Source organism: Thioclava litoralis (assembly GCF_045278885.1).
Lineage (GTDB): Bacteria > Pseudomonadota > Alphaproteobacteria > Rhodobacterales > Rhodobacteraceae > Thioclava > Thioclava litoralis.
Genome location: NZ_CP135443.1, coordinates 730137 through 843269, shown reverse-complemented (window position 1 = coordinate 843269; position 113133 = coordinate 730137). Strand labels below are relative to the sequence as shown.

At 61.4% G+C, this 113133-nt stretch carries 110 protein-coding genes (2 of these 110 running past the window's edge); 65 read left to right on the top strand and 45 right to left on the bottom strand.

What is annotated here, in order from left to right; translation table 11 throughout:
* The 20 genes from RPE78_RS04095 to RPE78_RS04000 form a co-directional block, all read left to right on the top strand.
* Positions 1-317, top strand: partial view of a DUF484 family protein gene (locus RPE78_RS04095; protein WP_339108228.1) — the final stretch only. It extends 427 nt beyond the left edge of the window; 317 of the gene's 744 nt are visible here — the last part of the coding sequence; its start codon lies off the left edge, out of view; it ends in the stop codon at positions 315-317.
* Between the two features lie 12 nt (positions 318-329).
* Complete coding sequence (locus tag RPE78_RS04090; protein ID WP_406721292.1) at positions 330-1241, top strand: tyrosine recombinase XerC; 912 nt, start codon at positions 330-332, stop codon at positions 1239-1241.
* 145 nt (positions 1242-1386) lie between these two features.
* Entirely contained in the window at positions 1387-1983 is a 597-nt protein-coding gene (locus RPE78_RS04085; protein WP_406721291.1) for a hypothetical protein, read from the top strand.
* A gap of 163 nt (positions 1984-2146) precedes the next feature.
* On the top strand, positions 2147-2842 hold the full coding sequence (locus RPE78_RS04080; protein ID WP_339109543.1) for a CDP-alcohol phosphatidyltransferase family protein: 696 nt from the start codon (positions 2147-2149) through the stop codon (positions 2840-2842).
* A gap of 305 nt (positions 2843-3147) precedes the next feature.
* Positions 3148-4770, top strand: coding sequence for a BCCT family transporter (locus tag RPE78_RS04075; RefSeq protein WP_339108225.1), 1623 nt, complete (start codon positions 3148-3150; stop codon positions 4768-4770).
* Between the two features lie 126 nt (positions 4771-4896).
* Complete coding sequence (locus tag RPE78_RS04070) at positions 4897-5454, top strand: DUF924 family protein (protein ID WP_406721289.1); 558 nt, start codon at positions 4897-4899, stop codon at positions 5452-5454.
* Positions 5455-5546: 92 nt separating this feature from the next.
* Positions 5547-6257 (top strand): hypothetical protein, encoded by a 711-nt coding sequence (locus tag RPE78_RS04065; protein ID WP_339108223.1) that lies wholly within the window; start codon positions 5547-5549, stop codon positions 6255-6257.
* Between the two features lie 24 nt (positions 6258-6281).
* Positions 6282-6683 (top strand): tol-pal system-associated acyl-CoA thioesterase, encoded by a 402-nt coding sequence (gene ybgC / locus RPE78_RS04060; RefSeq protein WP_339108222.1) that lies wholly within the window; start codon positions 6282-6284, stop codon positions 6681-6683.
* A 117-nt stretch (positions 6684-6800) separates the two neighbouring features.
* Complete coding sequence (gene tolQ / locus RPE78_RS04055; protein WP_339108221.1) at positions 6801-7496, top strand: protein TolQ; 696 nt, start codon at positions 6801-6803, stop codon at positions 7494-7496.
* A gap of 3 nt (positions 7497-7499) precedes the next feature.
* A complete protein-coding gene (locus RPE78_RS04050; protein WP_339108220.1) occupies positions 7500-7970 on the top strand; it encodes an ExbD/TolR family protein in 471 nt (156 codons plus the stop codon).
* Between the two features lie 25 nt (positions 7971-7995).
* Positions 7996-9327, top strand: a complete 1332-nt coding sequence (locus RPE78_RS04045; protein WP_406721288.1) for a cell envelope biogenesis protein TolA — start codon at positions 7996-7998, stop codon at positions 9325-9327.
* A 146-nt stretch (positions 9328-9473) separates the two neighbouring features.
* Positions 9474-10802 (top strand): Tol-Pal system beta propeller repeat protein TolB, encoded by a 1329-nt coding sequence (gene tolB / locus RPE78_RS04040; RefSeq protein ID WP_406721616.1) that lies wholly within the window; start codon positions 9474-9476, stop codon positions 10800-10802.
* A 66-nt stretch (positions 10803-10868) separates the two neighbouring features.
* A complete protein-coding gene (gene pal / locus RPE78_RS04035; protein WP_339108217.1) occupies positions 10869-11402 on the top strand; it encodes a peptidoglycan-associated lipoprotein Pal in 534 nt (177 codons plus the stop codon).
* A complete protein-coding gene (gene ybgF / locus RPE78_RS04030; protein WP_339108216.1) occupies positions 11402-12244 on the top strand; it encodes a tol-pal system protein YbgF in 843 nt (280 codons plus the stop codon). The genes pal and ybgF overlap by 1 nt, the downstream gene beginning before the upstream one ends.
* 9 nt (positions 12245-12253) lie before the next feature.
* Positions 12254-13558, top strand: a complete 1305-nt coding sequence (gene tilS, locus RPE78_RS04025) for a tRNA lysidine(34) synthetase TilS (protein ID WP_406721287.1) — start codon at positions 12254-12256, stop codon at positions 13556-13558.
* A gap of 93 nt (positions 13559-13651) precedes the next feature.
* Positions 13652-15565, top strand: a complete 1914-nt coding sequence (ftsH, locus tag RPE78_RS04020; protein WP_406721286.1) for an ATP-dependent zinc metalloprotease FtsH — start codon at positions 13652-13654, stop codon at positions 15563-15565.
* 198 nt (positions 15566-15763) lie between these two features.
* Positions 15764-16351: an MOSC domain-containing protein gene (locus RPE78_RS04015; protein WP_339108213.1), complete on the top strand. Its 588-nt coding sequence runs from the start codon at positions 15764-15766 to the stop codon at positions 16349-16351.
* A 163-nt stretch (positions 16352-16514) separates the two neighbouring features.
* The gene (locus tag RPE78_RS04010) at positions 16515-16820 is read left to right on the top strand and encodes a chorismate mutase (RefSeq protein WP_339108212.1); all 306 of its coding nucleotides are present in this window, start codon (positions 16515-16517) and stop codon (positions 16818-16820) included.
* A complete protein-coding gene (folD, locus tag RPE78_RS04005) occupies positions 16817-17719 on the top strand; it encodes a bifunctional methylenetetrahydrofolate dehydrogenase/methenyltetrahydrofolate cyclohydrolase FolD (protein WP_339108211.1) in 903 nt (300 codons plus the stop codon). Before RPE78_RS04010 ends, folD begins: the two co-directional genes overlap by 4 nt.
* Positions 17720-17933: 214 nt before the next feature.
* A complete protein-coding gene (locus RPE78_RS04000; RefSeq protein ID WP_406721285.1) occupies positions 17934-18899 on the top strand; it encodes a LytTR family DNA-binding domain-containing protein in 966 nt (321 codons plus the stop codon).
* On the opposite strand, the gene RPE78_RS03995 is transcribed toward RPE78_RS04000, so the two are convergent.
* The 12 genes from RPE78_RS03995 to RPE78_RS03940 all read right to left on the bottom strand — a co-directional run bounded on the left by RPE78_RS03995 (position 18896) and on the right by RPE78_RS03940 (position 30913).
* Positions 18896-20206 carry an ATPase gene (locus RPE78_RS03995; RefSeq protein ID WP_339108209.1) on the bottom strand — a complete coding sequence of 437 codons (1311 nt, stop codon included), beginning with the start codon at positions 20204-20206 and terminating at the stop codon, positions 18896-18898. The two genes, RPE78_RS04000 and RPE78_RS03995, sit on opposite strands and share 4 nt — an antisense overlap.
* Before the next feature lie 117 nt (positions 20207-20323).
* On the bottom strand, positions 20324-20830 hold the full coding sequence (locus tag RPE78_RS03990; RefSeq protein WP_406721284.1) for a prepilin peptidase: 507 nt from the start codon (positions 20828-20830) through the stop codon (positions 20324-20326).
* 1 nt (position 20831) lies between these two features.
* Complete coding sequence (locus RPE78_RS03985) at positions 20832-21692, bottom strand: hypothetical protein (RefSeq protein WP_339108207.1); 861 nt, start codon at positions 21690-21692, stop codon at positions 20832-20834.
* Between the two features lie 24 nt (positions 21693-21716).
* Entirely contained in the window at positions 21717-22277 is a 561-nt protein-coding gene (locus RPE78_RS03980) for a tetratricopeptide repeat protein (RefSeq protein ID WP_339108206.1), read from the bottom strand.
* Positions 22278-22291: 14 nt separating this feature from the next.
* Positions 22292-23272 carry a type II secretion system F family protein gene (locus tag RPE78_RS03975; protein WP_406721283.1) on the bottom strand — a complete coding sequence of 327 codons (981 nt, stop codon included), beginning with the start codon at positions 23270-23272 and terminating at the stop codon, positions 22292-22294.
* Positions 23273-23296: 24 nt separating this feature from the next.
* A complete protein-coding gene (locus RPE78_RS03970) occupies positions 23297-24265 on the bottom strand; it encodes a type II secretion system F family protein (RefSeq protein WP_339108204.1) in 969 nt (322 codons plus the stop codon).
* Positions 24266-24267: 2 nt separating this feature from the next.
* Complete coding sequence (locus tag RPE78_RS03965; RefSeq protein WP_339108203.1) at positions 24268-25707, bottom strand: CpaF family protein; 1440 nt, start codon at positions 25705-25707, stop codon at positions 24268-24270.
* Positions 25708-25734: 27 nt separating this feature from the next.
* A complete protein-coding gene (locus RPE78_RS03960) occupies positions 25735-27003 on the bottom strand; it encodes a CpaE family protein (protein ID WP_406721282.1) in 1269 nt (422 codons plus the stop codon).
* Positions 27004-27221: 218 nt separating this feature from the next.
* Positions 27222-27869 carry an OmpA family protein gene (locus RPE78_RS03955; RefSeq protein WP_339108201.1) on the bottom strand — a complete coding sequence of 216 codons (648 nt, stop codon included), beginning with the start codon at positions 27867-27869 and terminating at the stop codon, positions 27222-27224.
* 3 nt (positions 27870-27872) lie between these two features.
* Positions 27873-29228, bottom strand: a complete 1356-nt coding sequence (locus tag RPE78_RS03950; protein WP_406721281.1) for a type II and III secretion system protein family protein — start codon at positions 29226-29228, stop codon at positions 27873-27875.
* A gap of 195 nt (positions 29229-29423) precedes the next feature.
* Positions 29424-30287 carry a Flp pilus assembly protein CpaB gene (gene cpaB, locus RPE78_RS03945; protein WP_339108199.1) on the bottom strand — a complete coding sequence of 288 codons (864 nt, stop codon included), beginning with the start codon at positions 30285-30287 and terminating at the stop codon, positions 29424-29426.
* A 422-nt stretch (positions 30288-30709) separates the two neighbouring features.
* Positions 30710-30913 carry a pilus assembly protein gene (locus tag RPE78_RS03940; protein ID WP_406721280.1) on the bottom strand — a complete coding sequence of 68 codons (204 nt, stop codon included), beginning with the start codon at positions 30911-30913 and terminating at the stop codon, positions 30710-30712.
* Positions 30914-31411: 498 nt separating this feature from the next.
* Here RPE78_RS03940 and RPE78_RS03935 point away from each other — a divergent pair, with 498 nt between their 5' ends.
* Positions 31412-32191: a lytic transglycosylase domain-containing protein gene (locus tag RPE78_RS03935; RefSeq protein ID WP_339109542.1), complete on the top strand. Its 780-nt coding sequence runs from the start codon at positions 31412-31414 to the stop codon at positions 32189-32191.
* A gap of 439 nt (positions 32192-32630) precedes the next feature.
* Here RPE78_RS03935 and RPE78_RS03930 read toward each other — a convergent pair whose 3' ends face one another.
* From RPE78_RS03930 to tldD, 5 genes are all read right to left on the bottom strand, one after another.
* On the bottom strand, positions 32631-33275 hold the full coding sequence (locus RPE78_RS03930) for a CoA transferase subunit B (RefSeq protein ID WP_339108196.1): 645 nt from the start codon (positions 33273-33275) through the stop codon (positions 32631-32633).
* Positions 33276-33278: 3 nt separating this feature from the next.
* Positions 33279-33980 carry a CoA transferase subunit A gene (locus tag RPE78_RS03925; protein WP_406721279.1) on the bottom strand — a complete coding sequence of 234 codons (702 nt, stop codon included), beginning with the start codon at positions 33978-33980 and terminating at the stop codon, positions 33279-33281.
* Between the two features lie 124 nt (positions 33981-34104).
* On the bottom strand, positions 34105-36879 hold the full coding sequence (topA, locus tag RPE78_RS03920; RefSeq protein ID WP_406721278.1) for a type I DNA topoisomerase: 2775 nt from the start codon (positions 36877-36879) through the stop codon (positions 34105-34107).
* 113 nt (positions 36880-36992) lie between these two features.
* The gene (gene dprA, locus RPE78_RS03915) at positions 36993-38105 is read right to left on the bottom strand and encodes a DNA-processing protein DprA (RefSeq protein ID WP_406721277.1); all 1113 of its coding nucleotides are present in this window, start codon (positions 38103-38105) and stop codon (positions 36993-36995) included.
* 172 nt (positions 38106-38277) lie between these two features.
* Entirely contained in the window at positions 38278-39699 is a 1422-nt protein-coding gene (tldD, locus tag RPE78_RS03910) for a metalloprotease TldD (RefSeq protein ID WP_406721276.1), read from the bottom strand.
* Positions 39700-40106: 407 nt separating this feature from the next.
* Here tldD and cyoE point away from each other — a divergent pair, with 407 nt between their 5' ends.
* From cyoE to RPE78_RS03880, 6 genes are all read left to right on the top strand, one after another.
* Complete coding sequence (gene cyoE, locus RPE78_RS03905; RefSeq protein WP_339108191.1) at positions 40107-41078, top strand: heme o synthase; 972 nt, start codon at positions 40107-40109, stop codon at positions 41076-41078.
* Complete coding sequence (locus RPE78_RS03900; RefSeq protein ID WP_339108190.1) at positions 41075-41239, top strand: hypothetical protein; 165 nt, start codon at positions 41075-41077, stop codon at positions 41237-41239. Before cyoE ends, RPE78_RS03900 begins: the two co-directional genes overlap by 4 nt.
* 113 nt (positions 41240-41352) lie before the next feature.
* On the top strand, positions 41353-42750 hold the full coding sequence (gene thrC / locus RPE78_RS03895; RefSeq protein ID WP_406721275.1) for a threonine synthase: 1398 nt from the start codon (positions 41353-41355) through the stop codon (positions 42748-42750).
* Positions 42747-44006: a M16 family metallopeptidase gene (locus RPE78_RS03890; RefSeq protein WP_406721274.1), complete on the top strand. Its 1260-nt coding sequence runs from the start codon at positions 42747-42749 to the stop codon at positions 44004-44006. The genes thrC and RPE78_RS03890 overlap by 4 nt, the downstream gene beginning before the upstream one ends.
* On the top strand, positions 44006-44590 hold the full coding sequence (locus RPE78_RS03885; protein ID WP_406721273.1) for a GNAT family N-acetyltransferase: 585 nt from the start codon (positions 44006-44008) through the stop codon (positions 44588-44590). Before RPE78_RS03890 ends, RPE78_RS03885 begins: the two co-directional genes overlap by 1 nt.
* 20 nt (positions 44591-44610) lie before the next feature.
* Positions 44611-46011 carry an FAD-binding oxidoreductase gene (locus RPE78_RS03880; RefSeq protein ID WP_406721272.1) on the top strand — a complete coding sequence of 467 codons (1401 nt, stop codon included), beginning with the start codon at positions 44611-44613 and terminating at the stop codon, positions 46009-46011.
* A gap of 298 nt (positions 46012-46309) precedes the next feature.
* Here RPE78_RS03880 and RPE78_RS03875 read toward each other — a convergent pair whose 3' ends face one another.
* From RPE78_RS03875 to RPE78_RS03865, 3 genes are read right to left on the bottom strand one after another with little or no spacing between them, the layout of a single operon-like run.
* Positions 46310-46840, bottom strand: coding sequence for an adenine phosphoribosyltransferase (locus tag RPE78_RS03875; protein WP_339108185.1), 531 nt, complete (start codon positions 46838-46840; stop codon positions 46310-46312).
* A 31-nt stretch (positions 46841-46871) separates the two neighbouring features.
* On the bottom strand, positions 46872-47738 hold the full coding sequence (locus RPE78_RS03870; protein ID WP_406721271.1) for an S-methyl-5'-thioadenosine phosphorylase: 867 nt from the start codon (positions 47736-47738) through the stop codon (positions 46872-46874).
* A 10-nt stretch (positions 47739-47748) separates the two neighbouring features.
* A complete protein-coding gene (locus RPE78_RS03865) occupies positions 47749-48351 on the bottom strand; it encodes a flavin reductase family protein (protein WP_339108183.1) in 603 nt (200 codons plus the stop codon).
* Positions 48352-48462: 111 nt separating this feature from the next.
* Here RPE78_RS03865 and RPE78_RS03860 point away from each other — a divergent pair, with 111 nt between their 5' ends.
* Together RPE78_RS03860 and RPE78_RS03855 are read left to right on the top strand one after the other, a co-directional pair.
* Positions 48463-48963, top strand: a complete 501-nt coding sequence (locus tag RPE78_RS03860) for a GNAT family N-acetyltransferase (protein ID WP_406721270.1) — start codon at positions 48463-48465, stop codon at positions 48961-48963.
* A gap of 57 nt (positions 48964-49020) precedes the next feature.
* Complete coding sequence (locus tag RPE78_RS03855) at positions 49021-49794, top strand: EcsC family protein (protein WP_339108181.1); 774 nt, start codon at positions 49021-49023, stop codon at positions 49792-49794.
* 98 nt (positions 49795-49892) lie between these two features.
* Here the strand turns inward: RPE78_RS03855 and ptsP are convergent, their stop codons facing one another.
* Positions 49893-52133 (bottom strand): phosphoenolpyruvate--protein phosphotransferase, encoded by a 2241-nt coding sequence (ptsP, locus tag RPE78_RS03850; RefSeq protein WP_339108180.1) that lies wholly within the window; start codon positions 52131-52133, stop codon positions 49893-49895.
* A gap of 57 nt (positions 52134-52190) precedes the next feature.
* Entirely contained in the window at positions 52191-53453 is a 1263-nt protein-coding gene (locus RPE78_RS03845) for an aspartate kinase (protein WP_339108179.1), read from the bottom strand.
* A gap of 201 nt (positions 53454-53654) precedes the next feature.
* Here RPE78_RS03845 and RPE78_RS03840 point away from each other — a divergent pair, with 201 nt between their 5' ends.
* Complete coding sequence (locus RPE78_RS03840; protein WP_406721269.1) at positions 53655-55178, top strand: pyruvate kinase; 1524 nt, start codon at positions 53655-53657, stop codon at positions 55176-55178.
* Here RPE78_RS03840 and RPE78_RS03835 read toward each other — a convergent pair.
* The 3 genes from RPE78_RS03835 to RPE78_RS03825 all read right to left on the bottom strand — a co-directional run bounded on the left by RPE78_RS03835 (position 55175) and on the right by RPE78_RS03825 (position 57594).
* Positions 55175-55627 (bottom strand): DUF1178 family protein, encoded by a 453-nt coding sequence (locus tag RPE78_RS03835; RefSeq protein WP_339108177.1) that lies wholly within the window; start codon positions 55625-55627, stop codon positions 55175-55177. The two genes, RPE78_RS03840 and RPE78_RS03835, sit on opposite strands and share 4 nt — an antisense overlap.
* A gap of 127 nt (positions 55628-55754) precedes the next feature.
* Positions 55755-56222: an NUDIX hydrolase gene (locus RPE78_RS03830; protein WP_406721268.1), complete on the bottom strand. Its 468-nt coding sequence runs from the start codon at positions 56220-56222 to the stop codon at positions 55755-55757.
* A 61-nt stretch (positions 56223-56283) separates the two neighbouring features.
* On the bottom strand, positions 56284-57594 hold the full coding sequence (locus RPE78_RS03825; protein ID WP_406721267.1) for a 3-deoxy-D-manno-octulosonic acid transferase: 1311 nt from the start codon (positions 57592-57594) through the stop codon (positions 56284-56286).
* A 286-nt stretch (positions 57595-57880) separates the two neighbouring features.
* On the opposite strand from RPE78_RS03825, the gene RPE78_RS03820 reads away from it, so the two are divergent.
* Positions 57881-59494 carry a GMC family oxidoreductase N-terminal domain-containing protein gene (locus RPE78_RS03820; RefSeq protein ID WP_339108174.1) on the top strand — a complete coding sequence of 538 codons (1614 nt, stop codon included), beginning with the start codon at positions 57881-57883 and terminating at the stop codon, positions 59492-59494.
* 10 nt (positions 59495-59504) lie between these two features.
* Here RPE78_RS03820 and RPE78_RS03815 read toward each other — a convergent pair whose 3' ends face one another.
* The 4 genes from RPE78_RS03815 to RPE78_RS03800 all read right to left on the bottom strand — a co-directional run bounded on the left by RPE78_RS03815 (position 59505) and on the right by RPE78_RS03800 (position 64676).
* Entirely contained in the window at positions 59505-59669 is a 165-nt protein-coding gene (locus RPE78_RS03815; RefSeq protein ID WP_339108173.1) for a hypothetical protein, read from the bottom strand.
* Positions 59670-59831: 162 nt separating this feature from the next.
* Positions 59832-60245: a hypothetical protein gene (locus RPE78_RS03810; RefSeq protein WP_339108172.1), complete on the bottom strand. Its 414-nt coding sequence runs from the start codon at positions 60243-60245 to the stop codon at positions 59832-59834.
* 210 nt (positions 60246-60455) lie between these two features.
* A complete protein-coding gene (locus tag RPE78_RS03805) occupies positions 60456-63524 on the bottom strand; it encodes an efflux RND transporter permease subunit (RefSeq protein WP_406721266.1) in 3069 nt (1022 codons plus the stop codon).
* A 12-nt stretch (positions 63525-63536) separates the two neighbouring features.
* Positions 63537-64676: an efflux RND transporter periplasmic adaptor subunit gene (locus RPE78_RS03800; RefSeq protein ID WP_406721265.1), complete on the bottom strand. Its 1140-nt coding sequence runs from the start codon at positions 64674-64676 to the stop codon at positions 63537-63539.
* Between the two features lie 313 nt (positions 64677-64989).
* On the opposite strand from RPE78_RS03800, the gene RPE78_RS03795 reads away from it, so the two are divergent.
* The 4 genes from RPE78_RS03795 to RPE78_RS03780 all read left to right on the top strand — a co-directional run bounded on the left by RPE78_RS03795 (position 64990) and on the right by RPE78_RS03780 (position 67648).
* Positions 64990-65301: an antibiotic ABC transporter gene (locus tag RPE78_RS03795; RefSeq protein ID WP_339108169.1), complete on the top strand. Its 312-nt coding sequence runs from the start codon at positions 64990-64992 to the stop codon at positions 65299-65301.
* A gap of 94 nt (positions 65302-65395) precedes the next feature.
* Positions 65396-66385 (top strand): diacylglycerol/lipid kinase family protein, encoded by a 990-nt coding sequence (locus tag RPE78_RS03790; RefSeq protein ID WP_406721264.1) that lies wholly within the window; start codon positions 65396-65398, stop codon positions 66383-66385.
* Positions 66382-67236 (top strand): metallophosphoesterase, encoded by an 855-nt coding sequence (locus RPE78_RS03785; RefSeq protein WP_339108167.1) that lies wholly within the window; start codon positions 66382-66384, stop codon positions 67234-67236. Before RPE78_RS03790 ends, RPE78_RS03785 begins: the two co-directional genes overlap by 4 nt.
* Positions 67237-67315: 79 nt before the next feature.
* A complete protein-coding gene (locus RPE78_RS03780) occupies positions 67316-67648 on the top strand; it encodes a hypothetical protein (protein WP_339108166.1) in 333 nt (110 codons plus the stop codon).
* A gap of 14 nt (positions 67649-67662) precedes the next feature.
* Here the strand turns inward: RPE78_RS03780 and RPE78_RS03775 are convergent, their stop codons facing one another.
* The gene (locus RPE78_RS03775) at positions 67663-68424 is read right to left on the bottom strand and encodes an alpha/beta fold hydrolase (protein WP_406721263.1); all 762 of its coding nucleotides are present in this window, start codon (positions 68422-68424) and stop codon (positions 67663-67665) included.
* 100 nt (positions 68425-68524) lie between these two features.
* On the opposite strand from RPE78_RS03775, the gene RPE78_RS03770 reads away from it, so the two are divergent.
* A complete protein-coding gene (locus RPE78_RS03770) occupies positions 68525-68896 on the top strand; it encodes a hypothetical protein (RefSeq protein WP_339108164.1) in 372 nt (123 codons plus the stop codon).
* A 78-nt stretch (positions 68897-68974) separates the two neighbouring features.
* On the opposite strand, the gene glyA is transcribed toward RPE78_RS03770, so the two are convergent.
* Positions 68975-70267, bottom strand: a complete 1293-nt coding sequence (glyA, locus tag RPE78_RS03765; protein ID WP_339108163.1) for a serine hydroxymethyltransferase — start codon at positions 70265-70267, stop codon at positions 68975-68977.
* A 181-nt stretch (positions 70268-70448) separates the two neighbouring features.
* Between glyA and RPE78_RS03760 the strand changes: the two genes are divergently transcribed.
* Positions 70449-71210, top strand: coding sequence for an NAD kinase (locus RPE78_RS03760; RefSeq protein ID WP_339108162.1), 762 nt, complete (start codon positions 70449-70451; stop codon positions 71208-71210).
* Here the strand turns inward: RPE78_RS03760 and RPE78_RS03755 are convergent.
* From RPE78_RS03755 to RPE78_RS03745, 3 genes are all read right to left on the bottom strand, one after another.
* A complete protein-coding gene (locus RPE78_RS03755; protein ID WP_339108161.1) occupies positions 71207-72613 on the bottom strand; it encodes a sigma-54 dependent transcriptional regulator in 1407 nt (468 codons plus the stop codon). The two genes, RPE78_RS03760 and RPE78_RS03755, sit on opposite strands and share 4 nt — an antisense overlap.
* A gap of 821 nt (positions 72614-73434) precedes the next feature.
* A complete protein-coding gene (locus RPE78_RS03750; RefSeq protein WP_406721262.1) occupies positions 73435-75330 on the bottom strand; it encodes a propionyl-CoA synthetase in 1896 nt (631 codons plus the stop codon).
* A 246-nt stretch (positions 75331-75576) separates the two neighbouring features.
* The gene (locus tag RPE78_RS03745; RefSeq protein WP_339108159.1) at positions 75577-77853 is read right to left on the bottom strand and encodes an NADP-dependent malic enzyme; all 2277 of its coding nucleotides are present in this window, start codon (positions 77851-77853) and stop codon (positions 75577-75579) included.
* A 249-nt stretch (positions 77854-78102) separates the two neighbouring features.
* On the opposite strand from RPE78_RS03745, the gene RPE78_RS03740 reads away from it, so the two are divergent.
* The 5 genes from RPE78_RS03740 (at position 78103) to RPE78_RS03720 (ending at position 83314) form a co-directional block, all read left to right on the top strand.
* Positions 78103-78495, top strand: coding sequence for a cytidine deaminase (locus tag RPE78_RS03740; protein ID WP_339108158.1), 393 nt, complete (start codon positions 78103-78105; stop codon positions 78493-78495).
* Positions 78495-79802: a thymidine phosphorylase gene (locus tag RPE78_RS03735; protein WP_406721261.1), complete on the top strand. Its 1308-nt coding sequence runs from the start codon at positions 78495-78497 to the stop codon at positions 79800-79802. The genes RPE78_RS03740 and RPE78_RS03735 overlap by 1 nt, the downstream gene beginning before the upstream one ends.
* On the top strand, positions 79802-81040 hold the full coding sequence (locus tag RPE78_RS03730) for a phosphopentomutase (RefSeq protein WP_406721260.1): 1239 nt from the start codon (positions 79802-79804) through the stop codon (positions 81038-81040). Before RPE78_RS03735 ends, RPE78_RS03730 begins: the two co-directional genes overlap by 1 nt.
* Positions 81041-81096: 56 nt before the next feature.
* A complete protein-coding gene (upp, locus tag RPE78_RS03725) occupies positions 81097-81729 on the top strand; it encodes a uracil phosphoribosyltransferase (RefSeq protein WP_339108155.1) in 633 nt (210 codons plus the stop codon).
* Between the two features lie 70 nt (positions 81730-81799).
* Positions 81800-83314, top strand: coding sequence for an SPOR domain-containing protein (locus RPE78_RS03720; RefSeq protein WP_406721259.1), 1515 nt, complete (start codon positions 81800-81802; stop codon positions 83312-83314).
* A 96-nt stretch (positions 83315-83410) separates the two neighbouring features.
* On the opposite strand, the gene RPE78_RS03715 is transcribed toward RPE78_RS03720, so the two are convergent.
* Positions 83411-84430 (bottom strand): hypothetical protein, encoded by a 1020-nt coding sequence (locus tag RPE78_RS03715; RefSeq protein WP_339108153.1) that lies wholly within the window; start codon positions 84428-84430, stop codon positions 83411-83413.
* A 153-nt stretch (positions 84431-84583) separates the two neighbouring features.
* Here RPE78_RS03715 and RPE78_RS03710 point away from each other — a divergent pair, with 153 nt between their 5' ends.
* Together RPE78_RS03710 and RPE78_RS03705 are read left to right on the top strand one after the other, a co-directional pair.
* A complete protein-coding gene (locus RPE78_RS03710; RefSeq protein ID WP_406721615.1) occupies positions 84584-85237 on the top strand; it encodes a sulfotransferase family 2 domain-containing protein in 654 nt (217 codons plus the stop codon).
* Between the two features lie 199 nt (positions 85238-85436).
* Positions 85437-86069, top strand: coding sequence for a Hint domain-containing protein (locus RPE78_RS03705; RefSeq protein ID WP_339108152.1), 633 nt, complete (start codon positions 85437-85439; stop codon positions 86067-86069).
* 22 nt (positions 86070-86091) lie between these two features.
* Here RPE78_RS03705 and RPE78_RS03700 read toward each other — a convergent pair whose 3' ends face one another.
* From RPE78_RS03700 to RPE78_RS03685, 4 genes are all read right to left on the bottom strand, one after another.
* Positions 86092-86718: a glutathione S-transferase family protein gene (locus RPE78_RS03700; RefSeq protein WP_406721258.1), complete on the bottom strand. Its 627-nt coding sequence runs from the start codon at positions 86716-86718 to the stop codon at positions 86092-86094.
* A 54-nt stretch (positions 86719-86772) separates the two neighbouring features.
* The gene (locus RPE78_RS03695) at positions 86773-86985 is read right to left on the bottom strand and encodes a hypothetical protein (RefSeq protein ID WP_339108150.1); all 213 of its coding nucleotides are present in this window, start codon (positions 86983-86985) and stop codon (positions 86773-86775) included.
* 185 nt (positions 86986-87170) lie between these two features.
* Positions 87171-87569 carry a MerR family DNA-binding transcriptional regulator gene (locus tag RPE78_RS03690; protein WP_339108149.1) on the bottom strand — a complete coding sequence of 133 codons (399 nt, stop codon included), beginning with the start codon at positions 87567-87569 and terminating at the stop codon, positions 87171-87173.
* A gap of 213 nt (positions 87570-87782) precedes the next feature.
* Positions 87783-88151 (bottom strand): MerR family DNA-binding transcriptional regulator, encoded by a 369-nt coding sequence (locus tag RPE78_RS03685; protein ID WP_406721614.1) that lies wholly within the window; start codon positions 88149-88151, stop codon positions 87783-87785.
* Positions 88152-88382: 231 nt separating this feature from the next.
* Here RPE78_RS03685 and RPE78_RS03680 point away from each other — a divergent pair, with 231 nt between their 5' ends.
* Genes RPE78_RS03680 through RPE78_RS03670 form a run of 3 tightly spaced genes read left to right on the top strand, consistent with a single transcriptional unit; the run spans position 88383 to position 90584 of the window.
* Positions 88383-88760 carry a PaaI family thioesterase gene (locus RPE78_RS03680; protein WP_339108148.1) on the top strand — a complete coding sequence of 126 codons (378 nt, stop codon included), beginning with the start codon at positions 88383-88385 and terminating at the stop codon, positions 88758-88760.
* Positions 88757-89263, top strand: coding sequence for a PaaI family thioesterase (locus RPE78_RS03675; RefSeq protein ID WP_339108147.1), 507 nt, complete (start codon positions 88757-88759; stop codon positions 89261-89263). Before RPE78_RS03680 ends, RPE78_RS03675 begins: the two co-directional genes overlap by 4 nt.
* 13 nt (positions 89264-89276) lie before the next feature.
* Positions 89277-90584 carry an MATE family efflux transporter gene (locus tag RPE78_RS03670; protein WP_406721257.1) on the top strand — a complete coding sequence of 436 codons (1308 nt, stop codon included), beginning with the start codon at positions 89277-89279 and terminating at the stop codon, positions 90582-90584.
* Here RPE78_RS03670 and RPE78_RS03665 read toward each other — a convergent pair.
* Positions 90581-91030 (bottom strand): YqaA family protein, encoded by a 450-nt coding sequence (locus RPE78_RS03665; RefSeq protein ID WP_406721256.1) that lies wholly within the window; start codon positions 91028-91030, stop codon positions 90581-90583. The two genes, RPE78_RS03670 and RPE78_RS03665, sit on opposite strands and share 4 nt — an antisense overlap.
* A 123-nt stretch (positions 91031-91153) precedes the next feature.
* Positions 91154-91708: an NYN domain-containing protein gene (locus RPE78_RS03660; protein WP_339108144.1), complete on the bottom strand. Its 555-nt coding sequence runs from the start codon at positions 91706-91708 to the stop codon at positions 91154-91156.
* A 146-nt stretch (positions 91709-91854) separates the two neighbouring features.
* On the opposite strand from RPE78_RS03660, the gene folK reads away from it, so the two are divergent.
* From folK to recO, 12 genes are all read left to right on the top strand, one after another.
* Positions 91855-92439 carry a 2-amino-4-hydroxy-6-hydroxymethyldihydropteridine diphosphokinase gene (gene folK / locus RPE78_RS03655; RefSeq protein WP_406721255.1) on the top strand — a complete coding sequence of 195 codons (585 nt, stop codon included), beginning with the start codon at positions 91855-91857 and terminating at the stop codon, positions 92437-92439.
* Positions 92440-92512: 73 nt separating this feature from the next.
* Positions 92513-92875, top strand: coding sequence for a DNA-directed RNA polymerase subunit omega (gene rpoZ, locus RPE78_RS03650; RefSeq protein ID WP_339108142.1), 363 nt, complete (start codon positions 92513-92515; stop codon positions 92873-92875).
* A gap of 35 nt (positions 92876-92910) precedes the next feature.
* A complete protein-coding gene (locus RPE78_RS03645) occupies positions 92911-95028 on the top strand; it encodes a bifunctional (p)ppGpp synthetase/guanosine-3',5'-bis(diphosphate) 3'-pyrophosphohydrolase (RefSeq protein ID WP_339108141.1) in 2118 nt (705 codons plus the stop codon).
* A 97-nt stretch (positions 95029-95125) separates the two neighbouring features.
* Positions 95126-95863 (top strand): DUF2062 domain-containing protein, encoded by a 738-nt coding sequence (locus RPE78_RS03640; protein ID WP_339108140.1) that lies wholly within the window; start codon positions 95126-95128, stop codon positions 95861-95863.
* Between the two features lie 86 nt (positions 95864-95949).
* Positions 95950-96693 (top strand): pyridoxine 5'-phosphate synthase, encoded by a 744-nt coding sequence (locus RPE78_RS03635; RefSeq protein ID WP_339108139.1) that lies wholly within the window; start codon positions 95950-95952, stop codon positions 96691-96693.
* Positions 96694-96717: 24 nt separating this feature from the next.
* Positions 96718-97173: an ABZJ_00895 family protein gene (locus RPE78_RS03630; RefSeq protein WP_406721254.1), complete on the top strand. Its 456-nt coding sequence runs from the start codon at positions 96718-96720 to the stop codon at positions 97171-97173.
* Positions 97170-97595, top strand: a complete 426-nt coding sequence (gene acpS / locus RPE78_RS03625) for a holo-ACP synthase (protein WP_406721253.1) — start codon at positions 97170-97172, stop codon at positions 97593-97595. Before RPE78_RS03630 ends, acpS begins: the two co-directional genes overlap by 4 nt.
* Before the next feature lie 56 nt (positions 97596-97651).
* Positions 97652-98440 carry a signal peptidase I gene (gene lepB, locus RPE78_RS03620; protein ID WP_339108136.1) on the top strand — a complete coding sequence of 263 codons (789 nt, stop codon included), beginning with the start codon at positions 97652-97654 and terminating at the stop codon, positions 98438-98440.
* Positions 98437-99123, top strand: coding sequence for a ribonuclease III (gene rnc / locus RPE78_RS03615; protein ID WP_339108135.1), 687 nt, complete (start codon positions 98437-98439; stop codon positions 99121-99123). Before lepB ends, rnc begins: the two co-directional genes overlap by 4 nt.
* Positions 99120-100031 carry a GTPase Era gene (gene era / locus RPE78_RS03610; protein ID WP_406721252.1) on the top strand — a complete coding sequence of 304 codons (912 nt, stop codon included), beginning with the start codon at positions 99120-99122 and terminating at the stop codon, positions 100029-100031. Before rnc ends, era begins: the two co-directional genes overlap by 4 nt.
* On the top strand, positions 100031-100357 hold the full coding sequence (locus RPE78_RS03605) for a DUF1491 family protein (protein WP_339108133.1): 327 nt from the start codon (positions 100031-100033) through the stop codon (positions 100355-100357). Before era ends, RPE78_RS03605 begins: the two co-directional genes overlap by 1 nt.
* 1 nt (position 100358) lies before the next feature.
* A complete protein-coding gene (recO, locus tag RPE78_RS03600; RefSeq protein WP_406721251.1) occupies positions 100359-101081 on the top strand; it encodes a DNA repair protein RecO in 723 nt (240 codons plus the stop codon).
* On the opposite strand, the gene RPE78_RS03595 is transcribed toward recO, so the two are convergent.
* Both RPE78_RS03595 and RPE78_RS03590 read right to left on the bottom strand, forming a co-directional pair.
* Entirely contained in the window at positions 101078-101581 is a 504-nt protein-coding gene (locus RPE78_RS03595) for an N-acetyltransferase family protein (RefSeq protein WP_406721250.1), read from the bottom strand. The two genes, recO and RPE78_RS03595, sit on opposite strands and share 4 nt — an antisense overlap.
* Positions 101582-101669: 88 nt before the next feature.
* Positions 101670-103331 (bottom strand): acyl-CoA dehydrogenase family protein, encoded by a 1662-nt coding sequence (locus tag RPE78_RS03590; RefSeq protein WP_406721249.1) that lies wholly within the window; start codon positions 103329-103331, stop codon positions 101670-101672.
* A gap of 175 nt (positions 103332-103506) precedes the next feature.
* On the opposite strand from RPE78_RS03590, the gene RPE78_RS03585 reads away from it, so the two are divergent.
* From RPE78_RS03585 to rnr, 4 genes are read left to right on the top strand one after another with little or no spacing between them, the layout of a single operon-like run.
* Positions 103507-104265, top strand: coding sequence for a sulfite exporter TauE/SafE family protein (locus RPE78_RS03585; protein ID WP_339108129.1), 759 nt, complete (start codon positions 103507-103509; stop codon positions 104263-104265).
* Positions 104266-104325: 60 nt separating this feature from the next.
* A complete protein-coding gene (gene dapE, locus RPE78_RS03580; protein ID WP_406721248.1) occupies positions 104326-105468 on the top strand; it encodes a succinyl-diaminopimelate desuccinylase in 1143 nt (380 codons plus the stop codon).
* A 23-nt stretch (positions 105469-105491) separates the two neighbouring features.
* Positions 105492-105881, top strand: coding sequence for a GNAT family N-acetyltransferase (locus RPE78_RS03575; protein WP_406721247.1), 390 nt, complete (start codon positions 105492-105494; stop codon positions 105879-105881).
* Between the two features lie 45 nt (positions 105882-105926).
* Complete coding sequence (rnr, locus tag RPE78_RS03570) at positions 105927-108209, top strand: ribonuclease R (RefSeq protein WP_406721246.1); 2283 nt, start codon at positions 105927-105929, stop codon at positions 108207-108209.
* Here the strand turns inward: rnr and RPE78_RS03565 are convergent.
* The gene (locus RPE78_RS03565) at positions 108201-109736 is read right to left on the bottom strand and encodes a phospholipase D-like domain-containing protein (RefSeq protein ID WP_406721245.1); all 1536 of its coding nucleotides are present in this window, start codon (positions 109734-109736) and stop codon (positions 108201-108203) included. The genes rnr and RPE78_RS03565 overlap by 9 nt on opposite strands.
* 98 nt (positions 109737-109834) lie before the next feature.
* Positions 109835-111433, bottom strand: coding sequence for a phosphoenolpyruvate carboxykinase (locus RPE78_RS03560; protein ID WP_339108124.1), 1599 nt, complete (start codon positions 111431-111433; stop codon positions 109835-109837).
* Positions 111434-111788: 355 nt separating this feature from the next.
* On the opposite strand from RPE78_RS03560, the gene RPE78_RS03555 reads away from it, so the two are divergent.
* Both RPE78_RS03555 and RPE78_RS03550 read left to right on the top strand, forming a co-directional pair.
* On the top strand, positions 111789-112493 hold the full coding sequence (locus tag RPE78_RS03555; RefSeq protein ID WP_339108123.1) for a response regulator transcription factor: 705 nt from the start codon (positions 111789-111791) through the stop codon (positions 112491-112493).
* 32 nt (positions 112494-112525) lie between these two features.
* Positions 112526-113133, top strand: partial view of a sensor N-terminal transmembrane domain-containing protein gene (locus RPE78_RS03550; protein ID WP_406721244.1) — the start only. It continues 1099 nt past the right edge of the window; only the first 608 of its 1707 coding nucleotides appear in the window; it begins with the start codon at positions 112526-112528; its stop codon lies beyond the right edge, outside the window.

Here is a 113133-nt window from a genome sequence, read left to right as displayed (position 1 = left end):
TGGGGAATGTCCTGTGTCTGGCCGAACCGGGCTTTGCCGGTGAATATATGCGCGCCGCAGGAATGGCTGTGCCCGAGCGTGTCGTGCTGCGCAGGGTCGTTCCGGCGGGAAGCCCTGTTCATGCCTGTGGATCGGGCAGGGTCGGGGAGATCCTCTCGGAGGCGGTGATCGCGCTGGATCTGGGCAGGGGGCGGTTGCCGGCCATGCTGGTGCTGGGATCTGTCGATCCCCAGCGGTTCAGGCTGTCACAGGGGACGGAGCTTCTTGGGTTTTTCGGTGCCGTTTTCGAACGTATGATGCAACGGTTTCTGGGGTAGGAAATGCTTGGAATGTCGGACGCCCTGCGGGATGCGATGCAGCGCTGGCTTGCGCATTTGCGCGGGCTTGAGGGCGCATCAGAGCAGACGATTCTCGCGTATGGCAGTGATCTGCGGGGGTTTTTGACCTTTCTGCATGTCTATCAGGGCGAGTCGCTCGGGGTGGCACGTCTTGCACGGCTGAGCACGGCCGATATGCGCGCATGGATGGCGCATGAGCGGGGGCGGGGGCTGTCGGCGCGCTCGCTGGCGCGGGCGCTGTCTTCGGTCAAAAGCTTTGTCCGCTGGCTGTCCGATCGCGAGGGGTTCGATGCGACGGCACCGCTTTCGGTGCGTCCGCCACGGTTCCAGCGCAAATTGCCGCGCCCCTTGGCCGAGGATGCGGCGGTCGCGATGATCGCGCAGGTGGATCTTCAGGCGCAGGACCCGTGGGTGGCCGCGCGCGATGTTGCCGTGCTGACCCTGCTCTATGGCTGTGGTCTGCGGATCTCCGAGGCGCTGTCGCTGACCGGGGCCGATCTGCCTTTGGGCGATAGTCTGCGGATTATGGGGAAGGGGCGCAAGGAACGGATGGTGCCGCTTTTGCCTGCTGCCCGCGCGGCGGTGGAAAGCTATCTGCGGCTCTGTCCCTATCCGGTCGCGGCCGATCTGCCCCTTTTTCGCGGGAAGCGGGGCGGGGCGCTGAACGGACGGCTGATTGCCAAGGCGATGGAGCAGGCGCGGATGGCCTTGGGCTTGCCTGCAACGGCGACGCCACATGCCATGCGGCACAGTTTCGCCACCCATCTGCTGAGTGCGGGGGGCGATCTGCGGGCCATTCAGGAGCTGCTGGGTCATGCCAGCCTTGCCACCACGCAGGTCTATACCGCTGTTGATCAGGCGCGCCTGATGGAGGTCTACCGCGCCGCCCATCCGAGGCGCTGATAGGAACGCGCTGTTTGGGCGGTCTTCCGTTATCGTTAGGTCAAGTTTTAATTGTAAACCGGCTTCCGATCAGGAAAGTCGATGGGTTAACCATGTTCTGGAAAGGTTTCATTCATTTTGCGGGCGCAGACCTAGGATACGTTTCATGTTCAGAAAGGAACGCATTATGGACGTATCAACCCTTGCCGGTAGTGTAGGCGTTGCGTCGAGTTTGCAGGTTTTACAGGCCGGCACGACGACAACGGAAGACGACGATAGCACAACCGTAGAGGAAACGCAGGCTTCTGCGGCTCCTCCTCCGGCGCCTCCCGCCTCGTCTGGCAGTGGCGCTGATACCGAATCCCTCTTTGTTTCCCTGTTTGGCGATACGAGCGAGACCTCGTCCTCGTCCTCCACGACAAGCTCCACCACGCTGACCAGCGACGAAGAGGTCTTCGATCTTGATGGCGATGGCGAGCTGTCGACCATGGAGCAGGCGGCCTATGATGCCTCGATCAGTGGCGAGACCGTTTCGGGAACCGAAGAGAGCACAAGCAGCGTTGCCAGCATGATGGGCCCACCACCGGGCCCGCCACCTTCCGATGATGAAGACGGCGTTTCGACTGCGCAATCTTTGGTCGAATCTCTGGCAGAGTCAGCCAATGAGGATGCCGAGACGGCGGATGTGCAGGATGACATGCGTCGTGTTCAGCAGTTCGAGCAACTTCTGGCAGAAACGCTGGGAGACGTGTCGCAGGGCTGAGGTCTGGCCCGATAGACATGGCTTGAACGGGAGGGGCGGCCCTGCCGCCCTTCTTTATCCGCTGGCGTGACGGTCGGCGCGATTGCGCCACAGTTTCAGGAAGAGACTTGGGTTTCTATGTCTTTGCTTGATCGAACGGGGCGTTTGCGGCATGACCCGAATTATGATGTTACGCACCAAAGCTCTCTCCGTTCACTTTCTCACTGCAACCGGAGCGGTCTTTTCGCTTCTGGCTCTTGATGCAGCCGTCGAGCGAAACTGGAGCGTCATGTTCTTGTGGCTGGTTGTGGCGCTTGTTGTGGATGGCATCGACGGCCCCCTTGCGCGGCGCTATGATGTCAAACGGAACGCGCCGGTCTATGACGGGGTCCTGATGGATCTGATCATCGACTATCTGACCTATGTCTTCATTCCCGCCTATGCGCTGTTCAAATCCGACCTGCTTCCGGGGTGGCCGGGCTGGCTTGTGGTGGTGGCTATCACCTATTTCAGCGTTGTGTACTTTTCGGATACACGCATGAAAACCAAAGATAATTCCTTTTCCGGCTTTCCGGGCTGCTGGAATATGGTGGCGCTGGTCGTGTTTGCTGTGGCACCGACCCCGCCGGTTATTCTGGTGCTGGTGCTGATCTGTACGGTGGCGATGTTCCTGCCGTTGAAATTCATCCATCCGGTCAGGACAGAGCGTTGGCGCGCGCTGTCATTGCCGATCGCGCTGGCCTGGGTGGTCTTCGCGGCCATTGCGGCATGGACCAATTTCCATTCGCCTGCATGGGTGCATTTCGGGCTGATCCTCAGTTCGCTCTATCTGCTCTTCGTCGGGATCGTGCAGCAAGTGGTGCCCCTGCGAAGCCGCTGACACGCCGCTTTTCCGATAGAATCCGCATATTTCTGTCCTCCGCCGGGAACCCGGCGGATTTTTGCTTGTTTCAGTGGTGGAGTTTTTGGACGCAATGTCTCATAAGCGACACTTCGCGTCGCTTTTGGCACTTACGGGTCGCGTCGGGCTGTCATCTTGGCCTTTACACGCAAAGCCGCACACGCACGGCATTGCGCTCTCGCCGTATCTGGGGCCCGCGCACCCGATCCGGCCTCGGGGTCTTGGGGGCAGGTCCGCAACTGACCGCGCCGGAGCGACAAAGGAAACAGGACAGGAGACGCTGCATGGCAGAGACAATCGATCAGGACGAGGATTTGGGTGTGCCCGCCCCCGAGGGCGACGCCGCCCCGATCGACACCGACTATTCCGTCGGACAGGATAATATCGAAGGCAGTGTCGGCAGACTGGATTTCGATATCCACAATCCGGTCTTCGCCATCTCTGCTGTGGCTGTCGTGTTATTCGTGCTGTTTACGCTGGTCTTCCCCCAGACGGCCCAGTCCCTGTTCAGCTGGCTCTTTTCGTCGGTCACGGGCGGGTTCGACTGGTTCTTCCTTTCGGCGGGCGACATTTTCGTGCTGTTCAGTCTGTTCCTGATTGTCTCGCCTTGGGGCAAGGTGCGGCTGGGCGGGTCGGAGGCCACGCCGGATTTCGGCTATCCGGCATGGTTTGCGATGCTGTTTGCCGCCGGTATGGGCATCGGTCTGATGTTCTATGGCGTGGGGGAGCCGCTGACCCATTTCTCGACCTCGTTCGCAGGGGCGGCTGGCGCACCGCTGGGCGGGGCGCAAGGCGATACCGAGGCCGCCTTCAAGCTGGGCATGGCCGCGACCATCTACCATTGGGCCTTGCATCCTTGGGCCATCTACGCGGTGCTGGCGCTCGCTCTGGCGCTGTTCTCCTATAACAAGGGGCTGCCGCTGACGATCCGTTCGGCCTTCTATCCGATCCTGGGCGAGCGGATCTGGGGCTGGCCGGGCCATATCATCGATATTCTAGCGGTCTTTGCCACGCTCTTCGGTCTGGCAACCTCGCTGGGGCTGGGGGCCACGCAGGCCAATGCCGGTCTGCATGCCGTGCTGGGCATTCCGATCTCGACGACGGTGCAGGTGATCCTGATCATCTGTATTACCGCTGTGGCGCTTGTCTCGGTGCTGCGCGGGCTGGAAGGGGGCGTGCAGAAACTGTCGGAAATCAACATGATCCTCGCGCTGGTTCTGCTGCTTTTCGTGCTGTTCACCGGCCCGACGCTGACCCTTCTGGGCGATATCGGCACCGGCCTTGGTGCCTACCTGACCGAGCTTCCGGCGCTGTCGAACCCGTTCGGGCGTGAAGATACCCGCTTCGTGCAGGGCTGGACCTCGTATTACTGGGCATGGTGGATCAGCTGGTCGCCGTTTGTGGGTATGTTCATCGCGCGTGTCTCGCGCGGGCGCACGGTGCGTGAATTCGTGGTCTGTGTGCTGCTGATCCCGTCGCTGGCCTGTGTGGTCTGGATGTCGATCTTTGGTGGCGTCGCGTTGCAGCAGGTCATTCAGGACGGCTATCAGGCCGCCGTGGATGCCGATATCTCGGTGAAACTGTTCCGCGTGCTGGAGGCGCTGCCGCTGTCGCAGATCACCTCGGTTGTGGGGGTGATCCTTGTGATCGTGTTCTTCGTGACCTCCTCGGATTCGGGCTCGCTGGTGATCGACACCATCACCGCAGGTGGCAAGGTCAATGCCCCCGTTCCGCAGCGGGTGTTCTGGGCGACCTTCGAGGGCGTGGTCGCGATTGTGCTGCTGCTGGGGGGCGGGCTTTCGGCCCTGCAATCCATGGTGATCTCGACAGGGCTGCCCTTTACCGTGGTTCTGCTGGTGATGTGCTATTCCATCGTCAAAGGTCTACAGGCCGAAAAGAACGCCTGAGCCGTTTTCGGGCCGGAGCGTCCAACGGGCACCCGTCGCGGTGCCCGTTATTTTTTGCGCCTTGTATTGGGGCTGTCGTCGCTTCGGCCTATCTATAGGCTCCACCCGTAGCCAAAGGAGGCCAACATGGCACCATCACGCGCGCAGGATGTTCTGGAATTCTGGTTCGCACCGGAAAATCGCGAAAAATGGTTTGTCAAAGACGAGCGGTTCGACGGCGAGATCCGCGACCGTTTCTCCGCCTTGCAGGCCGATGCGGCGCAGGGCGCGCTGGCGGATTGGCAGCAGGCCGCGCAGTCGGCGCTGGCACTGGTGATCTTGCTCGACCAGTTTCCGCGCAACATGTTCCGCGGGACCGGCCATGCCTTTGCCAGCGATGCCAAGGCGCGGGCGGTGGCGGATGCGGCGCTGGCGCAAGGCTTCGATGCGGCTGTCGCGAGAGAGGTGGATCCGGCCGCGGCTGCCTTTTTCTACCTGCCCTTCATGCATTCCGAGGAACTGGCCGATCAGGACCGCGCGCTCGCGCTTTATACGGCGGCGCAGAATGCGGAAGGGCAGCGCTTTGCCGAAGCCCATCGCGACATCATTGCACGTTTTGGCCGGTTTCCGCATCGTAATGCCGCGCTCAAGCGCGAAAGCACCAAGCCCGAACTGGCCTTTCTGGAAACCCATGCCGGTTTCTAGCCATAGGGGCTGCGTTGGGCGACAGGGGCGAATGACGCCTTTTGCTCGCCCGCGCGACGCCCTATGATCGCGAGCAAGAGACGAGGACCACCATGACCGAAGCCTGTAGCCTGACGCCCGAAGAGATCACCGCCCTGTTTACCCGCGCGGATGGGCATTACCATTTCGCGCGCTGGGGCAGGCCGATCGTGCCGATCGTCTTCGGCGTGCAGGAAGAGACGCTGCAGATCATGAAAGGCGCTTTGGAGGCGGTCGTGGCGCTGTCGGGCCATAAGCTGGCCGAGACCGATCCGGAGCTCGGGGCCAATCTGATGATCTTCTTCTTCCGTGACTGGCAGGAACTCCTGGAGGTTCCGAACCTCGATCATATGCTGCCGGGTCTGCAGGATCTGGTTGTGCGTCTGGATGATGCGGGGGCGACCCATTACCGCACCTTCCGCTTCGATGATCAGGGGGCCATTCGGGCCTGTTTCAGTTTCGTGCGGATGGATGAGGCTATGGCCGAGGTGCCTGCCGAGACGATCGCGCTGGGGCAGGCGGTGCAGATGATTCTCGCATGGGGAAGCGAGGCATGGGCCGCGCAGTCTCCGCTGGGGCTGGCGCGCGGGGCCGCTGTGCTGCGCCCCGAGGTGGCGGCGCTGATTGCCGCCAGCTATGATCCGGTCATGCCGCCCGTGGCCGACGAGGCCGCCCATGCGCTGCGCCTTTTTGCCCGTGCCAATCTGATGCGCGAGAAAGCCGAGGCCGCCAGCGCCCGCATGGTGCAGGATATGGCCGAGGCGAAACTGGCCCCGAAAAACTAACGGATTCATAAGTAAGGTCTTGAGATGGCTTTTGAATTTCCGATCCGCGTCTATTACGAAGATACCGATCTGGCGGGGATCGTCTATTATGCCAACTACCTGAAATTCATCGAGCGCGGGCGCAGCGAATGGGTCCGGTCGCTTGGTGTGGATCAGGCGCGGATGAAGGCGGAGACCGGCACGGTGTTCGCCGTGCGCCGTGTCGAGGCCGAGTATCTCAAGCCTGCCCGATATGATGACGAGTTGGTTGTCTCGACCACGCTGCTGGCCGAAACAGGCGCGCGGATCCAGCTTGCGCAGGAGGTCAAACGCGCGGGAGAGGTGCTTTTTGCCGCGCAGGTCACCCTTGTATGCCTGAACGAGGCAGGGGCGGCGCAGCGGATATCTGCCGAAATACGCCGGAAGTTGGCTCCGAGCCTGCATTAGGTGCGCAATTTGGCCCTAGGTGACGTAGATGTTATGGCGTAGCCCCTTTATGTGCGCTAAAATCGCTGCCAATCAACCCGCGACAAACGCGGCCCCTATTTGACGAGCAGTAGACTGATGGAAACAGACGTGCTTGGCGCGGCGCAGCAGATGGATTTCTCGCTGCTTGCCCTTTTTGCCCGTGCCTCCCTAACCGTAAAACTCGTGGTGATCCTGCTGATGCTGTCCAGCTTCTGGTCTTGGGCGATCATCATCCGTAAATTCATCTCGTTCCGCGCGGCCCGCCGCGAGGCCGAGACTTTCGATCAGGCCTTCTGGTCGGGCGAGCCGCTGGACGAGCTGTTCGAGCAGATCGGCACCCGCCCCGATGGCGCGAGCGAGAAGATCTTTGCCGCCGGTATGCTGGAATGGCGTCGCAGCCACCGTCAGGACGGCAATCTGATCGCCGGTGCGCAATCGCGGATCGAGCGTTCGATGGATGTGGCGATCACCAAGGAAAGCGAGAAGCTCAATAACGGGCTGCCCTTCCTTGCCACGGTCGGTTCCACCGCGCCCTTCGTGGGTCTGTTCGGGACGGTCTGGGGGATCAAGGTGGCGTTCGAGGAAATCGCGATTTCGCAGAACACCTCGCTGGCCGTTGTGGCTCCCGGTATCTCCGAGGCACTGGTGGCCACGGCCCTCGGTCTGCTTGCGGCGATTCCTGCCGTGATCTTCTACAACAAGCTTTCGGGCGATGCCGACCGTATCGTTGGCGGCTACGAGGCGTTTTCCGACGAGTTCTCCACCATCCTGTCGCGCCAGCTGGACGCCTGATCCATGAGCGGCGGTGTGATGAAAAATTCCAGCCGGAGAGGGCGGCGCGGGCGCGGCAAGCATCAGGCGATGGCCGAGATCAACGTCACGCCGATGGTCGATGTGATGATGGTGCTGCTGGTCATCTTCATGGTGGCCGCGCCGATGATGACCGTGGGTGTGCCGCTGGAATTGCCGAAGACCTCGGCCAAGGCGGTGCCGACCGAACAGGAAGAGCCGCTGACCATTTCGCTGCAGCTTGATGGCACGGTGTCGCTGATGAACTCGACCGTGCCGGAAGACGAGCTTGTGGGCCGTTTGCAGGCGATCGCCGCCGAGCGGGACAGCAACAAGATCTACCTGCGCGCCGATGGCGGTATCAACTATGCCCGTGTGGTCGAAGTCATGGGCGCCCTGAATGGCGCGGGCTTCAACAATATCACTCTGGTGACCGAATCCGGTGGTCCGTCGCTGACGGGACCGGCGAAACAGTAAGCGCAAGGCACGCAACTTTATGCGGATGGAACGGGCAGATAAGATCGGCACTTGGGTGTCGGGGGTGGTCCATGCGGGGATCATCCTCTGGGCTGTCGTGGGGGATCTCCTGATCAAACGCGATCCGGTCGAGCCGATACAGATGACGCAGGTTTCGGTGATCTCGGATGCCGAATTCCAAGCGATGCAGGCGGCAGCTCCCAAAGCGGGCGAGGTGCAGGACACCGCGCCCGAAGCGATTGCCGCACCGCAGCAGGACAGCTCTCCGGCAGAGGATGTGCCTGCCCCCGACGAGGCCCCCGATCCGGCCCCGCAGGAGGCTCTGGCCGAGCCGGTTGCCAAGCCCGAAGCCAAGCCCGATCTGTCGGAGGTCCAGACACCTGCCGAGCCGACAGAGGTGACGGAAGTCCCGCCTTCGATGATGCCGGACGTCGAAGTGCCGCAAGACACCTCGACCCCCGAATTCAGCCCGCGTCCGGTGCCCAAGCCCGCGCGGCGTGTGGCCCCCGATCCGCTGCCCACCCCCGCGCCCGAAGCCAAGGTGGCCGAGGTGCCGAAAGAGGCCACGCAAGAGGCCGAGGCGCCGAAGCCTGAAGAGCCGAAGGAAGAGGCGCAGGAGGCCGCGGCCCCCGAGGAGGCGGGCACCGAGATCGAGACCGAAGCCTCGAAGCCGGTGGAAGAGGCCAAGACATCGGCTCCGCCGGTCAGCCCCAAGCCGCGTACGAAGCCCGCTCCGCCGAAGAAAGAAGAGCCGAAGCCGGTGGAAACCGCAGCGGCTGACACGCCCAAAGCCGACACGCCGAAGCCGGTCGAGAAGAAAGCCGAGAAACCGGCCGACAAGCCTGCGGCCAAGCCGGTCGAGAAAAAGGCGGACAAGCCTGCGGCCAAACCCGCCGATAAGAAGACCGAAAAACCTGCTGCTGCTGCGAAACCCGCAGCCCCTTCGCCTAATACCGAGAAGGCGGTGCAGGATGCGCTTGCGCAGGCTCTGGGCGGTGAGGGCACGGGCGGCACCGGCAATGCGCCGATGGGCCCCCCGATCACCCGCGGCGAGAAAGAGGCGCTGGTTGTCGATGTGAAGCAATGCTGGAACGTGGGCGCGCTGTCCTCGGAGGCGCTGCGCACCACGGTGACGGTTTCGGTGCAGATGAACCAGAACGGCACGCCGATCATTTCGACGATCAAGATGATCGGGTCGTCGGGCGGGTCGGATGCGGCTGCCAAGCAGGCCTTCGAGGCGGCACGCCGCGCGATCGTGCGCTGTGGCTCGGATGGCTTCCCGCTTCCGGCGGAAAAATACGGGCGCTGGAAAACCATCGAGATGGATTTCAACCCCGATAGCATGAGGATGCGTTGATGCGGTTTTCAAGGAAATCGTCCGATCATCGCGAAATGTCGTGCGGATGTGATGCGCCCTGCGTCCATTCCGCGCTACAACCGACAAAACCTGCCCGTTCTGACCAGACGGGAACGGACCAGACAAGGAGTGTTTCGATGCTGCGTATGATGTTGGCCGGAGTGGCCGCCGCAAGTGTGATGACGGCGGGGCTGGTTGCGGCTCCGGCGATGGCGCAGGATGGCGAACCTCTGCATGTCGAGATTACCGATGGTGTGATCGAGCCGCTGCCCTTTGCCATGCCGACCTTCATCGCCGAAACCGGCGATGCCTCGAAGATTGCGCAGGATATCTCCAGCGTGATCCGTTCGGATCTGACCGGCACGGGCCTGTTCCGCGAGATCCCGCAAAACGCCCATATCCAGCGCTTCTCCAGCTTCGGCACGCAGGTGAACTATTCCGATTGGACCGCGATCAACGCGCAGGCGCTGATTGTGGGGGCTGTCTCGATGCAGGGCGGCAAGGCAGTCGTGAAATTCCGTCTTTTCGATATCTATTCGGGGGCCGAGATGGGGGAGGGCCAGCAACTGGCGGCCAGCCCGCAAAGCTGGCGGCGTCTGGCGCATAAGGTGGCCGATACCATCTATTCGCGCATCACCGGCGAGGGTGGCTATTTCGACAGCCGTGTGGCCTTCGTGTCCGAAAGTGGCCCGAAAAATGCCCGTCAGAAACGTCTGGCGATCATGGATTATGATGGCGCGAACGTGAATTATCTCACCGATTCCAGCACCATCGTTCTGGCGCCGCGCTTCTCGGCGGACGGGTCCAAGCTGATCTATACCACGTTTGAAACCGGCTTCCCGCGGATCAAGATGATGAATGTGGGCAATGTCAGTTCGCAGCTTCTGCCCGAGACCCCCGGCACGATGACCTTCTCGCCGCGCTTCTCGCCCGATGGCGGCTCGATCCTCTATTCGATGGAGCAGGGTGGCAATACCGACCTTTACCGGATGGGCATCAATGGCGGTGCACCCCAGCGCCTGACCAATAGCCCCGCCATCGAGACCGCGCCCTCTTACAGCCCTGACGGGTCGAAGATCGTGTTCGAATCCGACCGCTCCGGCACGCAGCAGCTTTATGTCATGAGCGCAAGCGGCGGCGAACCCACCCGTATTTCCTTTGGCGAAGGGCGCTATTCGACGCCGGTCTGGTCGCCGCGCGGCGATATGATCGCCTTCACCAAGCAGCATGCGGGGCGCTTCCATATTGGCGTCATGCGCACCGATGGTTCGGAAGAACGCCTGCTGACCGCTTCCTTCCTTGACGAGGGTCCGACTTGGTCGCCCAATGGCCGTGTGATCATGTTCACCCGCGAAAGCCCCGGCGCGAACGGCGGTGCAAGCCTGTGGTCGGTGGATATTTCCGGCCGCAACCTGAAGCAGGTGCCGACGCCCGGCGCGGCCTCTGATGTGACGTGGTCACCGCTTCTGCAGTGACATTTCCAAGCCCGAAGAATACTGTTACCCTGCTCATGACGAGCACCTGATATGATGGAACGATCTATGAAAACCGCATTCAAAGCCGCCCTGCTGCTGAGCGCATTGGGCCTTGCCGCGTGTAACAATCCCGACCGCTTCGGCGATGGCTCGGGCGTGAATGATCCGGGCGGTGCCTATGGCAGCGGCTATGGGGACGGCTCGGTCAGCCAAGGCGATATCAACGACCCCAACTCGCCCGCCTATTTCCAGAAGAAAATCGGTGACATGGTGCATTTCATGGTCGACCAGTCGACCCTGTCGCCCGAAGCCACTCAGATCCTGACCCAACAGGCGCAATGGCTGAATGCCCACCCGAATTACACTGCCGTGATCGAAGGCCATGCCGACGAACAGGGCACGCGCGAATACAACCTTGCGCTGGGGGCACGCCGTGCAAGCGCGGCACAGGCCTTCCTGATCAGCCAAGGTGTCAGCGGCAACCGTCTGCGCACCGTGTCCTATGGTAAAGAGCGCCCGATCGCGGTCTGCTCGGCACCGGAATGCTATCAGCAGAACCGTCGCGCCGTGACGGTGATCGCACAAGGCGCGGGTTCCTGATGATGCGTGCGCTGAAGGGGGCGGTCTGTGGTTTGGCAATGATGGCGGGCCTGCCCGCCTTCGCGCAGGACCAGCAGTCTCTGGCCGATATCCGCTCGGAACTGGCGCAGCTCTCGGCGCAGGTGCAAGGCCTGCGTCAAGAGCTGGTGTCCTCCGGCTCTTCGGGACTTCAGGCGGCGGGCGGAGCCTCGGCGCTTGCACGGATGGATACGATGGAGGCGTCGCTGTCGCGGCTGACCTCGCAGACCGAAGAATTGCAGAACAAGATCAATCGGGTGGTCAGTGATGGCACCAACCGGATTGGGGATCTGGAATTCCGTGTCTGCGAGATGGAGCAGGGTTGCGACATCTCCTCGATTGGTAAAACCGCGCCTTTGGGCGGGGCAGATAGCAGTGCTGCAGCGGCTCCGACGCCGGCAGCGTCCTCGAACGGGTCCGGCCAGTCCAGTGCCGATCTGGCGATGAATGAACAGTCGGACTTCGATCGGGCCAAGGGGGTGCTCGATCAGGGTGACTTTCCTCGCGCCGCGAAAGAGCTTGCGGCCTTTGCCCAATCCTACACGGGTGGCCCGCTAAGCGACGACGCGCTCTATTATCAGGGCGAGGCCTTGCAGAAATCCGGCGATACCGCAGGGGCGGCACGCGCATGGCTGAACGCTTTCTCGACCTATCCTGACGGGGATAAGGCACCGGAAAGCCTGACGAAGCTGGGCTGGGCTCTGGGTCAGCTTGGCCAGCGCAGCGAAGCCTGCACGGCCTTGGGACAGGTGGGGCAACGCTATCCGCAGGCGCAGGCCGTGTCCGAGGCCCGCGCGGAGATGTCGAAGCTCGGCTGTATGTGAGGCCCTTGCGTGTCCGGTCATGACAAGACCCCGACTGCCGCGCCCTGTCGCGGCAGTTTGCCATTCGGGCCGCCCGTGCCCGAGGCGTTTGTGGCGGCCATGCAGGGCCGCCGCGTGGGGCTGGCGGTTTCGGGGGGCGGTGATTCGATGGCGATGCTGCATCTGCTGGCGGGGCGGCTGGATCTGGCGGTGGTGACCGTCGATCACGGGCTGCGTCCCGAGGCGGCCGATGAGGCGCGCATGGTGGGGCAGGTGGCCCGAAGCCTTGGCCTGCCGCATTGGACCCTACGCTGGCAGGCGCCATCGGGGGGCAATCTGATGGATCTCGCGCGGCGGGCGCGGATGGAACTGATGGGGGCTTGGGCACGCCAGCAGGGGGTCTCCCATATCGCGATGGCCCATACCGCCGATGACCAGATGGAAACCTTTTTCATGCGCCTTGCACGGGCCTCGGGGGTGCAGGGGCTGTCGGGCATGCGTCAGGCTTGGGTCGAGAACGGCGTCACGTGGCACCGTCCCTTGCTGGATCTCGGGCGTGAGGACCTGCGCGCCTATCTGCGCGGGATCGGTGCGCAATGGGCCGAGGACCCGTCAAACGACAACCCGAAATATGACCGCGTGAAGGTGCGCCAAGCGGCCCCGCATCTGGCGGCGCTCGGGATTACGCCCAAGGAGATCTGCCAGACGGTATCGCATCTGGCCCGCGCCGAAGAGGCTTTGTCGACCGCTTTGGCCGCGATGGTCGCGCGCCATGTGCAGATCGACCGTGGCGATGTGGTGGTCAGTCTCGAAGGGCTGGAGGACGAAGTGCAGGGCGAATTCCGCCGCCGTCTCTTCGCGGTGATTCTCGGCTGGATCGGGGGCGGGGCCTATGCGCCGCGGGGCCCCAAGCTGGAGACCTTCTGCCGCGATCTCGCCCAGACCAGAACGCTGGCCGGTGTGCAGCGCAGCCAGAAGGGTGGCACCGTGCGCTTTACCCGTGAACTGGCGGCGGTGGCGCAACAGGTTGTGGCTGTGTCATCGGCGCAGATCACGCAATGGGACCGCTGGCGCGTCGGGCGTGATGGGCCAGAGGCACAGGGAGAGGCGGGAGCTTACGCATGCAGGGGGCTGACCATCGCCGCTTTGGGAAAGGCAGGGCTTGCGCAATGCCCCGACTGGCGCGCGACAGGGGTGCCGCGGGCCTCGCTTCTGGCGAGTCCGGCGGTTTGGGACGGTCCGACACTGCTTGCGGCGCCCTTGGCAGGGCTTTCGAATGGCTGGAATGCAGAAATTGCGACCCCGTTCACCCGCTCAATGCTATTCACCCGTTGAACCCTGAGCCTAAATCCCTATTTTCAGATCAACGGCTTCCTGCCCGCTCATCCGGGCGTCGCAAGGATGTCAAAATGAATTGGAGGTTTTTCCTTGGGTAATGCGCGCAATCTAGCCTTTTGGGCCGTGCTGTTCGTGCTGATCCTCGCCCTGTTCAACCTGTTTGGGGATGGACAGAACGCGATGAATTCGCAGCAAGTCGACTATTCCGAATTTATTACGGCAGTCGATAAGGGCAATGTCAGCAATGTTCAGATCGATGGGGAGGATGTGCGCTATCAGCTCAAAGACGGCACGTCGACTTATTCCACCGTCAAACCTCTGACCGATCCGATCGCCGAGCGTCTGATCTCGCAAGGGGTGCAGGTCAAGGTGGTGAAGCAGGAGCAGTCGGGCTTCATGTCGCTCTTGGGCGTCTGGCTGCCCTTCCTCGTGCTGATCGGCATCTGGATCTTCTTCATGAACCGGATGCAGGGCGGCGGCAAAGGCGGCGCGATGGGCTTTGGCAAATCGAAAGCCAAACTGCTGACCGAAAAGCAGGGCCGCGTGACCTTTGATGATGTCGCAGGCATCGACGAGGCCAAGGAAGAGCTGGAAGAGATCGTGGAATTCCTGCGCAACCCGCAGAAATTCTCGCGCTTGGGCGGCAAAATCCCGAAAGGCGCGCTGCTGGTTGGCCCTCCGGGCACCGGTAAGACGCTTCTGGCGCGTGCGATTGCGGGCGAGGCGGGCGTGCCCTTCTTCACCATCTCGGGCTCCGACTTTGTGGAAATGTTCGTGGGTGTCGGTGCAAGCCGCGTCCGTGACATGTTCGAACAGGCCAAGAAGAACGCGCCCTGTATCGTCTTCATCGACGAGATCGACGCTGTGGGCCGCGCCCGTGGTGTCGGCATCGGCGGCGGCAATGACGAGCGTGAACAGACCCTCAACCAGCTCTTGGTCGAGATGGACGGCTTCGAGGCGAATGAGGGCATCATTATCGTTGCCGCGACCAACCGCCGCGACGTGCTGGACCCCGCGCTCCTGCGTCCGGGCCGTTTCGACCGCCAGATCCATGTGCCGAATCCCGATATCAAGGGTCGCGAGAAGATCCTGACCGTCCATGCCCGCAAGGTGCCTGTTGGTCCCGATGTCGATCTGCGCACCATCGCGCGCGGCACGCCGGGCTTCTCGGGGGCCGATCTGATGAACCTTGTCAACGAGGCGGCGCTGATGGCCGCGCGTGTGGGGCGTCGTTTCGTCACCATGGAAGATTTCGAGCAGGCCAAGGATAAGGTCATGCTGGGGGTCGAGCGCCGCTCGATGGTGCTGACGCCCGAGCAGAAGGAAATGACCGCCTATCACGAAGCCGGTCACGCGATTGTCGGCCTTGCGCTGCCCAAATGCGATCCGGTCTATAAGGCCACGATCATTCCGCGCGGTCAGGCCCTTGGTATGGTGGTCTCGCTGCCCGAGATGGACAAGCTGAACTACCATAAGGACGAGGCCAAGCAGAAGATCGCCATGACGATGGCGGGCAAGGCGGCCGAGATCAAGAAATGGGGCCCCGACCATGTGTCGAACGGTCCGGCCGGCGATATCCAGCAGGCATCGGCCATTGCACGGGCGATGGTGATGCGCTGGGGCATGTCCGACAAGGTCGGCAATATCGACTATTCCGAAGCGCATGAGGGCTATTCCGGTAATACCGCAGGCTTCTCTGTCTCGACCGCGACCAAACAGCTGATCGAGGACGAGGTGCGCGAGTTGATCGAGGAGGGCTATCGCGAGGCGGTCCGCATCATCAACGAGCGCGAAGAGGAATGGGAACGTCTTGCGCAGGGCCTCTTGGAATACGAGACCCTCACCGGCGAGGAAATCAAGAAGGTCATCCGGGGCGAGACGCTGGGCGGGGACGATGATACCCCCTTGGGCGGCCTGCCGACCGTCAACTCGATCTCCAAGACCAAGCCCGAGACCTCCGGCGAGACCGCTCCGGAGGCGGGCGAGACTGATCCCAAAGCGTGATGCCTTCGGGAGATTTTACAAAAGGCCGTCCTTCGGGGCGGCCTTTTTTGCAAAGGGGCCGCATGTGGCGGCCAAGGTATCGCCCGGACTCTTCGTGTCAGGGCAAAGCTGCGAACGTAACGACGGATCTTGACCTTTCCGCTATGCGGTCCAAGCATGGGTCTGCTGCGTGCTTGCGGTGATTTGACAGGATTATTCATGCCCGCCTTGAAGCCGACGGGGTATCGTGCTGAGATTGTCTGGCTTGGGGTCGTGCCCGAGGGGCAGATGGAGTCGGTGGCGCGGACCGAGCTTGAACTGGATTTCGATGGCCCGCTGGGGGAGGCCCATCGCGGTCGTACACGGCCTGCCTGCTCGCGGGTCAGCGCGCAATTTGCCAAGGGCACGATTATCGCCAATACCCGCCAGATGACGCTGCTTTCTGCCGAGGAAATGGCCGAGACCGCGTTTGCCATGCGCATTCCCGAGCTGCGTCCCGAATGGGTGGGGGCGTCGGTCGTGCTGCGCGGGTTGCCGGATTTTTCCCATATTCCGCCATCGTCACGTCTGCAAAGCGAAGAGGGTGTGGCGCTGGTGGTGGATATGGAGAACCGGCCCTGCGTGCTGCCCGGCACCATCATCGAGGCGGTGCATCCCGAGAAGGGCAAGGCCTATAAGCCTGCGGCCACGGGGCGGCGCGGTGTGACGGCCTGGGTGCAGCGTCCGGGACGGCTGGCACTGGGGCAGAGCTTGCAGCTTTGGGTGCCGGACCAACGCGCATGGTCGAAACTTCAGCACGATTGGTAGGATCAGGCCTTTATCGCGATCTTTCATGGGGCAAGGGCGCAATATCGACATGACCTGTCGATCGCGGGCTTGTCCGCCTGTGCTGGGGATGTAATAGGTAGCGCCATCAATGTAAGCGGCGTCAATCTTTGTGCCGCCGGATAGATAAGCAGTGGATTGTCCTATGAAAGATCCGAAGACCATTCCCTCGATGAAAGAGCTGCGCGAGCAGATCGACTGGCTCGACCGCCAGATTGTCGAGCATCTTGCCTATCGTCTGACATTGATTGATCGCGCAATCGATCTGAAGCCGGAAGAGGATATGCCGGCACGGATCGAAGAGCGGGTCGAGGATGTTGTCGCCAAGGTCAAAGCGCATGCCGCGCAATGTAACGGCGATGTTGAACTTTTCGAGCAGCTTTATCGCATCATGATCGAGGCGTCGATCCAGCGCGAAGAGCGTGTTCTTGGCACGGGAGACTTTGAATGACTGCGACGATCATTGACGGCAAGGCCTTCGCGGCCTCGGTGCGCGAGAAGGTGGCCGCTCAGGTCAGCCGCCTGAAAGCCGATCACGGTATTACGCCCGGTCTGGCTGTGGTGCTGGTGGGGGAAGACCCCGCATCGGAAGTCTATGTGCGCAACAAGGGCAAGCAGACTGTCGAGGTCGGCATGAATTCCTACGAGCACAAGCTGCCTGCCGAGACCTCCGAGGGGGAATTGCTGGAGCTGATCGCGCGTCTCAATGCCGATCCTGCCGTGCATGGTATTCTGGTCCAGCTGCCGCTGCCCAAACATCTCAACGAGGATCTGGTCATCAATTCGATCGATCCGGCCAAGGATGTCGACGGCTTCCATATCTCCAATGTCGGGCTTCTGGCGACGGGGCAGAAATCCATGGTGCCCTGCACGCCGCTGGGCTGTCTGATGATGCTACGCGATCATCATGGCGCGCTTTCGGGGCTGAATGCCGTTGTGGTGGGGCGGTCGAATATCGTGGGCAAGCCGATGGCTCAGCTTCTGCTGCGCGATAGCTGCACGGTGACGGTGGCGCATTCGCGCACTAAGGATATCGAAGAGATCTGCCGCCGCGCGGATATTCTGGTCGCCGCTGTTGGCCGTCCTGAAATGATCAAGGGCGATTGGGTCAAACCGGGTGCCACGGTGATTGACGTTGGTATCAACCGCATTCCGGCCCCCGAAAAGGGCGAGGGCAAGCACCGTCTGGTCGGGGATGTCGACTTTGCATCGGCGGCAGAGGTGGCAGGGGCCATCACGCCGGTTCCCGGAGGGGTTGGGCCGATGACCATCGCCTGCCTGCTGGCCAATACCCTGACCGCCTGCGCCCGCGCCAATAACCTGCCCGAACCGGAGGGGCTGACGGCCTGAGCCGCCAAGGGGCAGGGGTCGAATCAACTGTAAATTGAACCTTTGACAAACGCCGGAAAATACCCCCGGCGTTTGTCTCGTTTTTGCGACGTTCGCAAAGGTGCAATTATTTTTGTTTATTCTGGAGCGCAGAACAGGAATTACTCTGGGCTCATGACAAAGGCATTCGCTTTAGCGGATGGGACAGGGCACGCCAAGCAAGAGGTCCCTTACGATGTGGAGCACCTATCTTCGTTCACTGAGCGTGCCGACGCTGCTTCTGACTTGGGGCGCCGCGTCGGTGTTCGGGATATTGGGCGGGCCGTTTGGCACATTCGAATGGCTGACTTTCGGTGAAAGACTGGTCTACTGGCCGTCGCTCTGGGCCTTCGGGATTCTGATCGGCTGCGGGTTCCGGCTGCTTTACGAGACGGTTCTGGGGGTCCGGCAGTTCTGGCGTTATGTGCTGCTGGAATCGGTCAGCGTTGGCCTCATCATGGCGTTTCCCTATCTGGCGCTGCTGTCCTATTTCGCGGATATTGCGCGTGCAAATCTGCCCAGCCTGCTGGAACTCGGGGCCTATAATTTTGCGATGACATTCTTTTGTGTCACATTGCGGCGCGTGTTCTACCCGCAAGAGCAAGAGCAAGAGCAGGCAGATCTGCCGTCATCGCAGGGCGATCTCTCTCCTGAAGACCCGCCTTCTGTCGGGGGGGCACCTGCGCAGATACGGTGTCAGCCGGTAAACGTCCGCCCGCCGCAAACCGGCCCGTCCGACATTCTGCCTGCCGAACATGCCCCTGTGCCATTTGCACCGGCTCCGAGACCGCAGCCTGCCCACCGCCCACGCCTGCTGGAGCGGTTGCCGGAGGAATATCATGGCGATATCTGGCATCTGCAAAGCCGCGACCATTATGTGCATGTCACCACCTCGCAGGGGTCGCATCAGGTTTTGATCCGGCTGGCTGACGCCATCACCGAACTGGACGGTGTGGAAGGGCTGCAGGTGCACCGGTCGCACTGGGTGGCCGAGGATGCGGTGACAGAGGCCCTCAAAATGACCTCCAAGGCAAAGCTGACCCTGCGAAACGGGGCTGTGGTGCCGGTGTCGCGCACCTATCTGTCCGATGTCGAGGATGCCGGTCTTTTCGACCTGCCCCTGCCGCCCGCAGAGCCGTCGCCGCAGATGCGTGTGTCCTAATGTAGGATCTCTTCGTCACGCACGAACATATTGGCCCATGCGCGGTCGATCAGCTCGGGCGACATCTGCCGCGGAAGGCCTTCGAATTTACAGATCTCGATCATCTGGTCGATCAGGAAGATCGGCTGATAATTCGCGTAGATATTGTTGATACTGGGGTATTTCACCTTCAGCAGATGGAGCAGGGCAGCTTCGTTCAACGGCATCTGGCGTTTATTCGCGACGAGTTTGAAGATCTTGAGGAAATCCCGCTGATTGGGGCCGTCGATCTTGATCTTGAAGAAGATACGCCGCAGCGCGGCCTTGTCGAAGATGGCATTGGGGTGGAAGTTGGTGGAAAAAATCGCCAATGTATCGAAAGGCACCTCGAATTTCTCGCCCGATTGCAGTGCGAGGATATCACGGCTTTCCTCAAGCGGCACGATCCAGCGGTTCACCAGCTTCTGTGGTGGCTCGGACTGGCGGCCAAGGTCGTCCACGATGAAGACACCGCCCGAGGCTTTCAACTGGAGGGGCGCGGTATAGGTGCGCGCCGTCGGGTTGAATTTGAGATCCAGCATATCCAGCGTCAATTCGCCCCCTGTGATGACGGTCGGGCGTGCGCAGAGCACATAGCGGCGGTCAAAGCGTGGCCCTGCGCGGCGCAGCGCTGTCGGGTCTTCTTCGGGGATCGGGGCCTCGGTATGGATGATGGGGTCGAAGACGGTGATGATCTGCCCCGAATATTCAATGGCGCGGGGGATATAGATCTGGTCGCCGAGCGCGTCGCGGATCCCGTTGGAAATCGAGGACTTCCCGTTGCCGGGCGGGCCATACATCAGGATCGAGCGCCCCGAGCCGACCGCAGGCCCTAGCTGGTCGATCAGATCCGGCGGCAGGACAAGGTGCCCCATCGCCTGCAATAGCGCCTCGCGGGTCAGTTGGATATTGCGGATGGACTGGCGTTTGACCTGCTCGCGATACTGCACCAGCGGCACGGGAAGCGCGCCGTAATATTCCGACTGCGCCAGCGCGTCCAGCGCGCGGGCGCGACCGGCATCCGAAAGCTGGAAGGCCATCTCGTTGCCGGAATTGGCATGCAGCGTTCCCATCGCCTCGACAAGGCGCTGCTCGCGGGCCAGATCGATCAGCTCTTGCAGCAAGGTGGTTGGCAGGCACATCAGGGCGCCCAATGCGGTCAATGTGGTCTGATTGGTGCGGAACATCGTCTTCAGAAGAAGGTCGCGCATCATCACAAGGCTAAGCCCCGTCTCCGACAGGCTGCGCGGTGTCTGCGGGGCCGTAATCGGGCGGAGCATCATATTCATGGCAGAAACCTTTTCCTCACACATGGTCACCGGAACGACAGACATACAGATACGTCTGGGCAGAAGGTGACGCCGCATTATGGCCGAATTCGGGAAAAATGCGGGCGTGGGGTGGTCTTATGCCGCCGCCAGAACGGCAAGGGCCAGATAGATCCAGAGGGCCAACGCCAGCCCGACGCCAGCGGGGGTGCGTTTGGCGGTCCAGCTGCGCCAGCCGGAGGTCGCACGGGTCAGGGCGGGAAGGCGTTTGAGCAGTTGATGCACCCCCAGCCCCGCCAGCAAACCGACCGAGAGGCAGATCATCGCCAGCGAGATCTGCCCCGGCTCATGCGAGACAAAGAGCGCGGCGACCGACACGAATTTCACGTCCCCCGCGCCAAAGCCTGCAAAGGCAAAAAGCGCGAAACCGATGGCCAAGACCACGGCAAAATTGACCCACCGCCATGCCCAGACCTCGGGAGGTAGCACCGCCAGCCCCAGAAAAACAAAGATCCCCGCCGTGGTATAGACCGCGACATTGCGGATTTTCATGTCCCGCAGGTCGGTGGCGGCCACCCAGAGGCAGACCGGTGTCATCGCCAGCAGGAAAAGGCAGGCTGCTGCAAACGAGGGCGCGGCAAACATGTCAGGCCTTGACCTTATTGGCGTCAAGCGCGGCCAAGGCACGGGCGGCCTCTTCGAAATATTGGGGGTTGGTGTCAACAGCCTCCTGCAGGAGGCTGCGCCCGGTATTCACATCGCCCTGCTTGATGGCCGAAAGCGCCGCCGTATACAGCAACTGGGCCCGCTCGGTCTGGGTCATGTCGACCACCGGCAGGTCATATTTGCGTTGCGCGGCACGGGCCAGAACGAGGTTGTTCTTGGTGGTGAAGCTGGACGGGTCATAGGTCAGCGCTTCAGCAAAAAGCTTTTCGGCGGATTTGGCATCGCCACGGGTCAGTTTCGAGAAGCCCCAGTTGTTCAGCACACCGGCGGGGCGGGTTGTCAGCCCGACAGCCGTATCATAGAAACTATCGGCCTTTTTCCACTGCTTGCCGCTATCGGCCACCATCGCTTCCAGCCGGTAACGGTCATAGGTCTCGTAGGTGGGCGGCACCGTGTTGAGCGTGGCCTTCGCGCCCGCCCAGTCATTGCTGCGGATCTGGGCATCGGCAAGACCGACCTTGTCGGCATCCGTGGCACCGGGCATGGCCAGCACCGCCTGCCAGACCTTCACGGCCTGATCATGCTGTTTGGCCCGCACCAGAGACTTCGCCAGCCCCCGCTTGAGGTCGATCCGGTCGGGGTTTTCGTTGGCAGAGCGCTGGAAATATTTCACAGCCTCCTTCGGGTCGCTGACAGTCAGCATGATATCCGACAGGTTCGTTTCGTCGATCGCATTGACGGTCTTGAAGGCCTCGGCCTCCTTGGCACTGTCGCTGGCACCGCAGGCGGCAAGCATCAGCGCGCCTCCCAGCAGGGCGGTCATCACGATAATCTGGCGCATGGTGTTGCGTCCTCTCGCTCGGCCTCAATGCTTGGTCAGCAGCAGGTATTCGCCATGCCCGCGCCGCACCAGCTTGAATGTCTGTTCTTGCGGAGAATCATATACCGGTTTGTCGATTTTTGCGAGCGCGCGCATAAGGTTTTCTCGGATCGCGTCAGATTCGCCATTATCAAGACCATAGGCGATGCGGAAGGTCCGCGCGGCCTCGGCGACCTTGCCCTCTTCCATCAGCACGACGCCCAGATTGTTCCAGGCGGGCACGAATTTCGCGTCTTTTTCGGTGGCACGGCGCAGGATCTGTTCCGCCTGTCCCAAGCGCCCGAGTTTGAGATTGGCCGAACCGATGGCCGATAGCGTGTCCACTGTGGCCCCGTGTTCGGCCATCGCGCGGTAATAGGCCTTGAGCGCCAGATCATATTCGCCCGCTGCCATCAGGCGATGCCCGACGATCAGCCCGTCCACCCCGTCGCCATCCGCATAGCCCGGTGCATAGGGCGATTGCGAGGTGCCGAAGGGCAGCGGCACGCAGCCCGCGAGCGCGGCAGACAGACAGGCAAGGGCAATCAGGCGTCGGGTGGCGGGCATCGGGCTCTAGAGCGTCAGAAGTTGCTGAAGCTGTTTATCATATCATAGACCGAAGGCCCAACAAGGATGATGAGAAGCGGCGGCACGGTGAACGCCATTGTGCCCAAGGTCATTTTTGTCGGGATCTTGTTGGCCGCTTCCTCGGCGCGCATGATCCGTTTGTCGCGCATATCGGCGGCATAGATGCGCAGGGCCTCGGCGATAGAGGTGCCGAATGTCTGAGACTGGATCATGACGGTGGCGAAGCTCTGGATGTCGCTCACGCCCGAGCGTTCCCCGAAATTGCGCATCACGGTGGCTTTGTCCTTGCCCGCCTTGATCTCGTAGGCGATCAGACCGAATTCCTCGGAAATGGCGGGGCAGGAAGTGGCCAGTTCGCGGGCCACGCGGATGATGCCCTGATTGAGCGACTGTCCGGCCTCGACACAGACCAGCAGCATGTCCAGCGCATCGGGAAAGCCGTTCTGCAATTCGGCGGTGCGGGCTGCGACACGGCTGTTGACCCATTGTTTCGGACCAAAATATCCCACAACGCCCGGTCCCATGATCAGGCCGATCATCGCCGCAGGTTCCAGCGGGTCGGTATTGGTGAGGGTGAGATAGACCGTGATCAGCGCCCCCAGCGCAAGCCCGCCAATCGCCGCCGAGGCTTGGGCTGCGTGGAAGCTGCGCACGGCATTCGGGCTGCGATAGCCCGCGCTTTGCAACCATTTCTTGGCGGCCGACATTTCCTTTTCGTTTTGCGGTTCCAGAAAACCGGCAAACCGTTCCAGCGCGTCATTGCCGCTGCCTTCGCGCAGTTTTGCGGGGCTTCTTGTGGCCGTTACCGGCTGCGAATTGCGCCGCTGTTGGGCGATCTTGTCCAGCGGATCGCTGCGCCGTTTGAGCAGAAAGGGCAGGGTGGCAAGGATCAGCCCGCCCGCCAGCACCAGAAGCGCGATCATCGGTCCTAGCGGGCCAAGGGATTGGGTCAGGAATTGGGAGAGCGCGCTCATGGGGGTCTCTTTGAAAAGCGGGGCTTAGACTTTGATATTGGTCATGATGCGCATGAACAGCACATTCATGCCCAGCAGGACGAAGACGGCAATGGCCAGAGGCAGGAACATATCGGAATCCTTGACCTTGTCGTAATAGGTGGGCGAGACGATCAGGATACCCGCCAGCACCACCAGCGGAAAGCCCGAGAGGAACATGCCCGACCATTTCGGCTCGGCGGTAATGGCTTTCACGCGACGGAACAGACGGAACCTTGCGCGGATCACTTTGGACAGCCCGTCGAGCACCTCGGCAAGGTTGCCGCCCGATTGCTGCTGGATCGATACCGCCACGGCGAGGAAGCGCAGATCCTGCATGTCCAGCCGTTGGGCCAGATCGCGCAGGGCATCGGCCACGGGGCGGCCATAGGCGGCCTCGTCCGCGATCATCCCGAATTCGGTGCCCAGCGGGTCGGGGATTTCTTTGGCCACGGCTTGGATGGCCGAGGAAAGCGGATGCCCCACCCGCAGGCTGCGCACCATCAGTTCGATGGCATCCGAAAGTTGCTCCTCGGCCAGGGCCATGCGTTTCTTCGCCTTGCCAGAGACCCACAGGAACACCGCGCCGCACCCCATCGCCACCGAAAGCAGCAGACGTGTGGGCAGGTCCACCGTCAGCCCGACCGAGAGGCCCGCAAAGACCACAAGGCTCATGGCCGCCATGACCCCCATCAGCGCCTGCGGGCTGAAGGCGATATTGGCCTTTTGCGCCTTGTCGGCCAGCAGCGAATAGAAGGGGATGTTGCGCCCCTTCTCGTGCTGCGTCACCTCTTTGCGCAGCTGTTCCAGCACTTCTTCGCGGCGACCGCCCTTTTCCAGCATATCGATGCGGCGGTTGACGCGCCGCGACAGCGAGATCGACTTGCCGAAGACCAGCAGATAGATGCCCTCGACCAGCAAGAGCACCGCGATGAAGATCACCGCATAGATGGCAACGGTGGAAATCGCGCCCATGCTCAGCCCTCCACGGGTTCATAGATCGAGGCAGGCAGGTCATAGCCCCATTGGCGGAACCTGTCGGAGAAATGCGACCGCACGCCCGTTGCGGTGAACCGCCCGATGATCTTGCCCTCCGGCGTCAGGCCGAGGCGCTCGTAGCGGAACAGTTCTTGCATCGAGATCACATCGCCCTCCATGCCGGTGATCTCCGAGATCGAGGTCATCCGGCGCGAGCCGTCCTGCAGACGCGAGGCCTGCACCACAAGGTTCACAGCCGAGGCGATCTGGGCGCGCATCGCCTTGATCGGCATCTCGATCCCTGCCATCGCGATCATGTTCTCCAGCCGCGACATCGCATCGCGGGCCGAGTTCGCGTGGATCGTGGTCATGGACCCGTCATGTCCGGTGTTCATCGCCTGCAGCATGTCGATGACCTCCTCGCCGCGGGTCTCGCCCACGATGATCCGGTCGGGGCGCATCCGGAGCGCGTTCTTCAGACAGTCGCGCGGCGTCACCGCCCCACGCCCTTCGACATTGGGCGGGCGGCTTTCCATCCGGCCCACATGGGTCTGTTGCAGCTGGAGTTCGGCGGTATCCTCGATGGTCAGGATACGCTCGGAATTGTCGATGAAAGACGACAGCGCATTGAGCGTGGTGGTCTTGCCCGAGCCGGTCCCGCCCGAGACGATGACATTCAGCCGTGTCGAGACGGCGGCCTGCAGATAGGCGGCCATCTCCTCGGTAAAGGCGCCGAACCCGACCAGATCGTCAATGCCCAGCTTGTCTTTCTTGAATTTCCGGATGGAAACCAGCGAGCCATCCACCGCAATCGGCGGCACCATCGCGTTGAAGCGCGAGCCATCGGCCAGACGCGCATCGACATAGGGGTTGGATTCATCGACACGGCGCCCCACGGCCGACACGATCTTGTCGATGATCCGCATCAGGTGGCGTTCGTCCTTGAAAACGGTGTCGGTCAGCTCCAGCTTGCCGCCGCGTTCCACAAAAACCTGTTGCGGGCCATTGACCAGAATATCGGACACCGTCTCGTCTTTGAGCAGCGGTTCGAGAGGTCCAAGCCCCATCACCTCGTCATAAAGCTCGCCGATCAGTGTCGTGCGCTCGCTTGCGGTCAGGGCGATACCGGCATCTTGCAGGACTTCGGACCCGATCGCGGAAATTTCCGAGCGCAGATCGGATTCGCGCGCCGTTTCCAGCGCCGCCAGATTGAGGTCTTCGAGCAGGCGGGTATGGATTTCGGTTTTCAGCTCGCCCAGCTTCTGGCGACGACGGCGGTCCTTGTCCTGCGGCTCTGCCTGCGCGGGCGCTGCGGGCGCTATGCGGCGGGTGACCAGCGGGGCTTTCTCCACCACGGGTTCGACCGTCGGGGCCTTATCGACCGCAGCGGCGGGGGGCGGGGCAGGCTGGGCGGTTGGCTTTTTGTAACGCGAGAACATATCTGTCCTTTCCGGTCCCGTCCGGGATCAGCCCTGTGCAGCCTTCGCAGCGTGGTTACGGTCGTAGACGCTGCGCGCCAGCTTCTGATATTCGCGCCGTAACGGCGCTTTGGCGGCCGTTTCGGCAAGGGGCTGGCCGTGATCATTGGCCTGCGTGATGGCGCGGCCCCCATCGGGCAAGTGCAGCTCGATCGTGATATCAAGGCTTTCGGCCAGACGTTTGACGCGCGACTTGCCGGCCAGATCGGTGAATTTCGGTGCGCGGTTCAATACGTAGCGCAGCTTCTCGACCGGTAGATCCTCGGCCTGAAGCGCACGGATCATCCGCAGCAGGTTCTGGGCCGAGCGCATATCCAGTTCCAGCATGGCGAAATACAGATCGGAGGCCGACAGCACCGTTTCGGTCCATTGCACGACGGTTGACGGCATGTCGATGATCACGAAGTCGAACTGGCTCTGTGCCATCTTGATCAGCCGCGAGATGTCCTCGGTGCTCGGCAGATCCAGCGGCAGCATGTCCGCAGGGGCCGTGAACACATGCAGCTTGTCCTGATAGACCTGAAGCGCCTGATGGAACAGCTCGGCATCCATCTGCGCGGTGTTGCTGAGCGTGTCGAAAATGATCTCGCGGCGCGGCAGGTCCAGATAGGTGGAAATCGTGCCGTATTGCAGATCCAGATCGATCACGCAGACACGCGGCGCTTCGGGGAGCGCGGTGCGTTTCTTGCCGCTTGCGCCGGGATTGCAGGCCAGCTCCCATGCCAGATTGACGGCAAAGGTCGATGCACCCACGCCGCCTGCCATGCCATGAACGGCCAACACCGCGCCGTTGCGATCCTGACTGGTTTTGCGTGGCTGGGCGGGGGCGAAATCCTCGGCGGTATCCTGGGCATGGCCCAGCCGGTGGATGGCCTCGTGCAGCGCGCCTTCGGGCAGGGGATAGGGGACGAAATCATCCGCCCCCAGACGCAGCAGTTGGTGCAGCGCGATCGGCGAAAGCTCTTCAGCGATCAGAATGATCCGCAGCCCTTTTTCCTTGGCGGTTGTGATGATGCGCGTGATGCGGTCAAGATTGATCTCGTCATCCTCGTCCACGGCAATCGCCAGAAATTCCAGCGTTTCGGCATCGGGCTGGTTGAGAAACAAAAGCGTGTCATCAAAGCCGAGATCGCCCCAGCTTTCGCCAAGTTCGGCTTCCATATCCTCGATCAGCAGATTGAAGTTCGACACATCACGCGACACGGTGCAGGCCACCAGCGGCGCCGGCTCCGGGCTTAGTATAGGTGCTGCACTCATCTGCCTGACGTCCCTTCCGTTATCGGTCCTCGGAGTGACCATAGGGTGACCCGCCGCGACTCGGTCGCAGGGGCCTCGCTTTGGCTCAAGATCATGCCGAATCTTGGCAAGATTGCGGCCAGACTGTTTCAATTGTGGGGATATAGGCGACGATCATGATAACAGGCGGCCCTTGTTTCCACGGACCACCTGCTGCAAGACATTCGTAACTATGCTTCTTATTTCGCGCCGGTGACCGTTCCGACCGATGTAGACTCACCGCCCGTAAGTTGTGTGGGGGGCTGCGCGCTTGTCACGTAATCACGGAAAACGATCTGCGCGTATTTCCCGTTCATCACCATCGGATTGCTTTCCACAAAGCCCGAGACTTCGGTGACGGTGCGGCGGTTCTGTTCGTTCGGGGCGTTGGTCAGAACCAGCGGCTGTGTTTTGCCATAGCTTACGATGGCTTCCAGTCTTGATCTGGAAATCCCTTGCGATGTCAGGTAGTTGACCGCAGCTTTCGCGCGTCGCAGACCAAGTGCCTTGTTATAGGCGTTCGATCCGACAAGGTCGGTGTGACCATAGACACGGAAGCGCACCTCGGGGAACTGGCGGATAAACTTGGCCTGCTGGGCCAGAATCGCACGGGCTTCCGGTGTCAGCACGGCCGAATTGAAGGCGAAGTTGATCGTGGTGGGGACGCTGGCATTGAACTTGCTGTTCAGGTTGACCGCAAAATCCTGAGGATTGGTCATAACCTGAAGGTTGTGCGCCGTGGCGGACCCGTAGCCGGTACTTCCCAGAGAATTCCCGATCTCCTGGCTGCATCCCGCAAGGGTCAGCGCCGCTGCGCAAAGCGTAAGTGTGAAAGCCGAACCATGCATCTGTTATTCCATCATATAACCGTAAGAGCCGGAATAATCCTGCTTGGCGACTTCGGCGGCAGCCCCGCTGACCGGACGCCCCGTGGTCTTGCCAAAGAGGAACATATCCGATTCCGAGGGGAGCTTCACCCGATCCGTCGGCAGGGCATAGGCCATGCCTTTGGTCGGCGTGACAAGATGCGGGGTGACGATGATTACCAGTTCGGACTGCTTGCGCTCGTATTCGCTTGAACGGAACAGCGCGCCCAGAACCGGCACGTCGCCCAGCCACGGCACCTGATCGTTCAACCCGTTGAAATCATCTTGCAAAATACCCGCGATAGAGAAGCTTTCTCCGTCCCGCATCTCGACCGTCGTAGAGGTTTCGCGCCGCTTGAAGGCATTCACCGAGAAGCCGCCCGATTCCATCGTCACGCTGGTATCGATGGCCGATACCGCAGCCTTCATTTCCAGATTGATGACACCGTCATCGATGACGCGGGGAATAAAGGTCAGCTCGACGCCGAAGGGCTTGTATTCGATAGCGATGCCATCATCGTCGACCACCGGAATCGGGTATTCGCCACCGGCAAGGAAATGCGCTTCCTGTCCGGACAAGGCGGTCAGGTTCGGTTCGGCCAATGTGCGCACGACGCCCTTGGATTCCAGCGCCTCAAGCAGCACGTTCATTTCGAAGGTGCCACGGGTCAGGCTGAGCCCGAACTGCCCGCCTTCACCACTATTGGTCGCATTGGTCAAAGAGGTGCTGGCATTGCCACGGGTTAGGCCCAAGCCAATGGAAGCGTTCAGGTTTTTTGCCACGGAACGCTGCATTTCGGCAAAGCGGACCTGCAGCATCACCTGCTGGGTGCCGCCCACGGTCATCAGGTTTGACACGCGGTCGGGTGCATAGCGGTTGGCCAGATCCAGTGCCCGATCCAGCTTGCCGGTCGAAGAGACGGTGCCCGAGAGCACGATACCATCATTGGCCGTGCGGACTTCGATATTCTCGCCGGGCAGGATCTGTTTCAGCCGCTCCTTGAACTCGGCGATATCCGGTGTGACCTGCACTTCGACATTCGAGATGAGTTTACCATCCGCGCCCAGAATGGTCATTGTCGTGCGCCCGGGAAGCTTGCCCAGTACATAGATCGTGCGGTCGGACAGCGTGGTGATATCGGCAATACCGGGATTGGCGATGGATAATTCGGTGAAAGGCTGGTCGCTCTCCACCACCACAGCACGGTTCATCGGCACGGCCAGCGGTGCGGATGAAGCACCGGACATAACGCGCAATGTTTCGGCATTGGCGGCGCAAACCACGCCGAGGCCGCAAGACAAAGCCAAAAGCCCTGCCGTGAAGAAAGTCTTTAGGTTCATTGTGATCCTGCCTCTCCGATCACATCGTAAATCTTACGGCTCTGGCGTCCGCTTGGCGATCATTAACTGCGTTCAAAGGAGCATGACCGAAACAGGGACATTTGGCAATAATTTGCTTATAACCGCCCTTGCGGTTTGTGCCGTTGAGGTCACATGCAGGTTTTACCGTCCATCTGTTGCCGGGTTGGGGGTGGCTTAATTGGTGCAGGGGATCGGAGTTTCGATCACTTCGGAACCTTTGCGGGTTTTGATCGTGCAGACTTTGGGGGCAGGGGCTGCGGCAACTTCGGGGGTGCCAAGAAGCTGGTCGCGATCAATCTCGATCGGGCCCATTGCGCTGGTATCAAGCGTATTTCCCACCAGTGCCAGCATGATCTGTCCCGTGCTTTGCGCAAGGGTCAGGGCCGCCACCTGTTCGGGGCTGACCTCTGCGGTGACAGTGCGTGCAATCACGGCCTCGGCTACGCGATCGGCATCGGCGTTCTGATCGACCGCGATCAGCTTGAGATTGGTCTGGATCAGCTTGGTCACATCACGATTGTTGATGCGACCATACCAGTAGACATCCACGTGGTCGCCCGGGCGCAGGAAACCGGACACGCCGGATGCGGCGTTCACTCCGATGGTGAAAGCGCGCATATCTGCCGCCAGTCGGGCCGTAATGCCGGCATCGATGCCGGGTTTGGTGATCTTTGATGCAAGCAAGGGCTCGTTGGCCTCGTACGACCGTAGGGCCGCGCGGGGGCGGGTTTCTCCGTCAAGGAAGGCTGCTTTTGTGGCCTCGTCTCCCTGAGCCGCGCTAATGGCCGAGAACGCGCCTTCGGGCAGCTTGCCCTGCTGGACCTTGATGACCTCGAGATCGGCTTGCGTGAAACGTTCCCCATATTTCAGGGCATGTTTCACCACGACCATATTGGCCATCTGCGTCATGGACTGCCGCTCTTTCAGCAGGTAATCACGCTGGGCCTGAAATTCGGCAATCTTGCCTTGGGTCATATACACGGCCATGCCGGCCAGTGCGACGCCCAGAATAAAGACCAGTCCAAAGATGAGACGCATCGTGTTTCCCTTTCTGAGAGTACTTTGCGGCGTGAAACCCTAGTTTCGGGTTAAAAATCGTCCTGAATCTCGACGGATTCGAGATAGTCTGCGATTTTTGTGGAGGCTGAATACGCACTTGTCCCGATGACTTTCGCTACTGCGAGCGCCAAAGCCGCAACGACTGCGGTGAGAACGACCCATTCCGCTGACACGGCTCCACATTCGTTTTTACGAAATACTCGCAATTTTTGTAGGAGCGATTTTTGCTGATCGAAGTTGTTACAAGATAATATCGTGGGGCGCACGCTCATATTTGTCCGTTTCCTCTAGGCACAGCAGAACAAGAAACATGGGCAGCTTCTTGCATGAGGTGTTGGCATGCGAAAGCCGCCCCGAAGGCGGCTTTCGGCGAATAGCTAGTTACCACGAAGTTTTGACTATCAGCCGCCGGTGCTCGAGGTCGTGAAGTCGGGCGCGGTCGGCGACACAGAGATATCAGAGCCGGCTTTGTAAATGTTTTTACCCACAATGGTCACAACAGCAACGCCGAGGCCTACGATGGCGGCGGTCAGCACAACCCAGTCAACGGTCACAGCGCCGTCTTCTTCGTTGCGGAATTTCTTGGTCAGACGAAACAGTTTCATGGCAGCTCTCCAGTGTTAAACTCTCACTCTTTCCGCGGTTCTGGTCATTCACCCTTGTCCCTATGCCCCGCGGCATGAGGAGAATTTGTCGTTGGTTCGTGGCTAGAATGGGGCAGCTTATCGGCCTTTCAGCGACCAAGAGCAGAATCTTTAGCTTTTATTGACCTTTCACGGGGCGCTTGCCACTTTGGGGCGAGTGATCGGTGGCCAATATGTGCAGACGCGCCTTCATGCGCGCGCGAATCCGGTCCTGGCGGGGGATTGCGGCAACGGTTTCGTATGAAAACGGGCCTCTGACGCGGACATCAAGGCGAATCGCTGGCGCTTGCGGCGGGATTCGGGATTTATGACATACAGAGGGCGAAGCCCCGGTTCGAGCAGGATGAGCTTATGAAAGTAAGACAGACCGTCCGTCTGGGCGCTGGCATGGCCCTTGTGATGGCCGCCGCGCCGATGACTTGGGCGCAATCGGTGATCACGACGCCCACCGTGCGCACAATGGCCATGCAGCATCAGGCCCCGACGGTGAACCGTTATTCGCCGAAAACAGTGACGCCGCCCGCGCCGGGGACGAAAAAGCGTATCAATATCCAGATCAACCCCGATGAGCAGCGCGCAGCACTGGCTGCGCGGGCCGCTATGCCCTTCACGCCGGTGATGCCGAAATCGGCAAGCGCGCCTGCTGCCAGTTCCAGCTACACCTGGTACTGGGATCGGGTCTCGCCCGGTCTGGGAGATCGGGCGGGCCGCTTTGACGCCGCGATCGCGGCGCTGTCGCAAGGGCCGGGGGGCAAATCGGTACGCGCACCGCGGCTGGCCGATCTGAAAGCCATTGCCGACCGGCATGGCTCGCAGATTCTGGCGGCGACGATCGGCACACAGGTTTCCCCTGCTTTGGTACTGGCGATGATCTCGACGGAATCTGCCGGACGTCATGATGCGGTGTCCCATGCGGGGGCGGTGGGGCTGATGCAGCTGATTCCCGCCACAGCGGAGCGTTTCGATGTGGAGGACAGCAAGGATCCGGCCCAGAATATCAAAGGCGGCGTGGCCTATCTGGATTGGCTGATGACCGAGTTCGACCGTGATCCGCTGATGGTGATCGCGGCCTATAATGCGGGGGAAAACGCGGTGAAACGCAATAATGGCGTGCCGCCCTTTGCCGAAACCCGCGATTATGTGCCCAAGGTGCTGGCCGCATGGTCGGTGGCGCGCGGGCTGTGCCTGACGCCGCCCGAGCTGGTGACAGATGGCTGTGTTTTTGCCGATCGTGGCTGACGTCCAGCCCCCCCGATTCCATGCCCAATGAAGAAAAGGCACCCGCCTGCCAGCGGATGCCTTTTTGATCTGTCATGTATCCTCATGCGGTCGGGCCGCCGGACGATGCGTGAATGAGGGCCTGTATGTCGATCCCGTGCCATGTCGTCACCCGAGGTGTGTTGGGGTGATGCGGAAGACGATATGTTGACGGGTCTGCTTGCCTCAGTCTTGTTGTTATCTGCTCGTTTTTAATGGCGTTCTTGGCTTCACCCGCTGCCACAGGATCAAGCGCTGCGCCGATAAAGGCAAACTGAAGGCTAATTGAGGCAAGAATAAGGCATCGTTTCCAAATTCGTGTCGAATACCGGAATCGGGCTGAAATTGTTCGGGCCAATGGGGCGTTGCCCATGAAAAAAGGGCGGAAATTCCGCCCCTTCGCTTTGGCTGTTGGATGGGCTTAGTTGACCAGCGTCGCTTCGGTTGCGGCGCGAAGCTCTTCTTCGCTGATGCCATCGGCCAGCTCCACAAGCTTCAGGCCGCCTTCGACCACATCCAGAACGCCCAGATTCGTGATGATACGATCCACCACGCCGGTGCCGGTCAGCGGCAGGGTGCAGGCCTTGAGCACCTTCGACTCGCCCGCCTTGTTCTGGTGGTCCATCACCACAACGACCTTCTTCACGCCCGCAACCAGATCCATCGCGCCGCCCATGCCTTTCACCAGCTTGCCGGGGATCATCCAATTCGCCAGATCGCCGTTTTCAGCCACTTCCATCGCGCCCAGGATCGCCGCTGCAATCTTGCCGCCGCGGATCATGCCAAAGCTGGTCGCACTGTCGAAATAGGCGGTATTGGGGACTTCGGTAATGGTCTGCTTGCCCGCATTGATCAGATCGGGGTCTTCCTCGCCCTCATAGGGGAAGGGACCCATGCCCAACATGCCGTTTTCCGATTGCAGCGTCACATTCACGCCCTCGGGGATGAAATTGGGCACAAGCGTCGGAATGCCAATCCCGAGGTTCACATAGGTGCCATCCTCAAGCTCTTTTGCCGCGCGCGCCGCCATCTGGTTGCGGTCCCAACCCTTTTTCACATCAGACATGGATCAGGCCTCCTTCGGGCGCGTGGTGACTTTTTCGATGCGCTTCTCGTGCTGGCCCTGGATCAGGCGGTGCACATAGATGCCGGGCAGGTGGATATGATCGGGGTCCAGCGAGCCTACGGGTACGATCTCCTCGACCTCCATCACGCAGACCTTGCCGCACATCGCCGCCGGAGGGTTGAAGTTGCGCGCGGTCTTGCGGAAAATCGCATTGCCGGTTTCATCGGCTTTCCAGGCTTTCACAATGGCCAGATCGGCAAAGATGCCTTCCTCCAGAATGTAATCCTCGCCCTTGAACTGCTTGACCTCCTTGCCCTCGGCCACCTGCGTGCCAACGCCGGTCTTGGTGTAGAACCCGGGGATACCCGCCCCGCCTGCACGCATACGTTCGGCCAGCGTGCCCTGCGGATTGAATTCCAGCTCAAGCTCGCCCGAGAGATATTGCCGCATGAATTCGGCATTCTCGCCGACATAGGAGGACATCATCTTCTTGATCTGGCGGGTCTCCAGCAGTTTGCCCAGACCAAAGCCGTCGACGCCCGCGTTATTGGACGCAACCGTCAGATCCTTGACGCCGCTTTTGACAATCGCGTCGATCAGAAGCTCGGGGATGCCGCAAAGGCCGAAGCCTCCTGCGGCGATCAGCATGCCGTCCGACAAAAGCCCGTCCAGAGCCTCGGTCGCGGAGCCGTAAATCTTCTGCATGAATACTCCTCCAAGTGTTTCAGCCAATAAGGCGCTATCGTTCAGAGCAAGTCAATGCTGCGCTGCGGCGCAGGGTAAGCAGGGCGTAAAAAAGGCAGGCCACTTGCGTGCCTGCCTTTCTGTCTTAGTCTTCGGTCCCCGCGCCGTCATCCGGATCGGTTTCCGGAGCGGCGGTCTTCTTGGGGGCCGCTTTCTTGGCCGCAGGCTTTTTCGCTGCGGTTTTCGGGGTGGCCGCCTTTTTGGCGGGGGCCTTCTTGGCCGCAGGCTTTTTGGCGGCGGTTTTCTTGGCGGCAGGCTTTTTCGCCGCGGCCTTCTTCTTCGGCGATTTGGCGGCCTTCTCGGCCAGCCATTCCACCGCTTGCTCCATGGTCACCTGCTCGGGCTCGACTTCTTTGGGAATCGTCGCATTGACCTTTTCCCATTTCACATAAGGCCCATAGCGTCCGGGCATCACCGAGACCGCGCCGCCATCGGGGTGCTCGCCCAGCTCTTTCAGCGGTTTGGCGGCAGCGCCACGGCCACCGCGCGCCGCCTTCTGCGCCAGCAGTTCCACCGCGTGGTTCATCCCCACGGTGAAGACATCCTCGACCGAGGGCAGATTCGCATAGGTCTTGAGGTGCTTCACATAGGGGCCGAACCGGCCAATAGCGGATTCGATCATCTCGCCATCTTCGGGGTGGGGGCCGATCTCGCGGGGCAGGTTCAGCAAAAGCATCGCCTTCTCAATGTCGAGATCTTCCAGTGACCATGTCTTCGGGATCGAGGCGCGCGGCGGTTTCGGCACATCCTCGGTGACCTCGCCCTTCTGCACATAGGGGCCAAAGCGCCCCACGCGCAGCGTCACCTGCATCCCCTCGTCATAGCCCAACAGCTTGCCGTCCAGCGCCTGCGCCGCGTCATCGCCATCGGGGGCAGAGAGCGGGCGGGTATAGCGGCATTCGGGGTAATTGCCGCAACCGATAAAGGCGCCACCCGAGCGGGCGGTCTTCAGGTGAAGCTGGCCACTGCCACAGACGTGGCAGATGCGCGGGTTCGACCCGTCCTCGCGGGGCGGGTAGATATGGGGTGCCAGAACCTCGTCGATCTTGTCGAGCACCTCGGTGATACGCAGCTCTGAAGTTTCCTCAAGCGCTGCCGAGAAATCCCGCCAGAAGCGCGAGAGCACTTCTTTATAATCGCGCTCCCCCGCCGAGACATCATCCAGCTGGTTTTCCAGCCCCGCCGTGAAGTCATATTCCACATAGCGGCGGAAGTAATTCTCAAGGAAGACCGTGACCAGACGGCCCTTATCCTCGGGGAACAGGCGGTTCTTGTCCTTGCGCACATAGCCACGGTCCTGAATGGTCGTGACGATGGACGCATAGGTCGAGGGCCGCCCGATGCCGAGTTCTTCCATCCGTTTGACCAGCGTCGCTTCCGTATAGCGGGCGGGGGGCTGGGTATGGTGCTGGGCGCCGAGGATCGCGGCATTCTCGCTCATGACAGCGGCGGGGCAACGACGGATGCCGGGCTTGTCATCCTCGACCAGCGTGTCCTCGCCCTGCGCCTTGCTGAAGGCCTCTTCATAGGCAGGCGCCAGCTTCAAAGCCTCGCCCTGCATCACCTGCGGCAGGCGGTTGCTATCCTCGTCGTCGTCATCGTCGCGGCCTTGGTCATAGACCTTCAGGAAGCCGTCGAAGGTCACAACCGAGCCCGTGGCCCGCAGCTCGACCTGCTCGTCTTTCGAGCCGATCAGAACGGTGGTGCGTTCAAACCGCGCGGCTTCCATCTGGCTGGCAATGGTGCGCTTCCAGATCAGATCATAGATCTTGCGCTGGTCATCGGCGGAAACCTTCAGCTTGTCGGGCGAGACAAACATATCCGTCGGGCGGATACATTCGTGGGCCTCCTGCGCGTTCTTGGCCTTGTTCTTATACATGCGCGGCGATTTGGGGACGTAACTTTCGCCGAATTTCGCCTTGATCGCATCGCGCGCCTGCATCACGGCCTCGGGGGCCATATCGATGCCATCGGTCCGCATATAGGTGATATAGCCCGCCTCATAAAGCCGCTGCGCCGCCGACATCGTGGCCTTGGCGCCCATGCCGAATTTGCGCGAGGCCTCCTGTTGCAGGGTCGAGGTCATGAAGGGCGCATAGGGGTTGCGGCTGGCAGGCTTGGCCTCGACCGAATTGACCATCAGTGCGCGCGAGGACACCGCCTGAACGGCCATCTCGGCATCGGTCTGATTGGCGAGGTCGTATTTATCCAGCTTCTTGCCGCCCAGCATCGTCAGGCGGGCTTCAAAAGTCTGGCCGCGCGGGGTCTCCATCTGGGCCACGACCGACCAGTATTCACGCGGGTTGAAGGCCTCGATCTCCATCTCGCGCTCGACGATCAGCCGCAGACAGACCGATTGCACACGGCCCGCCGATTTCGCACCGGGTAGCTTGCGCCAGAGCACGGGCGAGAGGTTGAAGCCCACCAGATAGTCCAGCGCGCGCCGCGCCAGATAGGCCTCGACCAGCGCGGTATCCACTTGACGCGGGGATTTCATCGCCTCCAAGATCGCATTCTTGGTGATCGCGTTGAAGGTCACACGGCTGACATTCTTCCCCTTGAGCTTCTTTTCTAGCGCCTGCTCAAGGTGCCACGAAATCGCTTCCCCCTCGCGATCAGGGTCAGTCGCGAGGATCAATGTGTCATCATCTTTCAGCGCATCGGTGATCGCCTTGATGTGCTTTTTCGAATCGGACGCAATCTCCCATTTCATGTCGAAATCATGCTCGGGATCGACCGAACCATCTTTCGGAGGCAGGTCGCGAACATGCCCGAAAGAGGCGAGGACGGTGTAATCGGAACCAAGATATTTGTTAATTGTCTTGGCCTTGGCTGGTGATTCGACGACGACAACCGCCATGTGGACCTCGCAGGTAGAGCTATTCTTGAGTCGGGCGGAAGATGTGGGGTTTATTCGGGGAATGTCAATGTAAAGCCTGATCTTCCGGTTTTATGGCCTTTTCCGGCAGGGGCTCATGCAAGGCTGATCCGGCTTCCGGGGTGGCGCAAGACCATACCTTCCAGTTCCAGATCGGTCAGAAGCTGGGCGAATGTGGCCGCATCGGTTTGCAGATCGCGGATCACATGGTCTTCCAGAACAGGGCTGGGCCCCAGAAGCTCCAGAAGGGCTTGCGCAAGATCATCCGGCACGGCGCTTTGTGGCAGGGGGGGCGTGTGCGACGGCTGTGGCGGGGCAGGGCCCAAAGCCTCGGCAATATCGGCAAAATCGCGGATCAGGGTCGCGCCGTCGCGGATCAGCAGGTTGCAGCCACCCACCCGCCCGTCCATCGGGTGGCCCGGAACTGCCATGACCTCGCGCCCCTGGTCCAGCGCGTTACGCGCTGTCAGCAGGCTGCCCGATTTCGCGGCGGCCTCGATCACGATCGTCGCCCGTGCCAGCCCCGAGATAATGCGGTTGCGCTGCGGAAAATGGCGCGCCTGCGGTTGCATTCCGGGCGGGTTTTCGGAAAGCCGCAGGCCCTGTCGCGACAAGGTGTCATGCAGTCCTGCGTTTTCCTTGGGGTAGATCACATCGATCCCGCCCCCTTGCACGCCAATGGTGCCCGTGAGAAGCGCGGCCTGATGCGCCTCGGCATCAATCCCGCGGGCAAGCCCCGAGACAATCACATAGCCTGCCTCTCCGGCCTCCTGCGCAAGCCCTGCCGCCATGCGCCGCCCCAGAGACGAGGCGCTACGCGCGCCCACAAAGGCCAGAGCAGGGCGTTGGAGAAGGCTGGTATCGCCCAGAGCCCAAAGCACGGGGGGCGCGTCGGGCAGATCCAGCAGGGCCTGCGGGTAATCGGGCCCACCAAACACCAAAAGCCGCGCGCCTGCCTTGCGGCCCGCCTTCATTTCGGCCAGCGCGGTCGCCTCGTTACAGGGGGAATAGTCCGGCACACCGGCAGCGCGGGCGATCTCGGGCAGGGCCGCAAGTGCTGCCGTCGCCGATCCGTGTTCCGTAATGATCCGGTGAAAGGTCGTGGCCCCGACACGACGAGAGCGAAAGAGACGGAGAACCAGCAGTTCATTTTCTTCCGTGGTGGGTGGGGTGAAGGGGGTGGGGTAAGAAAACAAGCCTGTTTTCATCCGGTCCTCCGCCTCAATCGCAAGACCAAATTGCGAGATTAAGATTAACGAATGGTTACCAAACGCTGCGCTGCGAAAATTTTGCTAAAAATTTATTTGATCTCTTGATAGAAAAACCGCCCCAAGGGACGGATTTTCTAGGTTTCATAAAGGGTTGGTTCGCAAAAGGCGCTCAGGTAGCAGAGCCGCCCACCGTCAGCCCGCCAATCATCAGGCTGGGCTGGCCGACCCCTACGGGTACCCATTGCCCCTGTTTGCCGCAATTTCCGATTCCCGGATCAAGGGCCATATCATTGCCAATGGCACGAATCTGACGCATCGCGGTGGGGCCGTCGCCCACCAGAGTGGCCCCTTTCACCGGCGCGCCCACCACACCATTCTTTACGCGGTAGGCCTCGGTGCAGTTGAAGACGAATTTGCCGTTGGTGATATCCACCTGACCGCCTCCGAAGCCCACGGCATAGATCCCATCTTTCAGATCGGCGAGAATGGAGGCCGGATCAGCCTCGCCGCCCATCATATAGGTGTTGGTCATACGCGGCATCGGGCAATGGGCGAAACTCTCGCGGCGGCCGTTGCCGGTGGGGGTGACCCCCATCAGCCGCGCGTTCTGGCGGTCCTGCATATAGCCTACCAGAATCCCGTCCTCGATCAGCACATTCTTGCCCGAAGGCGTGCCCTCGTCGTCAATGGTGATCGACCCGCGACGGTCGGGGATGGTGCCATCATCCAGCACGGTCACGCCCTTGGCGGCCACCTGTTGCCCCATCAGCCCCGCAAAGGCCGAGGATTTCTTGCGGTTGAAGTCGCCCTCCAGCCCGTGGCCCACCGCCTCATGCAGCAGCACCCCCGGCCAGCCCGGGCCAAGCACCACATCCATCTGCCCCGCAGGCGCGGCCTCGGCGCGCAGATTGACCAGCGCGATCCGCAGCGCCTCGCGCACGGCGGGTTGCCAGGTGTCGGGGGTGATCAGCCCTGCCAGACCATAGCGGCCACCGCCACCATGACTGCCCGACTCGCGGCGACCGTTTTCCTCGACGATGACCGACACATTGATCCGCGCCATCGGGCGGATATCCGACACCAGCCCGCCTTCGGGTCGCAGGATGAAGACCTCTTGCAAAGAGGCCGCCATCGAGGCCGAAACCTGCACCACGCGTTTGTCCAGATCGCGGGCGAAAGCGTCGATCTCCTTGAGGATGTCGATCTTGGTGGCAAAAGTGGCATCGCTCATCGGGTCGGTGTCGGAATAGAGCCGCAGATTGGTGCCCTGTGGCGGGGGCGCCATCGTGCCGCCTCCGGCACCCACGGCCAGACGGGCGGTCTCGGCGGCGCGTTTCAGCGCGCTTTCCGTCAGCTCGGTCGAATGCGCATAGCCCGAAACCTCGCCGCGCACGGCCCGCAGACCAAAGCCCTCGGCGGCGTCATAGCTGGCATTCTTCACGCGGCCATCATCGAAGACCAGCGCCTCGGAGCGGCGGCGCTCAAGGAACAGCTCGCCATCATCGGCCCCAGAGGTCGCCTCACGCAAAACAGCAAGGGCGCGCTCTTCATCCAGCTGGGTCTCAAAAGGGGCGAAGCGGGTATCGCTCATCCGGTGTCCTTCCTTCGTTGCGCGCCTATGGTCGCGGTTCTTCCCAACGGATATGTCCTGTCATGCGCGCTGATACAAGTTTTGTCGGCAATTCCTGTGCGATCCGCGTGCAAATTCCGGCGCGGCGGGCGATGCGAACCGCGCTGGGAAAATGTAAAGATATGGCGCAGTATCAATATTAGGTGTATCCGGCCGGTAGACCTGTGATCCGCTTGCGGCTAATCAGGCGCTGTTTCAGCCGGATCAGGCAGATCCGTCCCGCTATTTTCCGGCTCTTTGTGCCGGCGAGGTGTCTGGGCGCGGCAGGGGGTCTGCGGATAGGGCTGGACAACGACAATAGCTGCACGGCGGGGCCATGCCAGAGGCTGCGGCGCACAGTTTCAGGAAAGACGAACCGGAAGGCACGTATGAGCGATATCAGCTATGTGAAACCGCAAGGCCAAGATGCGCAGTTCAACGATTTCGTGGCGCTGCTAAAGCCGCGTGTGATGTCTTTGGTTGTCTTTACCGCCTTCGTGGGGCTGGTTGTGGCGCCCGTGCCGGTGCACCCTCTGGTTGGATTTATATCCATTCTTTTCATCGCCTTGGGGGGTGGTGCCTCGGGGGCGCTGAACATGTGGTATGATGCCGATATCGACCGCATCATGAAGCGCACCCAAAGCCGCCCGATCCCCGCAGGCCGTCTCAGCGAAACCGAGGCTTTGGGCTTCGGTCTGGCGCTTTCGGTGATCTCCTGTGTCATGCTGGCGCTGGCCTCGAATGTGTTTTCGGGGCTGTTTCTGGCCTTCACGATCTTCTTCTATGTCATCGTCTATACGATGTGGCTGAAACGCTCGACGCCGCAGAATATCGTGATCGGCGGGGCCGCGGGGGCCTTCCCGCCCATGATCGGCTGGGCTGTGGCTACAGGGGGCGTTTCTGTCGAATCAGTGGCGATGTTCCTGCTGATCTTCCTGTGGACGCCGCCGCATTTCTGGGCGCTCGCGCTGTTCATGAAAAGCGACTATTCGGCGGCGAAAGTGCCGATGCTGACCGTGACACATGGTCGCAAGGTGACCCGCCGCCATATCCTTGCCTATGCGCTGATCCTTGCGCCGGTGGCCATCGGGCTGGGCGTGACCTCGATTGGCGGGCCGGTCTATCTGGCCACGGCGCTGGTGCTGAATGCGGTCTTCATCCACGGCGGCTGGGTGATCTGGCGCCGTGCCGAAGAGACTGCCGAGGCCGAGAAATACCGTTTTGAAAAACGCTACTTCTATTTCTCGCTGCTGTATCTGGCGCTGCATTTCGGGGCGCTCTTGGTGGAAAAGGCGCTGCATCTTTGGCCAGCCTATGCCAGCTTCGCGCAGAGCTTCGATCTGGGCTTCCTGTGGTCATGAGCCGTCGCATCTATCCTATGCATCTGGCCCGTGCCTCGCGCAATAAGGGGCTAGGGCTGACATTGGCCGTGTTCTGCCTGCTTGTCTTCGGGCTGACCGTGGTCAAGCTTTCCGCCCAGACAGAGGCCGCAAACGCCCCCATCTCTGCCCAGACACGCTAGACCTTCGGGCTTTTCTGCCGCAGGTTATGCCGATTTCTGGGGGAGATGCGTTGTCAGGGATGACACCGCCCCGGCATTGGCGTATCAGACCCCGACGAACCGAAGGACCGACCATGCGTTATATTTCGACCCGGGGACAGGCCCCGGCTCTGAGCTTTGGCGAAGCAATGTTGACGGGTCTGGCCCGCGACGGCGGGCTCTATGTGCCCGAGACGGTGCCGCAATTCACGCAAGACGAGATCGCCGCGATGGCCGGTCTGTCTTATGAGGAAGTCGCCTTCCGCGTGATGAAGCCCTTCACCGCCGAGACCTTCTCCGACGAAGAGCTGAAGGGGGCCATCACCCGCGCCTATGCCGGTTTCGGCCATGTGGCTCGCGCGCCGTTGAAACAGCTGGCGCCGAACCATTTCCTCTTGGAGCTGTTCCACGGCCCGACGCTCGCGTTCAAGGATTTCGCGATGCAGGTGATCGGCCAGCTGTTCCAGATCGAGCTGGCGAAACAGAACCGCAAGGTCACCATCGTGGGCGCAACCTCGGGTGATACCGGTTCGGCCGCGATCGAGGCCTTCCGCGGGCTGGAGAATGTGGATGTCTTCATCCTCTTCCCGCATGGCCGCGTGTCCGAGGTGCAGCGCCGCCAGATGACCACGCCCATCGAAGGCAATGTCCATGCGCTGGCGCTTGAAGGTGATTTTGACGATTGCCAAGCCAAGCTGAAGGATATGTTCAACGATTTCACCTTCCGCGACGAGGTTGGCCTTGCCGGTGTGAACTCGATCAACTTCGCCCGTGTTCTGGCGCAGATCGTCTATTACTTCACCTCGGCCGTGGCCGTGGGGGCGCCGCATCGCAAGGTGTCCTTCACTGTGCCGACCGGCAATTTCGGTGATATTTTCGCAGGCTTCCTTGCCAAGGAAATGGGGCTGCCGATCGACCGTCTGGTGATCGCCACCAACCAGAATGACATTCTCGACCGCTGCATCAAGGCAGGCGATTACACCAAGCGCGGTGTTAAACCCTCGATGAGCCCGTCGATGGATATCGAGGTGTCGTCGAATTTCGAGCGTGCGCTGTTCTGGGCCTATGGCCGTGACGGGGCGGCTGTTTCGGCGCTGATGGACGAGCTGAAGACCCAAGGCTCTTTCACCGTGTCGAAAAACGCGATGGGCGCTTTGCTCGAGCATTACGACAGCGGCTCGGTCGGCGAAGGCCGCACGCTGGAGATCATCGCCAAGACGCTGAAGACCACGGGCGAGCTGTTGTGCCCGCATTCCGCCGTGGGCGTGGGTGTGGCGATGGAGGCGATCGAGCGCGATCCGGCAACGCCGATGATCACGCTGGCCACCGCGCATCCGGCGAAATTCCCTGCCGCTGTGAACGAGGCGTCTGGTGTGCATCCCGAACTGCCGCCGCGCATGGCCGATCTGTTCGAGCGCGAAGAGCGCGTGACCCGTGTCCCGAATGATCTGGCCGAACTTGAGGCCCTGATCCGCAAAGAGCGCCGCGTATGATCCAGTTTTCGACCCTTTCCAACGGCCTGCGTGTCGTGACCGAGCGGATGCCCTCGATGGCCTCTGCCTCTATCGGCATCTGGGTCAATGCGGGCGGGCGTCACGAACGCCCCGAACAGAACGGCATCGCGCATTTCCTTGAACATATGGCGTTCAAGGGCACCAAGACGCGCAGTGCGCTACAGATCGCCGAGGCGATCGAGGATGTGGGCGGCTATATCAACGCCTATACCTCGCGTGAGGTGACCGCCTATTACGCGCGCGTTCTGGGCAATGATGTGCCGCTGGCCCTTGATGTCATCGGGGATATCCTGATGAATCCCGTCTTCGACCAGCGCGAGATCGAGGTCGAGCGCGGTGTGATCTTGCAGGAAATCGGGCAGTCGCTCGATACGCCTGATGATATCATCTTCGACTGGCTGCAAGAGGCCGCCTATCCCGATCAGGCCATCGGTCGCACCATCCTTGGTCCGGCAGAAAAGGTTGCGGGCTTCGGGCAAAGCGATCTGGCGGGCTTTGTTGCCGAACATTATGGTCCGGGCCAGATGATCCTGTCGGCGGCGGGCGATGTGGATCATGACACGATCGTCAAACAGGCCGAGGGAATTTTTGGCCATATGGTCCCGCGCACGGATGCGCTGATCCAGCCTGCAAGCTGGAAAGGGGCAGAGCACCGCAAGACCAAAGACCTCGAACAGGCGCATTTCGCACTGGCCTTTGAAGGCCCGAGCTACCGCTCGAGCGATCTTTACGCAGCGCAGGTCTATGCGACGGCGCTTGGCGGCGGCATGTCCTCGCGCCTGTTCCAGAAGATCCGCGAAGAGAAGGGGCTGTGCTACACGATCTTCTCGCAGGCCGGTGCCTATGAGGATACGGGCATGATGACCATCTATGCCGGCACTTCGGCTGAAGAGGTCGCGCAGCTTTCCACCCTGACGGTGGATGAGTTGAAACGCGCCGCCGAGGATATGTCGGAAGTCGAGGTCGCCCGTGCGCGTGCCCAGATCAAGGCGGGGATGCTGATGGGTCTGGAAAGCCCCTCCAGCCGTGCCGAGCGTATGGCGCGTAATCTGTCGGTCTGGGGCCGCGTGCCGGATCTGGAAGAAACGGCGGCGCGGATTGATGCGGTAACGGTCGAGGCGGTGCGCGCCTATGCGGGCAAGCTGATCGAGGCCCCCAATTCGGCGCTGGCCCTTTATGGTCCGGTCGAGAAAGCCCCCAATCTCGAGGAATTGCGGCGGAGGCTTGCCGCCTGATGTTGACGCGTCGCCGGAAACCGAAGGTGGAAACCGATCGGCTGACGCTTCGCCTGCCGCAACATTCCGACTATCGCGATTGGGCCAGCCTGCGCGAGGAAAGCCGCGAGTTCCTGACCCAATGGGAGCCGCTGTGGTCGCAAGACCATCTCTCGCGCAAGGCCTTTGCCAATCGGGTTTACTGGTCGGCGCGGGCCGAGGCGGCAGGCACGGCCTTGCCCTTTTTCCTTATCCGGCACGGCGACGATCGGGTGGTGGGGGCAATCACCCTCGACAATATCCGCCGTGGCCCCGCGCAGTCGGGGACCATCGGCTATTGGGTGGGCGAACGCTATGCCCGCCAAGGCTATATGCGCGAAGCGATCAATGGTGTGGTCGATTATGCCTTCGCCATCCTTGACCTCAGCCGGATCGAGGCGGCCTGTCTGCCGGAAAACGCGGCCTCGCGCGGGGTGCTGGAGAAATCCGGTTTCAAATATGAAGGCGTGGCGCAGGCCTATTTGCAAATCAACGGGCGCTGGCGCAATCATGTGCTCTATTCCAACCTGCGGCCCGACCGTCGGGGCCGCACGGATGTAGGCTGACATTCTATAAAGGAAATTCCATGCGTTCTGCCGATGATGCCTTCCGCCAAGAGCTGTCCGACCTGCTGCCGGATCTTGCGCTATCCGAGGCCGAACCGCGCTATCTGGAAGAACCTCGCGGACGCTGGTTCGGGCAGGGTGGTCTTCTGGCGCGTCCCGAAAGCACCGAAGCGGTCTCGCAGATCCTGAAACTCTGCCATCAAGAGGGCGTGCCGGTGGTGCCTTATGGCGGCGGCACAGGGCTGGTGTCAGGCCAGATCATGCCCGGCGAGACCCGCCCGCTGATCCTCAGCCTCGAGAAGATGACCCGTATCCGCGATGCCGATGCCCATACGATGATCGTCGAGGCAGGGCTGACGCTGGCGCAGGTGCAAGACGCCGCCGAAGAGCGTGGGCGGCTGTTCCCGCTGTCGCTGGCCTCGCAGGGGACGGCCCGTATCGGCGGCTGTCTGGCAACCAATGCGGGCGGGGTCAATGTGCTGCGCTATGGCAATACGCGTGAACTCTGTCTGGGGGTCGAGGCCGTGCTGGCCGATGGCACCGTGGTGTCTGGCCTGAAACGTCTGCGCAAGGACAACACGGGCTATGACATCAAGGACCTTATGATCGGCTCGGAAGGCAGTCTGGGGGTGATCACCGCGGCCAGCCTGCGTCTGTTCCCGCGCCCCTCCGAGGTCGGCACGGCGTTTTTCGTGGTGCCCAGCCCTGAGGCCGCTTTGGAGCTTCTGGAACTGGCCGAGGCGCGGATGGCGGGCTGTGTCTCTGCCTTTGAACTGATCGGGCGGCAGGGGCTGGAGTTTCTGGCGCAGGTCGGTCCCGAGGTTCATATGCCGTTCCCCGAGGCCCCCGACTGGATGGTGCTCTGCGAGATCGGGCTGCCTGCGGGGATGGAGGCCGAAGAGGCGCTTGCGGGGCTGTTCGAGGCGGCAGGCGATCTGGTCAGCGACGGGGTGATCGCGCAATCGGGCCAGCAACGTATGGATATGTGGGCGCTGCGCGAGAATATCCCCGAGGCGAATAAGCGCATCGGCTCGATCTCCAGCCATGATGTCTCGGTGCCGCTGCCCTCGCTTCCGGCCTTTATCAAGGCGGCGGGCGAGGCTCTGGCCGAACTGGGCGATGTCCGTGTGAACTGCTTTGGCCATGTGGGTGATGGTAACCTGCATTACAACGCGTTTCCGGCGGCGGGGAAAACCCGCGCCGATTACGAGAGCATGAAAACGGCGGTAAAGGATTGCGTCTACGAGGTGGTCAACCGCTTCGGCGGCTCGGTTTCTGCCGAGCACGGGATCGGGCGGATCAAAACCGGAGATCTGGAACGTTATGGCGATGCGGGCAAGCTGGCTGTGATGCGCGCGGTCAAAGCGGCGCTGGACCCGAAGGGCATCATGAATCCCGGTGCGGTGCTACCCGGCAACTGAGGCAAGGCCAAAAGAAAGCGCCTCGCCCTTGGGGTGGAGGCGAGGCGCTGTGCAACGGTTCACGTGTTTGCAAGCAGCAGAACCAGTCTGCGCCTTGGTTCTAGCATATGAAATCCTGCCAAAAGGTTAGCGGATATCCGACAGCGGCGCAGGGTTCTATTGTTTGTTGTGTCCGGTATGGCATCTGGCCATAAGGCTTTGTTTGCGTTCCGGTGTCATCCCTGTGGCCCATATGGGCGCTCGGGCAGGAGGGCTTCGGACCGGCTTCGAAAGGGGCTGGTCCGAAAGGGCGCAGGTGTCAGAGCCCCTCGAACTCGCAGAGCACCTGAACGTTCTGGCCCATCGCTTCCAGCTTCTTGCGCCCGCCCAGTTCGGGCAGGTCCACGATGAACGAGCAGCCGACAATCTTGCCGCCCAGTTTCTCGACCAGCTTGAGTCCGGCTTCGCAGGTGCCGCCCGTCGCCAGAAGGTCATCGACGATCAACACACGCTCGCCCGGCTGGATGGCGTCTTCGTGCATTTCCATGATCGCCTCGCCATATTCCAGCTTGTAGGCTTGGCTGATCGTCTGGCCCGGCAGTTTGCCTTTCTTGCGGATCGGCACGAACCCTTTCGACAGCTGGTGCGCGATGGCCCCGCCCAGAATGAAGCCGCGCGCCTCAAGCCCCACCACCTTGTCGATGGGTTGGCCCGCCCAAGGGTGCAGAAGCTGGTCGATGGCCATGCGGAAGCCGCGCGGGTCGGCAAAAAGGGTGGTGACATCGCGGAACAGGATCCCCTCATGCGGGAAATCGGCGATGGTGCGGATGTAATCCTTGACGGTTTTCATGGCTGTCTCCCTGCGGGCGCTGCGCGGGCGGTCACAGGACGCGACCGGCCACGCATGTCAGTTTCTCTATCATCTCGGGGTCGCGACGGTCGGGGGCCGTCATGATCGCCCCGTCCAATGCACGGTTGCAGCCCGAAGCGCAATCCGTTTGCGGCCCTTTAAGGCGGGAGGGCAGGGCCGCGACCAGAGCGCGTGCCCGTTCGGCATTGGCATGCGCTGTGGCCACCACCTGCGCCACATCCACTGCGTCATGGTCCGGATGCCAGCAGTCGTAATCGGTGATCATCGCCACACAGGCATAGCAGATCTCGGCCTCGCGGGCCAGCTTTGCCTCTGGCATGCCGGTCATGCCGATCACATCCGCGCCCCAGCTGCGATACAGGCGGCTTTCGGCCAGCGTGGAAAATTGCGGCCCCTCCATCGCCACATAGGTGCCGCCCATATGCAGGGTGCCGCCGACCTCCTGCCCCGCCGTAAGGCAGATCTCCGACAGGCGCGGACAGGTCGGATGCGCAAAGGGCACATGCCCCACAAGCCCCGTGCCGAAAAAGCTCTTCTCGCGCGCGAAGGTGCGGTCGATATATTGGTCCACAACCAGAAAGTCGCCCGGCGCATAGGCTTCTTTCAACGAGCCGACCGCAGACATCGCCACCAGATCGGTCACGCCCATCATCTTCATCGCGGCAATATTCGCGCGGTAATTCACCGTGCTTGGCAAATGCCGATGGCCGCGCCCGTGGCGGGGCAGGAACACCATCTTCACCCCGTCCAGCCATCCGGTCAGCAGTGCATCCGAGGGGGCACCAAAGGGCGTGTCCATGCTCTGCCATTGACGGTCTTCCAATCCGGCAATGTCATAAAGCCCCGACCCGCCAATGACCCCGATCACCTTGTCCATATGTTTCCCCTCAGTCCAGTTTCGGGCGTAGCAGTTCCCACGTGTCGGTCACCGTGGCATAGGTGCCGCGGTAGCCCAGACGGCTGACCCATCCCGGCGGGCGGTACAAGCCCTCGTGCAGGCAGTCCTCCCGAAGATGGATGCCGATCACCTCGGCATGGACCAGCGTGTTTCTGGCTCCCAGAAGCGGGATCTCCTGCACCAGACGACATTCCAGTGCCGCAGGGGCCAGAGCCACACGGGGGCAGTCGATTTCGCAACATTCGGCCTTGTCCACACCGCAGGCGGTGAACTCGTCCACCCCCGCCGGATAGTCGGCGCAACTGCCATTCATGCCCTCGACAAGGGCAGGATCGACCAGATTGACACAGAACACGCCGGTCTCGCGGATTTGCGCCAGACTGTCTTTCGTCCCGTCGCGGTCGGGCTTTGCCCCCTGCGAGGAAAACACCACCTGTGGCGGCACATAGGCCGCTGCCGTGAAAAACGAATAGGGGGCCAGATTGTCGCCCATCGTTCCGCGGGTGGAAATCCAGCCGATCGGTCTGGGGGCGATGATCGCGTTGAACGGATCATGCGGAAGATCATGGCCTTCCGCAGGGCGATAAAACATTCTCGGGCCTCCTATGGTTTGAACCTGACAGTGCCGCGTGCTAGGCGGAAAGAAAAGCCCCACCGCACGCCTTTCGATACGCGGCGGGGGCGATCGGACAGGGCATTGCAGATGTATCAGCTCGATGAAGAAACCGATGCGGACTGGTGGGAAGTCGAGGCGCTTTACGACCTCTGTTTCGCCCCCGGTCGAACGGCACTTTCCTCCTATCGCCTGCGCGACGGGGTCTCGCCGGTGCGCCCGCTTTGCCTGACCCTGCGACAGGACGGAATTCTGGCGGCGGTCATCCGCTACTGGCCGATCCTTGTCAGCGGCGCACGCTGCCTGCTGCTGGGACCGGTGGCCGTCCACCCGACCCGTCAGGGCGAAGGATTGGGCGGCATCCTCATGCATGAAAGCCTTAACGAGGCCCGCCGCCTCGGCTGGGAACGCGTGCTTCTGGTCGGGGACGAACCCTATTACCGCCGCTTCGGTTTCTGGAAGATCGACGGGGTCGACATGCCGCCGCCCACCAATCCCGACCGCGTTCTGGCACTGGAGCTGGTGCCGGGGGCGTGGGAGGGCATTACCGGACCGGTCGAGAAATCCCCTTCGGATCCGCCCGCGGCCTGAGCTGGCCCTTGCAGTCCCCAGGCCGCGCTCCATATCTAGAGGCAAAGGGAGATACCCATGCCACAGACCGCAACCCCCGAGATTTTCGAGCCGCTGACCGATCATCGCGTCCTGCAAGAACTGGAGGCTCTGGCACGGCGCTACCGCTCGGCCTCGGGGCCGGGAATGCAGTTGCTATCCTATCTGGGCGGCTCCGCGGAAACGCTGCTGGAAAAATTGCCCAGCCCGCTGCGCAATGGCCTCGAAGGGATCACCTCGCGGGCGCTCCAGACAGCCTTGGCTGCGGCAGGTCGCTCGCGCGGGGTCATCGAGGACAAACCCGACTGGCTCAATAGGGCGCTCACCACGGCGATGGGGGCGGCTGGAGGCTTCGCCGGATTGCCCGGGGCTGCAGCCGAACTGCCGCTGACCATCACGATGCTGCTGCGCTCCATTCAGGGCATCGCTGCCGAACACGGGTTCGATCCGGCCTCCGACGAGGTAAAACAGGAATGCCTGCGTATCTTCGCATCGGCAGGCCCGCTGGAAGAGGATGACGGCACCGATATCGGCCTTATCGCCACCCGTGTCACGCTCACCGGCTCCTCAATGCAGGGCATGATCGCAAAGGTCGCGCCCCGCCTCTCGGCAGTGCTGGGCCAGAAACTCGCCGCACAGGCCGCACCTCTGCTGGGGGCTGTGGCGGGGGCTGCGGTCAATTATACCTTTACCAGCTATTATCAGGATGTCGCTCGGGTGCATTTCGGCCTCAAACGTCTCGCCCGCGAGGCGATGATGGATGAAGGTCTGCTACGCGAAGAGCTGGTCGCGCGGATCACACGCAAACGCTGATCTTCCAGCTGCCCTAAATATCCCGGGGTGAATTGGGGCCGTCAGGCCCCAAGAGGGGCAGAGCCCCTCTGCCTGCTGCCGTCCTGCCGGAGGCCCGCCTAGAGATGGGCCAGATAGGTGGTTACCGCATTGCGTACCGACTGCTGGCCCTCGTTGCGGGCCCGCTGGACAATCTGGCGTAGCTCGGCCAGATCTGCGCGGCGGATCAGGTGCTTGATTGGCCCGATAGAGGCCGGACGCATCGAAAGTGTCCGCAATCCCAATGCCGCGAAGGTCAGCGCCTCGACAGGGCGTCCGGCATCCTCGCCGCAGAAGCTCAGCACCGTATTGGTGGCCTGACAGCGCACGATGATCCGTTCGAGGAAGGTCAGGAAGCTGACATCCAGCGTATCGTAACGGCGGCGCACACGCTCGTTCTCGCGGTCGGCGGCAAAGAAGAACTGCTTGAGATCATTGCCGCCAATCGAGATGAAATCGCAGGTCTGGTAGAAGCTGTCGGGCGCAAACCCCAATGACGGCGTCTCCAGCATCGCTCCGATTTTCAGGCATTCCGGCACGGGGCGCCCCAAGGCGGCCTCGCGGTCGCGCTGGCGCAAAAGCGCATCGCGTCCGGCATGGAACTCGGAGGGGCAGGCGATAAAGGGGAACATCACCTCCAGCGGGCGGCCATTGGCCGCACGGATCAGGGCCTGCAGCTGCATCCGCAGCACGCCGGGTTTGTCCAGCCCCACGCGGATCGCGCGCCAGCCCATCGCGGGGTTCGGCTCGTCCTGCGGCTTCATATAGGGCAGAACCTTGTCCGAGCCGATATCGAGCGTGCGGAATTTCACCGGCTTGCCCTGGGCGGCATCCATCACCCGCTTGTACAGCTGGGCCAGCTCGTCGCGGCGCGGAACGCGCGAACGGGTAAGAAACTGCAACTCGGTGCGGAACAGCCCCACGCCTTCGGCGCCGCTATTTTGCAGCGAGGGCAGGTCGGCCAGAAGGCCCGCATTCATCACCAGCGAAATACGCGTGCCATTGCGGTCCTCGGCAGGCAGATCCCGCAGATCGGCATAGCGTTTCTGCGCCTCTGCCTGCATCGCGATCTTGTCGCGGAACGCATTGGCCACGGTGTCCTCGGGGCGCAGATGCACCACGCCCTGATCGCCATCCACCAGAATCGGGTCGCCATTCAGCGCCTCGGTGGTGATCCGCTTGGCATGGATCACCAGCGGAATCGCCAGGGCACGGGCCACAACCGCGGCATGGCTGCCCACGGACCCTTCCTCAAGCACCACGCCCTTGAGGCTGCGCCCGTAATCCAGCAGCTCTGCGGGGCCGATATTCTTGGCCACCAGCACAGGGTTGTCGGGCAGTTCGGCACCGGTATTGGCGCCCTGTCCCGTCAGCAGGCGCAGCAGGCGGTTCGAGAGGTCGTCCAGATCGGACAGCCTTTCGCGCAGATAGGGATCACCGGCCTGTTCCAGACGGGCGCGGTTTTGCGACTGTTCTTTCTCGACGGCCGCTTCGGCGGACAGCCCCAGCGCGATATCCTCGGTCATCCGGCGCATCCAGCCGCGCGAATTGGCCAGCATGCGGTAGGTTTCCAGCACCTGTCGGTGGTCCATATCCATGTCGACCGAGCCGGAGATCATGTCATTGACCTGCGCTTGCAACACCTCAACGGCGCTTTGCAGCCTGTCGCGTTCGTGATCGGGGTCATCCCCCACGGGGTTGGTCACCACGACGCGCGGCTCGTGCAGCCAGACACGCCCCTCGCAGGCGCCTTCCTGACCGGAAGATCCGCGGAACATGACGGGGAAGCGGTGGCTATGGCCGATCCCCTCGCCATCGCCCACGAACGCGCCCAGCTCGGTCATCTCGGCCAGCACCATCGCCACGACCTCGAGGCCGTAGACGTCGTCTTCCTTGTAATCGCGCGCCTCTTTCGACTGCACGACCAAGACGCCCAGTTTCTCGCCCACACGCTGGATCGGAACACCAAGGAAGCTCGAATAGATTTCCTCGCCGGTTTCGGGCATGTAGCGGAAACCGGGTTCGGCGGGGGCGTCATGCGTGTTGATCGGGTTGCCCAGACGGGCCACGCGGCCCACCAACCCCTCGCCAAGACGCATACGGGTCTGGTGGACGGATTCCGGTCTCAGACCTTCGGTTGCGCAAAGTTCCAGCGTCTCGGGGTCGCGGAACAGGTAGATCGAACACACCTCTGTGCCCATAGAAGAGGCAATCAGCGAGGTGATCCGGTCCAGCCTGTCCTGACCATTTCCGGGCTCGGCCAATACGTCGCGCAAACGGCGCAACAGATTGCGACTGTCGCTATCACTGCGTTCCGCCATGTGAAAAGGCCGATCCTTTGCTCAACTCTTACGCCCGAAACCGGACGCGAAGGCGCTTCAGCCTTCCTGATCCAGTTCAAACGCATCATGGAGCGCCTGAACCGCCAGTTCCATATATTTCCGGTCGATCAGCACAGAAATTTTGATTTCCGAGGTGGAGATGACCTTGATGTTGATGTTTTCGGCAGAAAGCGCCTGGAACATCTTGGCGGCAACACCTGCATGGCTGCGCATGCCGATGCCGACAACCGAGACCTTGGCGACCTCGGTGTCGATGATCAGCTGGTCATAGTTGATCTTGCCTTCGGCTTTCGCCTCTTCCATCGCCTTTTGCGCACGCGCGACCTGATTGATCGGCAGCGAGAAGGTCATGTCGGTCACGGCACCGGCATAGGTCTCGTCGTAATCTTTTTCCGAGATGTTCTGCACGATCATATCGACATTCACACCGGCATCGGCCAGCGGGCCGAAGATGGCCTGCGCCACGCCCGGACGGTCGTGAATGGTGAACAGCGTGATTTTTGCCTCGTCGCGCGAGAAGGCGACACCAGAGACGACTTTCGATTCCATGATTTCTTCCTCGCCGCAGACCAGGGTTCCGGAGTTTTCGTCGGTATCCTCGAAGGAGGACAGCACCCGCAGGCGCACATTGTAACGCATTGCCAGCTCGACCGAGCGGGTTTGCAGCACCTTCGCGCCCAAGGAGGCCAGTTCCAGCATTTCCTCGAAGGCGATGCGGTCCAGCTTGCGGGCCTTGCCCGAGACGCGCGGATCGGTGGTGTAGATGCCATCGACATCGGTGTAGATGTCGCAGCGTTCCGCATCAAAGGCCGCCGCAAAGGCCACGGCCGTGGTGTCGGACCCGCCACGGCCCAGCGTGGTGATTCGACCCTCTTCCGAGAGGCCCTGGAAGCCAGCGACTACGGCGACCTTCATGCCTTCGGCGAATTTCGCGTCGATATTGGCGCGCGGGATCGATTTGAAGCGCGCGGCACTATGGGCCGAGGTCGTGTTGATCGGCACCTGCCAGCCCTGCCAGCTACGGGCGGGCACGCCCATTTCCTGCAGGCGCAGCGCCATCAGACCGGCGGTGATATTCTCACCCGAAGCCACGACGGCGTCATATTCGCGCGCGTCGTAAAGGGGCGCGGTCTTTTCGACCCACCCCACAAGCTCGTTGGTCTTGCCGGACATGGCCGACACGATCACGATGACGTCATAGCCCCGCTCCACTTCGCGTTGGACCTTCGCGGCCGCATTGGCAATGCGGTCGAGATCGGCCACCGAAGTGCCGCCGAATTTCATGACGAGAAGCGGCATATCTTCCCCCTCGCTTCGCTGCCCGGTCCCTGCGCCGGGAGTTCCGGTTCCGGTTAAAGCAACGTGTATCGCTGCGCAAGAGTGGCGATATGGTCATTACATCCTTCTGTCATAAGAATGTCGTTCTAGACCAGTAGCGAGCGCGCAAAGGCTTTGCTAGATCTGGACACTCAAGGCCAGAGCCATCGGGAGGAGGTGCCCATGACCTTGCATGAACGCGAGACAAGGGAACGTCACGCACAGGCTGCGGGGCTGCGGGCATCGCTTGCAGATCTGCGCGCCATGATGGACCGGCGCGCACAGGCGCAGATGGACCTCTGGGAGAGCTGGATCACGCGGCCCGAATTCTACCCCTCGGCGCGCAATCTTGCCGATTATCTTTCCTTGGGTCCCGGAGAGCTTGCGCCCTTCGAGGCGCCGTTTGCCTCGTTCGGGATTTCCTCGCTCAACCGCGCCGAGCCGCATCTGCGGGCCTCGATCGATGCGGTGCTGGCCTCGCTGTCGCTGATTGCGGGGCAGGGGCCGGCAGAATATCCGCCCACCGAGATATTTGCCGCAGGGCCTGCGCGGCTGGCGGCGCGGCGCGCGATGCTGTTCGGTGCGCGTCGCAGCGGGACCCATGCGCGGATCATGGGCAGTATCGGTATCAGCTGTCTGGCCGTGCGGGATGCCGACGCGCCGCCACGCTCGGCGGAAAGCCATCTGCGGGCCATGATCGGGGCGGGGGCGGATGCGATCCGGATCGATACCGGCGAAGGGCTGGCCGAAGATTGGGTCGGGCTTTCGCAGGTGGTGCGCAATCTGGCGCAGGATATGGGGCTGCGTATTCCGGTGCAGATCGACCTTCCGGGGCCGCAATGCACCGTGGCGCGGGTGATCGGTGCGCATGGTCGCTTGCGGGTCGGGGACCGCTTCGAGATCGTCTCGAAGCTGGTCAAAGGGGATTTCCCGCGTATGACGTTAAGCCAGCCTGCGCAATGGGCGGCGTTGACCGAAGGGGCCGCGCTCAGCATCAATGGCGGCAAGCTGCAGGGGCAGGTGATCCGCCTGTCGAAAGGCGTGGCGCGTGTCGAGGTGACCTCGACGCCTGCGCGCGGGGCAAGGCTCAAGCCCGGAATGGTGCTGGCGGTACCGGGGGTGGAGCTGGACCTTCCGCCGCTTGGAGAGGCCGATCTGGCCGTGCTGGATCTGGCCCTGACATATGCCGACAATATCAGCGTGGCGTTGCAGAGCGTGAGTGATCTGGAAACGGTGTTTGCGGCGATTGACAGGTTGCGGGGCGGGGCCGCCGCTCTGCCTGCACTGATTTTGCGTATCGAAACCGCGAAGGCCCTGCATAACCTGCCGGATCTGGTCGTGGCGGCAGGGGGGCGGACGACGGTGGGGGTGATGATCTCCCGACCGGAACTGGCGCAGGAATTGGGCTATGCCCGCCTGACCGAGTTGCAGGACATGATCTTCTGGCTCTGTCGGGCCGCAGAGGTGCCGGTGCTTTGGGCGCCGAACCTGATGGAGCGTCTGGTGCAGGAGGGGCGGCAGAGCCGTGCCGAGCTGAACGAGGCCGCATTGAGCCATCCCGCCGATTGCGTGCTGATCGGGCATGGGCCACAGACGATCGAGGCCCTGGAGGTGTTGTCCGATACGGTGCTGCGTGCCGAACGCTATATGTCCAGAAGCAGCGCCCGTCTGGGCGGCTTCGGGGATTGGCTGATGGCCGAGGGCTAGTTGGTTTTGCGCCCGCTGCGGAAGGGCAGGGGCAGGATGCCGATCCCGTCTTCCATCAGCGCGCGGGCCTCTTCCAGATTGGCTTCGCCGTGGATGGCGCGTTCGGGCGCCTCGCCATCATGCATGGCGCGGGCCTCGCGGGCGAAATCCTCGCCGACATAATCGGAATTTTTCTCGATATGGGCGCGCAGCTTAGCCATTGCGGCCTCGACCTCGTTTGCCGGAGAGGTCAGGGCTGGCGGGGCGGGCGGGCTTTCGCCGCCTTGGGAGGGCTCTGCCTTGCGGGTGGATTGCACCGAAGGCGCCATCAGGGATTTCGTGACCGCGTTCGAGCCGCAGATCGCGCAGGCAACCAGCCCCTTGGCACATTGTGTGTCAAAGGCCTCGCCAGAGGCAAACCAGCCATCAAACTGGTGTCCATTTGCGCATTTCAGCGTGTAGCGGATCATCGATCTATCCCAAGAGCAAATTATCCCTGAAACCGGTCGCGGTCGCAGGGGGCGCAGTCTTCTGCCAAGCCGCAGGATGTCCTGCGCGACCGGCATTACTTAAGCATGATTGCAGTAAACGCAAGATTTATAGATGCGCAAGCTGCTTGGGAAGCAGGCGCAGGATCTTGGCCAGATCGCGCTCCAGCACCGATTTGGCCGCCTTGGAGGTGGTCATCCATTTGCGGCGGCGCTGGCCCTTTTCGGGGAATTTCGGCGCAAGGCCGTGGACATGGATCGCATAAAGCGCCACGCGGCAGTCGCGGGCGGCGCCATCCGGAAAGATCTTCGGGTAGGTGTAATGGCCGATGCTGCCCTCCTGCGCGAGGCTGCCCGAGACCCCGGCCTCTTCCCATGCCTCGCATAGGGCGGTCTCGCCGGGATTGCAGTCTTTCATCAGCCATCCCTTGGGGAGCACCCAGCGTCCGGTGTCGCGCGAGGTGATCAGGAGCACCTGCATTTTCCCCGCCTTGCAACGAAAGCAGAGCGCGGCTTCCTGTGCGGTTTTGCCGGACGTGTTTGGCGCCGTCAGGCTGAGCTTGCGGTCGAGTTTCATCGCGAAGAAGGGCCGCCTGTCTGGAGGATGCGCGCTGCGCCGGAGAACGAAAGCTAGGCCATTATGATGACGTGGCAATGACATCTGGATGAAGTTTTGCATCCGGAGGTGGCAGAAGCGGGGCAAGCCTTGCCAGAAGATCCTGCAGATAGGCCGGATCGGTTTCGGGCAGGCCCGCCTGTGCGGCCTGTGTCATGCGGGTGAAATCGGCCTGGGTCGAGGACACCATCGCCTGTGCCAGAGCCTCGGGGGTGGGCAGACAGCGCGCCCCGCCGCAGTGATCGAGCGCGGCATAGGGCTCACGGGCATTCTCGACATGCGGGCCATGAAACAGGGCGCAGTGATAGACCAGCGGCTCGAACGGGGTATGTCCGCCCTTGGGCACGAAGGAACCACCGGTAAAACAGGCGGCTGCCGCGCGATACCAATGGCCCATCTCGCCCAGGGTATCGGCCAGATAGACCGGACCGGAGGGCTGGTCTTGGTTCGAGCGTCGGGCCAGTGCAAACCCCTTGGCGCGGATCATCCGCGCGATCTCCGCTCCGCGCCGCGGGTGGCGGGGGGCAAGGATGAGACGCAATTCGGGGCGCTGCATACGGGCCTTGGCAAAAGCCTCAAGGATCAGTTCTTCCTCGCCCTCATGGGTCGAGGCGGCAAGCCATGTATGACGGCGCGGCCAGTCTTCGGGCCAGCGGGCGAGCGGCGGCAGCACTTGCGGGCTGGCGGCGGTTTTCAGGTTGATGCGCGGCAGAAGATGCGAGGCTGGCAGCCCGAGCGCAAGGAACCGCGCCTGAGAGGCGGCATCTTGTGCCGAAACCGCCGTCAGCCCGGCCAGCAGCGGGCCCAGAGACAGCCTGTGCCAGAAGCGGGCGGAGCCTGCCGAAAGCCGTGCGCCCAGCATCAGGCAGGGGTGGCCCGCCTGCGCCATCATGGCAAAACGGTTGGGCCAGATCTCGTTCTCGATGACGATCAGCGCGGCGGGCCGATAGTGTCGCAAGAAGCGCCGCAGCACCCAGCGGGTATCCAGCGGGGCAAGCGCCACGCAGGTTTCGGGTGGCAGGTCCGCCGCTGCGATCCAGCGTCGTGCCAGATCTTGTGCGGTGGTCGAATTGGTGGTGATCAGGAGCCGGTCGCCGCGCGCCACCAGCCAGTCGATCACGGGACGCGCCGAGGCAAGCTCGCCATTGGAGGCCGCATGCAGCCAGACCGGTGCGCGCGGATCGGGGGGGAGGGGCGTGCTCGGGCCGGGCGGCAGGCCGCCCAGCCGCTCGACAAGCCCCTGGCGGCTTTGCCGCCCGCGCATATATCCCCATAGCAGATGCGCCAGCATCAGCGGCAGGGCGATAGACAGGAGCAGACGGTAGCGCAGCACTGGGGAGATCCTTGGATTGGCGGGGCAGGCAATAGGGCAGGCGATAAAGGCAGGGCCACCGGTCAGGCCCCCGTTTGCGGCATCAAAACCGTGCCTATGCCCGAGATGCAAGCCCGCATGCGGTTGCCATGCATGCGAGAGGAGGCAGGCCGTAAAGGAGTTTGCGTTTTTGCAGGGCATGGAGATTGTGAACAGGCTTGCTATTTCCTCGCCCCGTTGCAAACCTCTTGCGGGGGATGGAGAGGCACTTTCGGGTGCCGCCTGATTTTGCAGGGAGGACTATTCTATGGACCATTTCGATTATGTGATTATCGGGGCGGGCTCCGCGGGATGCGTGCTGGCCAACCGGCTGAGCGCCGATCCGCGCAATCGTGTGCTGCTGTTGGAAGCGGGAGGCAAGGACAATTATCACTGGGTGCATATTCCGGTGGGATATCTGTATTGCATCGGCAATCCGCGCACGGATTGGGGATATAAGACTGCCGCCGATCCGGGGCTGAACGGGCGCGAACTTCTGTATCCGCGCGGGCGTATTCTGGGCGGGTGCTCCTCGATCAACGGGATGATCTATATGCGCGGTCAGGCGCAGGATTATGACGGCTGGCGGCAGATGGGCTGTACCGGATGGGGCTGGGAGGATGTCTTGCCGCTGTTCATGGAACAGGAGGATTTCTACCGTGGTGCATCGGACCGGCATGGCTCTGGCGGGCCGCTACGGGTGGAGAAGGCGCGGGTGCGCTGGGATGTGCTGGATGCGTTCCTTGAGGCGGCCGAGCAGGCAGGCTTCCCGCGCACGGAGGATTTCAACCGGGGCAGCAATGAAGGGGGCGGGTATTTCCATGTGACCCAGCGCAGCGGATGGCGCTGGTCTGCCGCGCGTGCCTTCCTGAACCCTGTGAAATCACGACCTAATCTGGAAATCCGCACCGGCGCGCAGGTCGAGAAGCTGGTTCTGGACGGGCGGCGGGTGACGGGGGTGCGCTACACCCGTGACGGTCGGTCGGTCGAGGTCGGAGCGCATGAGGTGATCCTGTCGGCGGGGGCTGTCGGCTCTGTGCAGGTGCTGGAGCTTTCGGGCATCGGGCGGGCCGAGACGCTGGCCCATATGGGTGTCTCGCCACGGATCGAGAATGCCGCGGTGGGCGAAAATCTGCAGGACCATCTTCAACTGCGTCTGGTCTATAAGGTGCGGGGGGTGAAAAGCCTGAACACGATGGCCTCCAGCCTGTGGGGGAAGGCGATGATTGGCGCGGAATACGCGTTGAAACGCTCCGGCCCGATGGCGATGGCCCCCAGTCAGGTGGGGGTGTTCACGCGCTCGTCACCCGAAAAGGCCTCGCCGGATCTGGAATATCATGTGCAGCCTGTCAGTCTGGACAAGTTCGGTGATGCGGTGCATCCCTTTCCCGGCATGACGGCGAGTGTGTGCAATCTGCGCCCCGAAAGCCGTGGCTCGATCCATATCCGTTCAGCAGATTTCCGCGATCATCCGGTGATCGCGCCGAATTATCTTTCGACCGAAGGGGACAGGCAGGTGGCGATGCGGGCCATCCGGCAGGTGCGGCATGTGGCCAGCCAGCCCGCCTTTGCCAAATTCCACCCCGAAGAATACAAACCCGGTCCCTCCTATCAGAGCGATGAGGATCTGATCAAAGCCGCAGGGGATATCGGCACGACGATCTTCCACCCTGTGGGCACCTGCCGGATGGGGGCCGACACGGATTCGGTGGTGGACCCGCGTCTGCGGGTGCGGGGTGTTCAGGGGCTGCGTATTGCCGATGCGTCGGTGATGCCGACCATTACATCGGGCAACACGAATGCGCCGACGATGATGATCGCGGAAAAAGCCGCGCGCATGATCTTGGAAGACGCGCGCGCGGGCGTAGTGGCCGCAGAGTAAGAGAAAGGGCTTACTTCTCGTCGGTCTTTTTGGTGGCCGCTTTCATGCGGGCCAGAAGAGCGGCCTTGTCGGATTTGCCGCCGAAGGGGTTTTTATCGGTCCCTTTGGCGTTGTGTTCGGCATGGCGGGGGGTGTTTTTGGGGGCTTTGGCGCCACCGGATTTGCTGTAATCCATAATCGGGTCTCCTGAATTGTCCTGTCCCTGCCAGAGCGCGGGCCTTGCGACAAGCCCGTTTCTCATAGCATCTTTCCGATGCTTGGCGAAGACGGACAAAAAAGCCCCCGAGACCGGCTCGGGGGCTTTGGGTGTGACGGGCGCAGACAGCGCAGGCGTGCCTTAGCGACGACCGGTGCCGATGTAAGGCGTGGCGATCGGGGCGACCGAATTGCGGGACGTGCCGTTCAGAACGAAATCGGCGTTCTGGATGTTGTTGTCGCGGCGGTCGCTATCGATGGTGACAAGTTCTGCCAGCGTATAGTCAGAAGCGTTCACCCCCAGCTGTGCGGCAAGCTGGGCTTTGCCCTGACCATTGTGCGCGGCGGTCGTGCGGTTCTCGTGATTGAGGTAGTAATTGGCTTTGGCAACATCGCCATCGCGGCGGGCTTCGTTGATATTGTTCAGCTCGGCCGTGGTGAACTGTGCGCCATTGACCTGCAGCAGAGCCGCCAACTGGGCGTCATTGCTTTGTGCGGAGGCGATCCCTGCGGTTGCGGCGAAAAGGATGGCGGCGGTGGTCAGAACGGTTTTCATTGTCATTATCTCCAGTGATATGCCGGATCAGTGACATCCGGCGTTTGTTATGAGACATATCTAGCAATGTGCGATGAAATGCGTAATTCTAAAAAATAAGCCATTATATGTGCGTAAATACATATATCGCCCCTCTTGAAAGTGAACCGTCAAGTTTAAAAGGCTCCGGTGCGTGGACACCGGAGCCTTGGAGATCAGATTGTCTTCTGTTCAGCCTGCCGCGATCTTGCGCTCTTTTGCCGCCCGCCATGCCTTATCCGAGGGCGAGATGAAGGTGTAGAACATTGGCACCACGAAGAGGGTGAACAGTGTGCCGATGATCAGGCCCGAGAACATCACCACCCCCATCGCCTGACGGGCCGCAGCGCCCGCGCCTTCGGCGATGACCAGCGGAATCACCGCCAGCGCCATGGCGGCGGTGGTCATCAGGATCGGTCGCAGACGGGTGCGGGCGGCGGCGATGATCGCCTCGCGCCGTGACAGCCCGTGGTCCTCGCGCTGCTGGTTGGCAAATTCCACCATCAGGATGCCGTGCTTGGTGATCAGCCCGACAAGGGTGATCAGCCCGACCTGAGAATAGATGTTGAGCGTGCCGAGGCCCAGATTGAGTGGCAGGAGCGCCCCGAAGACCGTCATCGGCACCGTCATCAGGATGATGAAGGGGTCGCGGAAGCTTTCGAATTGCGCCGCCAGCACCAGATAGATCACCAGAACGGCGGCTGCAAAGGCGATGACGATGGTATTGCCCTGCGTGACCTCCAACCGCGACTGGCCGGAATAGTCGATGAAGAACCCGTCGGGGATGGTCTCATTCGCGATCTGCTGGATCTCGGCCAGCCCTTCGCCGGTGGAGACCGTGGGCAGGGGCAGGGCGGTGATGGTCGAGGAATTCAACTGGTTGAACTGCTCGATTGCGGCAGAGCGCACGCCGCCTTCGATCTTCACGAGGGCCGATAGGGGCACCATCTCGCCGGTCGAGGCGCGCACGAAGTAATTGCCCAGCTCTTCGGGGTTTTCGCGGAAGCTGCGCGGCACCTGTGTGATGATGTCATAGCTGTTCGAGTCGCGGTCGAATTGCGCCACCGACCCGCCGCCAACAAGCAGGCCCAGCGTCTGGCCGATCTGGCTGATCGGCACATTCAGCGAGGCCGCGCGGTCGCGGTCGATGGTGACCTGCACTTCGGGCGCGTCGAAGCTTAGAGAGTTCTGCACGATGATGAACTTGCCCGATTGCATCGCTTTCTGGGTGATCTCTGCCGAGACCTCTGCCACGCGCGACGAGCTGTTGATCGACTGGATGATCACCGAGATCGGCAGGCCGCCCCCCGTTCCGGGAAGGGTGGGCGGTGCGAAGGCAAAGCCCTGCAATCCCGGTGATTTGTCTAGCCCCGCCTGAATGTCCTGCTTCACCTGAGCCTGCGACCGGTCACGGTCGGCCCAGTCCTTCAGTTGCCAGATTTCGATGCCTTGACCGTCATCCCCGCCAAACCCTGCAATCGAGAAGCTCTGCCGCACTTCGGGGATGTCTTTCGTATTGTCATCCACCTGCTTGATATAGGCCGAGGTATAGCGGTCGGTGGCGTATTTCGGCCCTTTCATGATGGCGAAAAGCGCGCCCTGGTCTTCGTCGGGGGCAAGTTCGCCCGAGGTTTTGGTGAACATGAACCCCGTGGTGCCCATGAGCACCCCCACGATCAGCAGCGTGACCCAGCGCAGGTTCAGCGACCCCGTCACGCGGCGCTCGTAAAAGCCCGCAAGTTTTTCGAAAACGCGGTCCACAAAGCCCTGAAACCCGCCGGCATGGCCCGATTTGAGGATGCGCCCCGACATCATCGGCGTGATGGTCAGCGCGATGATCCCCGACAGGATCACCGATCCGGCCAGCGTGAAGGCGAATTCGGTAAACAGCGCCCCTGTCAGCCCGCCGGTGAAGGCCAGAGGTGCCAGAACGGCGGCCAGAGTGATGGTCATGGCGATAACGGGGCCGGTGATCTCCTGCATGCCTTTGACGGCGGCGGGGATCGGCTTCATGCCGTCCTCGATATGGCGGTGGATGTTTTCCACCACCACGATGGCGTCATCCACCACAAGCCCGATGGCCAGAACCATCGCCAGCAGCGTCAGCAGGTTGATCGAATATCCCAGCGCCAGCAGAACCGCCATTACCCCCACCAGCGACAGTGGGATGGTGACAATGGGCATCAGCACCGAGCGCACAGACCCCAAGAACAGCAAGATCACCAGCACCACGATGATCACCGCTTCGGCGATCGTGTGGAAGACCTCTTCGATCGAGGCCGAGATGGTCTCGGTGGAATCATAGACGTTCTGGATTTCCATCCCCTCGGGCAGCGAGGCATTGATCGCGGGCAGGGCATCATGCACGGCCTGCGCGGTATCCAGCGGATTGGCGGCAGGCGTCGGCATCACGCCGATGAAGGTACCCGACTGACCGTTGAAGCTGACGATCTCGCCCGATTCATCCGAGGCCAGCTCGATCCGCGCCACATCGCGCAGGCGGATGACGCTATCGCCTTCCCCGCGCAGGGGCAGGGCACCAAAGGCATCGGGAGAGGACAGCGTGGATTTCAGCGTGATCGACTGGGTGTAGAAGTCGTTTTCCGTGGCCCCCGGTGCCGAAAGGAAGTTCGAGGCCTGAATCGCCGCAAGCACCTCGGCGGCGGTCACATTGCGCGCGGCCAGCTTCTTCGGGTCGATCCAGACGCGCATCGCATAGGTAGAGCCGCCGATGATCTGGATCTCGGCCACGCCCTGAATGGTCGACATGCGCGGGCGGATCACGCGGTCCAGATATTCGGTCAGTTGCTCTTGCGTCATATTGGGGTTGGTCGCGGCCAGATACATCAGCGCGAAGGTCATCCCCGTGCCCTTGACGATCTGCGGGTCCTCCGCGCCATCAGGCAGATCCGAGCGTACCTGCTGCACCTTGGCCAGCACCTCGGTCAGCGCGACATCGGGGTCGGCACCCAGCTTCATATTGACCGAGACGGTCGATACCGAAGGCCGCGACGATGAGGTCACGAAGTCGATATTCTCGGTGGTGGCCACAGCGGCCGCAATCGGCGCGGTGATGAAGCCCTGAATGAGGTCCGGCGCGGCCCCGGGATAGGTGGTGGTGACGGTCACCACCGTCTCATCGACCTCCGGGTATTCGCGCACAGGCAGGTTGAAAAACGCCTGCGCCCCGATCAGCAGCATGAAGGCGCCGATGACCATCGACAGCACCGGCCGCCGGATGAAGATTTCGGTGAAATGCATGATCCGTCGTCCTTATTTCGAGGCTTCGGGTGCGATATCGCGGCCCGGATCGGCGGGGAGGGTCACCGAGTTGTCGATCGTGACGGGGGCGCCGGGGGTCAGGCGGTTCTGGCCGGCATTGACGACCTGATCACCGCTTTTCACGCCCTCGGTGATTTCCACCATGTCTCCCGAGCGGCGGCCCAGTTTGACGAAGACCTGACTGGCGATCTGGCGGGTCTCGCCGTCTTTGTCCTCGTCGCGCACGACATAGACGGAATCGCCATAAAGGCTGGAGGTCACGACCGTTTGCGGCAGGGCGATCACACCGGCTTGCGTGGGCAGGATAACCCGCACCTGCAGGAACTGGCCGGGTGTCAAAGCGCGGTCGTCATTGGAAATTTCGGCGCGCAGCCCGACCAGACGGGAGTTCGCGTCGATTTTGGGTTCGATCCCGATAATTTTTCCCGCTTTGGTGATGCCGCCCACTTCCGAGGTCACCTCGACATCCTGTCCGACAGAGACATTGCGCACCTGCTGTTCGGATAGCGTAAAATCGACATGCATCCTGGAGGCGTTCTGGAGCGTTGCATAGGGGGTGCCCACCGTTGCATATTCGCCCAGATCCACTTGCGGGATGCCGATCGTGCCGTCAAACGGTGCCAGAAGGCGTTTTGTCTCCAATGCGGCTTTCAGTTTCTGCACGGTGGATTGTGCGGTGGTCGCATCGGCGATGGCGCTATCGAGGGTGGACACCGCCGACACGCCACGCTCGTTCAGTTTCTGCGCCCGCTCCAGCGAGGTCTGCGCCAGTTCCAGCGAGGCTTCTGCGGCTGCCAGATCCGCCTTTTCCTGACGGTCGTCGATCTGCACCAGAAGCTGGCCTTTCTTGACGGTATCATTGGCCGCAAAGGTGATTTCGCGCACGATGCCCGCCGCTTCGATGGCAAGATCGGTGCCTTCTGCCGCATTGGCTGTGCCGATGGCTTCGATCCCCGGGGTCCATGTCACCGGCACGACCTTGGTCACTGATACAACGGCTGCGGGCTGCTGCATCGTGGCGAAGAACTGGCCGATCATTTTTTCGCGGAACAGGTTGAAACCGATAATACCGCCCGCAATGACTGCCAGCAAAAGGAGGGCAATAGCGGCGACGAGGAGTCTCTTGAACATGGTGGCTCCGATACGGCACAGGCGTGCACTAGACGAGAAGAGGTGAACTGTTCGGTTTAGTTAGGATAACTTATTCCGATCACGTTTCGCTGAGCAAGCTTAAAATTGATCGGATGGGAGCACGCCGATTTTATGTGGCAAAAGTTGTCTCAGCCTGTCTTGCGTGCGCGGGCTTCATATTTCGTCAGCTTCTTAGTGCCAAAGTCGTGTAGTAACCTGCGTCACAAATGCATTAATGGACCATTGAGGCCATCTATGCGATGCTGCAGGTGCAGCATCGTTTAGGTCGCATCTAGTATTGGAAAGGTGACCCATGTTTTTCGACCCTTTGGCTTCGGCTTCTTTGCCCATCGAGACGGCTTGGCTTAGCTGGGAGGCTCAAGCCGTGATCGCGATGCGTCTCGCCGGTATGGCAGGGCTCTGGCATGCCGCCCCCGACGAGATGACCCGTATGGTCACCGAAAAAATCGACGCGGGATTCGAGGCGACGGAGGCGGCCACCCGCACCGTTTTCTCCGGCGGCACCATGGATCAGGCTATGCGCGCTGTGGTGCGGGAATTCAGTCGCCATACTGCTGATAACGTGCAGCGACTGTCCAAGCTTGGCCCCGCACAGGTTTTCTGACCACGCGCAGCGCGCGAGCCAGACGTTTTTGAACGGTCCATGAAACCCATGGGCCGTTTTTGCGTTCTGCCTGTAATCACAGGAGATCGCTTGAATGTCAGTTACATTTGCCCAGACAGAGACACCTGAGGATGAGGCGCGGCATGGGGCGAACTTTGCTGCGACGCGGGTGCCCTTCCGCCGTATCTATGTGGTCGCCAACCCGAATTCGGGGCAGAATTCGCGCACGCGGGAGCCGATCGAAGCCGCGCTGAAAGTGTTCGGGGACGAGGCGAAACTCTATCGTTGGGAGCCGGATCACGAAGTCTCCGAGACCGTAGATCGCGCCATTGCCGACGGGGCAGAATTGATCGTTGCGGCAGGGGGGGACGGGACAGTGATGGCCGTCGCACAAGCCATGCTTGGAAAGGGTGTGCCGATGGCGGTGCTTCCTCTTGGCACGTTCAACTTCTATGCGCGGGGGCTACGGTTTTCGGAAGACGCGACGGAAGCTGCGCAACAGATCCTCAAAGGCGAGACGCGGGAGATCCAGGTTGGTTCTGTTGATGGGCGGGTGTTCCTGAACAATGCTTCTTTGGGGATCTATCCGAAAATCCTGAAAGCGCGCGAGGCGATCTATGCCCGTTGGGGGCGGCACCGGATGGTGGCCTATTGGTCTGTAATCAGGACTTTCCTGAAATTCCAGAAACCTATGAAGGTGGATTTTCAGACGGAAGATCTAGCCGATACGCGCGCGACGCCGCTGATTTTCGTCGCGCGTTCGGCCTACCAGCTGGATTTCTTCGGGTTGCGGGGGGCGCGCGCGATCACCGATGACAAATTCGCGGTCTTGATTGCCAAGGGGGAAAACCGGATGCAGCTGTTCCGCCTTGCATGGCGTCTGGTGACGCGGCAGGTCCGTGAAGGGCGGGACTATGATGTGCTGCGCTGTCGCGAATTCACGGTCGGTCTGCGGGGGAAACGTCGCGCGCTTCTGGCTTTCGATGGGGAAAAGGCGCGGATGGAATCGCCATTTGCGTTCCGCATGCATCCGGACCTGTTGACCATCGTGCTACCGGAGGAGAAAGAGCAGGAGGCGGCATGAGACGCATTCTGCATCTGTCGGATCTGCATTTCGGTAAAATCGACCCGCGGCTGGAGCCCCCTTTGTTGCGCAAGATCGCGGAGCTGGAGCCCGATCTGGTGATCGTCTCGGGCGATTTTACCCAGCGGGCGAGGCGTCGGCAATTTGCGCAAGCGCGGGCCTTTCTGAACCGGATCAAGGCACCGGTTCTGGCTGTGCCGGGCAATCATGACACGCCGCTGGATAATATCTTTGTCCGTTTCGTGACACCGTGGAGACGCTACCGGCAGGCCATTGACCGCGAGCTGGAACCCGAATGGCGTGACGCCAAGATACATGTGATCGGGGTGAATACCGTGAACCGCTTCAAATGGCAGCGTGGCCGGATTTCGTCGCATACGATCCGGCGGGTCTGTTCCCGTTTTTCTTCCGTCTCGCGGGAGGTACTACGCATTGTCGTCATGCATCATCCGTTGGAACACGGGCCGGAAACCGACAAGAAACTGATGGAGGGGGCGTCAAAGGCGCTGAAACGGTTGTCCCGATGCGGGGCGGATATTGTTCTGTCAGGGCATTTGCATGAGGGGTCAGCCGCCCCCTTTCATGCCGCCCCCGGGCTGCTGTTCGTACAGGCTGGAACGGGGCTGTCGACCCGGTTGCGCGGAACTCCCAACATGTTCAATATGCTGGACTATCACATGACGGGGGAGGTCTCGATCACCCGCTTTTTCTCCGGCGCGGATGGCCAGTTTGTGGCGCAGGATCGGCGGCATTTCCGTAAAAGCGGATCGGACTGGGCCGAGCTTGTACGCCCGAGTGCTGCGGAGACCCCGTCCTATCAGCTGATCCGCTCTGTCGCCTGCGAACTTTAAGCTTTCCGGTTTTGGTTTAACCTCGTGTTAACCATCTGCGATCCAAACTGGAAACCTCCGTCAGATCTGGGAGGGCACCATGCAACGCGGCCGGAAGTCTCTTGTTTTTGCAGGACTGTGTCTGGCCCTAGCGGGGTGTGGTGCCCAACCTGCGCCGCAGTTCTTCGGGGCCGAGCGTCACGATATCACGCTGGAGGGAATCCGTTTTGTTGTATTCGATCGGGGGGGCGATGCCGAAGTCATCCGGCTTGGCTATCTGCGCTTGCGCGAAAGGGACAGGGTTCCGGCCCTGATGCGGCAGGCGGTCGAGGTGAGCACGGGGTGCAAGGTCGCAGGCCCCTCGACGGGGCCCTTGCGTTCGCCCTCATTGCCCGGAGATACCGGTGAGGCCCGTTTCCGCCTGCAATGCTAGTGGGTTCAGGCCGTTCAGGCGATGAAATCCCGCACGATCTGCTCGAATTCGCGCGGTTTCTCGGCATGAAGCCAATGCCCCACACCGTCAATCTTGGCCATCGTGTTATGCGGGAACAGCCTGTCGATTGTCGGCTGATAGCCAGGCTGCACGTAATCGGACGCCCCGCCATAGACAAACAGCGTCTCGCCGGTGAAAGCGCCGGATAGCTCGGGGAAGCCCACGATCTTGCCCATCTCCGCTTCCAGCACGTCCAGATTGAGCTTCCAGTGCGGCGGTGTCGATTTCAGGTCCAGAGATTGCAGCAGAAAAGCCCGAACCGCCTCGCTTCCGACGGTTTGCGACAAGCGCCGATTGGCTTCCGAGCGGAGCGTCAGCCCGTCCAGATCCAGTCCTTTCATGGCCTGAATGAGCGAATCCTGCGAGTGCTGATAGGCAATCGGCGCCACATCCGCCACGATCAGCCGGTTGACCAGATCGGGGCGGGTCAGGGCCAGTACCATAACCGCCTTGCCCCCCATCGAATGGCCGAGCACGTCCATTTTGCCGCCATTGGCCTCGATCACCTTGGCGATATCTTCGGCCATGTCGAAATAGCTCTGGCTGTCCTGCCAGGGACTGTCACCATGATTGCGTTGGTCAACGGCAAAGACTTCCCGAGCGTCTGACAGACGCTTTTGGATCACGCCCCAGTTACGGGCGGAACCGAAGAGGCCATGAACGATCAGAAGCGGGGGCTGCCCCGTGGGGCTGCCTTGAGAAAGCGTGTTTAACATGCGCATATAGCTAGCGCGCGGATTGCCGCTGCGCCAGCGGTTTCATCGCTTGTTCCTGCACAGTCAGGGGGCTAGCCTGCGCAGATAAAGGAGGCCTGCGATGAACCCTGCCGATTTCCAGAGTAAGCTGGACCATGTGTCAAAGCTCCTGGCCACGCGCCTTGGGGCGAAGGGCGCCACCCTGAGCGACCGGATCAACCATCGCGCCCGTGCGCTGCCGCGTCGTGTGCGGGTGGCTGCGCGCGAGTTGGCCGCGTCGGAGGTGCTGATGGGAGCCCCCAAACTGATGCGGCAGGTTGACGAGAAGGCGACCGAGCGGAACTATCGGCTATGCGTCAAATATCTCGAGCCGCTCGGTTCCGAGCAACGTCTGGTGCAAGGGGTGATGAAGGTCGTGACGGGGGTGGTGTTTGTCATCGTCATGACGGGCGGTGCGATGTTGGCTTGGGCGATTGCGCACGGAAACCTTTGACCTGCCCTGCGTATGAAAACCCTATGCATGAAAAAGGCCTCGGAAAAACCGAGGCCTTTTCTATTGTGCCAAACCGGATCAGAGGTTCGGATAGAGCGGGAATTTGGCGCACAGAGCCGCCACTTCCTCGCGGACAGCCGCTTCCACGGCCTCGTTGTTCTCTTCGCCATTGGCGGCCAGACCATCGACGACCTTCACGATCATGCGGGCGATCTGACGGAACTCTTCTTCCTTGAAGCCGCGGGTGGTGCCTGCGGGGGTGCCCAGACGGACGCCCGAGGTCACGGTCGGCTTTTCGGGGTCGAACGGCACGCCGTTCTTGTTGCAGGTGATGTGCGAACGGCCCAAGGCTTTGTCGGTCGCATTGCCCTTCACGCCTTTCGGGCGCAGGTCAACCAGCACGACATGGGTGTCGGTGCCGCCGGTGACGATGTTCAGGCCACCTTTCATCAGCTCGTCCGACAGCGCTTGCGCGTTCTTCACGACCTGCTCGGCATAGACCTTGAACTCGGGGCGCAGCGCTTCACCGAAGGCAACGGCTTTCGCCGCGATGACATGCATCAGCGGGCCACCCTGAATGCCCGGGAAAATGGCCGAGTTGATCTTCTTGGCGATCGCCTCGTCATTGGTCAGGATCATGCCGCCGCGCGGGCCGCGCAGGGTTTTGTGGGTCGTGGTGGTCGCCACATCGGCATAGGGGAAGGGCGAGGGGTGCTGACCGCCGGCCACGAGGCCTGCGAAGTGGGCCATATCGACCATCAGCAGCGCACCCACGGAATCGGCGATCTCGCGCATTTTCGCGAAGTCGACCTGACGCGGGATGGCCGAACCACCGGCGATGATCAGCTTCGGCTTATGCTCGTTGGCCAGTTCCTGGATCTGGTCATAGTCGATGCGCTCGTCCTGACGGCGCACGCCATACTGGATCGCGTTGAACCATTTGCCCGACTGGTTGGGCTTGGCGCCGTGGGTCAGGTGGCCGCCTGCATCCAGCGACATGCCCAGAATGGTGTCGCCCGGTTGCAGCAGCGCGGTGAACACGCCTTGGTTGGCCTGGCTGCCCGAATTCGGCTGCACGTTGGCGAATTCACAGCCGAACAGCTGCTTGGCGCGCTCGATGGCGAGGTTTTCGGCCACATCGACGAATTCGCAGCCGCCATAATAGCGCTTACCCGGATAGCCTTCGGCATATTTGTTGGTCAGAACGGAGCCTTGGGCTTCCATCACGGCTGCCGAGACGATGTTCTCGGAGGCGATCAGTTCGATCTCGTCGCGCTGGCGGCCAAGCTCGTTGCGGATCGAGCCAAACAGCTCGGGGTCACGGGTTTCGAGGCTCTCGGTGAAGAAGCCTGCATCACGCTGTTCGGTCATCTCTCGGATCTCCCGGGTAAGGAATTTTCGTGCATCGTTTATCGCAGAAAATCTCCGGCGGAAAGCGCTATAGGCGACAAATATGCGACGAATGGCGGCAGGTGCGGGCTTTGTTCGGGGATTGTCTTGTCTTTCCTTTTGGAGCTTGATCTATCTTCCGACCGAATAGAGGAGAGGGCAGGTGGGCGTTCGAGACAAAATCCATTTCACGGCTTCCCGTGGGGAGGTCGCCCAGTCGGCTCTCAAGATGCTGCTTGATGTCTATGGGCAGACCCCGATTGCAGAGGCCAATGTGATTGTGGCTCTGGGGGGGGACGGGTTCATGCTGCAGACGTTGCATGAGGGGTTGAACCTGCCGGTCTACGGGATGAATCGCGGCACGGTCGGCTTTTTGATGAACCAGTTCTCGGCCGAGGATCTGAACGACAGGCTTGCGCTGGCCGAAGAGGCGGTGATCCATCCGTTGTCGATGACGGCGCAGACTGCCGATGGCGAAATCCACAAAGCTTTGGCAATCAACGAGGTTTCGCTTTTGCGTGCAGGGCCGCAGGCCGCGAAATTGCGGATTTCGGTCAATGGTCGCGTGCGGATGAACGAGTTGATCTGCGACGGGGCGATCCTGTCGACGCCTGCCGGTTCGACCGCCTATAACTATTCCGCGCATGGTCCGATCCTGCCGATCGGGGCGGGGGTGCTGGCTCTGACAGGGATTGCCTCCTTCCGTCCGCGTCGATGGCGCGGGGCGATTTTGCCCGATGCGGCCAAGGTGCGGTTCGAGGTGCTGGAACCGATGAAACGCCCGGTGATGGCGGATGCCGATTCACGTTCGGTGCAGCCCGTCAAATGGGTCGAGGTCGAACTGGAAAACCGCGTGTCGCACCGGATTCTTTTCGATCCGGGGCATGGGTTGGAAGAGCGGTTGATGAACGAGCAATTCGCCTAAGTCGGCTCTTCGCCGGTGGTCTTCCAGGCCTCGAGCTTCCGGTAGAGGGTCGAGGGCGCAATATGCAGCCCCCGCGCGACCTGCGGTACGGAATGGTCATTCTGGCTCAGGCGGTATTCGATGATTCTCCGCTCGATCTCCGCAAGGCTTTGCCCGTCGAACATCGACAGCTCATTGCCGCCCGACATATCACCCATATGCGTTCCGTCAGATGTCGGGAGCATATCCGCTGTCAGATCGGGTCCGCAATTCAGAATAACCGCCGAGCGGATCATGTTCATCAGTTCCCGCACATTGCCGGACCAATATGCCGATTTCAGCCGTTGCAGGGCCTGCGGCGTGATGCGCGTGAAGTTGCGTTGCTCCTGCGCGGAGAATTCTGTCAGGAAGTGCTCTGCCAAAGCAGGGATGTCTTCCGACCGGTTGCGCAGGGGCGGAATATGGATGGCCACCACGCAGAGCCTGTAAAACAGATCAGAGCGTAGCTTGCCCTGTTCCACCGCCTCTTGCGGCGGAATATCCGAGGCGCTGATGATCCTGAGGTCAACTTTCCGCTCTTCGGCAGCGCCTACGGGACGTACCCTCTGGGTCTGGAGAAACCGCAGCAACTTGCCCTGCAAGGCGGGGTCCAGTTCGGTCAGCTTGTCCAGAAACAATGTGCCGCCATCGGCGCGCATGGCGGCTCCTGCATGGTCGGTAATCGCGCCCGGCAAGGCCCCGCGCATATGGCCGAACAGTTCGGAATCGAAACGGTCCTGACGTATGGCCGAACAGTCGAAGACCACAAACGGATTGCTCGCACGGGGCGACAGAAGATGGATGGCTTCAGCGCAGATTTCCTTGCCGGTCCCTGATTCTCCGACGATAAACACCGATGCATCGGACGCCGCCGTCTGCCGGATACGGTCATAGAGCTTAAGCATTTCCGGCGCATGGCCGATAAAGGCCCCCACCGCGCCGGAATGTGCCGCATCGCGTGTCAGCGGCCTGATCTCGCGGGCATGGGACAAGGCGCGCGACACAACCGATTGCAGGCGCGCTTCACTGACCGGTTTGGTGAGATAGTCAAACGCTCCGGCACGCATCGCGGTTACGGCGCGTTCGGGCGAACGTTCTGCGGTGATGACAATGATCTGGGTATTGGGCGCCAGCCGCAGCAGACGATCAATCAACTCCATGCCGTCGCCGTCGGGCAGCATCAGATCCAGCAGTACAATCGAGAACGGTTTCTGGGTAAAAAGCGACAGTGCCTGTTTGGCGGTATCAACGATATGCGCTGTCAGCCCCATTTTCTGCACATGCGAGGCGTACACGAGTTGGAGGCTTGAAATATCCTCGACAATCAGGACTTCAGCAGCATCGAAAAATGGCTTTGATGAGGGCGTGGGCACAATGGGCATCATTCCAATTTTTCTTCTGTTTGCTTGTATTTGTGGCGGTCAATTATTTCGTATAGCGCAACAATCTGTTTCCGCATATCTCTGATTTCCCTAGGGACACCTGTAGCGGGGATTTCCGCCACCCGAAGCACAATTTCTTGTGCAATCTCATGGCTCTCTGCCAAATCGGGGCGCAGTTTCCGTATATGGGCCTCACAAAAAAGGTTCCGGACTGAGAGGAAAAGAAATGCGGTCCGCGCGTCCGGCCGATCTGCCGGACCGCAGGGACAGTCTGTTGCAGGAGAAGTTGCCGCAGATCGGGGCTGTTCGGAGGGCGGCATATCTGTCGTGAGATGTCGAGTCGACGCGGCAGGGGCCGCTTTCCCGACATGGGTCAGCGCGGGCTGCGTAAAACGAGGGCGACTGGAAAGGGGCCGTTGCAGGTGAAGCCGTTGGTCGAACACGGCTGCGTCCATCCCGTCTGCTTCATCATGACACCCCAAGGTTTTGTAATTGGTTCTATATTTCAAACGCTGCCAGCGCCGCTTTCCGGCGGCCCGATGGTGTTTTTGCGTATGGGGAAAGCCATGCCACATCCGTTGCGAGCCGTGCTTGGCACGGTTCGCGGCCTGATTCCCGCGCAGGCCTTGCGGCTGCGGCAAAGAGGGGGGGCAAGGAAGCGTTTCTGAACTGGCTCGATGTGTCATCTGTGTGCGAACAAAAGAATCTGTTCTACACGTCGTAACGGAAAGGTCTTTGAAAACAGTTACTAATCAAGGAAGCTGAATATTTTCGCCAAGGCGAGGGGCTTTGGCGCAGGGCGCGCCAAAGCCGGTTTGTCCGTATCAGGCCGATTTCGGCAGCCCCAAGACGTGCAGCGCCTCGGCAATTTCGGTCAGCACCGAAGGGTCGTCGATGGTGGCAGGCACATTATAGGGCATGCCATCGGCAATCTTGACCATCGTGGCCCGCAAGATCTTGCCGGAGCGCGTCTTCGGCAGCCGGTCCACCACGCAGGCGGTCTTGAAGGCGGCAACGGGGCCGATCTTGTCCCGCACCAGACCGAGACATTCGCGGATGATCTCGCTATGGGGGCGCGTGCACCCCGCGTTCAGGCACAAAAAGCCCAGCGGCATCTGGCCCTTCAGCGCATCCGATACCCCGACCACCGCACATTCCGCCACGTCGGGATGGGAGGCCAGAACCTCTTCCATCGCACCGGTGGACAAACGGTGGCCCGCCACGTTGATCACGTCATCCGTGCGCGCCATGATATAGACATAGCCGTCCTCGTCGATATAGCCCGCATCGCCGGTTTCGTAATAGCCGGGGAAGTGGTCCAGATAGCTCTTGCGGAAACGTTCTTCGGCATTCCAAAGCGTGGGCAATGTTCCGGGCGGCAGCGGCAGCTTGATTGCGATCGCGCCCAGCTCGCCTTGCGGCAGCGGATTGCCCTCGTCATCCAGAATATGGATGTCATAGCCCGGCATCGGGACCGAGGGGCTGCCCAGTTTGGTCGGCAGAGTCTCGATCCCGATCGGATTCGCGGCAATCGCCCAGCCGGTTTCGGTCTGCCACCAGTGATCGACCACCGGCACGCCAAGATGTTTCTGCGCCCATTCCACCGTGGCCGGATCGGCACGTTCGCCCGCAAGGAACAGGGCTTGCAGGTCATGCAGTTTGTAGCGGCGGATCCATTCCCCATCGGGGTCTTCGCGGCGAATGGCCCGCAAGGCCGTCGGGGCGGTGAAGAAGCTCTTGATGCGCTGGTTCTGGATGATGCGCCAGAATACGCCCGGATGCGGGGTGCCCACCGGCTTGCCCTCGAAGACCACCGTGGTGGCGCCCGCCAGAAGCGGCCCGTAGCAGATATAGCTGTGGCCCACGACCCAGCCCACATCGGACGCCGCCCAGAAACGGTCGCCTGCTTCGATGTTGTAGATGTTTTTCATCGTCCATTGCAGGGCGACAAGATGGCCGCCCGTTGCACGGATAACCCCTTTGGGTTGGCCGGTCGTGCCGGAGGTATAGAGGATATAGGCGGGGTGGTTGCCCTCCACCGGAACGCATTCCGCCGGTTTGGCACCATACTGGAAACCGTGCCAGTTGAAATCGCGCCCTTCGATCAGCTTGGCGACCTCTTGTTCGCGTTGCAAGATGACACAGAATTCCGGCTTATGGGTCGCCTGCTCGATCGCCTGATCCAGAAGCGGTTTGTAATGGACCACGCGATTGGGTTCGAGGCCGCAGCTTGCCGCGATGATCGCCTTGGGAGTGCAGTCATCAATCCGGACGGCCAGTTCGTTGGCGGCAAACCCGCCAAACACGACCGAGTGGATCGCGCCCAGACGGGCCACCGCCAGCATCGCCACAAGGGCTTCGGGGATCATCGGCATATAGATGATGACGCGGTCGCCCTTTTCGACACCACGCATGCGCAGCGCGCCGGCAAGCGAGGCGACGCGGTTCTGGAGTTCTTTATAGGTAATGCCTTTGGTGGAATGGGTGATCGGGCTTTCATGCTGGATCGCAATCTGGTCTCCCCGACCGGCTTCGACATGGCGGTCGACCGCGTTCCAGCAGGTGTTCACCATGCCGTCGTTGAACCACTCGTAAATCGGAGCTTTCTCGTCAAAAAGTGCTTTGCTGGGGCGTTTGTCCCAATCGATTGCCTGAGCGGCCTGCATCCAGAACGCATCCGGATTCGCTTTCCAGCCGTCATAGACATCTTTGTAGTTCATGATTTCCTCCTCCTACCTTAGTCTTTGTTAGGGTGAGGAATGAAATCGGGCAATATTGTTACCGCTGAAGCTGCCGGAATGCCGAAAAAATTTGCATATTTTAGCGCATCAACGGGGCAATAGTTTGCAAATGCAGCCTCGCGGTAGGGTTTAATCGCAGAATTTGAATAAGTTTGCAAAAATCTGGCAAAAAATAAGCGGGGAGTCTTGCGACACCCCGCTCTATGGTCTGGCTTGACAAGGTGCCTAGCTGTAATGCGCCACCGGTGTTCCCGCGATGGCCGACATGTTCAACAGGCCGCGCGTGGTGATGGATGGCGTGACGATATGGGCCTTGTTGCCCATCCCCATCAGAAGCGGGCCGACTTCAAGGCCATTCGCTTTCATTTTAAGGATGTTGCGCACACCCGATGCGGCATCGGTATTGGCGAAGACCAGAATATTCGCCGAGCCTTTCAGCCGCGAACCGGGCAGAAGGCGGTCGCGGACGGTTTCGTCCAGTGCCGCATCCACATGCATTTCGCCTTCGAAGCAGAAGTCCACTTCGCGCGCTTCCAGCAGGTTCATCGCCTCGCGCATGCGCTGCCCCGAGTCGGTGTCGAGATTGCCGAACTGGCTATGCGAGCACAGGGCGATCTTGGGCTCCAGACCGAAGCGCCGCACGTGACGGGCCGCGCCAATCGCGGTTTCCATGATCTGCATCGGCGTCGGCATGTGGTGCACATGGGTGTCGGCAATGAACAGCGGCTCGTCCTCGAGGATCATCAGCGACAACGCCCCGACCGGATGCAGCCCCCCGCGCGCCAGAATCTCGCGCACATATTTCAGGTGCCAGCCGAACTGGCCGAAGGTGCCGCAGATCATCGAGTCGGCTTCGTTGCGATGCACCATCACCCCCGCAATCGCGGTGGTATTGGTGCGCATGATGGCCCGTGCCAGATCGGGGGTGATGCCGCGCCGTGCCATGATATCGTGATAGGTGCCCCAGTAATCGCGGTAACGCGGGTCGTTTTCGGGGTTCACGATCTCGGTCTGGTTGAGATCCAGCGTCAGCCCTGCGCGCTCGCAGCGCATCTGCATCACATCCGGACGCCCGATCAGGATCGGCGTATCGGTGGTTTCCTCGATCATCGCCTGAGCGGCGCGCAGCACGCGCTCGTCCTCGCCCTCGGCAAAGACGATCCGGCGCGAGGCCTGTGCGGCGGCCTCGAAGACCGGACGCATCAGCAGGGCGGATTTGAACACCGACCCGTCGAGCTTTTGCTTATAGGCTTTGATGTCGGGCAGCGGGCGCTCGGCGACGCCGGTTTCCATCGCGGCACCGGCCACGGCGGTGGCGACGATCCCCATCAGGCGCGGATCGAACGGTTTCGGGATCAGGTAATCCGGCCCGAAGGTCAGTTTTTCCCCCTGATAGGCGGCTGCCGCCTCGGCAGAGGTGGTGATGCGCGCCAGTTCCGCGATGCCTTCGACACAGGCGATCTTCATCGCGTCATTGATCTCGGTCGCCCCCACATCCAGCGCACCGCGGAAGATGAAGGGGAAACAGAGCACGTTATTGACCTGATTGGGATAATCCGACCGGCCCGTGGCCATGATCGCATCGGGCGCCACGTCGCGCACCTCTTCGGGCATGATCTCGGGGGTCGGGTTGGCCAGCGCAAGGATGATCGGCTGCTTGGTCATGCGGCTGACCATTTCGGCCTTGAGAACGCCCGGACCGGAAAGCCCAAGGAACAGATCCGCCCCGTCGATCACCTGATCCAGCGTGCGCAGATCGGAGGCCTGCGCATAGGCCGCCTTATGCGGGTTCATGTCTTCCTGACGGCCTTCATAGACCAGCCCGTTCAGGTCGCAGAGCCAGACATTCTCTCGCTTCACGCCAAGCTTGAGCAGCATGTTCAGGCAGGCGATCCCCGCTGCACCGCCGCCGGTCGAGACGATCTTGATGTCTTCGAATTTCTTGCCCGCAATTTTCAGCGCGTTGGTCACGGCAGCCCCGACCACGATCGCCGTGCCGTGCTGGTCGTCGTGGAAGACCGGAATATTCATCCGCTCGCGGCAGATTTTTTCGACGATGAAACAGTCGGGGGCCTTGATGTCTTCAAGGTTGATCGCGCCGAAGGTGGGCTCCATCGCGCAGACGATATCGGCCAGTTTCTCGGGATCGGATTCGTTCAGTTCGATATCGAAACAGTCGATATTGGCGAATTTCTTGAACAGGACGGCCTTGCCTTCCATCACCGGTTTCGAGGCAAGCGCCCCGATATTGCCCAACCCCAGCACGGCGGTGCCGTTCGAGACCACCGCCACGAGGTTGCCGCGTGCGGTATAGCGGGCGGCGTCACGCGGTTCGGCCTTGATTTCAAGGCAGGCCTCTGCCACGCCGGGGCTATAGGCGCGGCTGAGGTCGCGACCGTTCGCCATCGGCTTGGTCGCGCGGATCTCCAGCTTACCGGGTTTGGGGAATTCGTGATAGTCGAGCGCCGGATGGCGCGGCTTGTCGGACCGGATGTCTTCCATTCTTGCCTCCGATGAGAGTTGGTTTGGTATTAAACTATTTCTTTTGCGGTGGAAATGGCTGCAATGCTCCTTTGTCGGGCTTATACTCGGCTGTCTATCACTTCGCTGTGCGTCGCGTGATGGCATCGGGGGAGGGTGCAAGGGGAAGATGCGGGCCGAAACGCCAGCCCTTGCATCGCTGCCACGCTCGGCGCAGACTCCGTGAAACGATGCCCCTGAACGATGCCTGCCTGAGCCGGAGATTATACCATGTCGCTCCTTGATGCTGCCCGTAATGTCCGGGAAAATGCCTATGCTCCCTATTCCAGATTCAAGGTCGGGGCGGCAATCCGCTCGGTCTCGGGGGCCGTCTATGTTGGGGCGAATGTCGAGAATGTCGCCTATCCCGAAGGCACCTGCGCCGAGGCGGGCGCGATTGCGGCCATGATCGCGGCAGGCGAGACGGAACTGGCCGAGGTCGCGGTAATCGCCGACAGCCCGACACCGGTGCCGCCCTGTGGCGGCTGTCGTCAGAAACTGGCCGAATTCGGCAGCATGACCACACCCGTCACGCTTGCGACCCTGTCCGGCAAAGAACTGCGGACCACGATTGGCGAACTGCTGCCGGGCCAATTCGACAAGAGCCATATGGACAACGCCTGATGGATGCGCGGCGGGTGATCGAGGCCGTTCGCGATGGCGAGGGTCTGAGCGTGGAAATGGCCGAGTGGTTCACGCGCGGGCTGGTCGATGGGTCGGTCGGGGATGCGCAGGCCGGAGCCTTCGCGATGGCGGTGCTGTGTCGCGGGGTCGGGGCGGCAGGGCGCGTGGCGCTGACCGAGGCGATGCGCGACAGTGGCAAGGTCATGCGCTGGGATCTGGGCGGGCCGGTGGTGGACAAACATTCCACCGGTGGCGTGGGCGATTGCACATCGCTGCTCTTGGCGCCCGCGCTGGCGGCCTGCGGGGCCTATGTGCCGATGATCTCGGGGCGGGGGCTGGGCCATACGGGGGGCACGCTGGACAAGCTGGAAGCCATTCCGGGCTATAGCGTCAATCCCGACGAGGAAAGCTTCCGCGATCTGGTGGCCGCAGTGGGCTGTGCCATTGTGGGGGCCAATGACCGGATCGCCCCTGCCGACAAGCGGCTTTACGCGATCCGCGATATTTCCGGAACTGTGGAGAGTATCGATCTGATCACAGCCTCGATCCTGTCGAAGAAACTTGCGGTGGGTCTGGATGCGCTGGTGCTGGATGTGAAGACCGGCTCGGGGGCGTTTATGGCGGGGCAGGATCAGGCCGTGGCGCTGGCGCGGGCCTTGGTGGATACGGCCAATGGGGCAGGGTGCAAGACCTCGGCGCTGATCACCGATATGAACCAGCCGCTCTGTTTTGCGGCGGGCAACGCGCTCGAGATCATCGAAGTCATGCAGACCCTGACCGGCTCGCAGGTCAACGAGGCGCTCTGGGATGTGGTCTCGGCGCTCGGGGGCGAGGCGCTGATGCTTGCGGGGCTTGCCCGCACCGCCGAGGATGGCGCGGCGCGGATCGATCAGGCGCTGGAAAGCGGGCGTGCGGCAGAGGTATTTGGCCGGATGGTGGCAGGGCTTGGCGGGCCGATTGATTTTGTCGAGCATTATCTCGACCGTCTGCCCTCCGTGCCTGTCATGCGCCCCGTGCCCGCGCCGAGGCGTGGATATGTGGCAGCGATCGACACACGGGCCTTGGGCGAGGTCGTGGTGCATCTGGGCGGTGGGCGGTTGCGCGCCGGTGACAGGATCAATCCCGGTGTCGGGCTGTCCAGCCTTGCAATGATCGGCGAGGACCGCGAACCGAACGAGCCGCTGGCGATGGTCCATGCCCTGAATGCCGAGGCCGCCGAGCGTGCGATTGCCCGTGTGCAGGCGGCCTATCACCTTGCGGAGGGCGCGCCCGAAGAGCCGCCCCTGATCCATGAGAGGATCGTCTGATGTCACGTGCGTTTCTGATTGTCATGGATAGTGTCGGCATTGGCGGTGCACGCGATGCCGCGTCCTTCTTCAATGACGGTCGGCCCGATACGGGCGCCAATACCGTGGCCCATGTCGCGCAGGCCTGCGCCGAGGGCCGTGCCGAAGAGGGGCGCAGTGGTTTTCTGCATATGCCCGCGCTGGACCGCTTGGGGCTCGGGGCGGCGGTGCGTCTGGCCTCGGGCGCGGCGACGCCGGGGCTGGAGGCGGTGCCAGAAGGGGCGTGGGGGGCGGCCAACGAGGTCTCGAAGGGCAAGGATACGCCCTCGGGCCATTGGGAGCTTGCCGGTGTGCCCGTGCCGTGGGACTGGGGATATTTCCCCGACAGGCAGAACAGCTTTCCCCCCGATCTGGTCGCATTCGTGGCGCAGGCTGCGGGCACGGACGGTCTTTTGGGAAACTGCCATGCCTCGGGGACCAATATCATCGAGGAATTGGGGGATGCGCATATCCGCAGCGGCTGGCCGATTTGCTATACATCCGTGGATAGCGTGTTCCAGATCGCCGCGCATGAGACGCATTTCGGGCTCGACCGGCTGTTGCAGCTGTGTCAGGACATCGCCCCCCGCCTGCATGCGATGAAAATCGGGCGGGTCATCGCGCGCCCCTTCACGGGCGAGAACGGGCAGTTCTTCCGGACCCCGAACCGGCGTGATTTCGCGATCGAACCGCCCGCGCCCACGCTTCTGGACTGGGCCTATGAGGCAGGGCGCGTGACCCATGCCATCGGCAAGATCGGCGATATCTTCAGCCATCGCGGCATTACCCATCTGCATAAGGGCAAAGGGGATGCCGATCTGATGGAGCATCTCCTGCGGCTGGGGGCGGAGGCCGAAGACGGCAGCCTGACCTTTGCCAATTTCGTCGAGTTTGACAGTCTTTGGGGGCATCGTCGCAATGTGTCGGGCTATGCGCGTGCGCTGGAATGGTTCGACCAAGGGGCCGCGCGTTTTCTCAAGACGCTGCGTCCCGGTGATCTGGCGATTTTCACCGCCGATCATGGCAATGATCCGACATGGGCCGGCACGGACCACACCCGCGAACGGGTGCCGGTGCTGGCCGCCGGTCTGGGGGCGGCACGGCTGGGACAGTTGGCCTTTGTCGATGTGGCCGCCACGCTTGCCGCGCATCTGGGCGTTCCTGCGCAAGGGGCGGGGCGGAGTTTTCTAACTCAAACCGGCCTGAAGGCCGTGCTGTAGCCGCACGCTGGGCCGCCGATATCATCCACAGGGAACACCATAAGAAGGAGAGGCCAATGGGCCAGCATCTCACCATCGTTGATCATCCGCTTGTCAAACACAAGCTGACGCTCATGCGGAAGGTCGACACCTCGACCGCATCCTTTCGCCAGCTCCTGCGCGAGATCAGCCTGCTTCTGGCCTATGAGGTCACGCGCGATCTGGAACTGACCTCGGTCACCATCCAGACACCGCTGCAGCCGATGGAGGCCCCGATCCTCGAGGGCAAGAAGCTGGCGCTTGTGTCGATCCTGCGGGCAGGCAACGGGCTGCTGGATGGCATCCTCGAACTGATCCCCGCCGCGCGGGTGGGCTTTGTGGGCATGTATCGCGACCCCGAAACGCTACAGCCGGTGGAATATTACTCGAAGCTGCCCAATCTTCTGGAAGAGCGGATGACCATCGTGGTCGATCCGATGCTGGCCACGGGCAATTCCTCGGTGGCCGCTATCGATCTGGTCAAGAAGAAGGGCGCGAAAAACATCATTTTCCTGTGCCTTCTGGCCGCCCCCGAAGGGGTTGCGCGGATGAAAGAGGCCCATCCCGACGTGCCGATTGTCACAGCCGCGCTGGACGAGTGCCTGAACGATCATGGCTATATCGTGCCGGGGCTAGGGGATGCGGGTGACCGTATCTTTGGCACCAAATAAGCCATTTGGGTGCTTTACTTGCGGCGCGTCCTGATTCATCTTTAGGTAACTTCTATTCCGGGGATGGTATATGCGTATGGGCCGCTGGTTAACGAGCACTCTGATCCTTGCGGTTCTGGGGACAACCGGAGCCGCTTTCGCACAGGATGGCGCCCCTTCGGAACTGCCGCCTGCCTCGTTCAAGGGGCGGCAATATGTGGACAGTCAGGGCTGTGTCTTCGTGCGGGGGGGCTTTGGCAATGCGGTGCGCTGGGTGCCGCGGGTCAACCGTGACCGTACGCCGGTATGCAATTACAAACCCACATTCGGCGGCAGCGAGAAGGTGTTGGATATCGCCAAATCCGTGCCGGAAGCCCCGAGCGCGCCCGCAGCCCCTGTCGCGCCTGTCCCGCCCAAGGCCAGCGTTGTTGCCGCGGCCCCCAAACCCAGCCCGAAAGCCGATGCGCTTGCAGGCTATTCCGACGGGAATGCGCTGCATCGGGCTTTGACCGGCGCTCCGATGCGGACCATCGCCCTGACCACGACGCCGCCGAAAATCGGGCTGTCGGCGGCCAAGGTCCAGACCATTCCGACAGCCGGTGCCATGCGCACGGCCCCTGTGGCGATGCCGGTCGCACCGGTCGTGCCAAGCACGGCAGTGGCGGCGCAGGGCTATGTCTCGCCCTATATGGTGGAGGGGGCGGCCGCGGCTGTGACGATTGCCAGCACCGAAATTCTGTCCGGTCAGGCGACGAACTGCCCCAATCGCCCCGCACAGGCGACGCGCTACCGTCTGAGCGACGGGCGCAGTGTCCTGCGGTGCGGTGCGCCTGCACAGGATCCGGCGGCGTTTATCAATACCGCCAATATCGGCAATCTGACGATCCGGCCCGCCGCGTCGACGGGCGGCTACCAGTCACCCTATGTGGCAGGCGGTGTGGCGCCGGCGCCGGTTTCGGTGGCAGGCAATGGTCGGGCCAGGGTCAACCATAACGTCACCCGACTGCCTGCGGCGATGCCTGTGGCGGCACCCGTGACGGTCTCGCCACAGCAGGCCTATGCGGCCAGCTCGCCCTATGCCATCCCGCGGGAAGTCTATGTGAAAACGCCCAATGCGCCTGTCAGCCTTGCGCCGGTGGCCATTGCAACGTCCAATTCCAACGGCTACGCGCCGGCCTTCGATGATGGACGCCTGAACCCGTTCCGTGGGCCGCGCAGTCGCAGCGGGGACGCGCAGATGCAGCAGCTTTGGGACGATTCCGTGCCTGCCAAGCTGATCCGCTATCCCGCAAGTGGGGCTGCCGTGCCCGCGCAGACGGTTCAGGTCTCGGTCTCGTCGAAATCGCCGTCTGCGCAGGCCCCTGCCCCCGCCTCTTCGCGGGCGGTGGCGCCGTCGGGCCGGTTCGTTCAGGTGGGCACCTATGCCGAGGCCTCGAATGCCGAGGCTGCCAAGGCCCGCCTGCGCGCGCGTGGTCTGCCGGTGGCGGCCAGCCGGACGGCAAAAGGTCTGGTTGTGGTCTATGCCGGACCCTTCGACAGGGCGGCCCTTGCGGGGGCTTTGGGAACGGCGCGCCGTGCGGGCTTTGCCGACGCCTATATCCGCTAAGCACCGGACACCCGTTTCAGGACGTCCAGAGCCGGTCCGGAGAAGGGCCGGCTTCTTTTATGGCGGAGAGGCCCGGTCAGGGGGACGCGGTCAGGGTTACTCGGTGGTGCAGATGTCCTGCAACGCGACCCATTGGCCGTCCTCCAGAAGGGGCGCCGGCGCGGGCGCGCCCTTGAACGGATCGGCTTCGATCAATGGCAGGACCTTCTCGCCCGAAGGGTCAACCGCATAGGCATAAGGGGTCGAAGAGACGCCGACGCTTTCGAATTCTTTCAGAAGCGGAGGGATCTGGGGCAAGGGCTGCGACTGCTCAAGGATCACTCCGTCATATCCGGTGAGGTCATCCTTATCCAGAGCTCCCGTGGTCAGCAGGCGGAAGGCGGCACGAATGCCCGCCCAGTCCAGCAGGCTGCGCAGCGGATCATGTTCCTGTGCATAGACCTTCGCGGCCAGCACAGAGCCTACCGCCACTTCGGGTGTGTCATAATTGTTGAGCATATCCTGCCCCATCACGACGATACCACCCGGCAACCATCGCACCCCGTTGATGCCTTTGGGCAGAACGGCAATGCCCGAAACACCCGGAATGCGCGCGCTCAGGCGGCGCAGCGCGTCATTGCCTGCCTCACCGCCGCAGGGCGCCCCCGTTTTGCGGACCAGATCGCGCAGGATATGCTGGCCGATCTCGTGGCGGGTCGGGGCCGGAGCCACACCTGCGGCATGGCTGATCAGGGCGCTTGGCAGCCAGAACACCGCCGCCCCAACCACTGCAACCGCCAGCGTGACATACAAGATCCCCCGCAGCCGTCCGGGATGGGGCATGCGCGAGGCAATCACATGATGCACCCGCTCGATGGCCTCGACCAATGTGTCGTCGTCAATCTCCAGCCGCTCTTCGGTGTCTTCGGTGGGCGCGTAAAGGGCAGGGCGCTTGCCGGGGTTGAGCCGGACCACAGCGGGCAGGGACCAATGCGCGATAAAGCGGGAGTCCTTGATATCCGAAAGTACGATCGAGGCACGCCCGAAGGACACCACGACTTCTTGCGCGGGCGCATCGGAGGTTTGCATCCAGCGGCCAGTGGCCTCCAGGCGATCATATTTCGGTAGGGAAACCATCTGCTACGTTTCTGTTTTTGTCATTTTGTCCGAAGATAAACGAAAGGGATGCAGGGTCAATCGAATGCAGCTCTGGGCTGTGTTCGAACTGTCTTGGGCGGGCGGATGGAAATCCGATTGCTGGCAGGGGGCAGTTTGCGCCATTATGCAGGGATGATCGTTTCACATGGCCGCCGCTATATTTTCGTGCATATCCCCAAGACCGGCGGCACGGCGTTGGCCTTGTCGCTTGAGGCGCGGGCGATGGCGCAGGATCTGATGCTGGGGGATACGCCCAAAGCGCAGAGGCGGCGCAAACGTCTTGCCGGTATCCCCACTGCGGGCCGCAAGTGGAAACATACGACGCTGGCGGACGGGATCGGCCTTTATACAGCGCAGCAGGCGCACAGCTATTTCACCTTCACGCTGGTGCGCAATCCGTGGGACCGGCTGGTGAGCTATTACCACTGGCTACAGGATCAGGCGTTCGCGCATCCGGCGGTGCAATCGGCGCAGCAGCATGATTTCCGCAGTTTCCTGTCCTTGCCGCATATCCAGCGCAGCCTGTCCGCGCATCCCTATACAAGCTACATGCAGTTGCCGGATGGCGAGGTCTGTTGTCGGGCATTTCTGCGGCTCGAGCATCTTGCCGAGGATATCGCCCCTCTGGAGGCGCATCTGGGATTTGCCCTCAGCCCGTTGCCCGTGGCCAATTCCTCGCGGCGGCGACGCGATTACCGCAGCTATTACGATAGCGCGCTGGCCGAATTGGTCGGGCAGGTCTGCGCGGCGGATATCGCGCGCTTCGGCTATCGCTTCGAGGATTAGCCACATGCCGGTTGCGGGCAAGTAGCAGGCGGGCGGTTGGCATAATCTGACACTGTCGCTGCCCTTAATTAACCTTAATTGCGCCCCTGATTTTCCATCACGGCAGGGTGAACTGGGCTGGCTCCCTCTTGGTCGGGGCGGTCTTGCGATGGAGATGGTTGTGTTTGGCTTGAAAGCGCGTCGGAATGAGAAAAGCTCTGTGCTGCGGTCTGGCATCGACACCCGCCCCAGTCTGCGACAGATGGTGCCGGTACCGCAGGATGGCAGAACCGAAGGCATCTGTGCCGGAACGCTGATCCTGACAGAGCTGGGCTGGCGCACGGTGGAATCCCTGCAGGCCGGAGATGCGGTCATGACCTTCGATCACGGCTATCGCCCGGTGCGCAAGATCGCGCGGGGGCTGTCTCTGGCAGGGGGGGCGGACTGTCCGGATCACGGGCATGTCATGCATGTTCCGGTGGCGGCTCTGGGCAATCATAATCCGATGGTGCTGCAACCCGACCAGCATGTGATGATTGAAAGCGATCTGGCCGAAGAGGCGTTTGGCGACCCTTTCGTGCTGGTGCCTGCTGCCGCGCTAGAGGGCTATCGCGGCATCAGTGCCGCGCAAAGCGCCCAGAGGCTGTCGGTCTATACGGTGCAATTTGCCGATGACGAGGTGATCTATGTCAACGGGGCAGGGCTTGTGCATTGTGGGGGGCTGTCCAAGATCGGGCTGGAGCAGATGATCGGGGATAGCCTGCCGTCCTACATCTCGCTGCCGGTGCTGGCGGCGCGCGCCGTGGTCGATGCGCTGAAGGAGGCGGACGAGCAGTCCGCGCTTCTGGCCTGACACCCGGCGCCGCCCCGCCGTCTTACAGTCGGTCTGCCGGAGATCCAGGCATCATGTCATAGGGATGCGCCCAGCCGGGCAGGGCGCTGATCCGGTCCAGCCAGCGCGCGATTGCGGGGTGGGTCTGGGCGCTATAGCCGAAGCCCTCGGGGTAATATAGATAGGCGCAGCACGCGAAATCCGCGATGGAGGCGCTGCCGCCCACCAGCCAGTCCGATTTGGACAGATGGGCTTCCAGCGTCTGAAGCGCGGCCTGCACCCGCCCCGACAGCCAGTCGATGGCCGCATGCGGGCGTTTTTCTGCCGGAAGGAAATGCATCATAAAGCGCAGCGCCCCGAACTGGCTGGAGCCTTTGTGGTTATCCCAGAACAGCCAGCGCAGCACCTCGTCGCGGTTTTCGCCGCCGAAGCGTCCGGTCTGTTCGGCAATGCGGAGCTGCATCACCCCCGATTGTGCCAGAATTTCGCCCTCCAGATCGAGCACGGGGCATTCGCCCATCTCGTTCAGGGCGCGAAATTCGGGGCGACGGGTCTCGCCGTTGAAGAAATCCACATAGACCGGTTCCCAGTCGAAACCGGAAAGGGTCATCGTCAATGCGGCTTTATAGGCGTTTCCGGATTCTCCGAAACAATAGAGCTTTGCGGTCATGGCATCCTCTGGCCTGCTGGAACGGGTCTAGTATGCGCCCGAATGCCGCGAAGGTCACGCTTTGCGATCTGCCAGTTCGGCTTTGAACAGGCTCAGGCGCGCGGCAAGATTGTCGTCACGAAAGACCGAGCTGAAATTCTCGAAGAGGAAGGTCAGGGCCTCGTCTTGCGACAGCTCCGCGTCCTGCGCAAATCGCTGCAGGCGGCGATAGGCGTCATTGGTCATGGCAACGGGAAAGCGGCGGGTCAGTCGGAGACGTTTGGGCATGGAGATCCTGCGGTTTTCTCCCTTCTAGAGGCAGAATATGGCGGGATTTTGAAGCGCTGGAAGAACGACAACAGGGGGGCTGAGTTTTTGCCAAGAGTGGATTGGCCAAAGCCCCCCTGAGAACAGGCTGCCATGAAAAGGTGGCCGTTTGTCGGAATGGGTTACGAAAGGGATTGCATGAATGGTCAGGCGGCCGAACTTTCGGCGCGACGCGCCTCAAGCCGGTTTTCCCCTGACTCGATCTCTGCACTCAGCTCGTCAATAGCGGTTACAAGATCGTCGCGTTGCTGCTGCATTTCTTCAAGCCGGTTGCGCGCCAGCTTGAGCGTTTCGGTCAGCTGCGTCACCTGATTATCGCCAACGCTGTAAAGATCCAGAAGCTGGCGGATATCTTCGAGACTGAACCCGAACCGTTTGCCGCGCAAGATCAGCTTGAGTCGCGCGCGGTCGCGGCGGGTGAACAGTCGCTTTTGACCCTCTCGTATCGGGAACAGGAGTTCCTTACTTTCGTAGAACCGCAATGTGCGCGGGGTCACCTCGAAGGCGTCGCACATCTCGCGGATCGTCATCACTTCATTTTCCATCCGTGCCTCACACAGTTAATGCACAGGCAGCAGATGAATTTCCACCTATGCGATACTCGATATTTCAAAAGCAGCGCTGGTGGTGCAGCGCAACAATGCCCGACAAGATCGGTAGTAGGTATACATGAAAGGCTTTTTAAAAGGGGTAGATACGGACAAACTACCTATCCGCGATATGCATTCCCAAGCGTAAAAGATCAAGTTGCTTATATGTTACTGGCTCATGGCAAGCGCTTGTTCGCGCAAGTTGCGCAATTCCGATATAGTTTTGTCCAATTCGGCGCGTTGTTTCTCTAATGTGGCTAATTGCCGTTCCGACAGGTCCAAAAACACGCGTAATTGTTCTTCCGTGCCATCGGTGTCGTAGATCTCCAGCCACTGGCGGAGTTCCTCCAGAGAAAAGCCAAATCTTTTGCCGCGCAGAATGATGGTCATCCGCGCGATTTCTCTTGGGCCATAAAAACGTTTTCGCCCCTCACGTGTGGGGGCGAGCAATTCGATATATTCGTAATATCGCAGGGTCCGAGGGGTGACTTCGAACTTTGCGCACATTTCCTTTAGGTTGAGCATTCGCCTTGCCATTCTTCTTTTCGGCGATACGCTAGCAGCAATGGCCAGTATTTCAACCGCAATCAATGCGGGAATTCGTTTGGTGCGGCACTTGTGCTGCGGTGACGGCAGGCAGATAGTGTTAGCGTAGAAAGTCGGAGTTAGCACGTGAACACCACAAATAATCTAACAAATGACACGAAAAACGACAGTTTTCTGATGAAATCGTTTTTGGAAGGCCTGCCGCATTGCCGATCTTTGAATATGAAAGTCGTCGATGTGTCCTCGGGCAAGGCCCGTATGGTCTTGCCATATAACGAAAAGTTGATAGGAGATCCCGAAACCGGCGTCATTCATGGCGGGGCTGTTTCGGTGTTGATGGACACCTGCTGTGCCACGGCTGTCATGGCGCATCCCTCACAGCCCCGAAGCACCGCAACGCTGGATCTGCGGATCGACTATATGCGTCCGGCCAAGCCGGGACAGAGCATTGTTGCCTCTGCAGAGGTCTATCATATCTCGCGTAGCATCGCCTTCGTACGGGCCGTGGCGCATGATGAAAGCGACGCGTCGGGCGGTGTGCCGGTGGCGCAGGCCACTGCCGCCTTTACCGTCTATCTGCCCGAGGAGGCCAAAGCATGAAAACCCGTCTGTCTCCGGAACCTGTGCAGGTCATCAAGAAACGGCGCGACGAGGCGCTGCGGCAACTGGTGGCGGCGATCCCCTATATCAACTTCCTCGGGGTGGAATTCGACCGTCGTGGCGACGAGCTGACCGCGATCCTGCCGTTCAAGGAAAGCCTGATCGGCGATGCGTCGGTGCCGGCGCTGCATGGCGGGGCAACGGCGGCCTTCATGGAGATTACCGCGATTGTCGGTCTAAGCTGGTCCACCCTCTGGCCGGATTTCGAAACCGGAAAAGTGGCGCTGGACGGGCTGCCCCCCACGCCGAAGACCATCGATATCACGATGGATTATCTGCGTCCGGGCCTGCCGCGCGACGCCTATGCACGCGCCAAGATCACCCGTTCGGGGCGGCGGTACGCCAGTGTGTTTGTCGAAGCTTGGCAGGACAACCGCTTGCGGCCTATCGCGCAGGCAACGGGACATTTCCTGATGCCCGAACCGGCTGATCTGGCCGGCTAAAAGGAGCCTGCCCATGCCGGCTTCGCCCATCACCAACTGCCGTGTCTTGTCCATCGCCGTTCCGGTGGTGATTTCCAATGTGACGGTGCCTTTGCTGGGCCTCGTGGATACGGCGGTTGTCGGGCAGATCGGGCAGGCCGCGCCCATCGGTGCCGTGGGGGTGGGGGCGGTGATCCTGTCGTCGCTCTACTGGATCTTCGGGTTTTTGCGCATGGGTACGACAGGGCTTGTGGCGCAGGCGCATGGGCGGGGGGATGCGGTGGAAACCGCAGCCGGTCTTCTGCGGGCGCTGTTGCTGGCGCTTGTTGCGGGGGGCGGGCTCTGGATCGGGCAGCAGGCGCTGTTCGATCTGGCGTTCCGCCTTGCACCGGCCAGCGCCGAGGTTGAAAGCCTTGCCCGCACCTACCTGTCGATCCGCATCTGGGGCGCGCCTGCGACAATCGGGCTTTACGGGCTGATCGGCTGGTTGATCGCACTAGAACGCACGCGCGCCGTTCTTATGATTCAGATTGTGATGAACGCGCTCAATGTGGTGCTGGATCTGGCGTTTGTTCTGGGGCTGGGCTGGGGGATCAAGGGCGTGGCCACGGCCAGCCTGATCTCCGAGATATTGGGCGCGGGGCTGGGTCTGTGGTTTGCGCGCGCAGCCTTCCTTCCCGCAGCCTGTGCGTTGGGCCGTCTGTTTGACCGTGCCGAACTGGGACGGCTGGTGCGGGTCAATACCGATATCATGATCCGCTCGGTTCTGCTGCAGGCCAGTTTCACCACCTTCCTGTTCATTTCGGCGGGGCGCGGGGATGTGGCTCTGGCGGCCAATCAGGTGCTGCTGCAATTCCTGCAGATCACCTCTTTCGCGCTGGACGGTTTTGCCTTCGCGGCAGAAAGCCTTGTGGGGCAGGCCGTCGGGGCGGGGTCGGTGGCGCGGCTGCGACGGGCAGGCTGGCTGAACGGGCTCTGGAGCTTTGGTTTCGCCGTCCTTCTGGGGGTGGTCTTTGCCCTGCTCGGGCCGCAGATCATCAATCTGATGGCGCGGGCCGAAGAGGTGCGTGCGCTCGCAAAACACTATCTGCCGTGGATGATGGTCATGCCGCTGGCCAGCTTCGGCAGCTATATTCTGGATGGCATTTTTATCGGGGCCACACAGACCCGTGCCATGCGGAATGCGATGATTGTCTCCGTTGCCGTTTATGTGGCGGCGCTGTTCCTGATGGTGCCGCTTTGGGGCAATCATGGCCTCTGGGCGGCATTGATGGTGCTGAACCTGCTGCGTGCGCTCAGCCTCGGGGCGCTTTATCCCCGCCTTGAAGCGCGCATCGTTTAGTGGACGATCTGCATGGCTTGCGCGGTGATCCATGCCACGGCGGCATAGCGGCCGGTTTTTGCCAGAAAGACGATGGGCAGATAAAGCCAGAGCGACATCCGCAGGATGCCTGCGATCAGGCAGATCAGGTCTCCACCCGGGGCCCAGCTAAGAAACAGGATCCATAGGCCCCAACGGTCGAACCAGCGATGGCCGCGGTCAAGCTGCTTCTGGCTGGCGGGAAACCATTTGCGGTCACGCCAGCGGTTGACCTGCCGCCCTATGTAATAGGTGATCAGGGCGCCGAGCGTGTTGCCGATCCCTGCGATCAGGATCATCAATCCGATAGGTGCCGCCTGCGCGGTCTGCATTGCCACAAACACGATTTCGGATTGCGCGGGGATCGGAGTGGCCGCCAGAAGTCCGGAGAAGAACAGGCCGGTCAGGGAGGCGGATAGGTCGAACATAGGGGCTCCGTCGCAGGCATGGTGTGACCCTCGAAAGGGTAATCGTTGGGCCCGAAAAGCAAAACGGGCGATGACAGTGAAATGTCTCGCCCGTCGAGCCGGTTCCGTGAGTGATAAAACGGATCAGTTTGAGTCTTCTTCGCGCGGGTCGCGCGGGGGACGGCCAACGACGTCACGCAGGGCGTCAAGCTCGATGAAATTGTCGGCTTGGCGGCGCAGTTCGTCCGCGATCATCGGCGGCTGCGAGCGGATCGTGGACACGACCGATACGCGCACGCCTTGGCGTTGCAGCGCCTCGACCAGGGGCCGGAAATCGCCATCGCCGGAGAACAGGACCGCGTGATCAAGACGCGGAGCAAGCTCCATCGCATTAACGGCCAGTTCGATATCCATGTTGCCCTTCACCTTCCGGCGGCCCATGGAATCGGTGTATTCCTTGGCCGGCTTGGTGACCATCGCATACCCGTTGTAATGCAGCCAGTCGACCAGCGGACGGATCGGGGAATATTCTTCGTTCTCGAGCAGCGCGGTATAATAGAAGGCCCGAACAAGCTTGCCGCGGCGTTCAAATTCCTGACGCAACAGCTTGTAGTCGATATCGAACCCGAGCGACTTTGCCGCTGCGTAGAGGTTCGAGCCGTCAATGAACAGCGCAAGCCGTTCGTCTTTGTAGAACATGAAATCAAAATCCTTTCTATTTCACACTCGCTACAACACGGGCATCCAAAGTGGGGCCGGATGCCCAAAACTTCCCTACTCATTATTCGACGCGAGTGATACCGATCTCAGATAGCAATGCAGCTCGGTCATGGGTATCTGTCTAAATGGATAGTAACACGATTATCATCGCCTTCGGGGCCAATATGACATCCACTTTGGGTAGCCCATCTGATGCAATCAGGGAAGCCTTCAAACGGCTCTGCGTTGCGTCATTTCGTCCCGTGGCGATGTCTCGCTTTTATCGGTCGGCGGCCTATCCGGCGGGCAGCGGGCCGGATTTTGTCAACGCCTGTGGACTGTTCCGCGCTTCCGGCAGTCCTACTGACATATTGTATTTGCTGCATGAAATCGAAAGCGGTCTTGGCCGTGTGCGGCACGGGCGCTGGATGCCGCGGGTGATCGATATCGACCTGATTGATTGCGGTAACATTATTCATCCGTCCGAGGTGACGTTGCGTCACTGGCGGGATTTGCCCTTCGAAGAGCAGCAAAAAGCCACTCCGGAGCAGTTGATTCTGCCGCATCCGAGGCTTGAGGATCGGGGATTCGTGCTGATTCCCATGCGGGAGATCGTCCCGAACTGGGTGCATCCGCTGACCGGACAGACACTGGAACAGCTTGTCGAGGCGCTTCCAGAATCACAAATTGCCGGGCTTTCCCCGCTTGTGGCCGACGATCTGCGCGAATGAGCGCTTGTCAACCGTGCTGTTTGTCCCTATGTAGGCGGTTCAGACATTCCCCGAGATCCGACTGGAGTGACATATGGCCCGCGTGACGGTTGAAGATTGCGTTGACAAAGTCCCGAACCGTTTCGAACTGGTGATGCTTGCTGCCCATCGTGCACGCGAGATCGCCGCCGGTTCTGCCCTGACGGTTGATCGTGACAACGACAAAAATCCGGTTTGTGCGCTGCGTGAAATCGCGGATGAGACCCAATCCGCAGACGATCTGCGCGAACGTCTTATCGAGGCGAACCAGACCCAGATCGAAGTCGATGAACCCGAAGACGATCAGATGGCCCAGCTTATGGCAGGCGAGCCCGCCTCTGCCGACAAGCCGGCTGATGACGACATGAACGAAGAGCGGATGCTGCGCGCGCTGATGGAAGCGCAGGGCCGCGAATAATCTGATCTGTTGAATGGTATGCGGAACGGGCGTCAATGATCGAAGTCGAAGACCTGATCGCGCTCGTTCGCAACTACAACCCGCATACCGATGACGGGTTGATCCGTAACGCTTATGCTTACGGGCTGAAGATGCATGAAGGGCAGTTCCGCCGCTCGGGCGAGCCCTATTTCACGCATCCTGTCGCCGTTGCCGCGATCCTGACCGAGATGCGTCTGGATGATGCGACGATTGTCACGGCGCTTTTGCATGACACGATCGAAGACACCCGTGCCTCCTATGCCGAGGTCGCGGGGCTTTTCGGGGAACCTATCGCCGAGCTGGTCGATGGTGTGACCAAGCTGACCAACCTGCAACTGTCCTCTTCCGAGACCAAACAGGCGGAAAATTTCCGCAAGCTGTTCATGGCGATGTCGAAGGATCTGCGGGTTATTCTGGTGAAGCTGGCGGACCGTCTGCATAACATGCGCACGATCAAGTCGATGAAGCCGGAAAAGCAGGCCCAGAAAGCCCGCGAAACCATGGAGATCTATGCGCCGCTTGCGGGCCGCATGGGGATGCAGTGGATGCGCGAGGAGCTGGAGGATCTGGCCTTCAAGGTGCTCAACCCCGAGGCGCGCACCTCGATCATCCGCCGCTTTGTCGGGCTGCAGAAAGAGACGGGGGATGTGATCCCCAAGATCTCGGGCGATATCCGTCTGCTGCTGGAAGAGGCCAAGATTGACGCCGATGTGTTCGGTCGGGCCAAGCGTCCCTATTCCATCTGGCGCAAGATGGAAGAGAAGCAGCTGGCCTTCTCGCGCCTGTCCGACATCTACGGGTTCCGCGTGATCACCAAGACCGAGGCCGAATGCTACCGCGTGCTGGGGCTGATCCACCACCGCTGGCGCGCCGTTCCGGGCCGGTTCAAGGATTACATCAGCCAGCCGAAAACCAACGGCTACCGCTCGATCCATACCACCGTGTCGGGCCGTGATGGCAAGCGCGTCGAGGTGCAGATCCGCACCCGCCAGATGCATGAGGTCGCCGAATCGGGGGTGGCCGCGCATTGGGCCTATAAGGATGGCGAGCGGTCCTCGAACCCCTTCGCGGTTGATCCGGCACAATGGATCACCACGCTGACCGAACGCTTCGGGGAGGGGGATCACGAGGAATTCCTCGAGAATGTCAAACTCGAGATGTATTCCGATCAGGTCTTCTGTTTCACGCCCAAAGGCGATGTCGTGAAGCTGCCCAAAGGGGCGACGCCGATCGATTTTGCCTATGCGATCCACACGCGGATTGGCAATTCCTGCGTCGGGGCGAAGGTGGATGGTATCCGTGTGCCGCTCTGGACAAGGCTCAAAAATGGTCAGTCCGTTCAGGTGATTACCGCTTCGGGGCAACGGCCTCAGGCGACGTGGCTGGATATCGTGGGCACCGGTCGGGCGCGTGCGGCTATCCGCAAGTCGCTGCGCGAGGAAGACCGGACACGCTTTGTCAAACTGGGGGCCGAGCTTGCGCGTGTGGCCTTTGAACATGTCGGTCGTAAAGTCACCGATAAGGCGCTGCGCACGGCGGCACGGTCGCTCGGGCTGACCGACGAGACCGAGGTTCTGGCCCGTCTGGGTTCGGCCGAGATTGCCTCGGGCGATGTGATTGGCGTGCTCTATCCCGAGCTTGTGCACCGTCGTGAAGAAACGGTCGAACCGACGCGTGCCGTGATCGGGCTCGGGGCCGACCAGAGCTTTACCCGTGCGGGATGCTGTCAGCCACTGCCGGGCGAGCGGATCGTGGGGATTACCTATCGCGGGCGCGGGGTCGTGATCCATTCGATCGACTGCCCTGCTTTGGAAGATGTTGAAAGCGAACCCGAACGCTGGGTCGATCTGCATTGGCAGGGGGGGCAGCATCCGCCGGTCTATACGGCCTCGCTGAAGGTCACGATTTCCAATGACGCGGGGGTGCTTGGCCATATCTGCACGCTGGTTGGCCAACAGAGGGCGAATATTTCCGATCTGAATTTTGTTGATCGGAAACCGGACTTTTACTCTTTGATTATAGAGGTGGAGTTGCGGGATATGGAACATCTGCACCGCCTGTTGACCGCGCTTGAAGCGGAAACAGATGTGGCACAGGTGGAACGTTGGCGCGATTTATCGCGCAAACCGTGACGATTGGCGGTTGCGTCTTACCTATAAGAAGGCGTTCATGGGGTCATGAGTGTCCGCATCGGGCGTTTCCTTGCGGATAGAAGGAAGTATTTCAGACGTGTTCAAGCGGCGTGAGAAAAAACCGATCCTGATCGCCGCGCGGGATGCTTTGTGGCCGCGCACGGGATGGTCCCGTGCGTTCCAGTATGTCAAGCACCGCATAAACCGTCTTCCCGACCGTCCCCAGCGCATTGCCCGCGGGATTGCGGCAGGTGTTTTCATCTCGTTTACGCCGTTTTTCGGGCTGCATTTCTTTGGGGCGGCTGCCATTGCGTGGCTGCTGCGCGGCAATATGATCGCCTCCATTCTGGGGACGTTTTTCGGCAATCCTCTGACCTTCCCGATCATCGCGGTTTTCTCGACGCAATTCGGGCGGCTGATTCTCGGGCAGGACCGTCCGCGTCAGGCTTTGGGGCAGGGCGGCTCTATCCTGACGCCCGATCCACAGGCGGCCAGCACGCTGGGCGAGGTTTTCGCGAGGGCAGGCCATGATCTGGTGCATAACTTCTGGGCGCTGTTTACACCTGCGCGACCGGAATGGGGCGGGTTGCACCAGTTTTTCTCCGATGTCTGGCTGCCCTATCTGGTTGGCGGGCTGTTGCCGGGGCTGATTGCGGCGGTGGTCATGTATTACGTCACCCTGCCGTTTATTTCGGCCTATCAGAACCGCCGCCGCGCCAAGCTGAAAGAGCGCCTTGAGCAGGCGCGTGCGAAACTGGCGGCCCGCTCGCGCGAACGCAGTGAACGGCGTGTCGCAGGGCGCACGAATGACACGGCTGCCAAGCACGAGGGCTGATCGGCCCATGTCAGATTGGGGTTCAATCTGGCGCATAGACACGCCATACTCTGTGCCGGATGATTGCCTTGAAGGTTGGCCCTGAAATGTCGAAGAAACTACGTCTTGGCGTGAATATTGATCACGTCGCTACAATCCGTAACGCGCGTGGATCGTCCTATCCCAGCCCGGTGCGGGCGGCGAAGCTGGCGGAAGCGGCGGGGGCCGACGGGATTACGGCACATCTGCGCGAAGACCGTCGCCACATCCGCGACAGTGATATCGAAGCTTTGCGGGCCGAACTGAGCACGCCGCTGAATTTCGAAATGGCCCCCACACCCGAGATGCAGGCGATCGCGCTGCGCCATATCCCGCATGCCTGCTGCATTGTGCCCGAAAAGCGCGAAGAGGTCACCACCGAGGGCGGGCTGGATGTGGCCGCAGATCAGGCGCGGCTGACGGAATATGTGAAGCCGCTGGTCGATGCGGGGATCCGTGTGTCGATGTTTATCGGCCACGAACCCGCCCAGATCGAGGCTTCGGCCCGCATCGGCGCGCAGGTGATCGAGCTGCATACGGGCCATTACTGCGATATGCATTTCGCGGGCCGCTTTGACGAACGCGATGCCGAGCTGGAGGCGCTGGCGGCAGGGGCGGCCTATGCGGCCGAGCTGGGCCTGGAGGTGCATGCTGGCCACGGGCTGACCTATGACACGGTTTCGCCGGTGGCCGCGATCAAGCAGATCCGCGAACTGAATATCGGTCATTTCCTTATTGCCGAAGCGGTGTTTCTCGGGCTACGTCCCGCCGTTGAACATATGCGCCACCTGATGGATGCGGCGCGCGGATAAACGAGTTTTTGCGGAAATCATTCAATGAATTATCTACGTTACCTTGCCTGTTTTGTGGGCGTGTCGGTTCTGGCCTCGGTGCTGCTTGCGGTGCTTCGGACGGCTGGTGTGCCGCTTTCGGGGGCGGCTTTCGGTGCGGTGCCGATCCTGGTCGCCGCGATGGTCGAGGGGCAGGGCTTTGCGCGTAAATACCAGCGCAGTCCCCGTGCGGGCGAGGCGTGGGGTTTTGCACTGAAGGCCTTTGTTCTGGTGGCGCTTGTCGAACTGGGGCTGGGCACGCTGGCATGGTTTTTCCTGCCCGGGGCACAGGCGGGCGTTTCTGCTGGGCAACTGCCGTTGTTTCTGGCGATCATTTTCGGGCTGACGTTTCTGCTGGTGGTTCTCATCTCGCGCTTCTTCTATAGCACCAGTGCGAAGAACTATCTGAAAGCGATGGAGAAAAAGGCGCAGAAGCTGGCCAAGAGACAGGCGAAGGCATGATTATCGGCATCGGCAGCGATCTGGCCAATATCGAGCGTATCCAGAATACGCTCGACCGTTTCGGGGACCGGTTCCGCAATCGCGTTTTTACGCCGGTAGAGCAGGCCAAGGCCGATGCGCGGGCGGATGTGGCGGGCACCTATGCCAAACGCTGGGCCGCGAAAGAGGCCTGTTCCAAGGCGCTTGGCACGGGCTTGCGCATGGGAATTTCGTGGAAGGATATGGCGGTGACAAACCTGACCACCGGCCAGCCCGTGATGGAACTGACCGGCTGGGCCGCCGAACGGCTTTTGCAGATCACGCCTGCCGGTCACGAGGCAGTGATCCATGTGACATTGACGGATGATCATCCTTGGGCGCAAGCCTTTGTTGTGATCGAGGCACGGCCTCTTTCCACCCCTTCCGGTGCTGGCCTTTCTTGACAGCGCGCGCGCATCGCGCGAAGGAAGGGCGCAACCCACAAAGGAGCAAGCCCCGAATGGCAGACAAGACGAAGTCCCAGAACGGTATCATCGAGACGATCAAGACGGTTTTCTGGGCCCTGCTCATTGCGGGCGTGTTCCGCACGCTCTTCTTCCAGCCGTTCTGGATTCCGTCGGGGTCCATGAAGGATACGCTACTGATCGGCGATTTCCTTTTCGTGAACAAGATGGCCTATGGCTATTCGCGCTATTCCTGCCCCTTCGCGGCCTGCCCGATTTCGGGGCGCATTCTGGCGCATGATCCCAAGCGCGGCGATGTGGTGGTGTTCCGTCACCCGACCAAGGGGGTCGATTTCATCAAGCGGGTGATCGGCCTGCCGGGAGACCGTATCCAGGTGCGCGAAGGTGTGCTCTATATCAACGATAAGGCCGTCAAACTGGAGAATGCACCCGATTTCACCGAGATCAAGGAACAGCAGGGCCCGCAAGGTCTGGTGCCGCGCTGCGCGAATGATCCGGTCGGGCAGGGGGGCACCTGTGTCAAAGAGCGCCAGCGCGAGACGCTGCCCAATGGCGTGACCCATGACATTCTCAATATCACAGATCAGGGCTTCTTGGATAATACCGAAGTCTTCACCGTCCCCGAAGGCGAGTATTTCTTCATGGGGGATAACCGCGACAACTCCGAAGACAGCCGTGTGCCGCTGCGCGCCGGTGGCGTGGGCTTCGTGCCGGCAGAATATCTGGTGGGCCGTGCCGACCGGATCATGTTCTCTTCGGCAGGGCGGTCGCTCTTCTTCTTCTGGACCTGGCGTCCGGATCGTTTCTTCAAGGCAATCGAGTGAAACTCTCAAGCGACATCACAGACTTCATGGAGAGGCTCGGGCATCAGTTTGATAAGCCCGAGCTGATCATTCGTGCATTGACCCATGCGTCGATCTCGACCAAGACCCGCCCCGATAACCAGCGGCTGGAGTTTCTGGGCGACCGCGTTTTGGGGCTGACGATGGCCGAGGCGCTGTTTTCTGCCGATAAGGCCGCGACCGAAGGCCAGCTTGCGCCGCGTTTCAACGCGCTTGTGCGCAAGGAAGCCTGTGCCGAGGTCGCGCGCGAAATCGATCTGGGGGCGGTGCTGAAGCTGGGGCGGTCGGAAATGATGACCGGAGGCCGCCGCAAGGAGGCGCTTCTGGCCGATGCGATGGAGGCGGTGATTGCCGCCGTCTATCTGGATGCCGGTTTCGAGGTCGCCCGCGATCTGGTGCTGCGCCTTTGGGGCGAGCGGGTCGAATCCGTGGATGCCGATAGCCGCGATGCCAAGACATCCCTGCAGGAATGGGCGCAGGCCCGCCATCTTGCCCCGCCGAAATATGTGACCATCTCGCGCGACGGGCCGGACCATGCCCCCGTCTTCGAGATCGAAGCGCAACTTGAAAATGGCGAAACCGCCCGTGCCAAGGCCCGCGCAAAACGTCAGGCCGAACAGGCCGCAGCCCGAGCCCTGCTCGACCGGATGGAGAAAAAAGCATGACCGAAGAGACCCGCGCAGGCTTTGTCGCCCTGATCGGCGAGCCCAATGCCGGTAAATCGACGCTGCTGAACCGGATGGTGGGCGCGAAAGTGTCGATCGTCACGCATAAGGTGCAGACCACCCGCGCCCGTATCCGTGGTGTGGCGATGGCTGGCCAAAGCCAGATCGTCTTCGTGGATACCCCCGGTATCTTCCGCCCGCGCCGTCGTCTGGACCGCGCGATGGTGAAGGCTGCTTGGGGTGGGGCCGCAGATGCCGATGTGGTGGTTCTGCTGGTCGAGGCCCATCGTGGTTTGACCGGCGGTGTCGAGGCGATCATCGAAGCGCTGAAGGAACGCGGCGGCGACCAGCCTGTGGCACTTGCGATCAACAAGATCGATAAGGTGAAATCCGAGGATCTTCTGGCGCTGACCCAGAAGCTGAACGACGCTTTCCCCTTCGTGAAGACCTTCATGATCTCTGCCGAGCGCGGTCATGGCGTAGAAGACCTGCGCGAATGGCTGGCCGGCGAGGTGCCTATCGGTCCGTGGCTCTATCCCGAAGACCAGATCGCCGATCTGCCGATGCGCATGATCGCCGCCGAGATCACCCGCGAAAAGCTGACCCTGCGTCTGCATGAGGAGTTGCCCTATCAACTGACCGTCGAGACCGAACATTGGACCGACCGCGAGGATGGCACCACCCGTATCGATCAGGTGATCTATGTCGCGCGTGACGGCCATAAGGGCATCGTGCTGGGCAAGGGCGGCGAAACGATCAAGGGCGTATCCACCGCGGCCCGCGCCGATCTTTGCGAATTCCTTGGCAAGACCGTGCATCTGTTCTTGCAGGTGAAGGTGCGTCCGAACTGGCTGGAAGAGCGCGACCGCTATTCCGAGATGGGTCTGGATTTCAAGGACGGCGATTGATGCTGACGGCGGAATTCTGGGTGAAGGCCTATCTCAAACGGCTCGAACTTGCGAATATTCCGGCCTATGTGACGGCGCATGGCAATGATGCCTCGGGCGCGGTGCTGGTGAAATGCGCCCGCCTTGATGGCACAGCCGAGGCCTTCCAGCGCAGTTTCGACCTGATGACGGGCGCGCGCAAATGGATGTCTCTGGTGGCGGGGCCGGAGGCCGATGTCGATGCCTCGATCCGCAAACAGCGCAGTTTTGACCGCGACCTCTGGGTGATCGAGATCGAAAGCCGCGAGGGCGTGACCCTTCTGGATGAAGACGGTTTGATGGATTGAGATGGATTGGGTTGACCAAGGCACCATCCTGACCAGCCGTCCGCAGGGCGAGACGTCGCGCCTGATCGAGGTATTCACCGAGAGCCATGGCCGCCACGCGGGCATCGTGCGGGGCGGGGCCTCGCGCAAGATGGCGGCGCATCTGCAACCGGGAAGCCATGTGTCCGTCCGGTGGCGGGCGCGTCTGGCCGATCAGCTTGGGGCCTTCACCGTCGAGCCGCTTAAATCGCGTGCGGGGGCGATGCAGGACAGGCTGGCGCTGTTGGGGCTGAATTCCAGCTGCGCTCTGCTGGCCTTCGCGCTGCCCGACCGCGAGGCGCATCCGGCGCTCTATCACCGCTCCGAGCCGCTGTTTGATGTGATCGGGCAGGCCCATGAGGGCTGGATATTGGATTACCTGCGCTGGGAGATGACCCTTCTGGAGGATCTGGGCTACGGGTTGGATCTGACGCGCTGTGCGGTGACCGGCAGTTTTGACGATCTGGCCTATGTCAGCCCCAAAACGGGCCGAGCGGTCAGCCGAAAAGGTGCGGGCGATTGGGCGCCGCGCCTTTTGCCCTTGCCGCAATTCCTGCTGGGGCAGGGGCCTGCCTCGCTGGCCGAGGTCGAAGAGGGGCTGGGGCTGACGGGCTATTTCCTGAACACCCATCTGGCCCCTGCTTTGGGCAACCGCCCTTTGCCTGCGGCACGGGCGCGTCTGGTCGAGGCTTTAGCGCGGCTTTAGGGCGCGGGACGGTCGTCCAGCTTTAGCTGCAGCAGCACCAGATTGAGCCAGCGCCCGAATTTGCGCCCTACCTCCGGCATGCGGCCCGTTTCAACGAAGCCCAGCCGTTCGTGCAGCTTGATCGATCCGGGGTTGTCTTCGGAAATCGCCGCCACCATCACATGTTTGCCCGCGTCCCGCGCATGGGCAATCACTGCCTCAAGCAGCGGCGTTCCAAGCCCGCGCCCGCGCATCGACGGGTGCACATAGACCGAATGTTCGACGCTTAGCGCATAGCCGTCATGGGGGCGATAGGGGCCATAGCTGGCATAGCCCATAACCTTGCCGTCCACCTCGGTCACAAAGACCGGAAAGCCCGCAGCCTGACGCTCGGCAATCCACGCGCGACGGTTCTCGGCATCGACGAGGATCTCGTTCCAGATGGCGGTCGTGGTCTGCACCGCGTCATTGTAGATGTCCAGAATATCTTCGGCATCACTCGCACGCGCGTCACGGATCATCGCATCCCCCTAATGTTTCCGCCCAGATTGCGCGGATCACAGGGCTATGCAATCAGAATCGGGGCCCGAAGGCCCCGATGTCGCAAGATCAACCCAACAGGCGGCGGGCGATCACCTGCGCCTGAATCTCGGCAGCACCTTCGAAGATATTCAGGATGCGGGCGTCACAGAGGATGCGCGAGATCTGGTATTCCAGCGCGAAACCATTGCCGCCGTGGATCTGCAACCCGTTGTCGGCGGCCGACCATGCCACGCGCGCACCCAGCAGTTTCGCCATGCCGGCCTCAAGGTCGCAGCGGTGGCCGTGGTCCTTTTCCCAAGCCGAGAAATAGGTCAGCTGGCGGGCGATCATCGTCTCGGTCGCCATGATGGCCAGCTTGCCTGCCACCCGCGGGAATTCGATCAGCGATTTGCCGAACTGCTTGCGGTCGATGGCATATTGCATCGCCACCTCACAGGCCGATTGCGCCACGCCGACGGCACGGGCCGCCGTCTGGATGCGCGCGGATTCGAAGGTCTCCATCAGCTGCTTGAAGCCCTTGCCTTCCTCGCCGCCCAGAAGGTTCTCGCCCTTCACGCGGAAGCCGTCGAAGCCGAGTTCATATTCCTTCATGCCGCGATAGCCCAAGACCTCGATCTCGCCGCCGGTCATGCCCTCGGTAGGGAAGGGGTTGTCATCGGTGCCCGGCGTCTTTTCCGCGAGGAACATCGACAGACCCTTATAATCGCTGGTCGAAGGATCGGTGCGGGCCAGAAGGGTCATCACATGGGTGCGCTGCGCATGGGTGATCCATGTCTTGTTGCCGGTGATCACCCAGTCATCGCCATCCTTCACCGCGCGGGTCCGCAAAGACCCCAGATCCGAGCCGGTGTTCGGTTCGGTAAAGACGGCGGTGGACAGGATCTCGCCCGAGGCCAGACCGGGCAGCCATTTCTGCTTTTGCTCTTCGGTGCCGCCGCAAAGGATCAGCTCTGCCGCGATTTCCGAGCGCGTGCCCAGCGAGCCCACGCCGATATAGCCGCGCGACAGTTCTTCGGTGACCACGGCCATCGCCGCCTTCGACATGCCGAAGCCGCCATATTCCTCGGGGATGGTCAGGCCGAAGACGCCCAGTTCGGCCAGTTCCTCGATGGTCTCCATCGGGATCAGCTCGTCCTTCAGGTGCCATTCATGGGCGAAGGGTTTTACCTTTTCCTCGGCGTAGCGGTAGAATTGCTCGCGCACCATCTCCAGCTCTTCGTCCAGACCGGAGGTGCCGAAGATCGAGCGGCCCTGCAGCTCGCGCAACTCGGCAACCAGCATCTGGCGGGCCTCGGGGCTGTTGCCGCGGGTCATCAGTTCGCGGGCTTCTGCCGACGGGGTCCAGCTGATCTCCAGATCCGACAGGCGCGCGATCTCGCCCTGGCTCATCGGGATGCCACCCGCGATCTGGTTGAGATATTCGCCAAAGCCGATCTGCAGCAGCAGACTGTCGATCACACCCAGACCGTTCTCGCTGGAACGCAGCGCCCATGCCTGAAGCTGTTTGAGGCTTTCCTCATAGGTGGCCAGCCATGCCAGCGCATGCGCCTGAAACTGGTGCGCCTCCAGTGCGGCACCCGATACGCGTCCGTCAACGGTTACCTTGTGGCGCAGCGCCTCTTTGGCCTGCGAGACCAGTGTGGCGATCTCGGGCAGGGTTGCCCCCGTCACTGTCGTCAGATCCGCCAGAATGCCAGTCATGCTCATCTCCGCCCCATCATGCGCCATGAATCAGTCCTCCCTGAGTGGACTTCCTTGTAATCCTTTTGCAGTCGCAGCGCAATAAAAAACCAAAATAGAGTTACAATTTGATCCAATGTTACCCTTTGGAAAATATAGTCTCGACTATTCAAGCGCTTCTACGGGCTGTAAGCATGGTCACAAGATTGCGAGGAGGGGTGCAATGTTCGGGATGGAAATCTGGCAGCTTGCGGTGGCCGTCGGGGTGGCGGTGATTGCGGGCTTTGTAAAAGGTGCCATCGGCTTTGCGTTGCCGATGATCATGCTTTCGGCCTATGCCTCGATCTTCGACGCAGATACGGCGCTTGCGCTTTTGATCCTGCCGGTGACGGCCACCAATGTGGCGCAGGCGCTGCGGCAGGGCTGGCGGGCGGCTTGGGAGACGGCGGTGCAATACCGGCTGCATCTGGTCACGCTGCTGGTCTGTATCGCCATCAGCGCCAATTTCGTCACGGTGCTGCCCAAGGCGTTGGGCTACGCGCTGTTGGGCGTGCCGATTATCCTTTACACGGCGTCGGAAATTCTGGGCTACGGGCTACGCTTGCACACCCGCCATGCGAAACGCTTCGAGTTCTGGTCCAGCGTTGTGGGCGGCTTGTTTGGCGGGATCTCCGGCATCTGGGGGCCGCCGCTGATTGCCTATCTGATGTCGATGAAGGTCGAGAAGACCGAAGCCATGCGGATCATGGGCGTGTCCTTTTTTGCGGGCGGGGTGATGCTGACGGGCGCGCATCTGATGACGGGAGTGATGAATGCCCATACCTTCCCGATGTCGGCGCTTCTGGTGATTCCGTCTTTTGCTGGGCTGTGGCTGGGATTCTGGGCGCATGACCGGCTGAATGCGGTGCTGTTCCGGCGCGCGACCCTGTTTGTGTTGCTGCTGACGGGCATCAATCTGCTGCGCAAGGCGTTTATGGGCTAGTGTTGTGCCTGTGCGGCCTTCGCGCTATGCGAGGGGAAACCCCTGACAGGAGCCCAGCCCATGCCTATTGATCCCGTCGACCTCAGCGCCCAGCTGATCCGCTGCCCCTCTGTCACACCGCAGGAGGGGGGCGCTTTGGTGCTTCTGGAGGGCATGCTGAGCGAGGCGGGCTTTGCCTGCACGCGCGTGGACCGCGGCGGCGTGTCCAACCTCTTCGCCCGCTGGGGGGCGAAGAATGCGGCCAGGTCTTTCGGCTTTGGCGGCCACACCGATGTGGTGCCGGTGGGCGACGAGGCCGCTTGGACCAAGCCGCCGTTTTCCGGCCTGATCGAGGATGGGGTTCTTTGGGGGCGCGGGGCCACCGATATGAAAACCGGCGTGGCGGCCTTTGTTGCGGCGGCGGTGGATTTCGTGAAGGATACGCCACCTGATGGGGCGATTGTCTTCGTGATTACCGGCGATGAGGAAGGCCCTGCCAAGGATGGCACCGTGGCCGTTCTGGACTGGATGGAGGCTGAAGGCGAGACGATGTCGGTCTGTCTGGTGGGCGAGCCGACCTCTCCGGAAGTGTTGGGCGATATGATCAAGATCGGGCGTCGGGGCTCGGTGACCTTTGATTTGGTTGCCGAGGGCGTGCAGGGCCATGTCGCCTATCCGAATCGGGCCAAGAACCCGCTGCATGCGCTGGTGGATCTGCTGGGGCGCATGAATGCCCAGCCGCTGGACAATGGCACCGCGCATTTCGACCCGTCTTCCTTGCAGGTGACCACCATCGATTGCGGCAATACGGCCAGCAATATCGTGCCTGCCCGTGCGACGGCGCAGGTGAATATCCGCTTCAACGATGCCCATAGCGGGGCTTCGCTGACCGAATGGGCCGAAGGCTTGGTGGCAGAGGTCGCGGCAGCCACGGGTGTGAAGATCAGCCTGACGGCATCTATCTCGGGTGAAAGCTTCTATACCGCGCCGGGGCCTTTCGTCGAGCTGGTCTCCGATGCGATCGAGGCCGAATGCGGTCTCCGGCCGGAACTCTCCACTTCGGGCGGCACCTCGGATGCGCGGTTTATCAAACACCATTGTCCGGTGCTGGAATTCGGTCTGGTCGGCAAAACCATGCATAAGGTCGACGAGCGGATCGAAACCGCCCAGATCACCCAGCTTAAGGCGGTCTATACCCGCATCCTTCAGGGCTATTTCGCATGAGAAGCTGCGAGGAGGTCACTGATTTGACGGATGTCCACGCGCTGCGCCGCGCGGTTTTCATCGAGGAACAGGGCTATAGCGAGGCCGAGGAATTCGACGGCCGTGATGCAGAGGCCCTGCAGATCCTGATGCGCGAGGGTGATCAGCCGATTGCCACCGCGCGGGTGTTCCTTGAGGGCGAGACCGCCAAGATCGGGCGCATCTGCGTGGCGAAATCGCATCGCGGCTTGGGGCTTGGCGCCGAGATCCTGCGTGATGCGATGGCGCGGGCCAAGGCGAGGGGCTGCGCCAAGGCCATGCTTAGCGCTCAGGTGCAGGCGATCCCCTTCTATGAAAAACTGGGCTACACCGCCTATGGCGAGACCTATCCCGATGGCCATGTGCCGCATCGCGATATGGTGGCGCCGCTTTGATCTTTCCCGCGTGACGGAAATCGCGCGCCATGCTAGGCAAAAATCATGACAACACAGATTCCGTCCCGCAGCCAGATCCTCGATTGGCTCAATGATAACCCGACCACGACCTCCAAGCGTGATATTGCCCGTGCCTTCGGCATCAAGGGCCAAGCCAAGATCGAGCTGAAGCGCATCCTGCGCGAGATGGAGGACGAAGGGCTGGTCGAGCGCCGCCGCAAGTCCTTCCGCGAGCCGTCCAAGCTGCCGCCGGTGACGGTGCTTGAGGTGCTGCGCCCCGACAGCATGGGCGATCTCTGGGCGAAACCCCTGGAATGGGAAGGCGAGGGGGCCGAGCCTCTGATCCTGATGATCCCCAAAGCGGGCGAAGAGGCTTTGGGGCCGCATGACCGCGTGCTGGCGCGGCTGACCGAGACACCCGACGAGCAATATGACTATGAGGCCCGCCCCATCCGCAAGATCGGCTCGGCGGCGAAGAAGGTCGTGGTTGGCATCTTCCGCAAGACCGCCGAGGGCGGGCGGATCGTGCCGATCGACAAGGGGCAGGACAAGGAATGGCATGTGCCGCAGGCTGCCGCTATGGAAGCCCGCGACGGCGAGCTGGTCGAGGCCGAACAAAGTGCCCCGCGTGGCCGCATGGGCCTGCCGCTGGCGCGCATTATCGCGCGTCTGGGCGACCCGACTGCGCCCAAGGCCGTGTCGCTTATTGCGATCCATCAGCATGGTATCCCCGACCGTTTCCCCGATGAGGTGATCGCCGAGGCCGATGCCGCAAAGCCCGCCGGTATGGAGGGCCGTGAAGACCTGACGCATATGCCCTTTGTCACCATCGATCCGGGTGATGCGCGTGACCATGACGACGCCTGTTTCGTCGAATATGACCGCGATCCGGCCAATGAGGATGGCACGATCCTTTGGGTCGCCATTGCCGATGTGGCGCATTATGTGACGCCCAATTCCGCGCTGGACCGCGAGGCGCGGATGCGCGGCAATTCGAGCTATTTCCCCGACCGCGTGGTGCCGATGCTGCCCGACCGTCTGTCGGGCGATCTATGTTCGCTGCATGAAGGCGTGTCGCGGGCGGTTCTGGTGGCGAAAATGACCATTGATGCCGATGGCAACAAGGTCCGCCACAGCTTCCACCGTGCGATGATCAAATCGGTCGCCTCGCTGGAATATGGTCAGGTGCAGCGCGCGCAGGATGGCAATCCCGACGAGCAATGCGAACCTCTGATGGAGGAGGTGATCGAGCCGCTTTACGATTGCTACGCCGCCCTTCTGCGGGCGCGGGCGCGTCGTCAGCCGCTGAACCTTGACCTGCCCGAACGCAAGATCGTGCTGTCCGATAGCGGCAAGGTGCTGTCGATCCAGTTCAAGGAACGGCTGGATGCGCATAAGCTGATCGAAGAATTCATGGTGCTGGCCAATGTGGCCGCTGCCGAAGAACTTGAACGTCTGCGGCGCCCGCTTCTGTATCGCGTGCATGAAGAACCCAGTCAGGACAAGCTGGAGTCCTTGCGCGAGGTCGCGCAGGCTTCGGGCTTCAAGCTGGCCAAGGGGCAGGTCCTGCGGACCTCGCATCTGAACCACCTGCTGGAGCAGGCATTGAACAGCGATTTCAACGAGCTGATCAATATGTCTACGCTGCGGACCATGACGCAGGCCTATTACTACCCGCAGAATTTCGGGCATTTCGGTCTGGCGCTGAAATCCTATGCGCATTTCACCTCGCCCATCCGCCGCTATTCGGACCTGATCGTGCATCGGGCGCTGATCTCGGGGCATGGATGGGGCGATGATGGCCTGAGCCAATGGGATATCGAGCACCTCGAAGAGACGGCCAAGCAGATTTCCGATACCGAGCGCCGGTCGATGGCGGCGGAACGCGATACGACCGACCGCTATCTGGCGGCCTATCTGTCGGAACGTGTGGGCAACGAGTTCACGGGCCGCGTGTCGGGCGTGCAGGGCTTTGGCCTGTTCATCCGGCTGGATGAGACGGGTGCCGACGGGATGATCCCGATCCGTGCCATCGGCAACGAGTTCTTCCATTTCGACCGCGAGGCCCAGACGCTGACCGGTGCCGACACCGGCATCGAGATCACTGCAGGCATGCGGGTTCTGGTGCGTCTGGTCGAGGCCGTGCCGGTGACGGGTGGGCTGTTGCTGGATCTGTTGCAACTGGAAGGGGCCGAGCTGCCCTCGTCGCGCCGCTCGGCACGGCGCAAGGGGCGGCCCGGCACATCGGCTCCGCGCAAGATTGGCGCTCTGAAGGCTAAAACCCGCGCCAAGGCCCGTAAGGTCAAGCGCGAGCGGAAGTCAAAGTAACCACTCGATCGGCAGGAACGATCCTGCCACGATCAGCAAACGCTGCCACCACGAGGTATAGGGCTCGTGGTGCCAGATTTCCGTGCCCTGATCGGTGGTGCGTTCCCAGCGGATGCGCTTGTGTTCGCGCGTCAGTTTCCATGCCGCAGCGGGAATAACGCTTTCAAAGCCTTTATGCAGGTGCTCCGCCCAGTCCTTATCGTGGATCACGATCCCCATTTCGGTATTCAGCAGAAGCGAACGCGGATCGAAGTTGAAGGTGCCGATAAAGACCTTCTCGGTATCGACAGACAGGATTTTGGCATGCAGTTTCGTGCGCGCAAAGGGCGAGGTCCCGCGGCGGTGATGCCCGATCAGCCCACGGCGGAACTTGACATGTTCGTCATGGGCGAATTCATAGATCTCCACCCCGCCCGACAGCAGTTTGCGGCGCTGGCCCGAATAGCCGGTATGGACGATGGGCTTGTCCGAGGAGGCCAGCGAATTGGTCAGTACCCGCACCTTCACCCCTGCTTTGGCCAGTTTGATCAACTGGCGGCGGCCCGCATTGCGCGGCACGAAATAGGGCGAGATTATATCGAAACGGGTGGTGGGCGTGCCCATCGCCATATGCATATTGGGAAACAGCAGGTTGCGGCGGCGCGCACGGCCCAGAACCTTTTCGGGCGCATCATAAAGCAGCTTGACCTCGGCTTCACGCAGATTGGGGCGGCCTGCCTCCAGTTCCTCCGTGGTCGGGGTTTCGGCCAGAAGCGCCAGAAAGTTCTGCGCATCCTCACTTTTGACGCGCTCTGCATTCTGCGCCGCGCCTGTTCGGGTGTCCTCTAACAGCCGGTCGGGCAGGATGGTGTCTGCGGGCCATGTCGGTTCGGAATTCCAGTAGGTTTCGAATTCCTCGCGGGCCTCGCATGCGGCGCGGCCCATCACGAGCGCGTCGAAATCCATGAAGGTGCCCATGCGGGCGAGATCATTGTAATATTCATCCCCCACATTGCGCCCGCCAACCACGGCGGCGCGCCCATCGACCACCAGCGCCTTGTTATGCATGCGCCGGTTCAGGCGCCGGAAATCCATTGCATAGCCCAGAAGCCGCATGCCGCGCAGCGGGAAGGGGTTGAAAAGCCGAACTTCGATCCGAGGATGGGCATTCATCCACGCGATCCGCGCGTCAATCGGTTTGGTCGCGTTATCGTCGATCAGAAGGCGCACCCGCACACCGCGCTCCGCCGCTTTGTGCAGGGCCTCCAACATCAGGCTTCCGCAGGTATCGGGACGCCAGAGATAGTATTGCACCTCGATACTATGTTCGGCCATCTCGATCAGCTTGAGGCGGGTCGCGAAGGCCTCGATGCCATCCGGAAGCGGAAGCACACCGGATATCGAGAGATCGGGCCAGATCCCTGCCAACCGCGTCTTTTCCGGCAAGGCGAGAACCTCGGGGGGCAGGTCGGGGCGTTCGGGGAGGCGCGTGCGTGTCCAGAGCCAGAGAAAAGCCATAAGGCCAAGGACGAGAATACCGAAAATCATAGGCCACCACGGTCTGTTACAGTGCAAAGCTAGCGCGTGGGGCAAAAATGGAAAGGGCCGGGAAATCCCGGCCCTTCTTAACGGTCTTCGCTCGGGGGTCAGCCGATCGCGACGGCTTTCACTTCGTCGTCGATATAGGGAACATATTGCTCGAAATTGTCCGAGAACATTTTCACCAGTTTGGCGGCCTGCGCGTCATAGGCGTTCGGGTCGACCCACGTGTCGCGCGGGTTCAGAAGCTTGGTGTCAACGCCAGCCACCAGAACCGGAACTTCGAAGCCGAAATTCGGATCTTTGCGGAACTGGACCGCATCCAGCGACCCGTCGAGTGCGGCATCGAGAAGCGCGCGGGTGGCCTTGATGGGCATACGCGAGCCTTCGCCGAACTTGCCACCGGTCCAACCGGTGTTCACCAGCCAGCAGGATGCACCATTCTTTGCGATCTTCTCGGCCAGCAGCTTGCCGTAGACTTCCGGACGACGCGGCATGAAGGGCGCACCGAAGCAGGTGGAGAAGGTCGGGATGGGCTCGACCACACCGATTTCCGTGCCCGGAGTTTTCGAGGTGAAGCCCGAAAGGAAGTGATACATGGCCTGCGCAGGGGTCAGGCGTGCGATGGGCGGCAGAACGCCATAGGCATCGCAGGTCAGCATGATCACGTGTTTGGGGCTGCCACCGACCGAGGTTTCCGACGCATTCGAGATGTAATGCAGCGGGTAGGCACAGCGCATGTTGTCGGTGATCGAGTTGTCTTCGAAGTTGAGATCCAGCGTCTCGGGATCGAAGGTCATGTTCTCGACCACGGTGCCGAACATCGAGCAGGTTGCGTAGATCTCGGGCTCGGCTTCGGCCGAGAGGTTGATCGTTTTCGCGTAGCAGCCGCCTTCGAAGTTGAAGATGCCCTCGTCCGACCAGCCATGCTCGTCATCGCCGATCAGCGTGCGCGACGGGCTTGCCGAAAGCGTGGTCTTGCCGGTGCCCGACAGACCGAAGAAGATGGCCGCATCATCGGGATTATCGATGGCGTGGTTGGCCGAGCAGTGCATCGGCATGATGCCATTACCGGGCAGGATGTAGTTGAGAAGGGAGAACACGCCCTTCTTGTTTTCGCCCGCATATTCGGTGTTGCCGATGAGGATGAGCTTCTTCGAGAAGTTCAGCGCGATCACCGTTTCCGAGCGGCAGCCGTGGCGTTCGGGGTCAGCTTTGAAGCTCGGGCAGTTCACGATGGTGAATTCCGGAACAAAGCTGTCCAGCTCGGAACGCTCGGGGCGGCGCAGCATGGTGCGGATGAAGAGGTTGTGCCATGCGAGTTCGGATACCACGCGCACATCAAGACGATGCGCCGGATCGGCACCGCCGAACAGATCCTGCACGAAGTAGTCGCGGCCCGCCATATGCGCGAGCATATCGGCATGCAGCAGATCGAACTTGTCTTCGTCCATCGGATTGTTGTTTTCCCACCAGATGGTGTTCTCAACTTCGGGGGTGCGGACAACAAACTTGTCTTTGGGCGAGCGGCCGGTATGCGCACCGGTCGTGCAATAGAATGCGCCGCCCTTACCAAGGGTGCCTTCATTGCGTTTGAGCGCCTCTTCGACCAGCGCCGGCTCGATCAGGTTGTAATAGACATTGCCCAGTCCAGAAATGCCTTGATCTTCCAGGCGCTGTGCCGGGTTCACGTGTCCGATGATCATCTGTAGCTCCCGAATGCCGTCGTAGTGCGGCGGTTCAATGGAATCCTCCCGATCCATCCGGGCCTTGGACGGATCGCCTTCGGTGCCAGAAGTGCACCGGATAATCGACCATATACCACGCTAAAATCTTTAGGGAACACAGGGTGCGCTACCGTTAGCGTTATCATTTGCACTTTAGCGCAACCAAACCTGAGACATAGTGACACAATCTTGTCAGTTAACCCTAAATTGAGGCTTTTGGGATGCAATCGCAGGCGGAAACGATGCGCGTTTCAGCTTCGTGTTGATTCTTCCCCTATGGATGCCGATGATGCCGAATAACTATAACCGTCCGGAAGAATGAGGGGGCAGGCTCATGTCGCGAATTGCTTTGGTCGATGATGATCGCAATATTCTTACATCGGTAGCCATGACCCTTGAGGCGGAAGGCTTCGATGTCGAGACCTATAATGACGGTCAGGCGGCACTGGATGCGTTCAACAAACGTCTCCCCGATATGGCCGTGCTGGATATCAAGATGCCCCGTATGGACGGGATGGATCTGTTGCAGCGTCTGCGCCAGAAAACGACGATGCCCGTAATTTTTCTGACCTCGAAAGATGACGAGATCGACGAGGTTCTGGGGCTGCGTATGGGCGCGGATGACTATGTCAAAAAACCCTTCAGCCAGCGCCTTCTGGTCGAGCGGATCCGCGCGCTTTTGCGGCGTCAGGACGCGCTTGAGGGGCGGACGGAAACGGCTGTAACCGAAGAGACAAAGGTGATTACGCGTGGTGCGCTGGTGATGGACCCGCTGCGCCATTCGGTCAGCTGGAAGGGGAAGGACGTTACCCTGACCGTCACGGAATTCCTGCTGTTGCAGGCTCTGGCGCAGCGCCCGGGCTTTGTGAAATCGCGCGATCAGTTGATGGATGTGGCCTATGATGATCAGGTCTATGTCGATGACCGCACGATCGACAGCCATATCAAACGCCTTCGCAAGAAAATGCGTAGCGTTGACGAGGATTTTTCGGCCATCGAAACGCTTTATGGCATCGGTTACCGTTATAACGAAGAATGAGCATCGCGGGACGGATCGGGTTGAGCCTTGGGATGAGTACCAAGAAACGGAACACGGAAACGACGGCGGTCGATCTGGGGGAGGACTGGGTCGCGGGCAGTGGCGCTGTCGATGATGGCATTGCCAAGCGACGCGAGAAGCGGAGCCTGATCTCGTTGAACCGCTCGCCTCTGGCGCGCAAGATCATCACCTTCAACCTTTTGGCAATGGTCGTGCTGGTGGCGGGGGTTCTGTATCTGAACCCGTTCCGTGATAGTCTCGTTGTGCAGCGCGAAAATGCGATTGTTGTCGAGGCCGAGCTGATCGCCGATGTGTTCGAGGCGAGACTGCCGAAGACTGCGCCGGTCAATCTGGCGGCGGGGGACGGTATCGATGTTGTCGATACGCTCTCAGGGGTCCAGCTTCCGGCGGGGTCTGCGCTGTATGTCTTTGATGCTGCTGGGAATCTTCTGATCAGTTCCGATGACGTGGCCACTGCGCCTGCAGCGGATGTAACGGGGCGGCGCGACGATACTCGCTCGACGCTGATCACCGATATTCTCGGGCGCGGCTGGGAGCTGGCCTCCTCGCTGATCCATCGCGGGGAGGGCGGCGCGCCGGTCAGCACGCAGGTCATCGCGCAGGATCTCAATGCCGAGCT

What these genes read in the sequence shown, in the direction of transcription:
- RPE78_RS04090 (WP_406721292.1), top strand. Translation starts at nt 330, where the DNA reads ATGTCGGACGCCCTGCGGGATGCGATGCAGCGCTGGCTTGCGCATTTG.
- RPE78_RS04085 (WP_406721291.1), top strand. Translation starts at nt 1,387, where the DNA reads ATGTTCAGAAAGGAACGCATTATGGACGTATCAACCCTTGCCGGTAGT.
- RPE78_RS04080 (WP_339109543.1), top strand. Translation starts at nt 2,147, where the DNA reads ATGATGTTACGCACCAAAGCTCTCTCCGTTCACTTTCTCACTGCAACC.
- RPE78_RS04075 (WP_339108225.1), top strand. Translation starts at nt 3,148, where the DNA reads ATGGCAGAGACAATCGATCAGGACGAGGATTTGGGTGTGCCCGCCCCC.
- RPE78_RS04070 (WP_406721289.1), top strand. Translation starts at nt 4,897, where the DNA reads ATGGCACCATCACGCGCGCAGGATGTTCTGGAATTCTGGTTCGCACCG.
- RPE78_RS04065 (WP_339108223.1), top strand. Translation starts at nt 5,547, where the DNA reads ATGACCGAAGCCTGTAGCCTGACGCCCGAAGAGATCACCGCCCTGTTT.
- ybgC (WP_339108222.1), top strand. Translation starts at nt 6,282, where the DNA reads ATGGCTTTTGAATTTCCGATCCGCGTCTATTACGAAGATACCGATCTG.
- tolQ (WP_339108221.1), top strand. Translation starts at nt 6,801, where the DNA reads ATGGAAACAGACGTGCTTGGCGCGGCGCAGCAGATGGATTTCTCGCTG.
- RPE78_RS04050 (WP_339108220.1), top strand. Translation starts at nt 7,500, where the DNA reads ATGAGCGGCGGTGTGATGAAAAATTCCAGCCGGAGAGGGCGGCGCGGG.
- RPE78_RS04045 (WP_406721288.1), top strand. Translation starts at nt 7,996, where the DNA reads ATGGAACGGGCAGATAAGATCGGCACTTGGGTGTCGGGGGTGGTCCAT.
- tolB (WP_406721616.1), top strand. Translation starts at nt 9,474, where the DNA reads ATGATGTTGGCCGGAGTGGCCGCCGCAAGTGTGATGACGGCGGGGCTG.
- pal (WP_339108217.1), top strand. Translation starts at nt 10,869, where the DNA reads ATGAAAACCGCATTCAAAGCCGCCCTGCTGCTGAGCGCATTGGGCCTT.
- ybgF (WP_339108216.1), top strand. Translation starts at nt 11,402, where the DNA reads ATGATGCGTGCGCTGAAGGGGGCGGTCTGTGGTTTGGCAATGATGGCG.
- RPE78_RS04015 (WP_339108213.1), top strand. Translation starts at nt 15,764, where the DNA reads ATGCCCGCCTTGAAGCCGACGGGGTATCGTGCTGAGATTGTCTGGCTT.
- RPE78_RS04010 (WP_339108212.1), top strand. Translation starts at nt 16,515, where the DNA reads ATGAAAGATCCGAAGACCATTCCCTCGATGAAAGAGCTGCGCGAGCAG.
- folD (WP_339108211.1), top strand. Translation starts at nt 16,817, where the DNA reads ATGACTGCGACGATCATTGACGGCAAGGCCTTCGCGGCCTCGGTGCGC.
- RPE78_RS04000 (WP_406721285.1), top strand. Translation starts at nt 17,934, where the DNA reads ATGTGGAGCACCTATCTTCGTTCACTGAGCGTGCCGACGCTGCTTCTG.
- RPE78_RS03995 (WP_339108209.1), bottom strand. Translation starts at nt 20,206, where the DNA reads ATGAATATGATGCTCCGCCCGATTACGGCCCCGCAGACACCGCGCAGC.
- RPE78_RS03990 (WP_406721284.1), bottom strand. Translation starts at nt 20,830, where the DNA reads ATGTTTGCCGCGCCCTCGTTTGCAGCAGCCTGCCTTTTCCTGCTGGCG.
- RPE78_RS03985 (WP_339108207.1), bottom strand. Translation starts at nt 21,692, where the DNA reads ATGCGCCAGATTATCGTGATGACCGCCCTGCTGGGAGGCGCGCTGATG.
- RPE78_RS03980 (WP_339108206.1), bottom strand. Translation starts at nt 22,277, where the DNA reads ATGCCCGCCACCCGACGCCTGATTGCCCTTGCCTGTCTGTCTGCCGCG.
- RPE78_RS03975 (WP_406721283.1), bottom strand. Translation starts at nt 23,272, where the DNA reads ATGAGCGCGCTCTCCCAATTCCTGACCCAATCCCTTGGCCCGCTAGGA.
- RPE78_RS03970 (WP_339108204.1), bottom strand. Translation starts at nt 24,265, where the DNA reads ATGGGCGCGATTTCCACCGTTGCCATCTATGCGGTGATCTTCATCGCG.
- RPE78_RS03965 (WP_339108203.1), bottom strand. Translation starts at nt 25,707, where the DNA reads ATGTTCTCGCGTTACAAAAAGCCAACCGCCCAGCCTGCCCCGCCCCCC.
- RPE78_RS03960 (WP_406721282.1), bottom strand. Translation starts at nt 27,003, where the DNA reads ATGAGTGCAGCACCTATACTAAGCCCGGAGCCGGCGCCGCTGGTGGCC.
- RPE78_RS03955 (WP_339108201.1), bottom strand. Translation starts at nt 27,869, where the DNA reads ATGCATGGTTCGGCTTTCACACTTACGCTTTGCGCAGCGGCGCTGACC.
- RPE78_RS03950 (WP_406721281.1), bottom strand. Translation starts at nt 29,228, where the DNA reads ATGAACCTAAAGACTTTCTTCACGGCAGGGCTTTTGGCTTTGTCTTGC.
- cpaB (WP_339108199.1), bottom strand. Translation starts at nt 30,287, where the DNA reads ATGCGTCTCATCTTTGGACTGGTCTTTATTCTGGGCGTCGCACTGGCC.
- RPE78_RS03940 (WP_406721280.1), bottom strand. Translation starts at nt 30,913, where the DNA reads ATGAAACTGTTTCGTCTGACCAAGAAATTCCGCAACGAAGAAGACGGC.
- RPE78_RS03935 (WP_339109542.1), top strand. Translation starts at nt 31,412, where the DNA reads ATGGCCATGCAGCATCAGGCCCCGACGGTGAACCGTTATTCGCCGAAA.
- RPE78_RS03930 (WP_339108196.1), bottom strand. Translation starts at nt 33,275, where the DNA reads ATGTCTGATGTGAAAAAGGGTTGGGACCGCAACCAGATGGCGGCGCGC.
- RPE78_RS03925 (WP_406721279.1), bottom strand. Translation starts at nt 33,980, where the DNA reads ATGCAGAAGATTTACGGCTCCGCGACCGAGGCTCTGGACGGGCTTTTG.
- topA (WP_406721278.1), bottom strand. Translation starts at nt 36,879, where the DNA reads ATGGCGGTTGTCGTCGTCGAATCACCAGCCAAGGCCAAGACAATTAAC.
- dprA (WP_406721277.1), bottom strand. Translation starts at nt 38,105, where the DNA reads ATGAAAACAGGCTTGTTTTCTTACCCCACCCCCTTCACCCCACCCACC.
- tldD (WP_406721276.1), bottom strand. Translation starts at nt 39,699, where the DNA reads ATGAGCGATACCCGCTTCGCCCCTTTTGAGACCCAGCTGGATGAAGAG.
- cyoE (WP_339108191.1), top strand. Translation starts at nt 40,107, where the DNA reads ATGAGCGATATCAGCTATGTGAAACCGCAAGGCCAAGATGCGCAGTTC.
- RPE78_RS03900 (WP_339108190.1), top strand. Translation starts at nt 41,075, where the DNA reads ATGAGCCGTCGCATCTATCCTATGCATCTGGCCCGTGCCTCGCGCAAT.
- thrC (WP_406721275.1), top strand. Translation starts at nt 41,353, where the DNA reads ATGCGTTATATTTCGACCCGGGGACAGGCCCCGGCTCTGAGCTTTGGC.
- RPE78_RS03890 (WP_406721274.1), top strand. Translation starts at nt 42,747, where the DNA reads ATGATCCAGTTTTCGACCCTTTCCAACGGCCTGCGTGTCGTGACCGAG.
- RPE78_RS03885 (WP_406721273.1), top strand. Translation starts at nt 44,006, where the DNA reads ATGTTGACGCGTCGCCGGAAACCGAAGGTGGAAACCGATCGGCTGACG.
- RPE78_RS03880 (WP_406721272.1), top strand. Translation starts at nt 44,611, where the DNA reads ATGCGTTCTGCCGATGATGCCTTCCGCCAAGAGCTGTCCGACCTGCTG.
- RPE78_RS03875 (WP_339108185.1), bottom strand. Translation starts at nt 46,840, where the DNA reads ATGAAAACCGTCAAGGATTACATCCGCACCATCGCCGATTTCCCGCAT.
- RPE78_RS03870 (WP_406721271.1), bottom strand. Translation starts at nt 47,738, where the DNA reads ATGGACAAGGTGATCGGGGTCATTGGCGGGTCGGGGCTTTATGACATT.
- RPE78_RS03865 (WP_339108183.1), bottom strand. Translation starts at nt 48,351, where the DNA reads ATGTTTTATCGCCCTGCGGAAGGCCATGATCTTCCGCATGATCCGTTC.
- RPE78_RS03860 (WP_406721270.1), top strand. Translation starts at nt 48,463, where the DNA reads ATGTATCAGCTCGATGAAGAAACCGATGCGGACTGGTGGGAAGTCGAG.
- RPE78_RS03855 (WP_339108181.1), top strand. Translation starts at nt 49,021, where the DNA reads ATGCCACAGACCGCAACCCCCGAGATTTTCGAGCCGCTGACCGATCAT.
- ptsP (WP_339108180.1), bottom strand. Translation starts at nt 52,133, where the DNA reads ATGGCGGAACGCAGTGATAGCGACAGTCGCAATCTGTTGCGCCGTTTG.
- RPE78_RS03845 (WP_339108179.1), bottom strand. Translation starts at nt 53,453, where the DNA reads ATGCCGCTTCTCGTCATGAAATTCGGCGGCACTTCGGTGGCCGATCTC.
- RPE78_RS03840 (WP_406721269.1), top strand. Translation starts at nt 53,655, where the DNA reads ATGACCTTGCATGAACGCGAGACAAGGGAACGTCACGCACAGGCTGCG.
- RPE78_RS03835 (WP_339108177.1), bottom strand. Translation starts at nt 55,627, where the DNA reads ATGATCCGCTACACGCTGAAATGCGCAAATGGACACCAGTTTGATGGC.
- RPE78_RS03830 (WP_406721268.1), bottom strand. Translation starts at nt 56,222, where the DNA reads ATGAAACTCGACCGCAAGCTCAGCCTGACGGCGCCAAACACGTCCGGC.
- RPE78_RS03820 (WP_339108174.1), top strand. Translation starts at nt 57,881, where the DNA reads ATGGACCATTTCGATTATGTGATTATCGGGGCGGGCTCCGCGGGATGC.
- RPE78_RS03815 (WP_339108173.1), bottom strand. Translation starts at nt 59,669, where the DNA reads ATGGATTACAGCAAATCCGGTGGCGCCAAAGCCCCCAAAAACACCCCC.
- RPE78_RS03810 (WP_339108172.1), bottom strand. Translation starts at nt 60,245, where the DNA reads ATGAAAACCGTTCTGACCACCGCCGCCATCCTTTTCGCCGCAACCGCA.
- RPE78_RS03805 (WP_406721266.1), bottom strand. Translation starts at nt 63,524, where the DNA reads ATGCATTTCACCGAAATCTTCATCCGGCGGCCGGTGCTGTCGATGGTC.
- RPE78_RS03800 (WP_406721265.1), bottom strand. Translation starts at nt 64,676, where the DNA reads ATGTTCAAGAGACTCCTCGTCGCCGCTATTGCCCTCCTTTTGCTGGCA.
- RPE78_RS03795 (WP_339108169.1), top strand. Translation starts at nt 64,990, where the DNA reads ATGTTTTTCGACCCTTTGGCTTCGGCTTCTTTGCCCATCGAGACGGCT.
- RPE78_RS03790 (WP_406721264.1), top strand. Translation starts at nt 65,396, where the DNA reads ATGTCAGTTACATTTGCCCAGACAGAGACACCTGAGGATGAGGCGCGG.
- RPE78_RS03785 (WP_339108167.1), top strand. Translation starts at nt 66,382, where the DNA reads ATGAGACGCATTCTGCATCTGTCGGATCTGCATTTCGGTAAAATCGAC.
- RPE78_RS03780 (WP_339108166.1), top strand. Translation starts at nt 67,316, where the DNA reads ATGCAACGCGGCCGGAAGTCTCTTGTTTTTGCAGGACTGTGTCTGGCC.
- RPE78_RS03775 (WP_406721263.1), bottom strand. Translation starts at nt 68,424, where the DNA reads ATGTTAAACACGCTTTCTCAAGGCAGCCCCACGGGGCAGCCCCCGCTT.
- RPE78_RS03770 (WP_339108164.1), top strand. Translation starts at nt 68,525, where the DNA reads ATGAACCCTGCCGATTTCCAGAGTAAGCTGGACCATGTGTCAAAGCTC.
- glyA (WP_339108163.1), bottom strand. Translation starts at nt 70,267, where the DNA reads ATGACCGAACAGCGTGATGCAGGCTTCTTCACCGAGAGCCTCGAAACC.
- RPE78_RS03755 (WP_339108161.1), bottom strand. Translation starts at nt 72,613, where the DNA reads ATGATGCCCATTGTGCCCACGCCCTCATCAAAGCCATTTTTCGATGCT.
- RPE78_RS03750 (WP_406721262.1), bottom strand. Translation starts at nt 75,330, where the DNA reads ATGAACTACAAAGATGTCTATGACGGCTGGAAAGCGAATCCGGATGCG.
- RPE78_RS03745 (WP_339108159.1), bottom strand. Translation starts at nt 77,853, where the DNA reads ATGGAAGACATCCGGTCCGACAAGCCGCGCCATCCGGCGCTCGACTAT.
- RPE78_RS03740 (WP_339108158.1), top strand. Translation starts at nt 78,103, where the DNA reads ATGTCGCTCCTTGATGCTGCCCGTAATGTCCGGGAAAATGCCTATGCT.
- RPE78_RS03735 (WP_406721261.1), top strand. Translation starts at nt 78,495, where the DNA reads ATGGATGCGCGGCGGGTGATCGAGGCCGTTCGCGATGGCGAGGGTCTG.
- RPE78_RS03730 (WP_406721260.1), top strand. Translation starts at nt 79,802, where the DNA reads ATGTCACGTGCGTTTCTGATTGTCATGGATAGTGTCGGCATTGGCGGT.
- upp (WP_339108155.1), top strand. Translation starts at nt 81,097, where the DNA reads ATGGGCCAGCATCTCACCATCGTTGATCATCCGCTTGTCAAACACAAG.
- RPE78_RS03720 (WP_406721259.1), top strand. Translation starts at nt 81,800, where the DNA reads ATGCGTATGGGCCGCTGGTTAACGAGCACTCTGATCCTTGCGGTTCTG.
- RPE78_RS03715 (WP_339108153.1), bottom strand. Translation starts at nt 84,430, where the DNA reads ATGGTTTCCCTACCGAAATATGATCGCCTGGAGGCCACTGGCCGCTGG.
- RPE78_RS03710 (WP_406721615.1), top strand. Translation starts at nt 84,584, where the DNA reads ATGATCGTTTCACATGGCCGCCGCTATATTTTCGTGCATATCCCCAAG.
- RPE78_RS03700 (WP_406721258.1), bottom strand. Translation starts at nt 86,718, where the DNA reads ATGACCGCAAAGCTCTATTGTTTCGGAGAATCCGGAAACGCCTATAAA.
- RPE78_RS03695 (WP_339108150.1), bottom strand. Translation starts at nt 86,985, where the DNA reads ATGCCCAAACGTCTCCGACTGACCCGCCGCTTTCCCGTTGCCATGACC.
- RPE78_RS03690 (WP_339108149.1), bottom strand. Translation starts at nt 87,569, where the DNA reads ATGGAAAATGAAGTGATGACGATCCGCGAGATGTGCGACGCCTTCGAG.
- RPE78_RS03685 (WP_406721614.1), bottom strand. Translation starts at nt 88,151, where the DNA reads ATGGCAAGGCGAATGCTCAACCTAAAGGAAATGTGCGCAAAGTTCGAA.
- RPE78_RS03680 (WP_339108148.1), top strand. Translation starts at nt 88,383, where the DNA reads ATGAAAGTCGTCGATGTGTCCTCGGGCAAGGCCCGTATGGTCTTGCCA.
- RPE78_RS03675 (WP_339108147.1), top strand. Translation starts at nt 88,757, where the DNA reads ATGAAAACCCGTCTGTCTCCGGAACCTGTGCAGGTCATCAAGAAACGG.
- RPE78_RS03670 (WP_406721257.1), top strand. Translation starts at nt 89,277, where the DNA reads ATGCCGGCTTCGCCCATCACCAACTGCCGTGTCTTGTCCATCGCCGTT.
- RPE78_RS03665 (WP_406721256.1), bottom strand. Translation starts at nt 91,030, where the DNA reads ATGTTCGACCTATCCGCCTCCCTGACCGGCCTGTTCTTCTCCGGACTT.
- RPE78_RS03660 (WP_339108144.1), bottom strand. Translation starts at nt 91,708, where the DNA reads ATGTTCTACAAAGACGAACGGCTTGCGCTGTTCATTGACGGCTCGAAC.
- folK (WP_406721255.1), top strand. Translation starts at nt 91,855, where the DNA reads ATGGATAGTAACACGATTATCATCGCCTTCGGGGCCAATATGACATCC.
- rpoZ (WP_339108142.1), top strand. Translation starts at nt 92,513, where the DNA reads ATGGCCCGCGTGACGGTTGAAGATTGCGTTGACAAAGTCCCGAACCGT.
- RPE78_RS03645 (WP_339108141.1), top strand. Translation starts at nt 92,911, where the DNA reads ATGATCGAAGTCGAAGACCTGATCGCGCTCGTTCGCAACTACAACCCG.
- RPE78_RS03635 (WP_339108139.1), top strand. Translation starts at nt 95,950, where the DNA reads ATGTCGAAGAAACTACGTCTTGGCGTGAATATTGATCACGTCGCTACA.
- RPE78_RS03630 (WP_406721254.1), top strand. Translation starts at nt 96,718, where the DNA reads ATGAATTATCTACGTTACCTTGCCTGTTTTGTGGGCGTGTCGGTTCTG.
- acpS (WP_406721253.1), top strand. Translation starts at nt 97,170, where the DNA reads ATGATTATCGGCATCGGCAGCGATCTGGCCAATATCGAGCGTATCCAG.
- lepB (WP_339108136.1), top strand. Translation starts at nt 97,652, where the DNA reads ATGGCAGACAAGACGAAGTCCCAGAACGGTATCATCGAGACGATCAAG.
- era (WP_406721252.1), top strand. Translation starts at nt 99,120, where the DNA reads ATGACCGAAGAGACCCGCGCAGGCTTTGTCGCCCTGATCGGCGAGCCC.
- RPE78_RS03605 (WP_339108133.1), top strand. Translation starts at nt 100,031, where the DNA reads ATGCTGACGGCGGAATTCTGGGTGAAGGCCTATCTCAAACGGCTCGAA.
- recO (WP_406721251.1), top strand. Translation starts at nt 100,359, where the DNA reads ATGGATTGGGTTGACCAAGGCACCATCCTGACCAGCCGTCCGCAGGGC.
- RPE78_RS03595 (WP_406721250.1), bottom strand. Translation starts at nt 101,581, where the DNA reads ATGATCCGTGACGCGCGTGCGAGTGATGCCGAAGATATTCTGGACATC.
- RPE78_RS03590 (WP_406721249.1), bottom strand. Translation starts at nt 103,331, where the DNA reads ATGGCGCATGATGGGGCGGAGATGAGCATGACTGGCATTCTGGCGGAT.
- RPE78_RS03585 (WP_339108129.1), top strand. Translation starts at nt 103,507, where the DNA reads ATGTTCGGGATGGAAATCTGGCAGCTTGCGGTGGCCGTCGGGGTGGCG.
- dapE (WP_406721248.1), top strand. Translation starts at nt 104,326, where the DNA reads ATGCCTATTGATCCCGTCGACCTCAGCGCCCAGCTGATCCGCTGCCCC.
- rnr (WP_406721246.1), top strand. Translation starts at nt 105,927, where the DNA reads ATGACAACACAGATTCCGTCCCGCAGCCAGATCCTCGATTGGCTCAAT.
- RPE78_RS03565 (WP_406721245.1), bottom strand. Translation starts at nt 109,736, where the DNA reads ATGATTTTCGGTATTCTCGTCCTTGGCCTTATGGCTTTTCTCTGGCTC.
- RPE78_RS03560 (WP_339108124.1), bottom strand. Translation starts at nt 111,433, where the DNA reads ATGATCATCGGACACGTGAACCCGGCACAGCGCCTGGAAGATCAAGGC.
- RPE78_RS03555 (WP_339108123.1), top strand. Translation starts at nt 111,789, where the DNA reads ATGTCGCGAATTGCTTTGGTCGATGATGATCGCAATATTCTTACATCG.